Source organism: Pseudomonas sp. B424, from assembly GCF_055408345.1.
Genome location: NZ_JBUZTL010000005.1, coordinates 56,471 through 171,813 on the forward strand (window position 1 = coordinate 56,471; position 115,343 = coordinate 171,813).

At 58.8% G+C, this 115,343-nt stretch carries 100 protein-coding genes and 3 tRNA genes (2 of these 103 running past the window's edge); 50 read left to right on the plus strand and 53 right to left on the minus strand.

What is annotated here, in order from left to right; all coding sequences use genetic code 11:
• Both wrbA and ACZRMS_RS08445 read left to right on the plus strand, forming a co-directional pair.
• Positions 1 to 422: the 3' portion of an NAD(P)H:quinone oxidoreductase gene (wrbA, locus tag ACZRMS_RS08440; RefSeq protein ID WP_463994945.1), read on the plus strand. Its footprint begins 184 nt before the window's first position; 422 of the gene's 606 nt are visible here — the last part of the coding sequence; its start codon lies beyond the left edge, outside the window; its stop codon occupies positions 420 to 422.
• The gene (locus tag ACZRMS_RS08445; protein ID WP_463994946.1) at positions 415 to 828 is read left to right on the plus strand and encodes a DUF2069 domain-containing protein; all 414 of its coding nucleotides are present in this window, start codon (positions 415 to 417) and stop codon (positions 826 to 828) included. Before wrbA ends, ACZRMS_RS08445 begins: the two co-directional genes overlap by 8 nt.
• A gap of 105 nt (positions 829 to 933) precedes the next feature.
• Here the strand turns inward: ACZRMS_RS08445 and ACZRMS_RS08450 are convergent, their stop codons facing one another.
• Together ACZRMS_RS08450 and ttcA are read right to left on the minus strand one after the other, a co-directional pair.
• Positions 934 to 1,605: a DNA-3-methyladenine glycosylase I gene (locus ACZRMS_RS08450; protein ID WP_463994947.1), complete on the minus strand. Its 672-nt coding sequence runs from the start codon at positions 1,603 to 1,605 to the stop codon at positions 934 to 936.
• Positions 1,606 to 1,624: 19 nt separating this feature from the next.
• Entirely contained in the window at positions 1,625 to 2,449 is an 825-nt protein-coding gene (gene ttcA / locus ACZRMS_RS08455) for a tRNA 2-thiocytidine(32) synthetase TtcA (protein WP_463994948.1), read from the minus strand.
• A gap of 267 nt (positions 2,450 to 2,716) precedes the next feature.
• Here ttcA and ACZRMS_RS08460 point away from each other — a divergent pair, with 267 nt between their 5' ends.
• Together ACZRMS_RS08460 and ACZRMS_RS08465 are read left to right on the plus strand one after the other, a co-directional pair.
• A complete protein-coding gene (locus ACZRMS_RS08460; protein WP_463994949.1) occupies positions 2,717 to 3,319 on the plus strand; it encodes a Yip1 family protein in 603 nt (200 codons plus the stop codon).
• Between the two features lie 178 nt (positions 3,320 to 3,497).
• Positions 3,498 to 3,992 (plus strand): SprT family zinc-dependent metalloprotease, encoded by a 495-nt coding sequence (locus ACZRMS_RS08465; RefSeq protein ID WP_463994950.1) that lies wholly within the window; start codon positions 3,498 to 3,500, stop codon positions 3,990 to 3,992.
• Between the two features lie 242 nt (positions 3,993 to 4,234).
• Here the strand turns inward: ACZRMS_RS08465 and ACZRMS_RS08470 are convergent, their stop codons facing one another.
• The 4 genes from ACZRMS_RS08470 to ACZRMS_RS08485 all read right to left on the minus strand — a co-directional run bounded on the left by ACZRMS_RS08470 (position 4,235) and on the right by ACZRMS_RS08485 (position 7,893).
• Complete coding sequence (locus tag ACZRMS_RS08470) at positions 4,235 to 5,569, minus strand: dicarboxylate/amino acid:cation symporter (RefSeq protein ID WP_463994951.1); 1,335 nt, start codon at positions 5,567 to 5,569, stop codon at positions 4,235 to 4,237.
• 128 nt (positions 5,570 to 5,697) lie between these two features.
• Positions 5,698 to 5,862, minus strand: coding sequence for a hypothetical protein (locus ACZRMS_RS08475; protein ID WP_463994952.1), 165 nt, complete (start codon positions 5,860 to 5,862; stop codon positions 5,698 to 5,700).
• A 10-nt stretch (positions 5,863 to 5,872) separates the two neighbouring features.
• Positions 5,873 to 7,219: an ATP-binding protein gene (locus ACZRMS_RS08480; protein ID WP_463994953.1), complete on the minus strand. Its 1,347-nt coding sequence runs from the start codon at positions 7,217 to 7,219 to the stop codon at positions 5,873 to 5,875.
• Positions 7,216 to 7,893, minus strand: coding sequence for a response regulator (locus tag ACZRMS_RS08485; protein WP_048358904.1), 678 nt, complete (start codon positions 7,891 to 7,893; stop codon positions 7,216 to 7,218). Before ACZRMS_RS08485 ends, ACZRMS_RS08480 begins: the two co-directional genes overlap by 4 nt.
• 134 nt (positions 7,894 to 8,027) lie before the next feature.
• Between ACZRMS_RS08485 and ACZRMS_RS08490 the strand changes: the two genes are divergently transcribed.
• On the plus strand, positions 8,028 to 8,753 hold the full coding sequence (locus ACZRMS_RS08490; protein ID WP_463994954.1) for a 4'-phosphopantetheinyl transferase family protein: 726 nt from the start codon (positions 8,028 to 8,030) through the stop codon (positions 8,751 to 8,753).
• A 10-nt stretch (positions 8,754 to 8,763) separates the two neighbouring features.
• Here ACZRMS_RS08490 and ACZRMS_RS08495 read toward each other — a convergent pair whose 3' ends face one another.
• A complete protein-coding gene (locus ACZRMS_RS08495; protein WP_463994955.1) occupies positions 8,764 to 15,381 on the minus strand; it encodes an NEL-type E3 ubiquitin ligase domain-containing protein in 6,618 nt (2,205 codons plus the stop codon).
• Positions 15,382 to 15,527: 146 nt separating this feature from the next.
• On the opposite strand from ACZRMS_RS08495, the gene ACZRMS_RS08500 reads away from it, so the two are divergent.
• The 5 genes from ACZRMS_RS08500 to ACZRMS_RS08520 all read left to right on the plus strand — a co-directional run bounded on the left by ACZRMS_RS08500 (position 15,528) and on the right by ACZRMS_RS08520 (position 21,581).
• Positions 15,528 to 17,282, plus strand: a complete 1,755-nt coding sequence (locus ACZRMS_RS08500; protein WP_463994956.1) for a sensor histidine kinase — start codon at positions 15,528 to 15,530, stop codon at positions 17,280 to 17,282.
• 3 nt (positions 17,283 to 17,285) lie between these two features.
• Positions 17,286 to 18,620, plus strand: a complete 1,335-nt coding sequence (locus ACZRMS_RS08505; protein WP_463994957.1) for a sigma-54-dependent transcriptional regulator — start codon at positions 17,286 to 17,288, stop codon at positions 18,618 to 18,620.
• Positions 18,621 to 18,854: 234 nt separating this feature from the next.
• A complete protein-coding gene (locus tag ACZRMS_RS08510; RefSeq protein ID WP_261741243.1) occupies positions 18,855 to 20,177 on the plus strand; it encodes an MFS transporter in 1,323 nt (440 codons plus the stop codon).
• 339 nt (positions 20,178 to 20,516) lie between these two features.
• On the plus strand, positions 20,517 to 20,813 hold the full coding sequence (locus tag ACZRMS_RS08515) for a hypothetical protein (RefSeq protein WP_463994958.1): 297 nt from the start codon (positions 20,517 to 20,519) through the stop codon (positions 20,811 to 20,813).
• A 147-nt stretch (positions 20,814 to 20,960) separates the two neighbouring features.
• Positions 20,961 to 21,581 carry a flavin reductase family protein gene (locus ACZRMS_RS08520; protein WP_463994959.1) on the plus strand — a complete coding sequence of 207 codons (621 nt, stop codon included), beginning with the start codon at positions 20,961 to 20,963 and terminating at the stop codon, positions 21,579 to 21,581.
• 4 nt (positions 21,582 to 21,585) lie between these two features.
• Here the strand turns inward: ACZRMS_RS08520 and ACZRMS_RS08525 are convergent, their stop codons facing one another.
• Positions 21,586 to 21,819, minus strand: coding sequence for a hypothetical protein (locus ACZRMS_RS08525; protein WP_463994960.1), 234 nt, complete (start codon positions 21,817 to 21,819; stop codon positions 21,586 to 21,588).
• 34 nt (positions 21,820 to 21,853) lie between these two features.
• Positions 21,854 to 22,168 carry a putative quinol monooxygenase gene (locus ACZRMS_RS08530; protein WP_463994961.1) on the minus strand — a complete coding sequence of 105 codons (315 nt, stop codon included), beginning with the start codon at positions 22,166 to 22,168 and terminating at the stop codon, positions 21,854 to 21,856.
• A gap of 319 nt (positions 22,169 to 22,487) precedes the next feature.
• Here ACZRMS_RS08530 and ACZRMS_RS08535 point away from each other — a divergent pair, with 319 nt between their 5' ends.
• Positions 22,488 to 23,417: an AraC family transcriptional regulator gene (locus ACZRMS_RS08535; protein WP_463994962.1), complete on the plus strand. Its 930-nt coding sequence runs from the start codon at positions 22,488 to 22,490 to the stop codon at positions 23,415 to 23,417.
• Here ACZRMS_RS08535 and ACZRMS_RS08540 read toward each other — a convergent pair.
• Entirely contained in the window at positions 23,412 to 25,043 is a 1,632-nt protein-coding gene (locus ACZRMS_RS08540) for a 5-guanidino-2-oxopentanoate decarboxylase (RefSeq protein ID WP_463994963.1), read from the minus strand. The genes ACZRMS_RS08535 and ACZRMS_RS08540 overlap by 6 nt on opposite strands.
• A gap of 112 nt (positions 25,044 to 25,155) precedes the next feature.
• Between ACZRMS_RS08540 and ACZRMS_RS08545 the strand changes: the two genes are divergently transcribed.
• Entirely contained in the window at positions 25,156 to 26,031 is an 876-nt protein-coding gene (locus ACZRMS_RS08545) for a LysR substrate-binding domain-containing protein (RefSeq protein WP_463994964.1), read from the plus strand.
• A gap of 78 nt (positions 26,032 to 26,109) precedes the next feature.
• Here the strand turns inward: ACZRMS_RS08545 and ACZRMS_RS08550 are convergent, their stop codons facing one another.
• Both ACZRMS_RS08550 and ACZRMS_RS08555 read right to left on the minus strand, forming a co-directional pair.
• On the minus strand, positions 26,110 to 26,724 hold the full coding sequence (locus ACZRMS_RS08550) for an NAD(P)-dependent oxidoreductase (protein WP_463994965.1): 615 nt from the start codon (positions 26,722 to 26,724) through the stop codon (positions 26,110 to 26,112).
• A gap of 39 nt (positions 26,725 to 26,763) precedes the next feature.
• Positions 26,764 to 27,648: an MBL fold metallo-hydrolase gene (locus tag ACZRMS_RS08555; RefSeq protein WP_463994966.1), complete on the minus strand. Its 885-nt coding sequence runs from the start codon at positions 27,646 to 27,648 to the stop codon at positions 26,764 to 26,766.
• Positions 27,649 to 27,761: 113 nt separating this feature from the next.
• On the opposite strand from ACZRMS_RS08555, the gene ACZRMS_RS08560 reads away from it, so the two are divergent.
• The gene (locus tag ACZRMS_RS08560; protein WP_463994967.1) at positions 27,762 to 28,688 is read left to right on the plus strand and encodes a LysR family transcriptional regulator; all 927 of its coding nucleotides are present in this window, start codon (positions 27,762 to 27,764) and stop codon (positions 28,686 to 28,688) included.
• 317 nt (positions 28,689 to 29,005) lie between these two features.
• Here the strand turns inward: ACZRMS_RS08560 and ACZRMS_RS08565 are convergent, their stop codons facing one another.
• Positions 29,006 to 29,887, minus strand: coding sequence for a helix-turn-helix domain-containing protein (locus ACZRMS_RS08565; protein WP_463994968.1), 882 nt, complete (start codon positions 29,885 to 29,887; stop codon positions 29,006 to 29,008).
• A 173-nt stretch (positions 29,888 to 30,060) separates the two neighbouring features.
• On the opposite strand from ACZRMS_RS08565, the gene pobA reads away from it, so the two are divergent.
• Together pobA and ACZRMS_RS08575 are read left to right on the plus strand one after the other, a co-directional pair.
• Positions 30,061 to 31,245: a 4-hydroxybenzoate 3-monooxygenase gene (pobA, locus tag ACZRMS_RS08570; protein ID WP_463994969.1), complete on the plus strand. Its 1,185-nt coding sequence runs from the start codon at positions 30,061 to 30,063 to the stop codon at positions 31,243 to 31,245.
• A 67-nt stretch (positions 31,246 to 31,312) separates the two neighbouring features.
• Positions 31,313 to 32,830 carry an MDR family MFS transporter gene (locus tag ACZRMS_RS08575; protein ID WP_463994970.1) on the plus strand — a complete coding sequence of 506 codons (1,518 nt, stop codon included), beginning with the start codon at positions 31,313 to 31,315 and terminating at the stop codon, positions 32,828 to 32,830.
• Between the two features lie 125 nt (positions 32,831 to 32,955).
• On the opposite strand, the gene ACZRMS_RS08580 is transcribed toward ACZRMS_RS08575, so the two are convergent.
• The 3 genes from ACZRMS_RS08580 to ACZRMS_RS08590 are packed head-to-tail and all read right to left on the minus strand — an operon-like array spanning position 32,956 to position 35,763.
• Positions 32,956 to 33,777 (minus strand): ATPase, encoded by an 822-nt coding sequence (locus ACZRMS_RS08580; RefSeq protein ID WP_463994971.1) that lies wholly within the window; start codon positions 33,775 to 33,777, stop codon positions 32,956 to 32,958.
• Positions 33,778 to 33,818: 41 nt separating this feature from the next.
• Positions 33,819 to 34,817, minus strand: a complete 999-nt coding sequence (locus tag ACZRMS_RS08585; protein ID WP_463994972.1) for an NAD-dependent epimerase/dehydratase family protein — start codon at positions 34,815 to 34,817, stop codon at positions 33,819 to 33,821.
• 52 nt (positions 34,818 to 34,869) lie between these two features.
• Entirely contained in the window at positions 34,870 to 35,763 is an 894-nt protein-coding gene (locus tag ACZRMS_RS08590; protein WP_463994973.1) for a LysR family transcriptional regulator ArgP, read from the minus strand.
• A gap of 110 nt (positions 35,764 to 35,873) precedes the next feature.
• Between ACZRMS_RS08590 and ACZRMS_RS08595 the strand changes: the two genes are divergently transcribed.
• From ACZRMS_RS08595 to ACZRMS_RS08625, 7 genes are all read left to right on the plus strand, one after another.
• Positions 35,874 to 36,476 carry a LysE/ArgO family amino acid transporter gene (locus ACZRMS_RS08595; protein ID WP_463994974.1) on the plus strand — a complete coding sequence of 201 codons (603 nt, stop codon included), beginning with the start codon at positions 35,874 to 35,876 and terminating at the stop codon, positions 36,474 to 36,476.
• Positions 36,477 to 36,692: 216 nt separating this feature from the next.
• The gene (locus ACZRMS_RS08600; RefSeq protein WP_048358926.1) at positions 36,693 to 37,289 is read left to right on the plus strand and encodes a superoxide dismutase; all 597 of its coding nucleotides are present in this window, start codon (positions 36,693 to 36,695) and stop codon (positions 37,287 to 37,289) included.
• A 251-nt stretch (positions 37,290 to 37,540) separates the two neighbouring features.
• Positions 37,541 to 39,592, plus strand: a complete 2,052-nt coding sequence (locus ACZRMS_RS08605; RefSeq protein WP_463994975.1) for a putative bifunctional diguanylate cyclase/phosphodiesterase — start codon at positions 37,541 to 37,543, stop codon at positions 39,590 to 39,592.
• 161 nt (positions 39,593 to 39,753) lie between these two features.
• Positions 39,754 to 41,100, plus strand: coding sequence for an imelysin family protein (locus ACZRMS_RS08610; RefSeq protein ID WP_463994976.1), 1,347 nt, complete (start codon positions 39,754 to 39,756; stop codon positions 41,098 to 41,100).
• Between the two features lie 228 nt (positions 41,101 to 41,328).
• A complete protein-coding gene (locus ACZRMS_RS08615) occupies positions 41,329 to 42,756 on the plus strand; it encodes a di-heme oxidoreductase family protein (protein ID WP_463994977.1) in 1,428 nt (475 codons plus the stop codon).
• A 27-nt stretch (positions 42,757 to 42,783) separates the two neighbouring features.
• Positions 42,784 to 43,848: an imelysin family protein gene (locus tag ACZRMS_RS08620; RefSeq protein WP_463994978.1), complete on the plus strand. Its 1,065-nt coding sequence runs from the start codon at positions 42,784 to 42,786 to the stop codon at positions 43,846 to 43,848.
• Between the two features lie 14 nt (positions 43,849 to 43,862).
• Positions 43,863 to 44,981 carry a DUF1513 domain-containing protein gene (locus tag ACZRMS_RS08625; RefSeq protein WP_463994979.1) on the plus strand — a complete coding sequence of 373 codons (1,119 nt, stop codon included), beginning with the start codon at positions 43,863 to 43,865 and terminating at the stop codon, positions 44,979 to 44,981.
• Between the two features lie 82 nt (positions 44,982 to 45,063).
• Here ACZRMS_RS08625 and ACZRMS_RS08630 read toward each other — a convergent pair whose 3' ends face one another.
• From ACZRMS_RS08630 to colR, 5 genes are all read right to left on the minus strand, one after another.
• A complete protein-coding gene (locus tag ACZRMS_RS08630) occupies positions 45,064 to 45,285 on the minus strand; it encodes a hypothetical protein (protein ID WP_463994980.1) in 222 nt (73 codons plus the stop codon).
• A complete protein-coding gene (locus ACZRMS_RS08635; RefSeq protein ID WP_463994981.1) occupies positions 45,285 to 46,001 on the minus strand; it encodes a lipopolysaccharide kinase InaA family protein in 717 nt (238 codons plus the stop codon). Before ACZRMS_RS08635 ends, ACZRMS_RS08630 begins: the two co-directional genes overlap by 1 nt.
• Positions 46,002 to 46,004: 3 nt before the next feature.
• Entirely contained in the window at positions 46,005 to 46,685 is a 681-nt protein-coding gene (locus tag ACZRMS_RS08640) for a class I SAM-dependent methyltransferase (RefSeq protein ID WP_463994982.1), read from the minus strand.
• A 196-nt stretch (positions 46,686 to 46,881) separates the two neighbouring features.
• Entirely contained in the window at positions 46,882 to 48,162 is a 1,281-nt protein-coding gene (locus tag ACZRMS_RS08645) for a sensor histidine kinase (protein ID WP_463994983.1), read from the minus strand.
• Positions 48,152 to 48,835: a two-component system response regulator ColR gene (gene colR / locus ACZRMS_RS08650; RefSeq protein ID WP_048358936.1), complete on the minus strand. Its 684-nt coding sequence runs from the start codon at positions 48,833 to 48,835 to the stop codon at positions 48,152 to 48,154. The genes ACZRMS_RS08645 and colR overlap by 11 nt, the downstream gene beginning before the upstream one ends.
• 204 nt (positions 48,836 to 49,039) lie before the next feature.
• On the opposite strand from colR, the gene ACZRMS_RS08655 reads away from it, so the two are divergent.
• Positions 49,040 to 50,989 (plus strand): LTA synthase family protein, encoded by a 1,950-nt coding sequence (locus ACZRMS_RS08655; protein ID WP_463994984.1) that lies wholly within the window; start codon positions 49,040 to 49,042, stop codon positions 50,987 to 50,989.
• 167 nt (positions 50,990 to 51,156) lie between these two features.
• Here ACZRMS_RS08655 and ltrA read toward each other — a convergent pair whose 3' ends face one another.
• The 5 genes from ltrA to ACZRMS_RS08680 form a co-directional block, all read right to left on the minus strand.
• Complete coding sequence (ltrA, locus tag ACZRMS_RS08660; RefSeq protein WP_074227440.1) at positions 51,157 to 52,848, minus strand: group II intron reverse transcriptase/maturase; 1,692 nt, start codon at positions 52,846 to 52,848, stop codon at positions 51,157 to 51,159.
• Positions 52,849 to 53,882: 1,034 nt separating this feature from the next.
• Positions 53,883 to 55,526: a chaperonin GroEL gene (gene groL / locus ACZRMS_RS08665; RefSeq protein ID WP_019827814.1), complete on the minus strand. Its 1,644-nt coding sequence runs from the start codon at positions 55,524 to 55,526 to the stop codon at positions 53,883 to 53,885.
• A 49-nt stretch (positions 55,527 to 55,575) separates the two neighbouring features.
• Complete coding sequence (locus ACZRMS_RS08670) at positions 55,576 to 55,869, minus strand: co-chaperone GroES (RefSeq protein WP_019827816.1); 294 nt, start codon at positions 55,867 to 55,869, stop codon at positions 55,576 to 55,578.
• Between the two features lie 242 nt (positions 55,870 to 56,111).
• Complete coding sequence (locus ACZRMS_RS08675) at positions 56,112 to 56,585, minus strand: FxsA family protein (RefSeq protein ID WP_463994985.1); 474 nt, start codon at positions 56,583 to 56,585, stop codon at positions 56,112 to 56,114.
• Positions 56,586 to 56,656: 71 nt separating this feature from the next.
• Entirely contained in the window at positions 56,657 to 57,382 is a 726-nt protein-coding gene (locus ACZRMS_RS08680; RefSeq protein ID WP_463994986.1) for a HugZ family pyridoxamine 5'-phosphate oxidase, read from the minus strand.
• 53 nt (positions 57,383 to 57,435) lie between these two features.
• Between ACZRMS_RS08680 and ACZRMS_RS08685 the strand changes: the two genes are divergently transcribed.
• Positions 57,436 to 58,194, plus strand: coding sequence for an SDR family oxidoreductase (locus tag ACZRMS_RS08685; protein ID WP_048358940.1), 759 nt, complete (start codon positions 57,436 to 57,438; stop codon positions 58,192 to 58,194).
• A 69-nt stretch (positions 58,195 to 58,263) separates the two neighbouring features.
• Here ACZRMS_RS08685 and ACZRMS_RS08690 read toward each other — a convergent pair whose 3' ends face one another.
• Complete coding sequence (locus ACZRMS_RS08690) at positions 58,264 to 59,277, minus strand: DUF481 domain-containing protein (RefSeq protein WP_463994987.1); 1,014 nt, start codon at positions 59,275 to 59,277, stop codon at positions 58,264 to 58,266.
• A 143-nt stretch (positions 59,278 to 59,420) separates the two neighbouring features.
• Between ACZRMS_RS08690 and ACZRMS_RS08695 the strand changes: the two genes are divergently transcribed.
• From ACZRMS_RS08695 to ACZRMS_RS08710, 4 genes are all read left to right on the plus strand, one after another.
• Positions 59,421 to 59,774: an MGMT family protein gene (locus tag ACZRMS_RS08695; RefSeq protein WP_463994988.1), complete on the plus strand. Its 354-nt coding sequence runs from the start codon at positions 59,421 to 59,423 to the stop codon at positions 59,772 to 59,774.
• A gap of 42 nt (positions 59,775 to 59,816) precedes the next feature.
• The gene (locus tag ACZRMS_RS08700) at positions 59,817 to 61,361 is read left to right on the plus strand and encodes an AmpG family muropeptide MFS transporter (RefSeq protein WP_463994989.1); all 1,545 of its coding nucleotides are present in this window, start codon (positions 59,817 to 59,819) and stop codon (positions 61,359 to 61,361) included.
• Positions 61,362 to 61,463: 102 nt separating this feature from the next.
• A complete protein-coding gene (locus ACZRMS_RS08705; protein WP_463994990.1) occupies positions 61,464 to 63,179 on the plus strand; it encodes a proline--tRNA ligase in 1,716 nt (571 codons plus the stop codon).
• Positions 63,180 to 63,196: 17 nt separating this feature from the next.
• The gene (locus ACZRMS_RS08710) at positions 63,197 to 64,150 is read left to right on the plus strand and encodes a hypothetical protein (RefSeq protein ID WP_463994991.1); all 954 of its coding nucleotides are present in this window, start codon (positions 63,197 to 63,199) and stop codon (positions 64,148 to 64,150) included.
• A gap of 120 nt (positions 64,151 to 64,270) precedes the next feature.
• Here ACZRMS_RS08710 and dinB read toward each other — a convergent pair whose 3' ends face one another.
• On the minus strand, positions 64,271 to 65,332 hold the full coding sequence (gene dinB, locus ACZRMS_RS08715; RefSeq protein ID WP_463994992.1) for a DNA polymerase IV: 1,062 nt from the start codon (positions 65,330 to 65,332) through the stop codon (positions 64,271 to 64,273).
• A 289-nt stretch (positions 65,333 to 65,621) separates the two neighbouring features.
• Between dinB and ACZRMS_RS08720 the strand changes: the two genes are divergently transcribed.
• From ACZRMS_RS08720 to ACZRMS_RS08740, 5 genes are all read left to right on the plus strand, one after another.
• A tRNA-Met gene (locus ACZRMS_RS08720) sits at positions 65,622 to 65,698 on the plus strand.
• A 246-nt stretch (positions 65,699 to 65,944) separates the two neighbouring features.
• Positions 65,945 to 66,021 (plus strand) — tRNA-Met (locus ACZRMS_RS08725).
• Between the two features lie 162 nt (positions 66,022 to 66,183).
• Positions 66,184 to 66,260: transfer RNA gene (locus ACZRMS_RS08730), tRNA-Met, on the plus strand.
• 261 nt (positions 66,261 to 66,521) lie between these two features.
• Positions 66,522 to 69,164, plus strand: coding sequence for a bifunctional lysylphosphatidylglycerol flippase/synthetase MprF (mprF, locus tag ACZRMS_RS08735; RefSeq protein WP_463994993.1), 2,643 nt, complete (start codon positions 66,522 to 66,524; stop codon positions 69,162 to 69,164).
• Positions 69,164 to 70,444, plus strand: coding sequence for a virulence factor family protein (locus ACZRMS_RS08740; RefSeq protein WP_463994994.1), 1,281 nt, complete (start codon positions 69,164 to 69,166; stop codon positions 70,442 to 70,444). The genes mprF and ACZRMS_RS08740 overlap by 1 nt, the downstream gene beginning before the upstream one ends.
• Before the next feature lie 166 nt (positions 70,445 to 70,610).
• On the opposite strand, the gene ACZRMS_RS08745 is transcribed toward ACZRMS_RS08740, so the two are convergent.
• Positions 70,611 to 72,512, minus strand: a complete 1,902-nt coding sequence (locus ACZRMS_RS08745; protein WP_463994995.1) for a potassium transporter Kup — start codon at positions 72,510 to 72,512, stop codon at positions 70,611 to 70,613.
• Between the two features lie 341 nt (positions 72,513 to 72,853).
• Between ACZRMS_RS08745 and rimO the strand changes: the two genes are divergently transcribed.
• The 5 genes from rimO to tsaA all read left to right on the plus strand — a co-directional run bounded on the left by rimO (position 72,854) and on the right by tsaA (position 76,909).
• Positions 72,854 to 74,191, plus strand: a complete 1,338-nt coding sequence (rimO, locus tag ACZRMS_RS08750) for a 30S ribosomal protein S12 methylthiotransferase RimO (protein ID WP_463994996.1) — start codon at positions 72,854 to 72,856, stop codon at positions 74,189 to 74,191.
• A 106-nt stretch (positions 74,192 to 74,297) separates the two neighbouring features.
• Positions 74,298 to 74,762 carry a GNAT family N-acetyltransferase gene (locus tag ACZRMS_RS08755; protein WP_463994997.1) on the plus strand — a complete coding sequence of 155 codons (465 nt, stop codon included), beginning with the start codon at positions 74,298 to 74,300 and terminating at the stop codon, positions 74,760 to 74,762.
• A gap of 71 nt (positions 74,763 to 74,833) precedes the next feature.
• On the plus strand, positions 74,834 to 75,544 hold the full coding sequence (locus ACZRMS_RS08760; protein WP_463994998.1) for an rRNA pseudouridine synthase: 711 nt from the start codon (positions 74,834 to 74,836) through the stop codon (positions 75,542 to 75,544).
• A 76-nt stretch (positions 75,545 to 75,620) separates the two neighbouring features.
• Positions 75,621 to 76,082, plus strand: coding sequence for a YehS family protein (locus ACZRMS_RS08765; protein WP_003443012.1), 462 nt, complete (start codon positions 75,621 to 75,623; stop codon positions 76,080 to 76,082).
• A 131-nt stretch (positions 76,083 to 76,213) separates the two neighbouring features.
• Positions 76,214 to 76,909 (plus strand): tRNA (N6-threonylcarbamoyladenosine(37)-N6)-methyltransferase TrmO, encoded by a 696-nt coding sequence (gene tsaA / locus ACZRMS_RS08770; protein ID WP_463994999.1) that lies wholly within the window; start codon positions 76,214 to 76,216, stop codon positions 76,907 to 76,909.
• A 119-nt stretch (positions 76,910 to 77,028) separates the two neighbouring features.
• Here the strand turns inward: tsaA and fpr are convergent, their stop codons facing one another.
• On the minus strand, positions 77,029 to 77,808 hold the full coding sequence (gene fpr, locus ACZRMS_RS08775; RefSeq protein WP_019827846.1) for a ferredoxin-NADP reductase: 780 nt from the start codon (positions 77,806 to 77,808) through the stop codon (positions 77,029 to 77,031).
• Positions 77,809 to 77,925: 117 nt separating this feature from the next.
• Here fpr and ACZRMS_RS08780 point away from each other — a divergent pair, with 117 nt between their 5' ends.
• Positions 77,926 to 78,852 carry a LysR family transcriptional regulator gene (locus tag ACZRMS_RS08780; protein ID WP_463944708.1) on the plus strand — a complete coding sequence of 309 codons (927 nt, stop codon included), beginning with the start codon at positions 77,926 to 77,928 and terminating at the stop codon, positions 78,850 to 78,852.
• Here ACZRMS_RS08780 and ACZRMS_RS08785 read toward each other — a convergent pair.
• From ACZRMS_RS08785 to ACZRMS_RS08795, 3 genes are all read right to left on the minus strand, one after another.
• The gene (locus ACZRMS_RS08785) at positions 78,849 to 79,211 is read right to left on the minus strand and encodes a diacylglycerol kinase (RefSeq protein ID WP_048358956.1); all 363 of its coding nucleotides are present in this window, start codon (positions 79,209 to 79,211) and stop codon (positions 78,849 to 78,851) included. The two genes, ACZRMS_RS08780 and ACZRMS_RS08785, sit on opposite strands and share 4 nt — an antisense overlap.
• 75 nt (positions 79,212 to 79,286) lie before the next feature.
• Positions 79,287 to 79,937 (minus strand): response regulator transcription factor ErdR, encoded by a 651-nt coding sequence (gene erdR, locus ACZRMS_RS08790; protein ID WP_048358957.1) that lies wholly within the window; start codon positions 79,935 to 79,937, stop codon positions 79,287 to 79,289.
• Between the two features lie 302 nt (positions 79,938 to 80,239).
• Positions 80,240 to 80,995 carry a tRNA-uridine aminocarboxypropyltransferase gene (locus tag ACZRMS_RS08795; protein WP_463995000.1) on the minus strand — a complete coding sequence of 252 codons (756 nt, stop codon included), beginning with the start codon at positions 80,993 to 80,995 and terminating at the stop codon, positions 80,240 to 80,242.
• 220 nt (positions 80,996 to 81,215) lie between these two features.
• Here ACZRMS_RS08795 and ACZRMS_RS08800 point away from each other — a divergent pair, with 220 nt between their 5' ends.
• Both ACZRMS_RS08800 and ACZRMS_RS08805 read left to right on the plus strand, forming a co-directional pair.
• Positions 81,216 to 81,626, plus strand: a complete 411-nt coding sequence (locus ACZRMS_RS08800; protein WP_463995001.1) for a PA3611 family quorum-sensing-regulated virulence factor — start codon at positions 81,216 to 81,218, stop codon at positions 81,624 to 81,626.
• A 212-nt stretch (positions 81,627 to 81,838) separates the two neighbouring features.
• Positions 81,839 to 82,954: an LOG family protein gene (locus ACZRMS_RS08805; RefSeq protein WP_463995002.1), complete on the plus strand. Its 1,116-nt coding sequence runs from the start codon at positions 81,839 to 81,841 to the stop codon at positions 82,952 to 82,954.
• A 169-nt stretch (positions 82,955 to 83,123) separates the two neighbouring features.
• On the opposite strand, the gene recX is transcribed toward ACZRMS_RS08805, so the two are convergent.
• The 5 genes from recX to ACZRMS_RS08830 form a co-directional block, all read right to left on the minus strand.
• A complete protein-coding gene (gene recX, locus ACZRMS_RS08810; protein WP_463995003.1) occupies positions 83,124 to 83,591 on the minus strand; it encodes a recombination regulator RecX in 468 nt (155 codons plus the stop codon).
• A gap of 8 nt (positions 83,592 to 83,599) precedes the next feature.
• Complete coding sequence (gene recA / locus ACZRMS_RS08815; RefSeq protein WP_463995004.1) at positions 83,600 to 84,706, minus strand: recombinase RecA; 1,107 nt, start codon at positions 84,704 to 84,706, stop codon at positions 83,600 to 83,602.
• A gap of 83 nt (positions 84,707 to 84,789) precedes the next feature.
• Positions 84,790 to 85,290 carry a CinA family protein gene (locus tag ACZRMS_RS08820; protein ID WP_463995005.1) on the minus strand — a complete coding sequence of 167 codons (501 nt, stop codon included), beginning with the start codon at positions 85,288 to 85,290 and terminating at the stop codon, positions 84,790 to 84,792.
• 55 nt (positions 85,291 to 85,345) lie between these two features.
• The gene (locus tag ACZRMS_RS08825) at positions 85,346 to 85,690 is read right to left on the minus strand and encodes a phage holin family protein (RefSeq protein WP_463995006.1); all 345 of its coding nucleotides are present in this window, start codon (positions 85,688 to 85,690) and stop codon (positions 85,346 to 85,348) included.
• 255 nt (positions 85,691 to 85,945) lie between these two features.
• Positions 85,946 to 86,689, minus strand: a complete 744-nt coding sequence (locus ACZRMS_RS08830) for an XRE family transcriptional regulator (protein ID WP_463995078.1) — start codon at positions 86,687 to 86,689, stop codon at positions 85,946 to 85,948.
• A 157-nt stretch (positions 86,690 to 86,846) separates the two neighbouring features.
• Here ACZRMS_RS08830 and mutS point away from each other — a divergent pair, with 157 nt between their 5' ends.
• Together mutS and fdxA are read left to right on the plus strand one after the other, a co-directional pair.
• Positions 86,847 to 89,426, plus strand: coding sequence for a DNA mismatch repair protein MutS (gene mutS / locus ACZRMS_RS08835; protein ID WP_463995007.1), 2,580 nt, complete (start codon positions 86,847 to 86,849; stop codon positions 89,424 to 89,426).
• Positions 89,427 to 89,555: 129 nt separating this feature from the next.
• Entirely contained in the window at positions 89,556 to 89,879 is a 324-nt protein-coding gene (gene fdxA, locus ACZRMS_RS08840; RefSeq protein ID WP_003443045.1) for a ferredoxin FdxA, read from the plus strand.
• Between the two features lie 160 nt (positions 89,880 to 90,039).
• Here the strand turns inward: fdxA and ACZRMS_RS08845 are convergent, their stop codons facing one another.
• The 3 genes from ACZRMS_RS08845 to ACZRMS_RS08855 all read right to left on the minus strand — a co-directional run bounded on the left by ACZRMS_RS08845 (position 90,040) and on the right by ACZRMS_RS08855 (position 92,418).
• The gene (locus ACZRMS_RS08845; protein ID WP_048358965.1) at positions 90,040 to 90,669 is read right to left on the minus strand and encodes a CoA transferase subunit B; all 630 of its coding nucleotides are present in this window, start codon (positions 90,667 to 90,669) and stop codon (positions 90,040 to 90,042) included.
• Positions 90,670 to 90,671: 2 nt separating this feature from the next.
• Positions 90,672 to 91,370 (minus strand): CoA transferase subunit A, encoded by a 699-nt coding sequence (locus ACZRMS_RS08850; protein WP_048358966.1) that lies wholly within the window; start codon positions 91,368 to 91,370, stop codon positions 90,672 to 90,674.
• A gap of 391 nt (positions 91,371 to 91,761) precedes the next feature.
• Positions 91,762 to 92,418 (minus strand): TetR family transcriptional regulator, encoded by a 657-nt coding sequence (locus ACZRMS_RS08855; protein WP_048359521.1) that lies wholly within the window; start codon positions 92,416 to 92,418, stop codon positions 91,762 to 91,764.
• Positions 92,419 to 92,683: 265 nt separating this feature from the next.
• On the opposite strand from ACZRMS_RS08855, the gene ACZRMS_RS08860 reads away from it, so the two are divergent.
• From ACZRMS_RS08860 to ACZRMS_RS08870, 3 genes are read left to right on the plus strand one after another with little or no spacing between them, the layout of a single operon-like run.
• Complete coding sequence (locus tag ACZRMS_RS08860; protein ID WP_463995008.1) at positions 92,684 to 93,826, plus strand: efflux RND transporter periplasmic adaptor subunit; 1,143 nt, start codon at positions 92,684 to 92,686, stop codon at positions 93,824 to 93,826.
• Between the two features lie 3 nt (positions 93,827 to 93,829).
• Positions 93,830 to 96,991 (plus strand): efflux RND transporter permease subunit, encoded by a 3,162-nt coding sequence (locus ACZRMS_RS08865; protein ID WP_463995009.1) that lies wholly within the window; start codon positions 93,830 to 93,832, stop codon positions 96,989 to 96,991.
• Positions 96,988 to 98,439: an AdeC/AdeK/OprM family multidrug efflux complex outer membrane factor gene (locus tag ACZRMS_RS08870; RefSeq protein ID WP_463995010.1), complete on the plus strand. Its 1,452-nt coding sequence runs from the start codon at positions 96,988 to 96,990 to the stop codon at positions 98,437 to 98,439. Before ACZRMS_RS08865 ends, ACZRMS_RS08870 begins: the two co-directional genes overlap by 4 nt.
• A gap of 150 nt (positions 98,440 to 98,589) precedes the next feature.
• Here ACZRMS_RS08870 and pcaC read toward each other — a convergent pair whose 3' ends face one another.
• The 9 genes from pcaC to pcaR form a co-directional block, all read right to left on the minus strand.
• Positions 98,590 to 98,982, minus strand: a complete 393-nt coding sequence (pcaC, locus tag ACZRMS_RS08875) for a 4-carboxymuconolactone decarboxylase (protein WP_463995011.1) — start codon at positions 98,980 to 98,982, stop codon at positions 98,590 to 98,592.
• Between the two features lie 9 nt (positions 98,983 to 98,991).
• Entirely contained in the window at positions 98,992 to 99,783 is a 792-nt protein-coding gene (pcaD, locus tag ACZRMS_RS08880) for a 3-oxoadipate enol-lactonase (RefSeq protein ID WP_463995012.1), read from the minus strand.
• An 11-nt stretch (positions 99,784 to 99,794) separates the two neighbouring features.
• Positions 99,795 to 101,147 (minus strand): 3-carboxy-cis,cis-muconate cycloisomerase, encoded by a 1,353-nt coding sequence (locus ACZRMS_RS08885; protein ID WP_463995013.1) that lies wholly within the window; start codon positions 101,145 to 101,147, stop codon positions 99,795 to 99,797.
• Between the two features lie 46 nt (positions 101,148 to 101,193).
• The gene (locus tag ACZRMS_RS08890) at positions 101,194 to 102,486 is read right to left on the minus strand and encodes an MFS family transporter (protein WP_463995014.1); all 1,293 of its coding nucleotides are present in this window, start codon (positions 102,484 to 102,486) and stop codon (positions 101,194 to 101,196) included.
• Between the two features lie 205 nt (positions 102,487 to 102,691).
• Complete coding sequence (pcaF, locus tag ACZRMS_RS08895; RefSeq protein WP_463995079.1) at positions 102,692 to 103,897, minus strand: 3-oxoadipyl-CoA thiolase; 1,206 nt, start codon at positions 103,895 to 103,897, stop codon at positions 102,692 to 102,694.
• A complete protein-coding gene (locus tag ACZRMS_RS08900; RefSeq protein WP_463995080.1) occupies positions 103,894 to 104,676 on the minus strand; it encodes a CoA-transferase subunit beta in 783 nt (260 codons plus the stop codon). The genes pcaF and ACZRMS_RS08900 overlap by 4 nt, the downstream gene beginning before the upstream one ends.
• Entirely contained in the window at positions 104,673 to 105,530 is an 858-nt protein-coding gene (locus ACZRMS_RS08905) for a CoA transferase subunit A (protein ID WP_463995015.1), read from the minus strand. The genes ACZRMS_RS08900 and ACZRMS_RS08905 overlap by 4 nt, the downstream gene beginning before the upstream one ends.
• A gap of 157 nt (positions 105,531 to 105,687) precedes the next feature.
• Complete coding sequence (gene pcaK / locus ACZRMS_RS08910) at positions 105,688 to 107,034, minus strand: 4-hydroxybenzoate transporter PcaK (protein ID WP_463995016.1); 1,347 nt, start codon at positions 107,032 to 107,034, stop codon at positions 105,688 to 105,690.
• 306 nt (positions 107,035 to 107,340) lie between these two features.
• Positions 107,341 to 108,183 carry a pca regulon transcriptional regulator PcaR gene (gene pcaR, locus ACZRMS_RS08915; protein ID WP_048358978.1) on the minus strand — a complete coding sequence of 281 codons (843 nt, stop codon included), beginning with the start codon at positions 108,181 to 108,183 and terminating at the stop codon, positions 107,341 to 107,343.
• A 721-nt stretch (positions 108,184 to 108,904) separates the two neighbouring features.
• On the opposite strand from pcaR, the gene ACZRMS_RS08920 reads away from it, so the two are divergent.
• Both ACZRMS_RS08920 and ACZRMS_RS08925 read left to right on the plus strand, forming a co-directional pair.
• Complete coding sequence (locus ACZRMS_RS08920; RefSeq protein WP_463995017.1) at positions 108,905 to 109,105, plus strand: hypothetical protein; 201 nt, start codon at positions 108,905 to 108,907, stop codon at positions 109,103 to 109,105.
• 350 nt (positions 109,106 to 109,455) lie between these two features.
• Positions 109,456 to 110,928, plus strand: coding sequence for an inorganic phosphate transporter (locus ACZRMS_RS08925; protein ID WP_463995018.1), 1,473 nt, complete (start codon positions 109,456 to 109,458; stop codon positions 110,926 to 110,928).
• A gap of 272 nt (positions 110,929 to 111,200) precedes the next feature.
• On the opposite strand, the gene ccoM is transcribed toward ACZRMS_RS08925, so the two are convergent.
• From ccoM to ACZRMS_RS08940, 3 genes are all read right to left on the minus strand, one after another.
• Positions 111,201 to 111,311, minus strand: a complete 111-nt coding sequence (gene ccoM / locus ACZRMS_RS08930) for a cytochrome c oxidase subunit CcoM (RefSeq protein WP_016779744.1) — start codon at positions 111,309 to 111,311, stop codon at positions 111,201 to 111,203.
• Positions 111,312 to 111,454: 143 nt separating this feature from the next.
• Positions 111,455 to 111,670, minus strand: a complete 216-nt coding sequence (locus tag ACZRMS_RS08935) for a hypothetical protein (RefSeq protein ID WP_463995084.1) — start codon at positions 111,668 to 111,670, stop codon at positions 111,455 to 111,457.
• A gap of 25 nt (positions 111,671 to 111,695) precedes the next feature.
• Positions 111,696 to 112,025, minus strand: a complete 330-nt coding sequence (locus ACZRMS_RS08940) for an aspartate-semialdehyde dehydrogenase (RefSeq protein ID WP_463995019.1) — start codon at positions 112,023 to 112,025, stop codon at positions 111,696 to 111,698.
• A 170-nt stretch (positions 112,026 to 112,195) separates the two neighbouring features.
• Here ACZRMS_RS08940 and rapA point away from each other — a divergent pair, with 170 nt between their 5' ends.
• The gene (gene rapA, locus ACZRMS_RS08945; RefSeq protein WP_463995020.1) at positions 112,196 to 115,042 is read left to right on the plus strand and encodes an RNA polymerase-associated protein RapA; all 2,847 of its coding nucleotides are present in this window, start codon (positions 112,196 to 112,198) and stop codon (positions 115,040 to 115,042) included.
• 226 nt (positions 115,043 to 115,268) lie between these two features.
• A protein-coding gene (locus ACZRMS_RS08950) for a putative bifunctional diguanylate cyclase/phosphodiesterase (RefSeq protein WP_463995021.1) crosses the window boundary here: on the plus strand, positions 115,269 to 115,343 show its start. The gene runs 1,896 nt beyond the window's last position; the window shows 75 of its 1,971 coding nt (coding positions 1-75); it begins with the start codon at positions 115,269 to 115,271; the stop codon falls past the right edge of the window.

Here is a 115,343-nt window from a genome sequence, read left to right on the forward strand (position 1 = left end):
CCAGCCTCGACGACCTGAAAAATTGCGCAGGCCTGGCCCTGGGCAGTCCGACCCGTTTCGGCAATATGGCGGCGCCGCTTAAATACTTTCTGGATGGCACCAGCAACCTGTGGCTGACCGGCGCTCTGGTCGGCAAACCGGCCGGGGTGTTCACCTCCACCGCCAGCCTGCACGGTGGCCAGGAAAGCACCTTGCTGTCGATGCTGCTGCCGTTGATGCACCACGGCATGCTGGTCACCGGCCTGCCGTACAGTGAATCGGCCTTGCTGCACACCACGGCAGGCGGCACGCCTTACGGCCCGAGCCATCACGCAGGTGCCGACGGCAAACGCGGGCTGGACGAACACGAAGTCAGCTTGTGCCGGGCCTTGGGTCAGCGCCTGGCCACCATCGCCCTGAAACTGGAGAACACCCGTGGCTAAAAAGCCCAAAGTGCTGCCGTCCATCGAGTGGCTGGAGCCACGGGTGCGGCTGATGCGCTCCTTGAGCCTGGTGTGCTTCTTCGGCCTGATCGGTTTGTTGACCGCGTATTACCTGGTGTTTGCCGACCTGCACGGCGCACGCCCGTGGGTGATTTTGCTGATCGAACTGGTGCCGTTGATGTTTCTGGTACCGGGCATGCTCATGGGCAGCGCACGGGGGCACTCGTTCACCTGCTATGTGGTCAACCTGTACCTGATCAAAGGGGCGCTGGCCGCGTTCGACCCGAACCGCCAGGTGTTCGGCCTGCTGGAAATTGCCGCCAGCGTGGCGGTGTTTGTCAGCGCAATGCTGTATGTGCGCTGGCGTTACCAGCTGGATCGTCGATTGGCGGGTGAAGGCGCGTAAGTATTTGTAGGAGAGGGCTTGCTCGCGATGGGATTGCTGCGGCTTGTCTGACAGACCCCGTTGTCCACATCGCGAGCAAGCCCGCTCCCACAGGTTTGGGCCGGATCAGTGATTCACCGTAAACGCCAGCATCTGTGACAGCTGGCACATCGGCCGGCCGCTCTCGGCGTGCCACTGGTTGAAGGCGTTCTGCACGATCGCCAGGTCTCGCAGGCTGGTAGGTGCCTTGTCCACCAGCTTCTGCGCGTTCAAAGCGGCTACCACGTCATAGCTCGGCACGAAGGTGTCCTTGCCCACCATGCGCAAAAACCGGGGCGCAGACAAACCGCCCAACTGATGCCCATGCTTGGCCAGGTACTTCCACAAACCCACGATATCGGTCACCGGCCACTGCGCGATAAACGCGCCAAAGCTACCGTGTTCGTGGGCGATATCGAGCACCATCTGCGCATTGCGCGGCACGCTTTTGAGCTTGCCCAGATGGCGAATGATCCGCGCATCCTGCATCAGCCGCTCCAGATGTTCGGCCCCCATGAGCACGACTTTTTCCGGGTCAAAGCCAAAGAACACTTCTTCAAACACCGGCCACTTGGCATCCACCACGCTGTGCTTGAGCCCGGCACGAAAGACGCGCAGGGCCAGGGTAGAGAGGTAGCGGTCATCACTGATCTCACGCAATTGTTCCGGGGTTCTCGGAACGGGCAGTTCGGCTTCCAGCGCGGCTGACGAACCAAAACGGTTCAAACAGTACTCGTGCAGCCATTTGTAGTCGCGCATGCCCTTTCCTCTTGGCAATTTACAGGTTCAGCAAGTTGACGAACCGCGACGCGGCACTTTCGTCGATCTTCAGGCTGGCAAAGTCATACAGGTTACGGTCCGCCAGTTGCGACGGGATAACGTTCTGCAAACTGCGAAAGATACTCTCGGTGCGGCCCGGCGTCTTGCGCTCCCAGTCCTGAAGCATGTCCTTGACGACCTGGCGCTGCAGGTTCTCCTGCGAGCCACACAGGTTGCATGGAATGATCGGAAACTGCTGCAGGTCGGAGTAGGCCTGAATGTCCTTCTCGTTGCAGTACGCCAGCGGCCGTATCACCACGTTGCGCCCGTCATCGGAGCGCAGCTTGGGCGGCATCGCCTTGAGGGTGCCGTTGAAGAACATATTGAGAAAGAAGGTTTCAACGATGTCGTCGCGATGATGCCCCAGGGCCATCTTGGTCGCGCCGATCTTGTCGGCAAAGGTGTACAGGGTGCCTCGGCGCAAGCGTGAACACAGCGAGCAGGTGGTCTTGCCTTCAGGGATCAGCTCCTTGACCAGCGAGTAGGTGTCTTTTTCAACAATGTGGTATTCCACGCCCAGCGACTTGAGGTAGGCCGGCAGCACGTCCTCGGGGAAGCCCGGCTGCTTCTGGTCCATGTTCACGGCCACGATTGCGAACTGGATGGGCGCGACCTTTTGCAGGTGCAGCAGCACATCGAGCAAGGTGTAGCTGTCCTTGCCGCCCGACAGGCAAACCATCACCTTGTCGCCGTGCTCAATCATGTTGAAGTCGGCCACAGCCTCACCGGTCAAGCGACGCAGGCGTTTCTGGAGTTTGATTTGAGAGACCGGGTGAGTGCCCATAACGCTTGAAATCCGCGAGTTAAGACGAAAAGTCGGAGATTTTACCGAAAAAACCTCAACCGACGAACCCCTTTGCCCCCTAAAGACGCCAATGCGATAAGCACGTATCTGACAGCACAATATGCTCTAAAGGGCCGACTTTATTGGTCGACAGTTTTCCTATACTCGTTTTAAGGCCGCACCCCCACTTGTTTGTTCATAGGTTCTGGATGCGCGACCGGCACGCGTCCCCCTGGGTGCGATGCGTCTTATACAGGAGCAGCAGCCATGATCCATCACGTTGTGGGCCTTTTCACCCACCCCGATCAAGAGTGGCGTGAAATCCGTAGCGATGCCGAAGAAAGCATCGGCCATATGTACCTCACTCACACATTGATCCTGGCCGCGATACCGGCCATTTCCGCGTTTATCGGCACAACACAGGTGGGCTGGGTCATCGGCAGTCGCGCGCCGGTAATGCTGACCCTGGACAGCGCACTGTGGATGACCCTCATGTCCTACGTCGCCATGCTGGCGGGTGTCGGCGTGATGGGCGCGTTCGTTCACTGGATGGCGCGCACGTACGATGCACAACCGAGCCTGCCACGTTGCGTGGCCTTTGCCACCTACACCGCAACACCGCTGTTTATCGGCGGGCTGGCAGCGCTGTATCCGCATATGTGGCTGGGCATGATGGTCGGCACTGCCGCCATTTGCTACACGGTGTACTTGCTGTACGTGGGCCTGCCGACGTTCATGAGTATCGACCCGGACGAAGGCTTTCTGTTTTCAAGCTCGGTACTGGCGGTAGGTCTGGTAGTCCTGGTCGCGATCATGGCGTTTACCGTGATTGTCTGGGGGCTGGGCGTAGGGCCGGTGTATACCAACTGATCCAAGCCTGAACCCTGTGGGAGCGAGCCTGCTCGCGAAGGTCGATAACACTTGAGCCTTCGCGAGCAGGCTCGCTCCCACGGGCTCATGTATGCGTCCCGGTAGACCATTGGGCGCCAACAGGTTCGTAACACCCACGGCTTGCGGCATAATCGCCGGCTCTGGAGAACCGAACCGCATGCCCGAGTTGCTCAATACCCGCGTCGAAGACTGTTTCCAACAGGCCGAAGTGTTTTTCAAACGTCCCTTCAAACGCCCCGTGGTCAACTTCAAGCTGCGCGGGCAAAAAGCCGGCGTGGCCCATCTGCATGAAAATCTGCTGCGGTTTAATCCGCAGCTGTACCGCGAAAACAGCGAAGATTTCCTCAAGCAAACCGTCGCTCACGAAGTCGCGCATCTGATCGCCCACCAACTGTTTGGCGACAGCATCTCGGCCCATGGCGAAGAGTGGCAGCTGATCATGCGCGGGGTATACGAACTGGCGCCCAATCGCTGCCACACCTACGCAATCAAGCGCCGTAGCGCCACGCGCTACATCTACCGCTGCCCATGCCCGGACAGCGACTTCCCGTTCTCGGCCCAGCGTCACGCCCTGGTCAGGCAGGGTCGCGGCTACCTGTGCCGACGCTGCCGCCAGACGCTGGTGTTCAGCGGCCAGACCCGGGTCGAATAAGCAGGCATAAAAAAACCCATCCTAAGATGCAATGTTGTTCACTTAAGCGATCTCTAACTCTGTGGGCGCGGCGGTGCGACGGTTCGACTTGCTCGCGATGGTCGTAAACGATGACGCGTATTTACTGAGTAAATGCGTCGCTCTGAAGACCATCGCGAGCAAGCTCGCTCCCACAATTGAGTAGCGTTGCTCTATAAATGAACAGCATTGCATCCTAAGATGGGTTTTTTATGCGCTCGGTTTTACTTGAGCAACACCGGGGCCGGGCCTTCAGCCACACCCAGGTCATCTTCAGGGCGGGTGTCTTCCAGTGGACGACCACCGGAATCCAGCTCTGCTTGCAGTTGGTTAACGTCCAGCTCTTTCACCCACTTGGCCACAACCAGGGTAGCGACTGCGTTACCGATCAGGTTGGTCAGCGCGCGGGCTTCGGACATGAAGCGGTCGATGCCCAGGATCAGCGCCAGACCAGCTACCGGCAAGTGGCCTACAGCCGACAGGGTTGCTGCCAACACGATGAAACCACTACCGGTCACACCCGCAGCGCCTTTGGACGACAGCAACAGCACCAGCAGCAGAGTGATCTGGTGCGTGATGTCCATGTGGGTGTCAGTCGCCTGAGCGATAAACACGGCCGCCATGGTCAGGTAGATCGAAGTACCGTCCAGGTTGAACGAATAGCCCGTCGGGATCACCAGACCAACCACCGATTTCTTCGCGCCCAGACGCTCCATCTTCACCAGCATGCGCGGCAGGGCCGATTCTGAAGAGGATGTCCCCAGAACGATCAGCAGCTCTTCACGGATGTAGCGAATCAACTTGAGTACGCTAAAGCCATGAGCGCGAGCGATGCCGCCCAACACGATCAGCACGAACAGCACGCAGGTGATGTAGAAGCAGATCATCAACTGCCCCAACTGCACCAGCGAACCCACGCCGTAGGCGCCGATGGTGAAGGCCATTGCACCCAGCGCACCGAGTGGCGCCAGCTTCATGATCATGTTGATGATGTTGAACATCACGTGGGCGAAGCGGTCGATGAAGTCCAGCACCGGCTTGCCGTAAGCACCCAGGCGATGCAGGGCAAAACCGAAGATGACCGAGAACATCAGGACTTGCAGGATGTCGCCATTGGCAAAGGCGCCCACAATGGTCGAGGGGATCACGTTGAGGATGAAGCCAACGATGCTCTGGTCTGCGCCTGCGGTAACGTAGGCCGCCACTTTGGAGGCGTCCAGCGTGGCAACATCAATGTGCATGCCAGCGCCAGGCTGAACCACGTTGACGACGACCAACCCGATCAACAGGGCAATGGTCGATACCACTTCAAAGTAGAGCAACGCATAGCCGCCGGTCTTGCCGACCGACTTCATGCTCTGCATGCCGGCAATACCGCTCACCACCGTACAGAAAATAATGGGCGCGATGACCATCTTGATCAGTTTGATAAAACCATCACCCAGCGGTTTGAGTGCAACACCGGTTTGCGGGTAGTAATGGCCCAGCAAAATACCGATAGCGATCGCTACGATTACTTGCACATACAGGGATTTGTACAGTGGCTGACGAGTCGTCATTGCAAAGTTCCTCAAGTGCACCACCCCGTCATCATTCCATCTGAGACCGGTGATGCCCAAAGCGCGAACCCTCCTGTACTTGGAGGGATTTGTTGTGTCGAGCTGCTCTAACGGCAGACCTCTCGCACTTATTGCAAGCCGTGGGCCACATTGGGGAAAAGCGCCCCTATGGCCTGTACAGCCTGGTCTTGCAGGAAATTACGGACAATTTTTTCAGGACAGGATTTGGCGGAATCCCGCCCATTCAGCTCGTTGAGGCCGGCGAGATGGCGGATATCCGCCTCGTCGATCAACGCAACGTCGTCACAGGGCCGGGAAAAAAATCCGGAACGCTGCACCGCCCAGTGCCGAGTCATCCAGGGTCAGCCGGGCGTCATAGCTTTCAATGATGTCCTTGACCACTGCCAAACCGATGCCCTGCCCCGGGTGCTGGCGGTCCAGGCGCTCGCCGCGCTGAAGGATCCTCGCGCGTTGATCCTCAGGTACGCCCGGGCCGTCATCTTCCACGCACACTTCAATCCCGTGGGCATTGCGATGCAGGCTGATGCGCACTTGCCCCAGACACAACCGATAGGCGTTTTCCAGCAGGTTGCCCAGCAACTCCAGCAAGGCATTTTGCTCGATGGGCACGTGGCTCAGCTCCGGGATGTCGTAGCTGACCTTGACCTGCTTGTCGCGGTACACCTTGCCCAGCGTGTTGCACAGGCTTTGCACCACGGGCAGCAACTCGACCTGATGGCGTACCAGACCACTCTTGCGCAGGCTGGCACGTTGCAGTTGATAGCTGATTTGCTGGTTCATGCGCTCGATCTGGCTTTGCAGCACCCAGGCCTGCTCGCGCTCTGTCGGGCGCTGGGCCATGCTTTCACTCACGCCCTGCAGCACCGCCAATGGCGTTTTCAGGCTGTGGGCCAGGTCGTCGAGCGAGTCACGATAACGGGTACGCTGCTCGCGCTCGCTGTGCAGCAAGCGGTTCAACGAGCCGGTCAGGCGCAGTAACTCCCGAGGGTGCTGTTCGCTGAGGCTGTCGCGCTTGCCAGTTTCGATTTCATCCAGTTCCTGACTCAAACGTCGCAAGGCACGTAACCCCCACGTCAGACCAATCCATAGCAACGAAAGCAGCACAATCAAGGCCGCACCGAATCCCAGGTAAAGATTTTCTCGCAACCCGTCGAGTGTCAGGTTGTATTCACGCATCGGTTGCAAGGCCACAAAGCTGAAGGCCGCACTCTTGCCCCCCAACAGTTTGACCTCGACGTCATAGACAAAGAACTCTGTACCGTTGTCTTCGCGAATGCTCGCAAACTCATTGCCGCGCCCGTCATAGCGCGGCTGGTAGTTGATGGTTTCTTCCTGGGTGGCCCGCGAGCGCCACACCAGGTGCCCCTCGCGGTCATAGATATAGCCGAGCAGACGACTGTCCGGCAGGTTGAACTCTTCGTCCGGCAGCAGGGCCGGCATTTTAAGGCGGTTTTTCTCCATCTTTGCCGCTGAAATCAGCGTGGTGACATCCGACGCCAAACGCTGCTCAATGGCGTCCTTGAGCGCCAGACTGAACGCCCCCTGCATCGCTGGCAGCAGCGCCAGCATAAACAACACGGCCAACAAGGTTGCCGCCAGCATCAATCGAACGCGAAGCGAACGAATCATCGGCAGCGCTCAGTAAACAGGTACCCCAGACCGCGTACCGTATCGATTGGCTTAAAGCCGTTTGCCCCCTCAAGCTTGCGTCGCAGGCGCCCGACCAGCACCTCGATCACATTCGGATCACGTTCCTCGTCATCCGGGTACAGCTGTTCCATCAGTCGGTCCTTGGCCACCACTTGCTGGTGATGGCGCATCAGGTATTCAAGAATCCGGTACTCATAAGCGGTCAACGCCAGCGGCTCATCATCGAGCACTGCTTGCTTGCGGTTGATGTCCAGCACCAGCGCACCCGCCACGATGGTCGACTGGGTAAAACCGCTGGAGCGGCGCAGCAACGCATTAAGACGTGCCTCCAGTTCCTCGAACTGAAAAGGCTTGACCACATAATCATCGGCACCGGCGGCCAGGCCTTCAACTTTGTCTTGCCAGTTACCGCGAGCGGTGAGAATCAGAATCGGAAAAGTCTTGCCGCGCTTGCGCAACTCGCGAATCAGCTCAAGCCCGCCCAAACCCGGCAAGCCAAGATCGATCATCGCCAGGTCATGGTTGAACTGCTCGGTCTGATACAGCGCCTCTTCGGCATTGGCCACCGCCTCAACCACATGACCGTTTTCTGTCAGACGGGTTTGCAAGTGATGGCGCAGCAACGCCTCATCTTCAACCACCAGCAATTTCATCGCGCTCTCCCAAGCAAATCCGCGTCTCGAAGGACATGTGCCCTCTACAGCCTAGCCACACACAGTAAGTGGTGCGCCCTGAACATACTCTGAACAATTGCACAGCCAGACCAAGACCCTGCAAAATGCCCGGCATGAACCGACTTCCCGCCTTGCCTGCCTGCTGTACCCCATTGCGTGCCGACTGGCCCTTGCCCTTCGCGCTGCCCGGTAGCGTGTGGCTCAGTACCGATTTCAGCCCCGCGCAACTTGCAGTCGATGATTTTGCGCGCAGTGCCATCACCATGCCTGCGAGTATTCAACGCTCGGTGGCGAAACGCCAAGCCGAATTTTTGGCCGGGCGCCTCTGCGCCCGCGCCGCTCTGCTACAACTGGACGGCACCTGTGCCGCACCCGCCATCGGTGAGGACCGCGCTCCTGTCTGGCCAGACCATATCAGCGGTGCCATCACTCACAGCAATGGCCGCGCTGGCGCGCTGGTGGCCCTTAAAAGCGAATGGCAGGGGCTGGGTATCGATCTGGAAAACCTGCTCAGCACTGAGCGCGCCCAGCGCCTGGCCAAGGAAATCCTCACCCCTGATGAACGTTTGCGTATGGCCGCCGTGCCTGCCGAGCAGATCGCGCTGCTGGTCACACTGACGTTCTCGGTCAAGGAAAGCCTGTTCAAGGCGCTGTTCCCGCTGGTGCAAAAACGCTTCTACTTCGAACACGCCGAAGTGCTGAGCTGGGCAGAAGACGGTCACGTGCGCCTGCGTCTTCTCACCGACCTGTCTGCCCGATGGCACCACGGCTGCGAACTGGACGCGCAGTTCTGCCTGTTCGAAGGGCAACTGCTGAGCCTGGTGGCGATCAGAGGGTAACGCCTGCTGCTCAAGCCTCAGTTGGGCTTCGTTCAATGCCCTGGAGCGCCCTGTCGGTCAGTTCTTCAACCAGCCGATTGACCTTCTGATCCCTGGTATCGGTCAGTTCTGCTCCCCTTTGCAACTGCTCATCATCAGACAGGCCACTCTCTTCGGCGAGCTTCGTATAGTCGCTCTGGTATTGCTCCTCGATAGCCTTGAAGCGCTCGGCATGCTTTTTTTGCAGAAAATTACGCCACAACGTCTCATGCATGATCGAGTGTTTGAGGGCGGGGCTGGCATCCATGGCCAGGATGCGATTTTTAGCCCCGGTAATCTGCTCCGCCGAAACACCCGCTATGGGCGCAGAAAACATCGACCGCGTCTGAATCGGCAAGTTCAGGTCTTCGGCCAGTTCGATCCGGTAGAACAGCTGTATTTCGGCAACATCGGGATACCCTCCGAGTTTCAAGCGCTCAGCCACCACTGCGTCTGCAATCCGGTCGACTTGCCTGAGGCGAAACAACCCCCTGGCAAGATTCAAATGCTGTGCCTCGCGCAGCCCCTCACCCGCCAGGTTTTCAGCCCGGTGAATAAGCACCTGGACCTCCAGGTTATCGAGCAGCACCATGACACCGTCCCGGCATGTGGCGTCATAGTGCATGCCCAGAAACAACAGGTCGCGCAATGCCGTGTCCGCCAACAGGCTGTCGATCAGGCTCCATACACGACTGTGCAGCGCCAGTCGGGTCTGACCCGCCATATCCGTTTGAGCCTGTGCCAGCCCTGTCAACAACTTGAAAAAATCGGCGGCCTTGTCCTCAAACCCCCGGAGCAAGTTCCATTGCCGGATCTTTTGCTCCCTTTGCGCAACGTTCAAGTCCTGGGATAACCAGGGTGTAATGTCGCCTGCCTGAGCGCGGGCATCGGCGAGTACATGGGCATGGGCAACGGCCGGGATGTAGCCCATGTGGATCCCGGTACTACCCCAGTATTCGATCAGCCGGTCACGGCTTTCGACGGAGACCGGGTTGCCGTGAATCCAGGTCACGTTGTTGACCACGTTAGCTTCAGGTGCCTCGAACAGTGCTTGCGGGATATTGGAAATCTGGTTATGGCGCAGATTGACTTCGTCAAGGTGTGCCAGCCCCTGCAGTCCGGCAGGCCATTGTGTAATCCCGGTATACGCCAAATCCAAAAGGCGCAGCGACACCATCTGGCTTACATCCGGCGTAAGGCCCAACTGGTTGTTGTCGAGGCGAAGCTCTTGCAGCGCCGTGCAACCGGCAAGCTGTTGCACGCTCTCAGGGGTCAGCACGATGCGGTTATACGCCAGGTTGAATGTCGTCAACCGGGGCATGCTGCCGATCGCTGGCGGCAGAACTCGCAAATAATTCTCTGACATCGAAAGCACGCGCAACTGGCTGAAGTTGCTCAAGAAAGCATCCGAGCCTCGGTACAGATTCATATTGTCCATGTGCAACGATCTGATATGACTGAAATCACCCGTCAGTTGCGGTAGATCGCCTGCCAAAATACCTGTCAAATCAAGTGTATAGCCGCCAGTGCCGCCTGCTTGCACCGAGCTGATTTCTGTCTCTCTGCGCCAGGCGCACACTATCCGCTCACATACCCGTCGCCGCTCCCCGGGGAGTGCCATCGCAACATGAGTCCCGGCCGTAGGGTAGAGCTGGATGCGCTCCCAACTCGCCAATTGGGTCTGCAGCGTCTCGAACTCCACGCGCAACCGCTCAACCTCTGCGCGCCTGCTTGCTTCTGTACCGCCCAGTGTTTCCAGAAAGTGCAAAACCGCTTCGTAATTCAGCGCCGGGTACAGAGTTCTGACTTGGCGAGCCAGGTCCAGGGGCTGGTCCGACGCACCCTGGCTCAGCCAGATGGGGTACGCGACAAACGAAATATCCACCTTCATCGGTGGTTTGGCTCCGGACTCTGGCGGTTCCAGCCCCAACAGGGTTTTGACCTGGGCTCTATGGGTGACCGCCAGGTCGCTGATCTTTCTGGCCAGGGCCTGAGTGTCGCCCGCATCCTTGATCGAGATGCTCGCACGCTCCGTTTCGCTCAGGGCATGCAAGATGGACGAGAGCAAATTGTTATCGATCACAGAGGCTTCATTGAGTGCCTGGCCCTCTGGTGTAAAAGCCCGATAGCGATCGTCATGCCTGACCAGGATCCGCGCAGCGCCGACGGCGGACCCAATGCTGTCGAGCACAGGACCGTTCACATTGCTGGAGCGCACTTCGATCCTTATATCGGCGGGCCAGCCCGGCAGCGACTGCAGCATATGCAGGGTGAGCCTTTCGCTGTCAGGGGTAGCCGCAGCGCTTAAATACAAACCCTCGTAAGCACGGGCCAGGCGCACCTCCCTGGCGCTCCAGACGATCTGCTCGGCCAGACGCGGCGCGATCATGCCCTTGTCCAGAAAGCGGGATTTCTCGTTGCCGGTGGTGTGCCCGAGCAGGTTTTCTATGACACTTTTGGGCAGTTGCGGGTATTTGTCTTGCACCAGCAGCACCTGCGCATCGCTGCTTTTCTCCTGGTTCTCGTAAACCGAGCGCAACAATTGGGCCGCGCGCTTGAGCCCATGAGCCGCAATTTTTTTAGCCAACGCGAGCACGCGCGCCTCGAGGATCGGAGGGTACTCGCCCAGCAAACCACGGGTATCGGCCTCATTCATCCGCGAGAGCAAGGCGCGCAGCAGGTTGCCGTTATGGGTTTCGTCGCGAGCGATTCTGATGCGCGGCACGCTACTGCTCAGATCACTCCCGTATTGCTGCAAGGTATTGCCTTGTGCATCCAGCACCTGCAGCACTTTGTCACGGGGCCATCCGGGCAAGCTTTGCATCAACAGCAACTGCAGGTCGCTGCGGGCGTCGGCAAGCGAGTGGTACGCCTGCATTTTTTGCACGAAACCCTGAATTTCCCGGTCGATCGCAAAGCGTTTCCAGGTGTCGATCAGCATGGGCGGCGGGGTCAGGTTATTCATGTGTACCTGGCGCAACACCCCTTCATCGGTGTTGCTCACGGCCATAATTGCGTGGCATGCCTCATCGTTGAATGACTGAGGTTCTGCGCGCAATCTTCGCAGCAGCTGAAGCCTGGACCATTGCAGCGGGTTCTCGATTTTTTGCCGCCATGCCCCATCGCCGTTGTGCTCCAGGATCGGCGTGTTGACCCCGACTTTTTCGGGGTGCGTGAATCGCCACTTGTGCAGCGCGGCATCGAATTCAACCTGATAAACCACACCGTACAACGACAGGTATTTTTTACCCTCTATCTCGTAAAGCCCCAACTCGCCAGGTGGCCGATCATGGGCCAATACCACCGCACGCTGGTATTGCGTCGTGGTTTTGTCCCAAAGGTTCACTTCCCCGCCGGGCTGACGATTGGCCAGCATCGCATCGCCCAGCGCCTTGCGCAGGCCCACTATGCTGATGCCCTGCATGCCCAACCGGGCACGCTCATGCAGCTTGAGCGTCCAGGTCAGCGCCAGATAGAAGCTGTCCGGGGTTGAGCTGAAAGTGGTACTGCCTTGCCGATGGGGGTCCAGGACTTCATAGACGCCATTGCCGTGATGGTGCAGTACGACGGTGGTGTCGTCGGGCCCGGAGAAAACATGGGCGCGGGCCCGGGAAGGGTCGAGGGCGTCGGTAATCACCAGCCGACGATTGAGCTTGTCGTGCAAGGCCCCCCGCGCAAACTCACGGGCCCATGCATCGATGTCACGGGTGTAGGCCCGTGCGTGATAAATACCGTCCAGGGCCTGGTCGACACGCAGCTTGGTCTTGAGTCGATCCGCTGCGGCGGCAAACGGCAGCGGCTGGGAGTTGTGCTCCAGGGCGCGGGTCACCTGGTACGCACTGAAGGGATGGTTAACCAGCAGCGTCTCGATACTCTCGATGGACAACGAAGGGTTGAGTTCATGCAGCTTGCCAAGCAGTGGTGATGTGCTGTCCGAGATCGGCGGGCAAACCAGCGGCAAGTACTTGCCGCCGGCATCGGCGCTGGCAATCGGGTCGCTGCGCTTGTGCCCTTCAAGCCCCGTGAGTGCCTTGAATAACAGCGGTTTGTCTTCCCGGGCCAACGCAGTTATTTGACGGCCAATGGCGGCGATGCGCCCGGCCTTGTCCACACCGGGATTGCTCTCGCGCCCCAGCCTTGACGCTTCGGGCAATTGGTCGAGGATCAAGGCCAGCATATCCTGCAACTGTGTACTGCCCTGGGTGGTATCGCCCTTGGCCACGTATGAGCCGTGATCCAGGCGCTTGATCTCTATACGGGCAAGCGGCGTACCGGGGCGGTAATCCTTGCCATATGTCTCAATCACCGCGTCTTGCAGGTCGAGTACATCCAGCACTGCGTCCACCGGCCAGTGCTCCAGTTGCGTCAGCACGCTCAACACCGCACCGCCGGCGTTGAGCGGCATGTCACCGTGCAGTGGCAATTCGTTAACGATGCGCTCGATGAGCCGATCGGCCATCAGCCGCCGTACCCCGTCAGCCAGCGGCCCCGGTATGGGCTTGCCGTGCCAGGTGTCTTGCAACTGTTCACGGGAGGTCGCGGTAATGCTCAGCATCTGCTCGATATCCCCAAGCCCCGAGCCCGGGTTCTCGACCGCCAGCATGCGTTGCAGCAGTTGGGCATCGCTCAGGCCCTGGACATCGTCGAGCGCCAGCCCCCACACCTTGGCCACGGGATCGAACACCACGCCAGGCCGGTACACCCGGGCATCAACGGCGGCAAGTTGGTAGCGCTTGCTTACAGGGTCGAGCGTGACTTCGACAGCCAGGCCCTTGTCGCCCTCCTGAACCTTGGCATACGCCTTGCCGTCGTATTGGTAAATGCCCTCATGGCCGGGCGTCAGGGTGCTCAGCAGGAGGGGATCGATTTGCGGGTAGAGACTCAAGTCCCGATTCCACAACTCGGTCTTGCCGTCCGCATGGGTGACCTTGCGCGGTTGCCCCAGGTTATTCCAGAGCGTGTCCATGCGTTGGCGATGAGCCTTGCTGGCCACGCCGGTCAAACGCCCGCTGATCAACATGTCTATGGAATCGGCCAAGGCACTGGCAAAGGTGCTGGCCTCCCCTTTGCCAGCCTCTTTCACTCCTTGCACGATGCTATAGGCCAAAGAACCCAATATGGCGCCCTGCATGATTCTATTGAGCCCCAATACCCCCCCCGGCATGGGAGTGGTGAGCAGGCTCAACACCTCGCTGCCTATATCGGTCAATGCCTCCTTGAACGCCTGCCAATCCTGATCGGACTTGCGCATGGCCAGCAGGCCCAGGTTGGAGCGGTAGCGCTCCATTTGGCGCTCGGCCATTGCCTGCGCCAGAGGCCTGGAACCGCCAGCGGACATTTCAACAGACAGGTGCAGACTGTCCAGATCGGGCTCCGGGAAGGTGCTGCGAAAACTGTCATACAAAACCCCCGCCAACCACGACATGCCAGCGGGCCTGGGCTCTTCGCTCAGTAGTTTGTTGAAGAAACCCAAGTCTTTAAAAGCCAACTGCCTGATGAACCAGCCAAGCTGCCCCTTGCCATGGTCATGCTTGAGCTGCTGCACGAACTGTTGGAACACCGCGCCTACGTTTGTGTGCCATAAAACGGCACCGTTCAACCGATTCGGGAAGTAGCTGAAGACCCCGATGATGCCGGGTACCTTGATGATGAAAAGGGGTAGCGCCACGCTGCCTTTTCCAATGAAGTCATAACCATCGTCCGAACCGAACAGCAATCTGCCGTCGGCACCGGTTTCCGTCGGCGGGTGGATAAGCCTGTGCTTCTTGGCAAGCCCCATGGAAACCGGCCAGATGTGAGGCGGGGAGTCGCCTTTCAACATGCCGAGCAAGTGCTCATGCTCCAGGCGCTGAACCTTGGTGGCGACGTTGTTTCGAAAAGCCTCCAGCAACTCGAATTCAAAGGTCGCTTCAGCTGCCTCCACCACCCGGCGCATCAGGGTGCCCGCCGCCCCGGCCGCCGCCTCAAGCAAATGCTGCAACTGAGTGCCTAAATCCAGTTTGCGCACAATCGCGATAAAGGGCCCGGCCGCCTGCCCCTTCAAGCCCTCGGCATAGTCGACATAACTGGCCTGCTCATAACTGTAAGGCTTGAGCAGCACCGAATCGGTTCGATAGCTGAAGTTCTCGCAAGCGGCTTCCCACAGCGTGAGGGAGTGAATGCGCTCAATAAATCTTGACTCATCCACCGCGCGCGCCACGCGCGGGGGGCTGAAAGTGAACTTGGGCTCACTGCCAGGGCTGCCCCCGCTGATGCGCGTCAGGTATTCATTGAAGTCTTCTTCGGTATTTTCACGATAACGGGTGTAGATGCGCGCTCGCTCGGGGTCGACATCAAGCCCTGTCAGTGATTTCAGCTCACGCTTGAGGGATGACAACTGAGTGGTTTTGAAGGTGCTCCTGATACGAGCGATTTCACCTTCGACCGCCTCGAGAGCTGCCCGGGCTTTGCGATGGAGTTGGGGGTAACGGTTTTTCTGCTCATCATCGAGCAGGGAAAAGTTGGATCGCACAATCGACGAGATGAAAGAAAGCGCTTCATTTTGTGCCCACCGGGTTTGCGTCAACAGCACCGGCGCCCGACCGGGCACTGGGGGGGAGAGGGTTGCCATAATCATGATTCCGTTGAGTTTTAACCCCAACATAGACATGAGCGATGCACAGGCTGCGGTAGATAAATGTCTGAGCCCAATGTGTATTTTTGGCCCGCTGTAGCAGCGTGCTATGGTTTGCGTCCTTCAATGAACAGCGTGCAACCATGGTCATGACGTCTCGCTCTCTGCGGTTGGCTTTCTATTGCGGGTTGATTGTGGTCACAGCGGTTTTAGCGGGCGGCTGGGCGATGCGCCAGGCCGAGCGCCATGCGCTGGAACAAAGCGCCAGGCGAGGGCCCGAGCAACTCAACCTGTATGCCAATTCGTTGCATACCCTGATCGAACGCTATCGCGCCTTGCCTGCCGTGCTCGCGCTGGACGCCGAACTGGTGGCCGCCCTGAGCGCCCCCATCACCCCTGAAGTGCAAGCCGCCCTCAATCGAAAACTCGAACGCATCAACGGCGCGGCACAGTCTTCGACCCTGGAGTTGCTCGACAGCACCGGGCTGGCCGTGGCCGCGAGCAACTGGAACACCTCCAACAGTTATGTGGGGCATAACTATGGTTTCCGGCCCTATTTCAGCCAGACCCGCAGCAAGGGCACGGGCAGCTTTTATGCGGTGGGCGTGACTAGCGGGATTCCGGGGTATTTCTTGTCCAGTGCCGTGCTCGATGCCGACGGCCGGTTCCTCGGGGCCATGGTGGTCAAACTCGAATTCCCCCAGCTTGAGCGCGAATGGAGCCTGGGCAAGGACACGCTGCTGGTCAGCGACGCACGGGGCATTGTGTTTATTGCCAATCAGCCCGGCTGGCGCTACCGCCACCTGCGTGAATTGAGCGACAGTGACCGCAGTGCGATTTCCGACACCCGCCAATACCACAAGCAACCGTTGACGCTGATGAATACCCGCACCTTGCGCAGCTTTGACGACAACAGCTACCTGGCCCGGGTCGACGGTCCGCAAGGCACCGCCGACTATGTATGGAGTTCGCTGCCACTGAGCACCGAAGGCTGGACCCTGCACCTGCTGCAGCGCCCCGGGGCCGCTCACGATGACCGGCGCAATGCCGCACTGGCAGGTATCGGCCTCTGGCTGGCGCTGGTGTTTCTGGGCCTGTTTTTGCTCCAGCGCTGGCGCCTGGCACGTTTGCGCCAGCGCAATCGTGAAGAGCTGGAGCAACTGGTCGAAGCCCGCACCCGGGATTTGCGCACTGCGCAAGACGGCCTGGTGCAATCGGCCAAACTCGCCGCACTGGGGCAAATGTCGGCAGCACTGGCCCACGAAATCAACCAGCCGTTAACCGCCCAGCGCATGCAGCTGGCGACTTTGCGCCTGCTGCTTGATCACGGCCGTGTCGACGATGCCTATAAGGCACTGGCACCGCTGGAGCAGATGCTGACGCGTATGGCCGCCCTCACCGGCCACCTCAAGACCTACGCCCGGCAAAGCCCCAGCGGCTTGCGCGAGCGGCTGGATCTGGCGAGCGTGGTGGATCATTCCCTGGAGCTGATGGAACCACGGCTCAAGGAAGAAGCCATCGACCTGAGCATCCAGCTGATCCGCCCGGCCTGGGTGCGCGGCGATGCAATCCGCCTGGAGCAGGTGCTGATCAACCTGCTGCGCAACGCTCTGGATGCCCTGCGCGACGCGCCGCACAAGCGCCTGCAAATCCGCATCGAAGCCAACCAGCAACTGTGGCACTTGAGTGTCAGCGACAGTGGCGGCGGGATTAGCGGGGAGAACTTGAGTAAAGTGTTTGACCCCTTCTTCACCACCAAACCCGTGGGCGATGGATTGGGCCTGGGCCTGGCGGTGTCTTACGCCATTGTTCACGAACTCGGCGGTCGCCTGACCGCGTGCAATCATGCCGATGGCGCACGGTTCACACTGACGCTGCCCATCGCACAGGAATCTTGAAACATGCTCAATTCGGTGATCGTGGTCGATGACGAGGCCAGTATTCGTAATGCCGTGGAGCAATGGCTGAGCCTGAGCGGGTTTGAGGTGCAGCTGTTCAGTTGCGCCGAGGACTGCCTGAGCCAGTTGCCCGCGCATTTTGCCGGGGTGATTGTCAGTGATGTGCGCATGCCGGGCATGGGCGGCATGGCCTTGCTGAGCCAACTGCAGCAGAGGGATCCGGACTTGCCGGTGATTTTGCTGACCGGCCATGGCGATGTCCCGATGGCGGTCGAGGCCATGCGCGAGGGCGCTTACGACTTTCTCGAAAAGCCCTTCAGCCCCGAAGCGCTGCTCAGCAGCCTGCGCCGGGCGCTGGAGAAACGCCAGCTGGTGCTGGAGAACCGTCGCCTGCACGAACAGGCCGACCTGCGCCAGCAGATCGACGGCCGCCTGCTGGGCGTGTCGCGCAGCTTGCAGACCTTGCGCCGCCAGGTGCTGGAACTGGCGCCACTGCCGGTCAACGTGTTGATCCGCGGCGAGACCGGCAGCGGCAAAGAGTTGGTCGCCCGCTGCCTGCATGACTTTGGCCCTCGCGCCGACAAACCCTTTGTCGCACTGAACTGCGCAGCCATCCCCGAGCAACTGTTTGAGGCCGAGCTGTTCGGCCACGAAAGCGGTGCGTTTACCGGCGCCCAGGGCAAGCGTATCGGCAAGCTGGAATACGCCGACGGCGGCACCTTGTTTCTGGATGAAATCGAAAGCATGCCGCTGGCCCAGCAAGCCAAATTGCTACGGGTGCTCCAGGAACAAAAACTCGAACGCCTGGGCTCCAATCAGAGCATCACGGTGGATTTGCGGGTAATTGCCGCGACCAAGCCCGACTTGCTCGAAGAAGCCCGTGCCGGACGTTTTCGCGAAGACCTGGCGTATCGCCTGACCGTGGCCGAGCTGCGCCTGGCCCCTTTGCGCGAGCGCCGCGAAGATATTCCATTGCTGTACGAATACTTTGCCCGCAGCGCCGCTGAGCGCATGGTCCGTAGTGCGCAACCGTTGAGCGGGGGGCAGTTGTCGCGGTTGCTGAGCCACGACTGGCCGGGCAACGTGCGTGAACTGGCCAACACTGCCGAGCGGGATGTTCTGGGGTTGAGCGAATCGCCGGTTGAAGACAGCGACGCTGGCCAGTCGCTGGTGGCGCAACAGGAAGCCTTTGAAGCGCAATGCCTGCGCGCAGCACTGAGCCGGCATAAAGGCGACATCAAGGCGGTGCTCAACGAACTGCAACTGCCGCGCCGTACCCTGAACGAGAAAATGCAGCGCCATGGACTGGTGCGCGAGGCATTTTTGAGTACGGATTAATCCGCAAAACCCTCACCCTGACCCTCTCCCAAAGGAAGAGGGTCAGGGTGAGGGCGGCTTGATTGTCGGCGGATTTCCGCTCATCGCCACCTCGCAAACCAGCGGATTCCCGCTCACTCACGTCCCTCCCCCCTTGAAAACCGGGCTCTGCAGCCTTGGCACAACTCCTGCTATAGCCCAGCAAGCTCGCGTTTTGACGCGCTATAAAAAAACAATGAAAGAAGGATCCATTCAATGGATAACTCCAGCACCCTGCCTGCCGGGTCCGTGTCTGCGGCCCCTAAAGAAAAGACCACTTCCAGCCGTATCAAATCGATTTTCAGTGGTTCCGTCGGCAACATGGTCGAGTGGTACGACTGGTACGTATACGCCGCGTTCTCCCTGTACTTCGCCAAGGCCTTTTTCCCGAAGGGCGACACCACCGCACAACTGCTCAACACCGCTGCGATCTTCGCCGTAGGCTTCCTGATGCGCCCGATCGGCGGCTGGCTGATGGGCCTGTACGCTGACCGCAAGGGCCGCAAAGCCGCACTGATGGCCTCGGTGTTGTTGATGTGCTTCGGTTCGCTGGTGATTGCGCTGTCGCCCGGTTACGAAACCATCGGTGTCTGGGCACCCGTCCTGCTGGTCTTCGCCCGTCTGCTGCAAGGTTTGTCAGTCGGTGGCGAATACGGCACCTCGGCAACCTACCTGAGCGAGATGGCGACCAAAGAGCGTCGCGGCTTCTTCTCCAGCTTCCAGTACGTCACCCTGATCTCGGGCCAGCTCATCGCGCTGGGCGTGCTGATCGTGCTGCAACAGACCCTGACCGAAGAACAGCTGTACAGCTGGGGCTGGCGCGTACCGTTCGTGATCGGCGCTCTGTGTGCCGTGGTTGCGCTGTATCTGCGTCGCGGCATGGAAGAAACCGAGTCGTTCAAGAAGACCCGGGTCAAGCCTAAAGAAAGCGCCATGCGCACCTTGATGCGTCACCCCAAAGAGCTGATGACCGTAGTCGGCCTGACCATGGGCGGCACGCTGGCGTTCTACACCTACACCACGTACATGCAGAAATACCTGGTGAACACGGTGGGCATGAGCATCTCGGACTCCACCACCATTTCGGCGGCGACCCTGTTTCTGTTCATGTGCATCCAGCCGCTGGTAGGCGCGCTGTCGGACAAGATCGGCCGTCGTCCAATCCTGATCGCATTCGGCGTACTGGGCACCCTGTTCACCGTGCCGATCCTCACCACCCTGCACACCATCACCACCTGGTGGGGCGCGTTCTTCCTGATCATGGCCGCGCTGATCATTGTCAGCGGCTATACCTCGATCAACGCCGTGGTAAAGGCTGAGCTGTTCCCGACTGAAATTCGCGCTCTGGGCGTGGGCTTGCCTTACGCGCTGACCGTGTCGATCTTCGGCGGTACGGCCGAATACATCGCGCTGTGGTTCAAGAGTGCGGGCATGGAAACCGGTTACTACTGGTACGTGACCGCCTGTATCGCCTGCTCGCTGGCGGTGTACGCCACCATGAAAGACACCCGCAAACACTCGCGGATCGAGACTGACTGAACGGCCTGAACCTGAAGGAGCCAGTTCACGGCTCCTTCAGACACTTCATCTGCAGCACCTTCCCCCCTCTCCTCTCCTCGCATCAAATTAATCTGACTTAATTGTCAGTTAATTCTCTTAGCTCACTATCTACCTCAACAAAACCCCGGTTCACGGCGGATTAGCTCACTCCCTAAGCCGGGCGTACGACTGTCTGCAGAACAGGATTTTCCATGGGTAAACACATCTAATAAACTGATTATTTAACGCTAGTTTTTGCGCTTTTTAATCAATTTTATCGGAGTAGTCTTAACCCCATAGACACACCACACCCCCAAACACGCAACAAGGAGCATCACCATGAAAACCAAACTTATCCTCGCCGCCGCCCTCTCCGTCCTGGCCTTCAACGCCTTTGCCGACGATGGCTTCGATCGCACTCACTCTGCGAGCTTTGCTGAAGACGGCTACAGCCGCACCGGTTCTGCTGCCGTTGCCGCTGACGGTTTCGACCGCACGGGTTCCGCCACGTTTGCAGAAGACGGCTACGACAAAACCGGCTCAGCCACTTTTGCCGAAGACGGTTTCAGCCGCACTAAATCGGACACCTTTGCCGCTGATGGTTTTGATCGCACTAACGGCGCCCGTTTCAGCTAACACCTGAAGCAGGCATCCAGCCCGGCCTCGGCCGGGCTTAGTCGTTTTTGGGAGGCAGCAAAGATGCTACGCCGGGCGCGTTTGTCATACGCCCAAATGCCTTGCACTATATGGCCCCTCTATCTCAGCCGTTTGCGGACACCTGCCATGCATGACGATATCCATTTCTATGAACCTTCCCAGGGCCACGGCCTGCCCCATGATCCGTTCAACGCCATCGTGGGCCCGCGTCCGATTGGCTGGATTTCGTCTCAGGATGCCGGGGGCCGGCTCAACCTTGCGCCGTACAGCTTTTTCAATGCGTTTAACTACATCCCGCCGATCATCGGGTTTTGTAGTGTGGGCCGCAAAGACAGCCTCAATAACATCGAGCAAACCGGCGAGTTCGTGTGGAACCTGGCCACCCGCCCCCTGGCAGAGGCAATGAACCAGAGCTGCGCCATGGTCGGGCCGGACGTGAATGAGTTCGAGCTGGCCGGCTTGACGACCGCACCTTCACGCGTGATCAGCGTGCCACGCGTGGCCGAAACCCCGGTCTCGTTTGAGTGCAAGGTCACGCAGATTATTCAGCTGCAACGAGCCGATAAAGAATTGGTGCCCAGTTGGCTGATTCTGGGAGAGGTGGTGGCGGTGCATATCGCCAGACATCTGCTTAAAGACGGGATTTACGACACTGCGGCCGCCGAACCGATTTTGCGCGGCGGCGGCCCGGCGGATTACTTCCAGTTAGGCCCCGAGGCGCTGTTCAAGATGCACCGCCCGCGCTAAAGCCTTACCAGACCAGCTCGGCGTCTTCGGTGACGCCCTGCAGGGCTTCAAGCTGCTGCGCTGCGGCATCATCAGCGGCGGTCGCGGTTTTGAAGGTTTGCTCGATCAGCACTTTGTGAAAGCGCGGCGCTCCACCTTCGTACAAGGCTTTGACCGCAATCGCTGCGTGGTAAACACCGGGTTCAACCGGAACCACGGCTGATACGGCTTCAAACTGTGCGAACTCTTTACGTGCCATGTTTCAACTCCCGGCCAATGGAAAAGCCGGCATTCTACCTGTTCAGCCCGCCTGCATCGCTGAAGGTCTGAAAATCAAGGCTATCCACCACTTGCTGGTGAACCAGCAGGCTATAGACGTCCATCACCGAAGAGTTGAAATACGCTTGCATTGAGGGTTCGTCCTGCCAATAGCCCGCTACATGCCACAGCAGCGGGTCGCTGTGGGAATGCTGCAGGGCAAAATGCAGGCAGCCGGGCGTCAGCAGCGTCGGTTCGATCAGTTGGCTCAGACACGCCTCAACCTGGGCCGAGCATCCGGCACGGGCGCGAACCAGGGTCATGTGACTGACAGCATGGGGCTGGGGCATGGTGGCCTCCACAAAGGAAAGTGGTGTTGGGGGTAAGGTTCAAATCTTACGGAGCAGACGACCATGCCGTTAGTCGATTCCTGCCCAAGGATTGCACGATTCTGCAAAGTCTCACCTTCTCACACGGCCATTGCACAGCTCGGTTCCCTCCCCGGCCATCCGGATTTCGAGCAATCATCGGTGCCTGCAACGGGTTCGACAGATACTTGAGCGCTGTCTATGACAGGATCAGGCAAGCCTGCAGCAGAAATTGGCTACCCCTTGGCCTTGCACAAACATAAGCTGTGCCCATTCCACGACGTTACTGAGGATGTGCCGCATGTCATTGCTGGAGCCATCGCCCCCCGTACTCGACCCCGCGCTGGAAAAGCAGCGGGTCGAACTGGCTGACCTGATCTACCGCCACGCCCGCACCGACGGCACCTTCACCACCGGCGTCGATGCGCTGTTTGTGTCGCGCTACAGCCAGCCCAGCGACTTCGCCCCCAGCCTGCCCAAGCCTGCGCTGTGCATCATGGCCCAGGGGCGTAAAGAGGTGCGCCTGGCGGACGAGTACTTCGCCTACGACCCGCTCAATTACCTGGTGGTTTCGGTGTCGATGCCGATCAGTGGCCGAGTGCTGGAAATCTCACCCGAGCGCCCGGTGCTGGCCTTGCGCCTGGATATTGATCCGGTGGAAATCACCACCCTGATCAGCGATGCCGGCCCCATGGGCGTGCCCTCGCGCCCTGCCGGACGCGGGCTGTACGTGGAGCCCATCGACCAGCCGATGCTCGATGCCTTGCTGCGCCTTACCCGCTTGCTCGACACCCCGAAAGACATCGCCATGCTTGCCCCCCTGATTCGTCGCGAGATTTTGTACCGCCTGTTGCGCAGCCCTCAGGGTTATCGGCTGTATGAAATCGCCAGCGAGAACAGTCAAACCCACCGTGTCAGCCGGGCCATTTCATGGCTCAACGGTAACTTCGAACAACCGCTGCGTATCGACAGCCTGGCGCGGGAGGCCAATCTCAGCGTGTCGACCTTGCACCACCGGTTCAAGGCGATGACGGCCATGAGCCCGCTGCAATACCAAAAGCAGCTACGGCTCAACGAAGCGCGCCGGCTGATGCTCAGCGAGGGCCTGGATGCGTCGGCGGCAGGCTATCGCGTGGGCTATGAAAGCCCGTCGCAATTCAGCCGCGAATACAGTCGTCAATTTGGCGCACCACCGGTGCGGGATCTGGCGCGCCTGCGCATGAGCCTATAGCCCGATCGATTGCTGCCACTGCAACTCATCGATTTCAATCACGGTTGGCCCCTGGCGGTCAGCCGCACCGGCCAGTGCGGCGCGCAATTGCGCCTCGCCTTCAACCGCCAGCGCGGTACAGCCCAGGGCCCTGGCCACGCCGATAAAGTCAGGGGTGTAGATGTCGACCCCCACCGGCTCGATGGCGCGATTGAGCATGTATTTTTTGATTTCGCCGTACCCCTGGTTGTTCCACAGCAACACGATGATCGGCGTGCGCGCCTCAACCGCGCTGGCCAGTTCGGCCAGGGTAAATTGCAAGCCACCATCACCGATCAGGCACAGCACCGGGCCACCGGGCTGGCTGTCGGCACGACGCCCCAACCAGGCCCCGACCGCCGCCGGCAAGGCATAGCCCAAGGTGCCGTAGCCGGTCGATGAGTTAAACCAGCGACGCGGCTGCTCGGGGTTGAAGGTCAGGTTGCCGGTGTACACCGGCTGGGTCGAATCGCCCACACAGACGGCATCCGGCAGCACATCGAACAGGGTCTGCAAAAAACGGGTTTGTGCCCGGGTCGGCTCATCCCATTCGCTGGCCAGTTGCGCGCGCAGGCGGCTGACCCGCGCCGCGCCCCAGTCGGCGTCCCGGGGCGCCAGGGCCGGAAGGTTCGCCAGCAAGGCTTCTGCGGCCAGTCGAGCGTCGGCCACCAGCGCCAGTGTTGGCGGATAGTTGCGTACGGTCTGGTCAGGGTCGATGTCGATCCGCAGCAAGGCCCCGGGAATCTCGAAACCGCCCGCAAAGGTGACGTCGTAATCGGTTTCGGCCAGCTCGGTGCCAATCGCCAGTACCACGTCAGCCTCGGCCACCAGCGCCCGCGTCGCGACCAGCGTCTGGGTGGAACCCATGAGCAGTGGATGGCTCGCGGGCAGCATGCCCTTGGCATTGATGGTCAGGGCCACCGGTGCGCCCAGTTGTTCAGCCAGTTGCAACAGCGCAGGCGCCGCATCAATCGCGCCACCGCCGGCCAGAATCAACGGGCGCCTGGCCAGGGCCAGTTGCCGGGTCATCTGTTCGATGGCCGCAGGCGCGGCGCCGGGGCGGGTGATGCTGACCGGTTGGCTGGCGAGCAACCCATCGGCGTTTTCCACCAGCACGTCCAACGGGATTTCGATATGCACCGGCCGTGGCCGCCCTGCCTGAAACAGCGCAAACGCCCGCGCCAGCACGCCTGGCAATTCGGCGGCCGACATCAGCGTATGGGAAAACGCCGCGACGCCTGCCACCAGCGCCCCCTGATTCGGCAATTCATGCAACTTGCCACGCCCGCCGCCCAGCTGGCTGCGGGACTGGACGCTGGAGATCACCAGCATCGGGATCGAGTCTCCATAGGCCTGGCCCATGGCCGTGGTGATATTGGTCATGCCCGGCCCGGTAATGATGAAACACACCCCCGGCTTGCCGCTGGTACGGGCATAGCCATCGGCCATAAAGCCTGCGCCCTGCTCATGACGAGGGGTGATGTGGTTGATCTTCGATCCTGCCAGCCCGCGATACAGTTCAACGGTGTGCACCCCCGGGATACCAAACACCTGCTCGACCCCGTAAGCCTCCAGCAACTTGACCAATACTTCGCCGCACGTCGCCATGTGTTCTGCTCCTGTTCTTGTTCTCGGATGAACCATTGAAGCGGCCGGATGTGGTGCGCACAACGCAAACGTGCTCATACTAGCCATGTCCTGTATTCATGGCTGACGTCCGATGAAACGCCTACCGCCACTCCCCGCGTTGCATACTTTTTTGATCACGGCCCACTGTTGCAACTTCACCCGTGCCGGTGAGCAGTTGCACATCACCCAGGGTGCGGTGAGCCGACAAATTGCCGGGCTTGAGGAGCATCTGGGGTATGCCCTGTTCCATCGCCTGGCACGTGGCCTGAGCCTGACCGAACAAGGCGCGGCGCTGTACCCGCGTATCGAGCAGGTGTTCGACCTGATCGGCGAGGCTGTCGAGCACGCCGGCATCCGGCGTACCCCGCTGCAAATCAAAGCCCCTACCTGCATGTTGCGCTGGTTGCTGCCCAAGTTGCTGCACTGGCAAAAGCTGCGCCCGGACGTGCCGGTGGAGCTGACCAGCAGCGTGGAGCATGGCGTGGATTTTCGCCGTGAGGCGTTCGATGCGGCTGTGATCTACAGCCCGCAGCCGGGGCCAAAGCGTGAAGGCCTGCACCTGTTCGACGAACAACTGACCCCCGTCTGCGCCCCGTACTTGCTGGATGGCAGCAACGCCATCAACCACCTGAGCGACCTTGCGCAACACACCCTGCTGCACCCCAGCCGGGATCAACGGGACTGGACCAACTGGCTCAATGCGGCAGGGGGAGATCTATCGAGCATCCGCCAGAATCAGTACTTCGACACCCTGGACCTGGCCATGACCGTGGCGGCCCAGGGCAACGGCGTGGCGATTGGCGACTGGTCCCTGATTGGCGATGACCTGAAGGCCGGCCGGCTGGCCATGCCCTTTGATTTCAAAGTGCGCACCGGCGCGGCGTATTACCTGGTGTGCTCGCCGCGCAACGAACCGTCTGCGCCGTTGCGTGAGTTGATGGGGTGGCTGGTGAAGCAGACTGAGTAATCGCGGGCACGCATAAACCCCGTAGCAGCAGCCTCGCTCCGCGAGTCGGCTGCTACGTGGAGATGGATCAAACGAGGATCAATACCCCACCGTAAACCGCTGACGGGAATGCTTGGGCTGTTCGACTTCATCGAGCATGGCGATGGCGAAGTCGGCGAAGCTGATCCAGCTTTTGCCCTCTGTGTTGATCAGCAGGCGGTCGGTGCCCAGGCGGAACTTGCCCGTGCGCTCGCCTTCCACAAACTCGGCCGACGGTGACAGAAAGCTCCAGTCCAGGTCTTTTTCGCCGCGCAAGGTGTCGAGATAGACCCCGCCCGCCGTGGCCTCCGGCCTGTATTCGTCAGGGAAACCCGGGCTGTCGATGACTTTGGTGTCGCCCGGCAACAGCAGCGAACCCGCTCCGCCCACGAACAACAGCCGCTTGACCCCGGCTTTTTTCACCGGCTCGATGATGGCCGAAGCAGGCAGCGTCGAGAAGTGCGCCGCGCTGAGCACCACGTCATGCCCCGCTACGGCGTCTTGCAGGGCCTGGGCATCGTTGATGTCCACATCCCTGGTCACGACCCCGGCGCGCTCGCCCAGTCTGGAGGCATGGCGGGCAATGGCAGTGACGCTGTGACCACGGCGCAGTGCTTCTTCCAGCAGTTGGCTGCCGGCACGACCGGTAGCCCCGATAATTGCAATTTTGCTCATGACACTCTCCTGTTGAATGGATTGCCCAGCTTTTTTACATCACCACTTCATCTCGCCCTTGGCCACCTTGGCGCTGAGCTCCAGCGAAGACTCTTCGCCCAGCTGCGGGTAACGCTTTTTCATCGCGGCGATCAGCTCGCCCGAGTCCTTGGCCTTGATGGTTTCTTCGTCAAACGCCTTGATGTAATCGCGGGTGAAATGCACGGCTTTCAACGAATGGTCGCTCTGGCCCAGGTAATGACCCGGCACCACGATTTTCGGTTGCAGGCTGTCGATGCGCTTGAGGGTGGCCAGCCATTGCTTGTGGGACTGTGGTGTCTGGGTGTCTGCCATCCATACGTGCAGGTTGTCAGCCACCACCACGCCACCGACCACGGCTTTAAGCGACGGGATCCATACAAAGCTGCGCTCCGGCTGGCGGCCGGCAAGGCCTACGACATCCAGTTCGCGGCCTTCAAGCTCCAGGGTGTTGCCCTTCAGGACCTGCGGCACGATCAGGCTGGCCGGCACATCCGCGCCCATTTGCGGCCCCCAGAACGCCAGCTTGGCGTCCTTGGTCTGGTTGATGTGCTCAACGGTCGGCCCCGAGGCCAGGACCTTGGCGTCCGGGAATGCACGGGTCAGGGTTTCAAGGCCGAAGTAGTAATCCGGGTCGCCATGGCTGATGTAGATGGTGGTCAGGTGTTTGCCGCTGGCGCGAATCTTGTCGACCAACTGCTGGGCCTGGGCCTTGCCGAACTGGGCGTCCACCAAGATGGCGTCCTTGGCGCCACTGACCAGTACCGAAGACACCGGGAAAATCGCCGCCGCGCCGGGGTTGTAAACGTCCAGGGTCAAAGGCGCCGGGGCGGCAGCGGCATGCGCTGCAAAACCCAGCACAACCGCGCTGAGGACGAAACGGCGAAGGGTCGAAAATCCAGTCATGGGGGGGTTCCTGAGTCAGTGGCCAGAGGCGGCAATGAACAGAGCTTAGTTGCACGATCCCCAACTAAAAATGCGATGCTTGAACATAGTTTGTTTCAGATATCGGGCAGATCATGGATCGTCTTATCGCAATGCGGGTATTCGTCACCGTCGTCGACCTCGGCAGCCAGTCCGCGGCAGCCGACCACCTGGACCTGTCGCGCCCTGTGGTGTCGCGGTATCTGGCGGAGCTTGAGGAGTGGGTGGGCGCCCGCCTGATGCACCGCACCACACGCAAACTGAGCCTGACCGCGGCGGGTAACGAAACCCTGCCCCGCTGCAGGCAACTGCTGGAACTGGCTGACGACATGCAGGCCGCCGTGGATGTGCCCAGTGATGCGCCACGCGGGCTGCTGCGCATCAGCGTCAGTACCTCGTTCGGCCAGGCGCAATTGGCTGCAGCGGTCACCGACTACGTCAGGCTCTACCCCCAGGTCAGCATCGATCTGCAAATGCTCGACCGTACGGTGAACCTGGTGGACGAACGCATCGACCTGGCCATTCGTACCAGCAACGATCTGGACCCGAGCCTGATCGCCCGCAAGCTGACCGTCTGTCGCTCAGTGCTTTGCGCCTCACCGGCGTACCTGAGTGAACATCCGGCGCCACGCCAGGTCGACGATCTGAGCCAGCACAACTGCCTGACCCACTCCTATTACGGCAAGAGCCTGTGGCATTTCACCCGCCATGGTGAAGAGCTGTCGGTCCCGGTACAGGGCAATATCAGCGCCAACGAAGCCAGTACGCTACTGAGCGCCACCCTGTCTGGTGCCGGGATTTCACTGCTGCCCAGCTATCAGGCCGGGGTGTATGTGCACCGTGGCGAACTGGTGCGCCTGCTGCCCGAAGCAGAGCCTCGCGTGATGAACATTTACGCGGTGTACGCCTCACGCAAGCACATGCCCGCAACGTTGCGCAGCATGCTCGACTTTCTCGCCGCACGTTTTACCGATGAGCCCCTGTGGGACAAAGGCTTGCGGGCTAGTCCATTTGAGGGATGAAGCCGGACAGGACCGCTCGTACAACTGGCATGGCAACAACCTGGGTCTGAACTAGCCTCAACGCTATGACGTCAAGGGAGTAAATGCCGTGACTACCAAAACAAAAACAAGATGTATGACCGTATTTATCGTTTTTGCTGCCGCTGTCCTGTTTACGGGGGCTTGCTACAGAGCCGAGCAAACCCGGCAAGCAGCAGGATTTACCGCCAGTTGTAATGGCGGGCATTGCAATGCCATGTTCAGCGCTCTGAGGTAAGGAAGCCCCAGGGTCTGTTGACGACGCGGCTCACAACCAAACGTCAACAGCCCCAAGAGCATCAGGACGGGCTGACACTGTCAGTCCGCCCTTTTCGAAACGCACTGGGCGACGTCCCGCTCAGGCGCCGAAAAAACCGCGCAAAATATGCCGGGTCGGCAAAGCCCAGACTGTCCGCCACTTCGCTGACGGTCATGGGCGTGTAGATCAAATGTCGCTTGGCTTCCAGTATCAGCCGTTGATGGATGATCTGCAGCGCCGACTGCCCCGCCAGTTCACGGCAGATGCTGTTCAGGTGCGCCACTGAAATCCCCACCTCATGCGCCAACTGCTCAACACCGGGTTGCGCACGAAACTGCTCCTCGACGCGCTGATTGAACAGGCTCAGGTACTCGCGCCCGCGCTGCGGCAGCTGCTGCGCCTCACGCTGCTGAATGACCTGGCGCGCGACCCACACCAGCAGCACGCTGATCAGCGATTGCAACAACATGTCCCGGGCGGGCTGCGCGCTGACGTATTCGCGTTGCAGCTCACTGAACAGGTTGTTCAGGTAATCGCGATCCTTGCCCGCCGGGTAACTGGCGACCCGTTGCAGCAAGCTGATTGTCCCGCCCAACCGGGCTTGCAGCTGGGCGACCAGAGGCGCCGCCAATGTCAGCACAAACCCTTCAACGTTCGGTGAAAACTGAAACCCGTGCACGGACAACGGCGGGATCACCTGTATCGCCGAATGCTCAAGGACATGGCTCTGGCCTTCGACCTCAACCTGCGCCCGGCCCTGGTGGACGTAGAGCAACTGGCACAAGTCAGCATGCCGGTGGGGGCGAATCTCCCAATCGTGGACACGGCTGCGCAGCGAGATGGTTTCGCAGTGCAACAGATCGGGGCTGAGCCAGTCTTGCTGCTCGCCGTAAAGCTTGAACACCGGGATTGAAGGATTCATGGCGACGGAACCTGAAATTTCAGCAAGGGCCGATAATCGCACTGATTAGCGAAAAGTACCGGTAATGACGCCGTTATCACCTTCTATTGCCTCTCTCGCAAGCGAAAAATACAGGCACAAACTTATAAGAATCATCTCGTCCCACAGGGTCGAGGCTGCGCGAGAGAACACTCATGAGAACTCAAGTCGCTATTATCGGCGCCGGCCCTTCCGGTTTGCTGCTGGGCCAACTGCTGCATAACGCCGGTATCGATAACGTCATCATCGAACGCCAGACCGGCGATTACGTACTCGGCCGGATTCGCGCCGGGGTGCTGGAGCAAGGCATGGTCGACCTGTTGCGCCAGGCCGGGGTCAGCCAGCGCATGGACGCCGAAGGGCTGGTCCACGATGGCTTTGAACTGGCACTGGATGACCGCCAGGTGCATATCGACCTCAAGGGCCTGACCGGTGGCAAAACCGTGATGGTCTATGGCCAGACCGAAGTCACCCGCGACCTGATGGCCGCACGCGAGGCCGTCGGGGCGCAAACCCTGTACAGCGCCAGCAACGTTCAGCCCCACGGGATGAAAACCGGTGCGCCTTACGTGACGTTCGACAAGGACGGCGAAAGCTGGCGCCTGGACTGCGACTACATTGCCGGCTGTGACGGTTTTCATGGCGTGGCGCGCCAATCGATTCCGAGCGATGTGCTTAAAGTATTCGAACGTGTATACCCCTTCGGCTGGCTCGGTGTGCTGGCCGACACCCCGCCGGTCAACGACGAACTGGTGTATGCCCGACACGAACGCGGCTTCGCCCTGTGCAGTCAGCGCTCGGCTACCCGCAGCCGCTACTACCTGCAGGTTCCGGCGCAAGAAAAGGTCGAGGACTGGTCCGACCAAAGGTTTTGGGACGAACTGAAAGCCCGCCTGCCCAGAGCGCTGGCCGAACGTCTGGTGACGGGGCCCTCCATCGAGAAAAGCATCGCCCCGTTGCGCAGTTTTGTGGTCGAGCCGATGCAGTACGGGCGCATGTTCCTGGTGGGCGATGCCGCGCACATTGTGCCGCCCACCGGGGCCAAGGGCCTGAACCTGGCCGCCAGCGATGTCAGCACGCTGTTCAATATTCTGCTCAAGGTCTATGCCGAAGGCCGCACCGAGCTGCTGGAGCGCTATTCCGAGATCTGCCTGCGGCGCATCTGGAAGGCCGAGCGGTTCTCATGGTGGATGACCTCGATGCTGCACCGTTTCCCCGACAGCGACGGCTTTAGCCAGCGCATTGCCGACAGCGAACTGGCGTATTTCGTCGGCTCCGAGGCTGGCCGTACCACCATTGCAGAAAATTATGTCGGTCTCCCTTACGAGGCTATCGAATAGGAGCCTATCGAGTACACTGAGCGGCATTCCTCCACAGGCTTGCCGCCCTGCGCCCACAGGTGTCCTCGTGACCAATCTGAACCAGCCTCCCCAGGCCAAACCCGCCATTCGCAGCATCCTGATCGCCCTGATGCTGGCGATTTTTCTGGGGGCGCTGGATCAAACCATCGTCGCCGTCTCCATGCCCGCCATCTCCGCCCAGTTCAAGGATGTGAACCTGCTGGCGTGGGTGATTTCCGGCTATATGGTGGCCATGACCGTGGCCGTGCCGATCTATGGCAAGCTCGGCGACTTGTATGGTCGCAGGCGCCTCATGCTGTTTGGCATGGGCCTGTTTACCCTGGCCTCGCTGTTTTGCGGGCTGGCGCAAAACATGGAGCAGCTGGTACTGGCGCGGATCATCCAGGGCATTGGCGCGGGCGGGATGATTTCGGTGAGTCAGGCGATCATCGGCGACATCGTGCCGCCCCGCGAGCGCGGTCGCTATCAAGGTTACTTCAGCAGTATGTATGCGCTGGCCAGCGTCGCCGGGCCGGTGCTGGGCGGCTTCATGACCCAGTACCTGTCATGGCGCTGGGTGTTCTTGATCAATCTGCCGCTGGGGCTGGCAGCGTGGTGGATCTCACATCGCACCCTGGTCGGTTTGCCCGTCCCGCAACGCAAACCGGTCATTGATTACCTGGGCACGATGCTGATGATCGTTGGCCTGACTTCATTGCTGCTGAGCATCACGTTTATCGGCCAGGGCCATGGCTGGCGCGATGATCAGGTTGCCGGGCTACTGGCTGTGGCATTGATCGCGCTGGCGCTGTTTGTGTGGCATGAGCGGCGCACCATAGAGCCGTTGCTGCCCATGCACCTGTTTGCCAATCGCAATGCGGTGCTGTGCTGGTGCACGGTATTTTTCACCAGCTTTCAGGCCATTTCGCTGATTGTGCTGATGCCGCTGCGGTATCAGAGCATCACCGGTGCCGGTGCCGACAGCGCGGCCCTGCACCTGCTGCCCCTGGCGATCGGCTTGCCGATGGGGGCGTATTTCGCCGGGCGCATGACCTCGGTGACCGGGCGTTATAAACCGATGATTTTGAGCGGTGCAGTGCTGATGCCCTTCTCCATCCTCGGCATGGCTTTCAGCCCGCCGAGCGCCGAGTTGTTGAGTGGCGTGTTCATGCTGTTCAGCGGGATCGCCTCCGGGATGCAATTCCCGACCTCTCTGGTGGGGGCGCAGAACTCGGTGCGCCAGCACGACATTGGCGTGGCGACCAGCACCACCAACCTGTTTCGCGCATTGGGCGGGGCGATGGGGGTGGCCTTGATGTCGGCGCTGCTGCTGGCGTTGCTGCACGATTCGCTGCTGGCGCCGGCAGGCGGGCAGCCGCTGCTGGGGGAAGGCAGTTCGGGCAATGTGCTGCTGGATGGGTTAAACGCAGTGCAAGGCCCTGCACTGGATAACCTGCGGGCCGAACTGCTGCTGACCTTCCGCCATTTGCTGATTATCAGTGCCGGGGTGTCACTGCTGGGGCTGGGGGCGGCGATTGCGATGCCCAACCAGGTGCTGCGCGGGCGGGAAGACAAGGCGCAGTAGCGGGACTTGTTCAATTTGTGGGAGCGGGCTTGCTCGCGATTGCATCACCGCAGTCTTGCTGTCGGACCGCGGCGCCTGCATCGCGAGCAAGCCCGCGGCCACAGCTAGTGGCTCAGTATTGAGATTTACGGCCGGGCGCTGATCTGCTTTTGCAGGTTCTGGACCTGGCTTTGCAGGGTATTGATGTTGCGTGTCATTTGGGCACGGAACACGTCGAACTCGGCAGCATTGGCGCCCTGGGCAGGTGCCGGGCGGTTTTCCAGCTCGCTTTTGAGCACGATCATGTCTTGCTCCAGACGCTCCACAGCCGAACTCGGGTTGCCCTGCTTTTTCAAGGTCGTCACGTCCGCCGCCTGTTGCGCGACACTGGCCTTGAGCGTGGCCAATTCGGTGCCCAGGCTTTTCATCTCGGCTTCAAGCCGGGTCTGGGTTTCTTTCTGGGCCGTCACCTGCAGCAACATCGCGGCATTGATTTGCTCAAAGCGCTGATCCAGATCCCCCTGCTGCCCCACTACCAGCCCTTGCTGGCGCTTGCTTTGCTCAAGCAGTTGTTCTTCGAGCTGCTTGATCTGCAACTTCAAGGCTTCGCTACCGTTGTTGATCGTCGACTCGCTGGCCACCACTTTGCCGGAGATGGCCTGCAACCGCCCCGCCGCCTCTTCGCTGATGCGGGCAAAGCTCTCCTGGGTCGCAACCAGCTGCTGCTCCATCAGTGAGATCTGCTGGAAGCTCCACCACGCCAGCCCGGCAACGGCCAGCAACAAAGCGCAGATCAGCGTCCACAAAGGGCCGGTGCTCGGGCCCTTGACCTTGATCACCGGGGTGTTGCGCGAGTACACCGTGGTGCGCTCACGAGCACCGGCTGTGGACTCCAGCTCATCGTGGTCATGCGCATCGGCGCGCAGGGTCGGGACATCGTCAAAGTCGTCGCGGGCATCGTTACGCATGGCAAAACCTTTTTTGAAGCTTTAGAGGCAGCGGCAAGTGGTTAACGGTAGGGCGATTCCTGAGCTTTCCACCAGCCGCAAAATTCATCCAGCGCAGCCCACAGACTGACTTTGGGGTCGTAGTCGAGGTAATGCCGCGCGCGGCTGATGTCGAGGGTAAAGTCTTTGTCCATGATCTGCACGCCCAAACGCGAGAGTGCCGGTTCCGGCTGCCCCGGCCACAGCTTGCAGGCTGCCTCGTTGAGCGCACCCCGGCAGTAGGCCAGCCCGTAGCCGCGGTAACGGGTGACTTGCGGCACGTTCATTTGGCGCATCACGTAATTGATCACATCCCACAATGGTATCGGGGTGCCATTGCTGATGTTGTAGGCCTTGCCCAACGCCGAGCCGGTCGTCAGCAGGCTGCTCATCAACGCCTCGTTGAGGTTTTGCACGCTGGTGAAGTCGACCTTGTTCAGGCCGTTGCCCACAATGGCCAAACGCCCTTTGCGCTGCAATTTCAACAAGCGCGGGAAGAGGCTCATATCCCCCGCTCCGGTGACAAAACGCGGCCGCAGGGCTACCACTTCAAGGCCGAACTCCTGGGCGCCGAAGACTTTTTGCTCTGCCAGGTTTTTGGTCGCGGCATAGGGATGCCTGAAACGCCGGGGCAACTGCTCTTCAGTCAGGTCGGTGTGCCCACGGCCATCGAAGTACAGCGCCGCCGAAGACAAATGCACCAGCCGCCGCACCCGCTGCTTCAAGCAGGCTTCAACCACGTTTTCAGTGACCAGCACGTTGTCACGATGGAAATCCTGATAACGCCCCCAGGCGCCCATGTGGCCGGCACAGTGCACCACCGCATCGACATCGACGCACAAGTCGCGCACCAGCAGGCCATCGGTCAAATCACCCGGGATAAATTCAGCCCCGCGCCGTACCAGGTGTTCAACACCTTCAGCCCGTCGCCCGCTGACCCGTACGTCAAAGCCGTGCTCCAGGGCAAAACGCGCAAAGCGTCCGCCAATAAAGCCGCTCGCGCCGGTGACCAGAATCTTCATCAATCGCTCCAAATGCTGTAATTCTTGTTGCTTGCTCTTTAAACGCCGGTTGTCAGGCCAAAGGCACTAACCAGCGGGCTGCCGAACGGGATAAATGTTCGGTCAGCTGACCCAGCAGTTGTCCGCCATTGCGCCAATGATGCCAGTACAGTGGCACGTCGATGGGTTTATCTGGCAAAAGTTCCACCAATAATCCGCTTGCCAGTTGCTCGCGCACTTGCAGCTCGGGCACCAGCCCCCACCCCAGGCCGGCCTCAGTCAGGCGGATAAACCCTTCGGAAGACGGGCACAAATGGTGCTCGAACCCGCCATCCACGCCCAGTGAAGCCAGGTAGCGATGCTGCAGGAAGTCATCCGGCCCGAACACCAGCGCCGGGGTCCTGGGCAGCAGCGCAGCGCTCACCCCATCAGGAAAATGCCGGGCGATAAAGGCCGGGCTCGCCAGTGCCCGATAACGCATGGCGCCCAACAACACGCTGCGGGCCCCGGCCACCGGTCGTTCGCTGGCACACAGGCAGGCGGCCACTTCACCGGCGCGCATGCGTTTGAGGCCGACGGTCTGATCCTCGACCACCAGGTCCAGCAACAGGTGCTGTTCGGCGCAGAAGTCCCCCACCGCCGGTGCCCACCACGTGGCCAGGCTGTCGGCATTCAAGGCGATCCGCAGGCGCTCGGGCAACCCTTCTTCGTCCAGCGCCGGCACAGCACTTTGCAGGTCGCGCTCAAGCAGGCGCACTTGCTGCACATGGTTGAGCAAGCGACGGCCAATCTCGGTCGGGGTCGGTGGCGATGCCCGTACCAACACCGGCTGGCCGATGCGGGCTTCGAGCAGTTTGATGCGCTGGGAGATGGCCGATTGTGACAAGCCAAGCACCTGCGCTGCCCGTTCAAAACCGGCTTGTTCAACCACGGCGGCCAGGGCCGAAAGCAATTTATAGTCGAACATCAGTTTTCCTAATGAGCGATCAGCAATATTGGTTTTTCTTATACAGCCAAGCGCCCGACAATAGCCAGCAGTAACCCTCTCTCCCGCCTGCAGTTCGACGAGTAATCCTTATGTGGCAAAGCTACCTCAATGGCCTGTTGGTCGCATTCGGCCTGATTATGGCCATCGGCACTCAAAATGCCTTCGTGCTGGCGCAAAGCCTGCGCCGCGAACACCATTTGCCCGTGGCGGCATTTTGTGTGGTGTGCGACGCCTTGCTGGTAGCGGCCGGGGTATTTGGCCTGGCGACAATCCTGGCGCAAAGCCCGTTGCTGCTCAGCGTTGCACGCTGGGGGGGCGCCGTATTTCTGCTGTGGTACGGCACCCAGGCGCTGCGCCGGGCGTTTTCCAAATCCAGCCTTGAGCAATCGGCCGGCCAGACTGCCCGCTCACTCAAGGCGGTGATGCTCAGCGCACTGGCCGTCACCCTGCTCAACCCCCACGTTTACCTCGACACCGTCTTGCTGATCGGTTCGCTCGGCGCACAACAAAGCGTACCCGGTGCCTATGTAGTAGGTGCGGCCAGTGCTTCGCTGTTGTGGTTTTTTACCCTGGCGCTGGGCGCCGCATGGCTGGCGCCGTGGCTGGCCCGCCCGAACACCTGGCGCGTACTGGACTTGCTGGTGGCGGTGATGATGTACGCCGTGGCGGTGCAGTTGATTGTTTCGGGCTGAAGCCCAGCCCTTAAAAAACACCCGCCAGCACTGATCTTTTTTTCCCGTCGATCAGGCGCAAACGTCTATCCCACACAGTTGCCGCGTGGTTAAGCCGTCACCCCGGTGCTATGATCCAGCCCCTGCGCCGCAAAGAGTAAAAACTCTTCGGCGCGTGTTTGGCCGCCCGTGATCGGCCTTGCGCTCATCGCAACTGACCTGATTAGGAGAATCATCATGGCTTTCGAATTGCCGCCGCTGCCGTACGCACACGATGCCCTGCAGCCGCACATCTCCAAAGAAACCCTGGAGTTTCACCACGACAAGCATCACAACACCTACGTCGTGAACCTGAACAACCTGGTGCCAGGCACCGAGTTCGAAGGCAAAACCCTGGAAGAGATCGTTAAAACCTCTTCGGGCGGCATCTTCAACAACGCCGCTCAGGTCTGGAACCACACCTTTTACTGGAACTGCCTGGCGCCAAACGCCGGCGGCGAACCCACTGGCGCGCTGGCTGATGCCATCAACGCTTCGTTCGGCTCGTTCGACAAGTTCAAAGAAGAATTCAGCAAGACTTCCATTGGCACCTTCGGCTCCGGCTGGGGCTGGCTGGTGAAGAAAGCTGACGGTTCCCTGGCCCTGGCCAGCACCATCGGCGCCGGCAACCCGCTGACCAGCGGCGACACCCCGCTGCTGACCTGCGACGTTTGGGAGCACGCTTACTACATCGACTACCGCAACGTGCGTCCGAAGTATGTTGAAGCGTTCTGGAACCTCGTAAACTGGAAGTTCGTTGCTGAGCAGTTCGAAGGCAAAACCTTCACCGCTTAAGCCCGGCTACAGATAAAAAACCCGGCATTGCCGGGTTTTTTTTGTCCGATAAAAAATGCCAAATCCCCTCCCCGGCAAGTTTGCGCCAGCTAATATCAACCCATTGGATTTTTTAATCTGTGTCTCAAGTTCAAGGGGGATTTACCGACACAGTAGCGATAGTCAACCCTGCGTGATTGTGCCGTGCACACCCGCAAAAACTCCCAATACAAGGCCACAGGCTTTACCGGAAAGACACAAGGAAGAGCACTTTGAAGCTGCAATTCAAGAACAGCTTGTCACTGAAGTTGCTCCGGATCGTGCTGCTGTCAGCATTGGTCGTAGGGTGCGCACTGAGCTGCGCGCAAATTGTGTTCGATGCCTATAAAGTCCGACAGGCCGTAACGGTTGACGCTGAACGTATCCTCGACATGTTTCGCGACCCTTCGACCCAGGCGTTGTACAGCCTGGATCACGACATGGCCATGCAGGTCGTCGAAGGCCTGTTCCAGGATGATGCCGTGCGCCAGGCCTCCATCGGCCACCCCAATGAAACGCCTCTCGGCGAAAAAACACGGCCGCTGCAACAGTCAGCGAGCCGCTGGGTGACCGACCTGATTCTGGGCCAGCAGCACACCTACAGCATTCCGCTGGTGGGCCAGGGGCCGTATGGCGAGTACTACGGCGACCTGAGCATCACCCTCGACACCGCCACCTACGGCGAAGGCCTGTTGGCCAACTCGGCGATCCTGTTTATCTCCGGCCTGTTGCGCGCCCTGCTGATGGGGCTGGCGCTGTTTCTGGTGTATCACTACCTGCTGACCAAGCCGCTGTCGAAAATCATCGGCCACCTGACCAGCATCAACCCGGATCGCCCCAGTGAGCACGTGATCCCCCTGCTCAAGGGCCACGAACACAACGAGCTGGGGGTTTGGGTCAACACCTCCAACCAGTTGCTGGCCTCGATTGAGCGCAATACCCGTTTGCGTCACGAAGCCGAAAGCTCCTTGCTGCGCATGGCGCAGTACGACTTCCTGACCGGCCTGCCCAACCGCCAGCAACTGCAGGGGCAACTGGACAAGATCCTGACCGATGCCGGTCGCTTGCAACGCCGGGTCGCCGTGCTGTGCGTGGGCCTGGACGATTTCAAAGGGGTTAACGAGCAGTTTGGCTATCAAACCGGCGACCAGCTGCTACAGGCCCTGACCGATCGCTTGCGTGCACACAGCGCAAGCCTGGGCGGCCTGGCGCGCCTGGGAGGTGACCAGTTCGCCCTGGTCCAGGCACATATCGAGCAACCCTACGAAGCCGCCGAACTGGCCCAAAGCATCCTGGATGATCTCGAAACACCGTTCAGCCTTGACCAGCAAAACATCCGCCTGCGTGCCACCATCGGCATCACCCTGTTCCCCGAAGATGGCGACACCACCGAACAGTTGCTGCAAAAAGCCGAACAAACCATGACCCTGGCCAAAAGCTACTCGCGCAGCCGCTACCAGTTTTATATCGCCAGCGTGGACCGTGAAATGCGGCGTATGCGCGAGCTGGAAAAAGACCTGCGCGAAGCCCTGTTGTGCAACCAGTTGTCCCTCGTCTACCAGCCGCAGATCCGCTACAGCGATCATCACGTGGTCGGCGTTGAAGCCCTCTTGCGCTGGCATCACCCCAAGCACGGCCTGGTCCCGCCCGACATGTTTATCCCTCTGGCCGAAAAAAACGGCAGCATCATTGCCATCGGCGAATGGGCACTGGATCAGGCCTGCCGACAGCTGCGCGAATGGCTCGACCTGGGCTTCAGTGAACTGCGCATGGCCGTCAACCTGTCCACGGTGCAGTTGCACCACGTCGAACTACCGCGGGTGGTCAACAACCTGATGCAACGCCACCGCCTGCCTGCACGCAGCCTGGAGCTGGAAGTCACCGAAACCAGCCTGATGAAAGACATCAGCACCGCGGCCCAGCACCTGCTGAGCCTGCGCCGATCCGGGGCACTGATTGCGATTGATGATTTCGGCACCGGCTACTCGTCGCTGAGCTACCTCAAAAGCCTGCCGCTGGACAAAATCAAGATCGATAAAAGCTTTGTGCAGGACCTGATTGACGATGGCGACGATGCCACCATCGTGCGTGCCATCATCCAGCTCGGCAAAAGCCTGGGCATGCAAGTCATCGCCGAAGGCGTCGAAACCCCCGAACAAGAAGCCTATGTGATCGGCGAAGGCTGCCATGAAGGTCAGGGCTATCTGTACAGCAAACCTCTTGGCGCGCGGGAGATGGTCGCTTATCTAAAGCAGGCACGGCGTGGCAAGACAGTGATTATGTAAAGCCATGTTTCTGGATTCGCGAAAGATCCGGTGTAGAGCCAACGTAAATAAGAAATATTTCCAACAGTAACCCTTTACACAAAATGCATATCTTTCGCATTATGTGGCAGTTTTGCGTGCACCCGCACGCTTGTCCCATCTCTCGAAGCAGGATTTTCGCCATGATTCGTATGCCTCTGGCTACCGCCAGTCTGCTGGCCATTGCTATCTCACTCGCCGGTTGTGGCGACAAGGACAAGGAAAAAACCGCTGCCACGCCTGCGCCTGCAGCAGCCTCCAGCACCGCGACGCCAGCCGCTGACATCAGCGCTGCAAAAATCGATGAAGCTGCCGCCAAGGCCGTTGTCGCGCATTACGCCGACATCGTTCACGCCGTGTACAGCGATGCTGAATCCACCGCGAAAAACCTGCAAACCGCTATCGATGCGTTCCTGGCCAAGCCGAACGACGATACCCTCAAGGCCGCCCGTGCAGCCTGGATCGAAGCCCGCGTACCTTACCTGCAGAGCGAAGTGTTCCGTTTCGGCAACACCATCATTGACGACTGGGAAGGCCAAGTGAACGCCTGGCCCCTGGACGAAGGCCTGATCGACTACGTTGACGCCAGCTACGCCGGCGCACTGGGCAACCCGGGCGCCAGCGCCAACATCATTGCCAACACCCAGATCCAGGTCGGCGAAGACAAGATTGACGTCACCGAAATCACCCCGGAAACCCTGGCCAGCCTGAACGAGCTGGGCGGTTCCGAAGCCAACGTGGCTACCGGCTACCACGCTATCGAATTCCTGCTGTGGGGCCAGGACCTCAACGGTACAGGCCCGGGTGCAGGCAACCGTCCGGCATCGGATTACCTTGAAGGCGAAGGCGCTACCGGCGGCCACAACGACCGTCGTCGTGCCTACCTCAAGGCCGTGACCCAACTGCTGGTCAACGACCTGAACGAAATGGTCGGCAACTGGGCACCAAACGTTGCAGACAACTACCGCGCCACGCTTGAAGCCGAGCCGGTAAAAAATGGTCTGCGCAAAATGCTGTTCGGCATGGGCAGCCTGTCGCTGGGCGAACTGGCTGGCGAGCGCATGAAAGTGTCGCTGGAAGCCAACTCGCCTGAAGACGAGCATGACTGCTTCAGCGACAACACCCACAACTCGCACTTCTACGACGCCAAGGGCATCCGTAACGTATACCTGGGTGAGTACCTGCGCACTGACGGTACCAAACTGACCGGCCCAAGCCTGTCGTCGCTGATAGTGGTGGTTGACCCGGCTGCAGACGCTACGCTGAAATCCGATCTGGCCGACACCGAAGCCAAGATCCAGGTCATGGTTGACCTTGCCAACAAGGGCGAGCACTACGACCAGTTGATCGCTGCGGGCAACGAAAAGGGCAACCAGGTGGTACGTGATGCCATCGGCGCCCTGGTCAAACAGACCGGTGCCATCGAGCAAGCCGCCGGCAAGCTGGGCATCACCGACCTGAACCCGGACAATGCCGATCACGAATTTTGATCCGCAGCGTTTGAGTGAATGAAAAAAGGCGACCTTCGGGTCGCCTTTTTTTGGCCTGAGCATCGTACCCGATCGACGCCTTCATTCCTCATCAGCCGCGACAGGATCAGTGACGCCCTCAGTGTGTTTACCTGCCGCAAATCAAACCAAACGCTAATTCCTCTTATTTCAATTCGCCTTCCCTGCTAAACTTTGCGCCCTCGTTTTGCACACTGACCTGGACGCTTGATGCCTTCGTTGCCTCTTCGCCTGTCTCTGCTGCTGATGGCCCTGGGCCTTGGCGGTTGTGATGATGCGCCGCGCTTTACCAAACCCGAGCCCGGCGAAGCCCGCTCCGGCGGGGCTACTACGGTGCGCAAAACCGATCACAACGCGTTTTCCATGCCCTCGGCCAACCTTGCGCCCACCCGGCGCCTGGACTTCAGCGTCGGCAACAGTTTCTTCCGCAACCCCTGGGTGATCGCGCCCGCCACCACCACCGCCCGTGATGGCCTGGGCCCGCTGTTCAATACCAATGCCTGCCAGAACTGCCACATCAAGGACGGTCGCGGCCACCCGCCCGCCCCCGGCGCCAAAAACGCGGTCTCGATGCTGGTTCGCCTGTCGATCCCCAACGATCCTGCGCTGGCCAGGCTGATCGAACAGGTCGGGGTGGTCCCGGAGCCGACTTACGGCGGCCAGTTGCAAGACATGTCGGTGCCCGGCGTGGCCCCGGAAGGCAAGGTGCGGGTCGATTACGAACCCGTCTCGGTGCGCTTCAAGGACGGCACAGAGGTCGAGTTGCGCAAACCCGCGTTGCAGATCACCCAATTGGGTTACGGCCCGATGCACCCCGACACACGCTTTTCGGCACGCATTGCTCCGCCGATGATTGGCCTTGGCTTGCTTGAAGCGATCCCCGAGGCGGCGATTCTGGCCAATGCCGACCCTGAGGACAAAAACCGTGACGGCATTGCCGGGCGTCCCAATCAGGTGTGGGATGACGCACAGCAAAAAACTGTCCTGGGCCGATTTGGCTGGAAAGCCGGGCAACCGAACCTGAATCAACAGAATGTTCACGCCTTTTCTGGTGATATGGGACTCACTACGTCCCTGAGACCGTTCGATGATTGCACTCCGGCCCAGACTGACTGCCTGCAAGCGCCCAGCGGCAATGGCCCTGATGGCGAGCCCGAGGTCAGCGACAACATTCTGCGCCTGGTGGAGTTCTACACCCGCAACCTGGCCGTGCCCGCCCGCCGGGATGTCGGCTCGCCCCAGGTCCTGGCCGGTAAAAACCTGTTCTTCCAGGCCGGGTGCGCGTCGTGCCATACGCCGACGTTCACCACGTCAGCAAACGCCGCCGAGCCCGAGCTGGCCAATCAGGTCATTCATCCGTACAGCGACTTGTTACTGCACGACATGGGCCCGGGGCTGGCCGACAACCGTACCGAATTCGCCGCCTCTGGTCGCGACTGGCGCACGCCGCCGCTGTGGGGCATAGGTTTGACCCAGGCGGTCAGTGGCCATACCCAGTTTTTGCACGATGGCCGTGCACGCAACCTGCTGGAAGCCGTGCTCTGGCATGGCGGCGAGGCAGAACCGGCCAAGCAACAGGTTTTACGCTTTAATGCCGAGCAGCGCGCTGCGTTGCTGGCGTTCCTGAACTCTCTTTAAACGCCTTACAAGATCGGGGACCCCGACATGTTTCGACCCAAGCTTTTGTTCACCAGCCTTGCCGCTATCGCCCTGGCTGCCTGCTCGCCACAAGACCCGCAGGCCGTCACTTCGGCAGCGATCGCCAAGCAAGTGATTTTGCCGACCTACAGCCGCTGGGTTGAAGCCGACCGCCAACTGGCAGTCAGTGCTCTGGCCTACTGCGAAGGCAAGGAAACTCTCGACACGGCTCGTAAAGACTACTTGCATGCGCAAAAAGCCTGGGCCGAGCTGCAACCTCTGCTGATCGGGCCTTTGGCCGAAGGCAATCGCGCGTGGCAGGTACAGTTCTGGCCGGATAAAAAGAACCTGGTCGGCCGTCAGGTCGAACAACTGGTAATCGCCCAGCCGCAGATCGATGCCGCCGCACTGGCCAAGTCCAGCGTTGTGGTACAGGGCCTGTCCGCCTACGAATACATTCTGTTCGACAGCAATATCAACCTCGCTGACGATACGCAAAAGGCCCGCTACTGCCCGCTGCTGACCGCCATCGGTGAACGTCAGAAGCAACTGGCCGAAGAGATCCTGGCCAGCTGGAACAGCACTGACGGCATGCTCGCGCAAATGAGCAAGTTCCCGAACCAGCGTTATGCCGACTCCCACGAAGCCATTGCTGATGTGTTGCGCGTACAAGTGACCGCACTCGACACCCTGAAGAAAAAACTCGGCACGCCAATGGGCCGCCAGAGCAAGGGCATCCCGCAGCCGTTCCAGGCTGACGCATGGCGTAGCGAGTCGTCGCTCAAAAGCCTGGCCGCCAGCCTGGCTGCCGCCCAGACCGTATGGACAGGTGTCGACAACAAAGGTTTGCGCGGTCTGTTGCCTGCCGAACAAAAGCCATTGGCCGACAAGATCGATGCGGCCTACGCCACTTCGCTCAAACTGTTTAACGATAATCAGCGCTCGCTCAACGAACTGCTGGCCGACGACGCCGGCCGTGCCCAGCTCGACGCCATCTACGACAGCCTGAACGTGGTTCACCGCCTGCACGAAGGTGAACTGGCCAAGGCACTGGGTATCCAATTGGGCTTTAACGCCAACGACGGCGATTGATAAAGGAAGGTTCGATGATGCGCAGGCAAGCTCTCAAGCTCGGCGGTTTACTACTGAGCGCCATGACGTTGGGCGGCTGGTCACTGCTGTGTAGACAAAAAGCCATGCAAAAAGGCCAGAGCCCGCTCCTGCTCAGTGCCCGGGACGATGGGGACGGCAATCACTTTGCTGTCGGTTATCGCCTGGACGGCACTCAAGTCTTCAGCACCCGGGTCGGCCAGCGCTGCCATGACATCATCAACCACCCCACGCTGCCCATTGCGCTGTTTGTAGCGCGGCGCCCCGGCACCGAAAGCTACCTGATCGGCCTGACAGACGGGCAGTTGCTGCAAACCCTGACCTCCCTGCCCAACCGGCATTTTTATGGCCACGCCGTGATCCATAAAGACGGCGAGTGGCTATACACCACCGAGAACGACACCACCGACCCGGGCCGCGGATTGCTGGGGGTTTATCGCTTCGAGGGCGAGCGTCTGGTCCACAGTGGCGAAATCCCCACCCACGGTGTAGGCCCGCATCAAGTGTCGTGGATGCCTGACGGCGAGACGCTGGTGGTGGCCAACGGCGGGATTCGCACCGAGGCCGAAAGCCGGGTCGAGATGAATCTCAATGCGATGGAGCCCAGCCTGGTGCTGATGCAACGCGATGGCACCTTGCTCAGCAAGGAAACCCTGAGCCAGCAAATGAACAGCGTGCGGCATCTGGGCATCGCCAGCGACGGCACGATCGTCGCCTGCCAGCAGTTTATGGGGGATGCCCATGAGCTTTCCGAGTTGCTGGCCATCAAGCGTCCTGGCCAGCCGTTTGAACCTTTCCCGGTGGCCGAGCAACAACTGCGCGCCATGGGTCATTACACGGCCAGTGTCGCGGTCCACAGCGAGTTGCGGCTAGTGGCACTGACAGCTCCGCGGGGCAATCGATTCTTTGTGTGGGATCTGGACAGCGGCGACCTGCGCCTGGATGCGCCATTGCCGGATTGTGCGGGGGTGGGTGCGGTAAAAGACGGGTTTGTAGTTACGTCCGGCCAGGGCCGTTGCCGTTTCTACGATTGTCGCCAGAGCGATCTGACGGCCAAGCCATTGGATTTGCCGTCCGGGCTGTGGGACAACCATTTGCATGTCATGCAAGGGTAAATCCCGCATGAGCTGGCGAAGGCTGTGATCCTGAACCTTGAAAGCCGCAGCCTTTGTCAGCCCCTACGGGCTGTAACCACCTTTACTTGCGCAAACCCTGGGTCATGCCAAACATAAACAACAGCAGGTCGTGATCGGGTTTTGCCGCCACTGCCACTTTCACTGTTCGCGGCAGCGGGCAATGAGCCCCTGCTTGCGCGGTACTTAACACCTGGGTTACAGGCTGCTCCCAAGCGGCTAATGCCACGCCAGCAATGGCCAGAGCGCCCAGCAGAAACAAACTTCGTGCTATTTCTCGCCTCATCACCGTAAACCTTTGATAGCGCTGCCAAACACTGTTTTATAAAAGTAGTTCAGTTTGTCCCAGTCGGTGGCATTCCACGACGAATGGCGGCGTAGCTGTTTTAGGTCGTGAGAGGCGGCTTTGTGCGCTGTCAGACGTTGCCGGCTTTTTTCGAGATCCAGCAAAGCCACGTCTATCTGTGCACTCTCGCCCTGCCCCTTGACCCGTACAAACACATGTTTTGCATACAGGCAGCCATGCTGCCAGCGGCCCAGGTGCATGCGCGCCAGGGTTTGACCAATGGCTTCAAGCACCCGGTCATGCACCGCTTCACCCAGACGCTCGCGCTCTCCGGCGGCGTACCAGTTGTCGATTTCGACAAAGCCGTCCAGGGCGACGGTCACCAGCAGTGCACGCCATTGCCTGCCTGCCTCTTGTTGGGCGCCGCAATACACCAGCTCAGGCACGCCAACCGCTAATCGCTTCATGGCAAGCAAAGCATCGCGTTCACGCAATACCGTCGGGCGACCCAACGGGTAACGCCAGCTGCGGTAGGTATGCCCCACTTGGCGTTTGACATAGAGCAAGCGCTCGTTGACATCATGAATCCGTTGTACACCGCTCTCGCCACCACGACGCCGGTTGGGCTCTTCAACCCATTCGCCTTTTTGGTTCCAGTAAAAACCAAACAGGTATTCAGTCGAAAATGGGGATTGCGGTACAAAATCAACGGTCATGGGTTACCTCTTTCGTAGTACGTAAACCCGCCACATCGCGTAGAGCGGAATAAAGTCCAAATGATCCTGAACGACGAAACCAGCCTTTTTAAACTCCGCCTCCACCGTAGCACTTGGTAACACAAAGCGGTTTTGGTAACCGTCTTGCTCTTGCTCTGCAGCCCGCTCACGCTCGAGACGCTTGCGTTTCCAGGCTTTGAAATTGCCATCTACCCATAGCGAAATAATCAAACTGTCCCGGCTGACGCGATGTAACTCGCGCAGTAGAGCCATCCGGTGGCTGGCGTCACCAATATGGTGCAGCAAGCGCATGCAAAAAATACTGTCAACTGAATTATCTGGCATATTTATTTCAAATGCAGATGTTTGCAAAAGCCGTACCCGTTTCACCACATCGGCTGGCTGCGCCAACTGCGCCACCTCCAGCATGGACGCCGAATTGTCTGCACCGATGATTTCGCGGGTTGGCATTTTCGCCAACAACGGCCAGAACCGCCCTGCGCCACAGGGCAGATCCAGGACAACCTGAGGTTCACCGGCCAAGTGCAGAGCGCGGCGCGCCAGTTGCTCATCGCGCTTATGGGAGAGACGCCGGGCCAGTCCGTCCTGGTGTTTTGCCAAGTATTGGGTAGCGTGTTGTTGGTCGTACTTTTCTGAAAACTTGAGCTTGATGATGGGGTTCATGTCGGTGCTCCTGAAACATATAGGCGCTACCTTAATCAGCGGAACGTATACGTCAGGTCATCAACAGATGAAAATTCCGTCGACTCTTCCTACACAAACATTACAAGATTTTACATTGCAGGCAAAGATGGCACGGGCCGCCAACGGAGAAAAGCGCAGGTAAAGCAGCCTGCAGAACGCAGGCCACTGGAGAGGGTCAGGCGTCGGCCGGACCAAGCTCGACGTGAAACCGGCAGCCGTTGGGCTCCATTGTGGTGAGAGTCACACGCCAGCCCTGGCTGTCGCAGATCCGCTGAACCAGCGACAGACCCAGCCCGAGGCCTTCACCGCGTTTTTCGCTGCCGCGAACAAAGGGCTGGAACATGGCCTGACGCTTTTCTTCCGGGATACCGACGCCACTGTCTTCCACCACAAAGCCGCTGGGTTCAAGGGTCAGCCGGATAAAGCCGGTGTCGGTGTAATGCAACGCATTGCGCAGCAAGTTACCCATGACCGCGTGCAGGAAGGTAGCGTTATAGCGGGCATCGAGTGGGTTGCCCGGCTCATAAATCAGCTCCAGCCCCTTGGCTTCAATGGGCTCGCGCCACAGGCTGACAAGGCCTTCGGCCACGGTAGAAAGGGTCACCGTAGGCGACATGCTGGCATCTTCATGTTGCGCTCTGGCCAGCATCAGGAAGGTCTGCACCAGTTCACGCATTTCTTCACAAGCACGCGATATGCGCTCCACCTGTGAGCGACTGCGCTGGTCCAGTGACGGGTTTTCCAGCAACAGCTCACAGGAGCTGGCCAGAACCATCAAGGGTGTACGCAGCTCGTGACTCACGTCACTGGTGAACAACCGTTCGCGGGTCAGGGTGTCACGCAAGCGGCCCAGGGTGGCGTCGAACGCCACTGCCAACTCGCCCACTTCATCGGCCGCGTAGTCCGGCGCCAGCGGCGGTGCCAGCCCCAGCAACTGATCCCGATGGCGAACCTGGCGGGCGAGTCGCACCACCGGAGCCATTACCCGTCGAGCCAGGGTCCAGCCTAAAAAGACCGCCAGCGCCAGGGCCAGTACGAAACCGACCACGACCACGGCAAACAGCACACGCTCGCGCTCTTCAAAATCGCTCTGATCTTGCAGCAGGACATATCGCCGGCCATCGACCACTTCAGCCATCGCGTGATACGACAACTGGTCACGAAACACTTCATGAAAGCCCGGGTCAAGGTGGCGCAGGTCCTTGGGCAAGGCAAAGTCGCCCCGCCCGCCGCTGAAGTAAAACAGCTGGCTTGGCTTGGGCCGATGGTTCCAGTCGGCCACGTTGTCCATTAACAGCAGGCGCTGCAAATCGCCGCCCAGCCCGGCCGAGATGAGCTTTTCTTCGACCAGATGCACGGTGGCAATAATGCCCACGGCGAATGTCCCCGCCACCAACGCACTCATCAACGCAAACGCGATGATGATCCGCTGGGAAAGGCTTTGCTTAAACTCCATCGCGAATCTCGGCGAGGCGGTAGCCCACACCGTGTACGGTTTGCAACAAAGGCTTGTCGAACGGCTTGTCGATCACCTGACGCAATTGGTGTACGTGGCTGCGCAGGCTGTCGCTGTCCGGGCAGTCGTCGCCCCACAGGGCTTCTTCCAGCACTTCGCGGCGCAGCACATGGGGGCTTTTTTGCATCAGCACCGCCAGCAGCTTGAGGCCCACCGGGTTGAGCTTGAGCAGGCGACCTTCACGGGTCACCTCGAGGGTGTCGAGGTCATAGCGCAACTCACCGACCTGCAACTCACGCCGGCCTCCGCCCTGGGCGCGACGTAATACGGCCTCGATTCGCGCGGCCAGTTCCGACAGGGCAAAGGGTTTGAGCAGGTAGTCATCCGCGCCGGACTTGAAGCCTTGCAGGCGGTCATCCAGCTGATCGCGGGCGGTCAGCATGATCACCGGCGTATCGCGGCGGGCGTCTTCACGCAGGCGTTTGCACAGGGTATAGCCGTCGATGCCGGGCAACATGATGTCCAGCACGATCAGGTCGTAATGCTCGGTAGCCGCCAGGTGCAAACCTGACAAACCGTCCTGCGCGCAGTCAACGGTATAGCCTTTTAGCCCCAGGTAGTCCGCCAGGTTGGCGAGGATATCGCGGTTGTCTTCAACCAATAGAATTCGCATGGGCACATTGTCTCCGTTCGCAGTTACGGCCGTCTTGGCCCGCGCAGCTTAAGGCCAAGTACCGCGCAGGGCCAGCACCGCAGGGCGCTCAAACGATTTAGTTGGCACTCTCACAGAAATGACATTTTTTTTACTATCGGTTCACAAACTCAATACAGTAGCGCCCGCACACTCACGCCCCCCTGCGTTTAAGGAAAAACAACAATGCGTCTGCTGCATACCGCGCCAATGCGCTACCTCCTTCTGTTGACTGGCTGTTGGCTGGCGACCTTCCTTATCACCCGAGGCGTTTTGCTGGTCACCCATCTAGGAGAGGCCGGAAACAACTGGCTGCCGGTGTTTGGTATTGGCTTGCTGTATGACCTTGGCTTTTTGACCTATGCCGCCTTGCCGCTGGGCCTGTATCTACTGCTGTGCCCGCCTGCCCTGTGGCGTCGACGTGGCCATCAGTGGTTCCTGCAAGGCCTGCTGACCGTCAGCCTGTTCGCCATGTTGTTCACCGCCGTGGCCGAGTGGCTGTTCTGGGATGAATTCGGGGTGCGCTTCAACTTTATCGCCGTGGACTACCTGGTCTATTCCGATGAAGTGCTGAACAACGTGCTGGAATCCTACCCCATCGGCCTGCTGCTCAGCGGCATCGCCCTGACGGCCCTGGTGTTGAGCCTTGCCTTGCGCAAGCCGTTCAAGGCCGCGATCAATGCTCCACTGCCGACTTTTCGTACACGTATCGCCACCTTCGCTGGCCTGTTGCTGGTAGCAGGTCTGAGCCTGCAACTGCTTGACCAGGATGGCCCGCGTGGCCAGGGCGGCAACGCCTATCAGCATGAACTGGCAAGCAACGGCCCGTATCAGTTCTTCGCCGCGTTCCGTAACAACGAGCTGGACTACCAGCAGTTTTACGCGAGCCTGCCCGCCGACGTGGTGGCCAAACAATTGCGCAACGAGCTGGCAGAACCCAACGCGACCTTTGTTGGCCAGGACCCGCTGGATATTCGCCGCAACATCGACAACCCCGGCACTGCGCGCCAGCCCAACATTGTGCTGGTCACCATCGAAAGCCTGAGCGGCAAGTACCTGGGCAGCAACGGTGATGGCCGCAACCTGACGCCAAACCTTGATCAGCTGCGCAAAGAGAGCCTGTACTTCAATAACTTCTATGCCACCGGCACTCGTACCGACCGTGGTCTGGAAGCCATTACCCTGGCCATTCCACCCACGCCGGGCCGCTCGATCGTCAAGCGCATCGGCCGTGAAAGCGGCTTCGCCAGCCTGGGCCAGCAACTTAACGCCGTGGGTTATGACAGCGTGTTCGTGTATGGCGGCCGCGGTTACTTCGACAACATGAACGCGTTCTTCAGCGGCAACGGCTACCGTGTCGTCGACCAGAGCAGCGTGAATGAAGCCGATATCCACTTCAAAAACGCCTGGGGCATGGCTGACGAAGACCTGTACCGCGAAACGCTGAAGCTGGCCGATGCCAACTATGCGCAACAAAAGCCGTTCCTGCTGCAGTTGATGACCACCTCCAATCACCGTCCGTACACCTACCCTGAAGGCCGCATCGACATCAAGTCGGGTAACGGTCGCGACGGCGCGGTGAAATACACCGACTACGCCATCGGTCAATTCCTCAAGGATGCGCGTAACAAGCCGTGGTTCGACAACACGATCTTTGTGTTCGTGGCAGACCACACCGCAGGCAGTGCCGGCAAAGAAGACTTGCCGATCACCAACTATCAGATCCCGCTGTTTATTTATGCGCCAAAATTGATCGAAGCCCGTGAGGAGTCGCAACTGGCCAGCCAGATCGACCTTGCGCCGACCTTGCTCGGCCTGTTGAACCTGGATTACCAGTCGACGTTCTTCGGTCGCAACCTGCTGCAGGACAACCCGCTTGCGCCGCGCGTAGTGGTGGGCAACTACCAGCACCTGGGCCTGTTTGACGGCAAAGACCTGGCGATTCTCAGCCCGCGTCAGGGCCTGCGCCGACACGACGAAGCGTTGACTGCCAGCATTGAGTCCCGCGCACCGGCGACCGATCCGTTGGTTGAACGGGCGATCACCTACTACCAGGCCGCCAGCCATGGCTATAAGCAACAACTGTTGGGCTGGAAGCCGTTGAAATTGGCGCCGGTACAGACAGCAGCGAAGTAAGGCCGCTCCACAGGTAAATCGAGGTCGAACAAGCACAAAAAAGCCCCGCCTGATTACTCAGGCGGGGCTTTTGCGTATCGGGGTAAGGCTGGCTGTCGGGTAAGAGACGGCCATTGCTGACCGTCCCTCCCCTAAGAACTGTACGTGCGAGTTTCCCCGCATACAGCTCAAGCCTTTGTAAGCCCCTTCTCAATTGAAAGAGCCGGTGCCGTACTGTGTAACTGTCGATGACAATTGGGATGCAGCAACACCAGATTGTCCAGCTCGTCTCCTCCGCCCTTGTGCCGCTCGACGACATGGTGAATGTTCCATCCTGTCTCGAACGTGATCAACTGCTTGCACATCGGGCATCGCTTGCTCTGGCCAAGCCATAGCGTCAGCGTCTTCCGTTTCCCCTCATCCGAACTTCGCCATGCATATTCCAGCCGTTGCTCGAAGTACATCTCGTCCTCTGGGGCGTATGGGTTAGCCTCCGCCTTGATCTTGGTATGCCGTTTGATCGGCGTATCGCTGGCGTACAACAAGTGGAGCAGTTTGCCGCTGGGGTGTAGCCCGGAGAATACCCAACTGCGTGTTCCCACGCGCTTGAAGTACTTTTCCTTGATCCAGCGTTTGCAGCGATTCAGATGTCGCCGCCTGCACCATCGCCATAACAATTTCCAGATCCTGTAATCCACATAATTGAAGGTCTGCTTGGCAACTACTGGCCGGTGATAGTTGGCCCAACCCCTAATGACGGGGTTGATCTTGTCTATCAGTAAGCTGGCCGGCAGTGTCTTGTTCCCATCAATCAGCGCCTTAACCTTGACCAGAAATGCCTTCACGTTCTTGTGGGCTGGCTTTATCAGCAGCTTGTCACCGTACTTGCGAACATTCTGACCGAGGAAATCGAACCCATCCGATACATGCGTGAACAGCGTTTTCTCCGCCGCAAGGCTCAACCCACGCTCGGCCATAAAGGCTTCGACGACAGGTTTAACCTCGTTCTCCAGCAACTCCTTCGAGATGCCAGTGATGACGAAATCGTCCGCATACCGCACGTAGTTGACCTTGGTCTTGTAGCTGGCTTTGGTATTGCGCTGCCCGAATCGAGATTCGAGCTCCTTTTCCAGTCCATCAAGGGCCAAGTTGGCCAATACGGGAGAGATAATGCCTCCTTGCGGAGTGCCCGCCCCGGTTGGGCTCAATCGGCCGGATTCCATATATCCCGCCTTCAGCCACCTCCTTAGAACCACCTTGTCCATCGGGACGTTGATGATCAGCCAGTCGTGACTGATGTTGTCGAAACACCCCTTGATGTCGCCCTCCATGACCCACTGCGCAGAGTGCTTACGACCGAGATTGACGAACAATTGCTCGATTGCATCTGCCGTGGAGCGATGAGGACGAAAGCCATAGGAGTTTCGGTCGGCTGTGGTCTCGGACACCGGTTCGAGGGCAAGCAGGTATAACGCCTGCATTGCTCGATCCAACATCGTCGGAATCCCCAGCGGTCTGCGCTGGCCATTTGCCTTGGGAATGTAAACCCGCCGCAGTGGTCGGGGCTTGTAGCCCCTGCGCTCTAACCGAAAAACTGCCTTCCATTTGCTTTCAGGCGTACTCCAGGTTTCCCCATCGACGCCGGGAGTCCTGCGACCCCGGTTTTCAGTGACCCGTTTGACTGCCAATGTCTTGGCTGCAAACGAGCGAACCAGCATCCGCTGCAAGGTTTTCACCTGCCGCCATTGCCGATTCTTGGCTGCCTTCGCGATCCGTACCTGTAGCCCTCGCACCTGTCGATGACCTGTTTCCCAGTCTATCGAATGCCAACTGGTGGCCAGATGGGAGGACGCAGGTACTTCTATTTCAGACGCACTCATCTTGCTTTTCCTCCAGAGAAGATTTCCCTAGAGGGCAGCAGACGCACGTCGCCCTTGTGGGGGAGTGAGTGCACTGCCCCGCAAGGGATTTCTATAAATTAGACGCAGCCGGTCAGACCGACACACGCCTGTTCTTGATGGCTTTACAAGCCTTCTCGCGATCAAAGACCAGTCGGAAGTCAGCACCGTTTCCAGTCAGGGCAGAGCCCTTATCCAACCCCATTACAGGGAGGCATTCGCTTTTTCCGACATCCTCTACCCGCATTTTCAACAGTCTTCCTCACGGTCGACCTGCCTTGCCATACAGGCCAATGGCGAAAATACGGGCTTACCGAGTTCCATAACCGTCACAAGGATGGGTTAGGCCCTGCCTATTCACCGATGACTCAATGTCAGCGTGCCCCCAGATGTAAAAGGAGCAACCAGTCATGCACCATTTTGGTCAAAGCCTATCAGCAACTTTGGCTCCATGCGGTTGACGGTGTTTATCAGCAGTTCACTTACGTTGGCCATACCAACCAGCCTAGCGTCTCACCCGCGTGTTGCTCGCAGGATCTGCATGGCACCTCACGGTAACCAAACACCACAGAATCATGGGACTACATTGTCAGGAAGCTTCGCACCCCGCCGTTACCAGCGACGCACTATCCCTAGGCTACTTTTGGCTGAACAAAAGGTCTCGCGCCCCTCTACCTTGCGGTTTCCGGGTGAGACAATGACAGCTATGGCTTGCGCCCTATAGATAGGAGCAGGCCAGCTCTTTGGACACGATTTCCCATACCTCCCTCGCAGTATTTCAAAATCTGCAAGCTCAGTACGCATATCGTTCTGATGATTTCCTGAGAGAAAATCACGATATATAGGCGACATTGCGCCGAATTCTAAGCACCTTGTGGGTGCCGGAAATCCGGGTTTTGACGCCCGGACTTCGGGTTTTTTAAGCTGTTTCTGCGGGAAAGTGATCACCGGTTCAACCGGTGATCACCTAAGATGTAGCCCGCTAGGTGCTTCTACCTATAGCGACTCTCGTCGCACTACATCATGCCGCCCATACCACCCATGCCGCCCATGTCTGGCATACCGCCGCCAGCTGCCTTGTCGTCCTGGATCTCAGCGATCATCGCCTCAGTGGTGATCATCAGGCTGGCAATCGACGAAGCCGCTTGCAGAGCCGAACGAGTCACTTTAGCCGGGTCAAGGATACCCATTTCGATCATGTCGCCGTATTCGCCAGTGGCTGCGTTGTAACCGTAGTTACCCGAACCCTGCTTCACTTTGTCGACAACTACGCTTGGCTCGTCACCGGAGTTGGCAACGATCTGGCGCAGAGGTGCTTCAACAGCACGACGCAGCAATGCGATACCAACGTTCTGATCAGCGTTGTCGCCTTTCAGGTCAGCAATGGCCTGCAGAGCGCGAACCAGTGCCACGCCACCGCCAGGTACCACGCCTTCTTCAACGGCTGCACGAGTTGCGTGCAGGGCGTCTTCAACGCGGGCTTTCTTCTCTTTCATTTCTACTTCGGAACCAGCGCCAACCTTGATTACTGCAACGCCGCCAGACAGCTTGGCCAGACGCTCTTGCAGTTTTTCACGGTCGTAGTCCGAAGTGGTGTCAGCTACCTGGGCACGGATCTGAGTCACGCGAGCCTGGATATCAGCTTCAACACCGGCACCGTCGATAACAGTGGTGTTTTCTTTGGTCACGGTGACGCGTTTGGCATTACCCAGGTGTTCCAGGGTAGCGCTTTCCAGGCTCAGACCGATCTCTTCGGAGATAACGGTACCGCCAGTCAGAACAGCGATGTCCTGCAGCATTGCCTTGCGACGATCGCCAAAACCAGGTGCTTTGACAGCAACTACTTTCACGATACCGCGCATGTTGTTCACAACCAGAGTCGCCAGGGCTTCGCCTTCAACGTCTTCGGATACGATCAGCAGTGGGCGACCGGCCTTGGCAACAGCTTCCAGAACTGGCAGCAGTTCACGGATGTTGGAGATCTTTTTGTCGACCAGAAGGATCAGCGGACCGTCGAGCTCGGCAGTCATGGTTTCTGGTTTGTTGACGAAGTACGGGGACAGGTAGCCGCGATCGAACTGCATGCCTTCAACAACCGACAGTTCGTTTTCCAGGCCCGAGCCTTCTTCAACGGTGATCACGCCTTCTTTACCGACTTTTTCCATGGCTTCGGCAATGATGTCGCCGATGGAGCTGTCGGAGTTGGCAGAGATGGTACCTACCTGAGCGATGGCCTTGCTGTCAGCGCATGGCTTGGCCAGCGATTTCAGCTCTTTGACAATGGCGATGGTCGCCTTGTCGATGCCGCGTTTCAGGTCCATCGGGTTCATGCCGGCAGCGACGGCTTTCAGGCCTTCGTTGACGATCGACTGAGCCAGAACGGTTGCAGTGGTAGTACCGTCACCAGCGTCATCGTTGGCACGGGAGGCAACGTCTTTAACCAGCTGCGCGCCCATGTTTTCGAAACGGTCTTTCAGTTCGATTTCTTTGGCGACGGAAACGCCGTCCTTGGTGATGGTCGGAGCGCCGAAGCTCTTCTCGATGATCACGTTACGGCCTTTAGGGCCCAGGGTCGCTTTTACTGCGTCAGCCAGGACGTTTACACCGGCCAGCATTTTTTTACGGGCGGAGTCGCCGAATTTAACTTCTTTAGCAGCCATGTTCGTTCTTCCTTAAATACTTTGTAGTAACGGGAAAAGGAGCGGGAAATCAGCCTTCGATAACAGCGAGAATCTCGTTCTCAGCCATAACCAGCAGGTCTTCGCCGTCGACTTTCACAGTGTTGCTGCCGGAGTAAGGGCCGAACACAACCTTGTCACCCACTTTCACAGCCAGCGCACGCACTTCACCGTTGTCCAGAACGCGGCCAGTGCCTACAGCGAGAATCTCACCGCTGTTGGCTTTTTCGGCAGCGGAACCCGGCAGAACGATACCGCCAGCGGTTTTCTTTTCTTCTTCGCTGCGACGGATTACGACGCGGTCATGCAGAGGACGAAGCTTCATTGTCGATCTCTCCTAATTGTGGTGTTCATCGGCCGGTGTCAATACCGGCTGGGTTTGCAAGTCCGGAAATGCCGGGTGCGATTCGCTGAGGGGATAGTGCTGTTGCCAGTAAAACCCTGCGGTGTCCGTTACATAAGGGCGCATCCACTTATTACAAGGGCGCACCCATGAAATTTTTAACCTTGTGTGCTGCCGAAAACAAACACGGCACCCAAGGTGCCGTGTTGATAACGCCAAACGCCTTATTTGTCGCGGTGCTCGAACTCGCCTTCGATAACATTGGGCTCACGCCCCAGGGGCTGGTGGTTTGCAGGACGATTGGCGGCTGCAAAATCATCGGCAAATGCACGCTGGCGAATGGCCTGTTCTTCTGCACGCTTGCGCAGACGATTGACCAGGAACCGGCGAACCGGCGGGAACAGCAACAGCAGGCCGGCTGCATCGCTGATAAAACCTGGCAGTACCAGCAAGCCGCCACCCAGCGCCAGCATCAGGCCTTCAAGCATTTGCTGGGCTGGCAGCTCGCCGCGATTAAGGCTTTCACGCGCCCGCAGCGCCGTGGCCAGGCCTGCGACGCGAACCACCAGAACACCCAGCATGGAGCCGGCAATGATCAGCAGCAACGCAGGGAAAAACCCGATAGCGGTGCTGACCTTGAAAAAGACATACAGCTCTAGCACTGGAAACAACAGAAAGAGCAATAGAAAAGCACGCATCAAATGATTCCTCTCCGGAAGAATATCTTCCAACCCATCTTAGATGACGGCGTGCCTCTCCAAATTCAAGGCTATGCCGTCTGTTTTTTCGGCCACTCACTTGCCCGAGCCAGTAAAACCAGAGCTTCGCGCACCTGTGTCGAAGTGTTGCAAGGCTCTGGAAAGCCCAGCCAGTAGAGGCCTTCACCTATACGCAAATGCATGCCTTCGCTGTCGATGCCCACCAGCTTAGCTGGCTGTGTTTGCGGTAACCCGGTCAATTTGACGTAGTGCTCGATGGCATTGGCATGGTCGTCATTCATATGTTCGACCATGCGCAGCTCGACTTGCCCGGCAAAGGGGTTGACCAGCGTGACCTGATCCAGCCAGTGGATGGCTCCAAACCCCCCTATATAACGGTGGCGAACCGGGTTAAGCACCCAAAAATCAAAATCATGGGCGGTGTCATAGCCCCTGGCCTCAGGGAAGTAGCGGTAGTAACGCTCGGCTGCGGCTTCGATCGCGCTGGCCTCGGTCAACTGCTCGGCTTCGGCCAGGTACGTCAGGCGCCCAACAGCCTGGACATCCTCTGCTCCACGCTCTGCGACCATCAAGGAGCACTTGGGGTCCTTGCGCAGATTATGGGTGTGCTGGGCAATACGGCTGATCAAAATCAGTGGCCGCCCTTGGTCGTCCAGGCAATAAGGCACCACGGAGCCGAAAGGAAAGCCCGGCATGGCCTTGGACTGAGTGGACAAGGCGCCACGGTATTCCTTGAGCAGTAGTTCTCGGGCATGCTTGGCAGCTTCAACGCTCAACTTATGACTCCTTAATAAAAAATCCGTCGATAACGGTCGAGATCAGGGCACTCATGCAACTAAAAGACAAAGTAATCATTATCACTGGCGGCTGCCAAGGGCTGGGGCGCGCCATGGCTGAGTATCTGGCGGCCAAGGGCGCCAAACTGGCATTGGTGGATCTCAATCCGGAAAAACTCGAATTGGCGGTCGCGGCCTGTCAGGCACAGGGTGTAGAAGCCCGCGCCTACCTGTGCAACGTCGCTGACGAAGAACAGGTTACGCAAACCGTTGCCCAAATTGCAGAAGATTTTGGCGCGATCAATGGCCTGGTCAACAATGCTGGCATTTTGCGCGACGGCTTGTTGATCAAGGTCAAGGACGGGGTGATGACCAAGATGAGCCTGGCGCAATGGCAGGCAGTGATCGACGTCAACCTGACCGGCGTTTTCCTGTGTACCCGTGAGGTGGCGGCGAAAATGATCGAGTTGAACAGCCAGGGCGCGATTATCAACATCTCGTCGATCTCGCGCGCCGGCAACGTCGGGCAGACCAACTACTCGGCAGCCAAGGCCGGGGTAGCTGCGGCAACCGTGACCTGGGCCAAGGAGCTGTCGCGCTATGGCATTCGCGTTGCCGGGATTGCACCGGGCTTTATCGAAACCGAAATGACCCTGGGCATGAAACCCGAAGCCCTCGAAAAAATGACGTCCGGCATACCGCTCAAACGCATGGGCAAAGTCGAAGAAATCGCCCACTCGGCGGCGTACATTTTCGAGAACGACTACTACACCGGGCGCATTCTGGAGCTCGATGGCGGGCTGCGGATTTAAACCAAGACCCTGTAGCCGCTGCCGCAGGCTGCAATGGGCAGTGCAGCGGCTACAGATTGGTGTGAACGTTTACCAGGTCACACCAAACCCTACTGTGTAGCGGGTTTTGTTGAGAGCATTGTCTGAGCCGCTTGAGCTGCCAATCAGGTCTTTTTCTGCCTTGAGGTTGAGCGATGCCCACTCCGTCACCTTGTAACGCAGCCCGATCTCAGAATCGAGGTTGTAGTCCGCCCCCCCCTCCAGTGACTTGCCCAACTCACCATTGGTGAAGATGGACACGGTTTTGCCCATCAGGTAACGGTTGTAATCCCACTTCACTGCCAGCGAGTAGAAATTGTCTTTCTTGCCGTCAGAGTATTCATAGTCGGTACGGTTCAGCAGTGAACCCAGCGAGAACGCACCCAGTTCGTCATCCCAAAACTGGTAGCCCGGGCCCGTACCCACCGTGCGCTGGCGGGAAATGTCTTCCACCCTGTCGCGGTTGTAGGTCAGGCGGCCCTGCCAGTACCACTTTTCATCGATGAAGTGATCAAGCGCGTACTCGGCGGTCCAGTTGTCGGCGGTTACCACATCGTTCTGAAACTCGCGGTTGTATTCGCCTTCTGCGTGATGACGCCATGCCCCGTGACGGGCGGTGGTCTTGAAGTCGATGTCGTAGTCATCGGTGTCCTTGTCCGCCCGTTTGTAGTCCAGCGCCACATCGACGTTGCCTTTCCAGACCAGGTCTTCAATCACGGGTTTGGGCTTGATGATCTGCTGAATACTGGCCAGCGCGACTGTCTTCGGCGTCTCGCCATTGGCCAGGGTTACGCTGCCGTCTTCGGCCGCGAGCAAGGACTTGGCCTTTTCGCCGGTATAGGCATCTTGCTTGACCAGCAGCTCCTGATCACTCTCCAGTGTTTTGACCTGCTTCCAGTCAATGGGAACGTTACCCGCGTATTCGGTCTGGATCAGCAACTTGCCGCCATCGAATACTTTGATCTTGCCGCTCAGACGGTCGCCGTTTTTCAACCACACGGTATCGGCAAGCAAAGGCGAAGAGGCACTAAAGACAGCAAGGCATAACAGGGTTCTGGACAACATAAGCGGACGAGGAACTCAGGAGTACGAAAGATTGCCGGCATTATCCTGTTGGACACGCCCTTGAGGAAGAAAGACCGACTCATTGTGTTGGAGTTCCCTCTATAGTTCAGTTCAAACTTCAGCCCTTTGATCAGAAGTACACCGTGAGCACACCGACCGCCCCTCCTCAAACCCCGGCCGAGATTCGTCGAACGGCGCTGTATTCAACCTTGATGATGGTGCCCGCCGGTTATGTGGTGTCTTACGGCCAGCTTGCCGAACTGGCCGGGCTGGGTCGGGCGGCACGCTGGGTTGGGCGAACGCTCGGCCAGCTCCCCGAAGGCACACGCCTGCCCTGGCACCGGGTACTCGCCGCTGGCGGGCGCATCAGCTTGCCGGCAGGCAGCCCGTCCGGTGACGAACAGCGTGCGCGTTTGCGCGCCGAAGGCATCAGCATCATGAATAATCGCGTGGATATACAACGCCATGGCTGGCGCCCGATAGAGCACTGCGGTTAGAGTGCGCCCTTTGTTTCCGCAACCAGAGGCAGACTCCAGTCCATGCCCCGTAAAACCTGGCGCGAAGCGCTAGCTGCCTATTCCAGCCCCTCCACCCTTGTGCTGTTGCTGCTCGGTTTTGCTGCCGGCCTGCCGTACATGCTGGTGTTCTCAACGCTTTCCGTCTGGTTGCGCGAAGCCGGTGTGGCTCGTGAAACCATCGGCTATGCAAGCCTGATCGGGTTGGCCTACGCCTTTAAATGGGTGTGGTCCCCGCTACTGGACCAATGGCGTTTGCCGCTGCTCGGAAAACTGGGCAGGCGTCGCTCATGGCTGGTGCTGTCACAGTCGCTGGTGATCCTGGGCCTGATCGGCATGGGCTTTTGTGACCCGCAAAAACACCTTTCCTGGCTGATAGCCATCGCGGTTGTCGTGTCCTTCGCCTCGGCGACCCAGGACATTGCCGTAGACGCCTATCGCCTGGAAATCGCAGAAGACAACCGCCAGGCCGCGCTCGCCGCCAGTTACATGTCCGGGTATCGCGTGGCGGCCCTGCTGGCCACCGCTGGCGCCCTGTTCTTTGCCGAGGGTTTCGGCTCTACGGGCTTCAACTACAAGCACTCGGCCTGGACCGGCACCTACGTGCTGTTCGGCTTGCTGATGGTGCCCGCGCTGCTCACCACCCTGTTCATGCGCGAACCGCCAGTGCCTTTGCGCACCCAGTTGTCGGCCGGGCGCTACAGCTTCGGTCATCAATTGGCGTCTGTTTTCGTACTGATTGTGCTGCTGGTTTCAGTCCCTGCCATGTTCACTCAGCTCTACAACACCGATTTTGCAGGTGTGCTGTTTGAAGGCATCAGCCCGATGAACCTGGTAATGGAAGATCGGGCCTTTCTGCGGGCGATCCTGTACACCCTGCTGACGGTGCTCTGCCTGTCGTCTATCGGACGACGCGGGCTGGCTCCGGTGCTCACACCGGTAAACGACTTTATCGTGCGCTATCGCTGGCAAGCCCTGCTGTTGCTCGGCCTGATCGCCACCTATCGCATGTCGGACACAGTCATGGGCGTGATGGCCAACGTGTTCTATATCGACCAGGGCTTCACCAAGGATCAGATCGCCGGTGTCAGCAAGATTTTCGGTCTGATCATGACCCTCGTCGGCGCCGGCATGGGCGGCCTGTTGATTGTGCGCTTCGGTATTTTGCCGATCCTGCTGATTGGCGGTGCAGCATCGGCAGGCACCAATCTGCTGTTCATGTTGCTGGCCGACATGGGCCCGAACATGGAGATGCTGGTCGTCACGATTTCACTCGACAACTTCAGTTCCGGCCTCGCCACCTCGGCGTTCGTGGCCTACCTGTCCAGCCTGACCAACCTCAAGTTTTCCGCCACCCAATACGCCCTGCTCAGCTCCATCATGTTGCTGCTGCCACGTTTGATGGGCGGCTACTCGGGGGTCCTGGTCGAGAAGTATGGTTATCACCAGTTCTTCATCATCACTGCACTGATGGGCATTCCGACGCTGCTGCTGATCAGCCTGCACTGGTACCAGGAAACCCGCCGGGCGCGCCAGAAACCTGCTGTCGTCCTCGAAAAACACCCGTAAATACACGGGGGAGCCCCTCTCCCCCGCCCACCCTGTACGCAAGCACGTCACGCCCGTACAATGCCCAGTCATTTCTAGTCATCAGCACGGCAACGACTAACCATGCGCACCAGTCAATATTTGCTCGCCACACAGAAAGAAACGCCTTCAGATGCGGTCGTTATCAGCCACCAGCTGATGCTGCGCGCAGGCATGATTCGCAAACTTGCTTCCGGCCTGTACACCTGGCTGCCCATGGGCCTGCGGATCATGCGCAAGGCCGAAGCCATCGTTCGCGAAGAAATGAACGCTGCTGGCGCTCTGGAAGTGCTGATGCCGAGCATCCAGCCGGCTGAGCTGTGGCAGGAGTCCGGGCGCTGGGAAGAATACGGCGCCGAACTGTTGCGCCTGAAAGATCGTCATGGTCGCGAGTTCTGCGTAGGCCCGACCCACGAAGAAGTCATCACCGATCTGTGCCGCAACGAGCTGAACAGCTACAAGCAGTTGCCGATCAACCTGTACCAGATCCAGACCAAATTCCGTGACGAAACACGCCCGCGCTTCGGTTTGATGCGCGGCCGCGAGTTCATCATGAAGGACGCCTACTCGTTCCACGTAGACAACGCTTCGCTGCAGGTCACCTATGACCGCATGCACCAGGCCTACTGCAATGTATTCACCCGCCTGGGCCTGAACTTCCGTCCGGTTGAAGCAGACAACGGCTCCATCGGCGGTGCCGGCTCCCACGAGTTCCACGTACTGGCCGAGTCCGGCGAAGACGACATCGTGTTCAGCAATGGTTCCGACTACGCGGCCAACATCGAAAAAGCCGAAGCCGTTCCTGTCGAAACCTCGCGTCCTGCTGCCACCCTGGAGCTGCGCCTGGTCGACACGCCAGATGCCAAAACCATCGCGCAGCTGGTCGAAAACTATGACCTGCCCATCGAAAAAACCGTCAAGACCCTGATCGTTCATGCCGCTGAAGAAGGCAAGCTGATCGCACTGGTCATCCGCGGCGATCACGAACTGAACGAAATCAAGGCCGGCAACCATCCGTTGGTGGCAAGCCCGCTGACCATGGCTTCGGACGCAGAACTGCGTGACGCCATCGGCGCAGGCGCAGGCTCCCTGGGCCCGCTGAACCTGCCGCTGCCGTGCATCATTGACCGTTCAGTCGAGCTGATGAGCGACTTCGGCGTGGGTGCCAACATCGACGACAAGCACTACTTCGGCGTGAACTGGGAACGCGACCTGCCAGTACCGACCGTTGCCGACCTGCGCAACGTGGTTGCCGGCGACCCGAGCCCGGATGGCAAAGGCACGCTGGAAATCAAGCGCGGCATCGAAGTCGGCCACATCTTCCAGCTGGGCACCAAGTACAGCGAAGCGATGAAGTGCCAGGTGCTGGGCGAAAACGGCAAGCCGGTCACCCTGGCAATGGGCTGCTACGGCATTGGTGTTTCCCGCGTTGTAGCGGCGGCCATCGAGCAGAGCAACGACGAGCGCGGCATTATCTGGAGCGATGCCCTGGCACCTTTCCAGGTAGCACTGGTTCCCCTGCGCTACGAAACCGAAGCGGTTCGCGAAGCCACTGACAACCTCTACGCGCAACTGACGGCAGCGGGTTTTGAAGTACTGCTGGACGATCGCGACAAGAAAACCAGCCCCGGCATCAAGTTCGCCGACATGGAACTGATCGGCATCCCTCACCGGATCGTGGTCAGCGACCGTGGCCTCGCAGAAGGCAACCTGGAGTACAAGAGCCGCACCGAAGCAGAGCCGCAAGCCCTGCCCGTTGCTGACGTACTTGCTTTCCTTCAGGCGCGTATCCGTCGCTGAAACCAGATAGAGACGCCATGTTCACTCGAAACACCTTAACCCTCGGGGGCGCCGCCATGTGCGGCGCCCTGCTGCTGAGCGGCTGCGCCAATCATATGTCGCAACGCAGCGAGCACGAGGAGCGCATCGAGCGAAAGCTGCTCGCCCACAGCCTCCAGATCGATGTTGGCTCGCCAGCAGTGCTTGAGTTGCCGCAACGCCGTGTGCGCATCAATGAACAAAAGACCTTTGAGGTCACCGAGTTCGATGTCACACGGCATTACGACCGCTATACCCCTTACCAGCCCTGGCGCGAAATCTATGAGATCCCGCTGGGTACGGTGGCAATCGTGGCCGGGGTGGGCGCCAATGTGCTTAACGTCTTCATGTTCGGGCAGCTGCCTGACAGCGTGACCAAGGACTGGATCAACTACGGCTTCGCGGGTGTAAACCCGGCGATGAACGTGCAGTCCCACGGCCGCGCCGAGCAGAACCTGGCAGGCATTGATGATATCCAGCGCGACAAGCGCCTGGAGTATTCAAGCCTGCCATGGGCCGAGCGCCCGGTTGTGGTCAAGGCCGGCAAGCAGAGCCATGAGCTGACAACCGACCGCAACGGCGTCCTGCGACTGAACCTGCTGGACAGCCCTTTTGCCGAGCAAGATCTCAACCACATCGGCAAACTGAGCATTACTGTTGAAGACGCCCAGGACGAAACCCATTCGGACTCGACCCTGTCGATCAGCAGCAGCCTGCGCGGCAAGTTGCTTGAAGCGCATAACCTGATCTACGACGACCTGGAGGGTGACGATGTCAACCAATGGGTACATCGGGTCAAGCGCTTGTCAGAACTGGGGCTGGAAGAAGAAGCCAGTGAACTGGAACAAAGCCTGATTGAACTCACACGCAACGACCCCGAGCTACAACGTGAATTCCTGCAGTCTCTGACTAAAAATGCCGGGCGACTGGTGGCGGACCCCGGGGTTAGCTGACGTAACCCTGACTTGTAGGGGCGGTGGTACGACGATTCGACTTGCTCGCGATGATATCGCTGCGGCTTGCCTGTCAGACTGCAGCGCCTGCAAGCCCGCTCCCACAAAGGGCAGGTCCGCTTACCCCTTGAACAACTCCAACTGTTCAAAACCACTGTTCAAATCCTGCAAACGCACGCCAAGCCCAAGCAATCGAACGGGCCTGGCGCCGCGTGCAAACGCCTGACTCAATAAGCTCTGATAGCTCTCAAGGTCACGACCCGCACCGGATTGCTCCAGCGTGGTTTGGGTAAAGTCGTGAAACTTCACTTTGACGAACGGCTTGCCGGGCCGGTAGCTGCTGTCGATGCGCGCAATGCGCCCGTTAAGGGTATCGAGCAACGCCGGGAGTTTTTCCAGGCAACTGGCCAGATCGGGCAAATCCGTGTCGTAGGTGTTTTCTACACTCACCGACTGACGCCGACTGTCGCTCTGTACCAAACGCTCATCAATCCCGCGCGCCAACCCCCAAAGCCGCTCACCGAAGCTGCCAAACTCACGTACTAATGCCAGCTTGTTCCAGTCACGCAACTGAAGACAGGTTTCGATACCCAGACGCCCAAGCTTGTCTGCCGTGACCTTCCCCACCCCGTGCAACTTGTTGACCGGCAACGCCGACACAAAGTCTTCGACCTGATCCGGGGTAATGACGAACAGCCCATTGGGTTTTTTCCAGTCGCTGGCGATCTTGGCCAGGAACTTGTTAGGTGCTACACCCGCCGATACGGTGATGTGCAACTGATTGGAGACCCGGCGCCGGATCTCCTGGGCAATGCGCGTGGCGCTGCCGGAAAAATGCGGGCTATCCGATACATCCAAAAAGGCCTCGTCCAACGACAGAGGCTCAATCAGTTCGGTGTAATCACGCAAAATGCCGTGAATCTCTCTGGACGCCTCTTTATAGGCATCCATCCTGCCGTTGACGATGATCAGGTCCGGACACAGCTTGAGCGCATGCCGGGAAGACATCGCCGAACGCACACCATAGGCTCGCGCTTCGTAGTTACAGGTAGCGATAACACCACGATGATCCGCCGACCCTCCTACAGCCATCGGCTTGTTGGTCAGGCTCGGGTCATCGCGCATCTCAATAGCGGCATAGAAACAATCACAATCGACGTGGATGATTTTGCGCTGCGTCATGTAAGGCGACGTTCTTAAAGGAAGTAGGCAATGCGGATCGCCAGTATGTCACTGCGAACTGTATATAGCACCAGTAGTCGTGATTCTGCCCGACAGACGCTGAGATTTTCGATGTTGAATTTGTTTTCTCAATCGAATCAACCACCCTAATAGAGCCACACCCCTTGTGCCATATGGCCTGCAGCCCTTTCAATAACCAATTTTTTGATCTAACCAATTGAACCAGAACACTTTTTTCTAAATTAACGTTTGACAGCCCAGCGTATCGCTGTAGAATCCACCCCACAGACGCGGGATGGAGCAGTCTGGTAGCTCGTCGGGCTCATAACCCGAAGGTCGTCGGTTCAAATCCGGCTCCCGCAACCAAACATCGAAAAAGGCTACTCGAAAGAGTGGCCTTTTTTGTGCGCGTCTATTTTGTGCCCTGCCAAGCCAGGTACCTCGCACCTGCGAGAGCTGACTTGCCAGCAATACAGGCACCACCATCCTCCAGCCAGTTCCCGCAACCAATTAGCATCTGCATCCATAATTCAGCTGTTTCGATCTAATTTGCTGCATTTACGCATTAAAGGTTGACTCCCTACCGCATCACTGTAGAGTGCGCTCCACAGACGCGGGATGGAGCAGTCTGGTAGCTCGTCGGGCTCATAACCCGAAGGTCGTCGGTTCAAATCCGGCTCCCGCAACCAAACATTAAAAGGCTGCTCGAAAGAGTGGCCTTTTTTGTGCCCGGGTGTTTTTGCCCTCCCCTCATCATTGGGAAGCGCGGAATTAAAAACCGGGTATTTCAATCGCTTACGACATTTAAGGGTTGACACCTCAGCGGTTCGCTGTAGAATCCACCCCACAGACGCGGGATGGAGCAGTCTGGTAGCTCGTCGGGCTCATAACCCGAAGGTCGTCGGTTCAAATCCGGCTCCCGCAACCAAACATCGAAAAAGGCTACTCGAAAGAGTGGCCTTTTTTGTGCGCGCTCGAAAAGTCTGCCCCAAGCGTTTATTGACATTAAACGTCATATTTCTGAAAGTCCCTTCGTCTATGCTGTGCGACAGCAATATTTATCTTTTTCCCAGAGGCCAAACCTGAACCTCAGGCAAACAAGTGAAATATTTAGAAATATTTTGACCAAAAGGATTGGTAACTTGAGCCTATGCCTCCATCCTATCGCGCACGATCCACGAGGTGATTGATGCCCGATAACTCGCCAGAACTTAAAGAAGCCGTTACAGCAGCCCACCCGATTGCCGCGACCCGTTTGCGCTGGCTGGATTTGTTGAGCAAGTATCGCCAACCCATTGGCCTGGCACTCACGCTGCTGCTGTTTGCGATAGCGCTGATTGCGTGTCGCCACCTGCTTAGCGAACTTGATCTGTACGCCCTGCACGACTCAATCCTGGAAGTCCCCAAGCCCGCCCTCCTCGGCGCCGTGGCTGCGACTGCCGCAGGCTTTTTGATCCTGCTCGGCTATGAGTGGTCTGCCAGCCGGTATGCCGGGGTCAAGCTGCCACCCAAAACCCTGGCCCTGGGCGGCTTCACCGCCTTTGCCATCGGTAATGCCATTGGCCTGTCACTGCTCTCCGGCGGCTCTGTGCGTTATCGCCTGTATGCCCGTCATGGCGCAGGCGCATCAGAAGTTGCCCACATGACGCTGTTCGCCAGCCTGTCACTGGGCTGTGCGTTACCCCCCCTCGCAGCACTGGCGACGCTGAGCAACCTGCCCGCAGCCTCCGCAGCCCTGCACATCCCGGCTTATCTATTAGGCGCGATTGCATTCGCGGTTCTGGCGCTGTTTGGCTTGTTGGCGCTGGGCATCTATCGTCGACGCCTGGCCGAACAACCGATCCCGGACAACCTGCTGGTCAAGGCCGGGCGTCGCACGCTGCGCCTGCCAAGCCCGCGCCTGACCTTCCTGCAACTGGTGATCACTGCACTGGACGTCGCCGCCGCGGCCACCGTGCTGTATTTGCTGCTGCCTGAAGCACCGCCTTTTGGCGCCTTCATGCTGGTTTATCTGCTGGCACTGGCTGCCGGCGTACTCAGCCACGTGCCCGGCGGCGTCGGGGTCTTTGAAGCCATCTTGCTGGCCGCCTTTGCCGACAAGCTCGGCGCGGCACCACTGGCCGCCGCACTGCTGCTGTATCGCATGATCTACGTGATCCTGCCGCTGCTGATTGCCTGCCTGTTGCTGTTGATGAACGAAGCTCAACGCCTGATTCATACCCGGCAAAGCCTGCGGGTTGCCTCGGGCCTGGCCGCTCCTGTGCTGGCGGTACTGGTATTCATGTCCGGCGTGGTTCTGCTGTTTTCCGGGGCCACTCCAGAGATCGACACCCGCCTTGAGCACATTGGCTTTCTTATCCCCCATCGCCTGATTGACGCGTCGCACTTTGGCGCCAGCCTGATCGGCGTACTGTGCTTGCTGCTGGCTCAAGGCCTGCGCCGCCGCCTGTCTGCCGCCTGGATGCTGACCACGATCCTGCTGCTGGTGGGCGCCGTACTGTCCCTGCTCAAAGGCTTTGACTGGGAAGAGGCCACCATCCTGGTCCTGACTGCCAGCCTGCTCGGGCTGTTCCGCCGCTCGTTCTATCGCCCGAGCCGCCTGACCGAGCTGCCGTTTTCACCGCTGTACCTGGTGGCCAGCGTCTGTGTGCTGGGCGCCTCGATCTGGTTGCTGCTGTTCGCCTACCAGGACGTTCCTTACAGCCATCAACTGTGGTGGCAGTTCACCCTCGACTCGGACGCCCCCCGCGGCCTGCGCTCATTAATGGGTGCGGCAGTGCTGCTGGTAATCGTGTCGCTGACCTGGCTGCTGCGCACCGCGCGCCCGGTGATCCACTTGCCCGACGCCGAGGAACTGCAAAGAGCCGAGAAAATCCTTCTGGCCTCCGACCAGCCCGACGGCGGCCTGGCACTGACCGGCGACAAGGCGCTGCTGTTTCACCCGGATGACAACGCCTACCTGATGTACGCCCGCCGCGGGCGCAGCCTGGTGGCGCTGTACGACCCGATCGGCCCGCCCCAGCAACGTGCAGAGCTGATCTGGCAGTTTCGCGACCTGTGCGACACCTTCCATGCTCGCCCGGTGTTCTATCAGGTCCGCGCCGAGAACCTGCCGTTCTATATGGACATCGGCCTGACCGCGATCAAGCTTGGCGAAGAAGCCCGGGTCGACTTGCACCGCTTTGATCTCGAAGCCAAAGGCAAAGAGATGAAAGACCTGCGTTACACCTGGAACCGCGGCACCCGTGACGGCCTGTCCCTGGAGATTCATGAGCCGGGCGAAGCACCGATGGATGAGATGAAGGTGATTTCGGATGCCTGGCTCACCGGTAAAAACGTGCGCGAAAAGGGCTTCTCCCTGGGACGGTTCAGCGAGGAGTACATCAAGCACTTTCGCGTGGCGATCATTCGCTTTGAAGGCAAACCGGTGGCTTTCGCCAACCTGCTTGAGACTCACAGCCACGAGCTGTCGAGCCTCGACCTGATGCGCGCCCATCCGGACGCCCCAAAACTGACCATGGAATTCATGATGGTCGGCCTGATTCAACATTATAAAAAGCATGGATACGCGCGCTTCAGCCTGGGGATGGTACCGCTGTCCGGCCTGCAACCGCGGCGCGGGGCGCCTTTGACCCAGCGTTTGGGATCGATGTTGTTCCAGCGCGGCGAGCACCTGTACAACTTCCAGGGTTTGCGTCGCTTTAAAGACAAATTCCAGCCTGACTGGGAACCTCGTTATATGGCCGTGCCCGCCGGACTGGATCCGCTGGTCGCACTGGCTGATACCGCCGCCCTGATTGCAGGCGGCTTGACTGGATTGGTGAAACGTTAATGAAACATCGTTCCTGGCGGTTTTTGTTGCTTGCCTTGATAGTTCTGGCCGCGCTTGCCGCAGGCGGCTACTGGTTCTGGAATCGCCCCGCCCCAGAACCGACGATAGAGCACCTGAGCCAAACCGATGGCTCAACCCTGACCAAAGTCACTCCCGGTCAGAAAACCCGGGCCCGGGTAGTGATCGCCACCCCGGCCGAAGAAGCGCTCAACGACAAACAACTGCTGGCCCTGAGCCGCGGCGGCAAAGCACAACTGGTGCAGGTGATCCTGCCCAAGGACGATTGCACCCTGCAACAGCAGGCGCTGCAAAACGCGCTACAACAACTCAATGGCCCTGCAACCCTGGTCAGCGGTATCGGCCCGGGGGCAACCCTGGCATGGCGCTGGCTGGCCGAGCAAAACAACGACAAGGCACAAGCCGTGTCAGTGGGCTTCAAGCTTGAAGAACCCGGCTGCGCCCTGCCCGTCCCGAAATCAGCTGCCCACGGTAACTGGCTGGTAGCCTGGAACGACAACCCGGACGACCCAAGCGCCGCGTTCGTACGTGATCAGCCCAATGCCCAGACCAGCATCAGCGACTACGACATTCATTACCCGCAGGTACTGAGCAATGAGCTGCGCAAACTGCTGGTAGGCGATGAAAACGGCGGACTGAACATGCCGGTGGTCGAAGTGCCTGCTGGCCAGCAGAACAGCACCGTGACCCTGTTCCTCTCCGGTGACGGCGGCTGGCGCGACCTGGATCGCGACGTGGCCGGTGAAATGGCCAAGATCGGCTACCCGGTCGTGGGCATCGACATGCTGCGCTACTACTGGCAGCACAAAACACCCGAGCAGAGCGCCACCGACCTGACCGAGCTGATGCAGCACTACCGTCAAAAGTGGGGCACCCAGCGCTTTGTACTGGTCGGCTACTCGTTTGGGGCTGACGTACTGCCAGCCACCTTCAACCGCCTGCCTGAAGCCGAGCAAAAGCGCGTCGACGCAATCATGCTGCTGGCCTTTGCCCGCAGTGGCAGTTTTGAGATCCATGTTGATGGCTGGCTCGGCAAGACCGGTGCAGAAGCGGATACGGGCGAGGAAATGTCCAAGCTGCCCGCCAGCAAAGTGGTGTGCATCTACGGCGCAGAAGAAGTCGATGAAAGCGGCTGCACCGCCAGGACAGCCGTCGGCGAAAGCGTGAAACTGCCCGGAGGTCACCACTTTGACGAGAACTACCCGGCCCTGGCCCAGCGCCTGGTAGACCTGATCAAGAAGCATCAGGCTACAGCCGAGTAAACAACCCGTGGGAGCGGGCTTGCTCGCGATGCAGGCGCTGCGTTTTGCCTGGTAAACCGCAGCGCCCCAATCGCAGCAAGCCCATTCCCGCAAAAGCGCCTCTCACCTGTACAAAAAAGCCCCGACTCTTGCGAGCCGGGGCTTTTTATTTGCTGCCTGAACGAAGTTACATCTCGACCTGCGTCCCCAGTTCAATCACCCGATTGACCGGCAGCTTGAAGAACCGCAGGTTGCCGTTGGCGTTCTTGAGCATGAAGGCGAACAACCCTTCACGCCAACGCGCCATACCCACCAGCTTGGACGCGATCACCGTCTCCCGGCTAAGGAAGTAGGTGGTGCGCATCGGGCTGAAATCCAGCTCATCGAGATGGCACAGCTTGAGCGCCTCGGGCACATCCGGCTCGTCCATAAAACCGAAGTGCAAGATCACCCGGAAAAAGCCCTCGCCATAGGCGTCCACTTCGAAACGCCGTGATGCAGGCACCCGGGGCGAATCTTCGTTGACCACCGTCAGCAACACCACCTGCTCGTGCAGCACCTGGTTATGCAGCAGGTTATGCAACAGCGCGTGGGGCACGGCGTCCGGGCGTGCGGTCAGAAATACCGCCGTGCCCTGGACACGATGCGGCGGCTGCACCCGAATACTGCTGATAAACAGCGGCAGCGGCAGCGCATTTTCATCAAGACGGTCCACCAGCAGTTGCTTGCCGCGCCGCCAGGTGGTCATCAGGATAAACAGCACAATCCCCGCCAGCACCGGGAATGCCCCGCCCTGGAAGATTTTCGGTACGTTGGCGACAAAGAACAGCCCGTCCACCAGCAAAAATCCGATCAACACCGGCACGGCCAAAACAGGTGGCCACTTCCACAACAGCAACATCACCGCCGACACCAGAATACTGGTGATCAGCATGGTCCCCGTCACTGCCACGCCGTAGGCCGACGCCAGGGCACCTGAGGACTCAAAGCCCAACACCAGCAAAATAACCCCGACCATCAGCGACCAGTTCACCGCACCGATGTAGATCTGGCCTTGTTCGGCACTGGAGGTGTGCTGGATATGCATGCGCGGGATGTAACCGAGCTGAATCGCCTGACGGGTCAGGGAAAAAGCCCCCGAAATCACGGCCTGGGAGGCGATGACGGTCGCCAGAGTAGCCAGTACCACCAAAGGAATCAGCGCCCAGCTTGGCGCCAGCAGGTAGAACGGGTTACGCGCTGCCTCCGGGTTCTCCAGCAACAAGGCACCCTGGCCGAAGTAGTTCAGCACCAGCGCCGGCAGCACCAGAATGAACCAGGCACGGGCAATCGGCTTGCGCCCAAAGTGCCCCATATCGGCATACAGCGCTTCGGCACCGGTCAGCGCCAGCACCACAGCCCCCAAAATGGCCACACCCATGCCTGGGTGCGACACGAAGAAACGCACACCCCAGACCGGGTTCATCGCATTGAGCACCTCGGGGTGCTGCACAATGCCATGGACCCCGAGCACACCCAGCACCACAAACCACACCACCATGACCGGCCCGAAGAGCTTGCCGATACTGGCCGTGCCGTGGCGCTGAATCAAAAACAGCAGCACCAGCACAATCAGGGCCAGTGGCACTACCCAGCGCTCCAGCCCATCAAAAGCCAGCTCAAGCCCCTCGACCGCCGACAAGACCGAGATCGCCGGGGTAATCATGCTGTCGCCGTAAAACAGCGCAGCACCGATCAACCCCAGAATCACCAGCACCGACCGCAGCCGGGGGTAAGGCGAAGCAGCACGACGCGCCAGCGCGGTCAGAGCCATGATTCCGCCTTCGCCTTCGTTGTCGGCCCGCAAAATGAACAACACGTACTTGATCGAAACTACCCAGATCAGCGACCACAGGATCAGCGCCAAAATACCGAAGACACCGTCATGGTTGACCTGCACGCCGTACCCGCCGGAAAACACCTCTTTGAGGGTGTAAAGCGGGCTGGTACCGATATCGCCATACACCACACCGACTGCTGCAACCAGCATCCCGATTGGCTTGGCCTTTGAGTGACCGTCTTCTGCTGCCTGACTGCTTGCCTGCCCCATCAACCACCCCTGCGACCCTGGACCGCGATTCTTAATGGCTACGCTAACTTTGATCAGCAGCATGCGCTGATTTTGCGACTCTCAGACACGAAATATGGCGGATAAAAAAGCCTATTTCCGCGACGGCGCGCAGCATAGCGCAGCACTCGTCGTAAATCCCCGTATAACGCTGGTCAACTGCGTTGACCATAGCTAAAATTGCGCACTTTTTTTGATCAGAGGCGCACAAGAGTCCGTTACCGCTTTATTGAGAATCTCAACAAAGCGCCAACAGACCCAAAGCGCCCGTTCGTCGTGCAGCCTTTACGGGCATGTAACGTCACTACATACCGAGGTTCGCCATGTCCACCGTTACCACGCCAGCTGCCCCAAAGGTCGGCTTCGTTTCCCTGGGTTGCCCAAAAGCTCTGGTCGACTCCGAGCGCATCCTTACGCAGTTGCGTATGGAAGGCTACGACGTCGTCTCCACTTACCAGGACGCTGACGTCGTGGTGGTCAACACCTGCGGCTTTATCGACAGCGCCAAGGCCGAATCGCTGGAAGTGATTGGTGAAGCCATCAAGGAAAACGGCAAGGTCATCGTGACCGGCTGCATGGGCGTGGAAGAAAGCGCCATCCGCAAGGTGCACCCAAGCGTGCTTGCCGTCACCGGCCCGCAGCAGTACGAGCAAGTGGTCAACGCCGTTCACGACGCCGTGCCGCCCAACCTGAACCACAACCCGCTGATCGACCTGGTACCACCTCAAGGCGTCAAGCTGACTCCACGCCACTACGCGTACCTGAAGATCTCCGAAGGCTGTAACCACAGCTGCAGCTTCTGCATCATCCCTTCGATGCGCGGCAAGCTGGTCAGCCGTCCGGTCGGCGACGTCCTCGACGAAGCCCAGCGCCTGGTCAAAGCCGGCGTTAAAGAGCTGCTGGTAATTTCCCAGGACACCAGCGCCTACGGCGTTGACGTGAAATACCGCACCGGCTTCTGGAACGGCGCGCCGGTCAAGACCCGCATGACCGAGCTGTGCGAAGCCTTGAGCTCGCTGGGCGTCTGGGTGCGCCTGCACTACGTCTACCCGTACCCGCACGTTGACGAGCTGATCCCGTTGATGGCGGCCGGCAAGATCCTGCCGTACCTGGACATCCCGTTCCAGCACGCCAGCCCTAAAGTGCTCAAGGCCATGAAGCGCCCGGCCTTTGAAGACAAAACCCTGGCCCGCATCAAGAACTGGCGCGTCATCTGCCCGGACCTGATCATCCGTTCGACCTTTATCGTCGGCTTCCCGGGCGAAACCGAAGAAGACTTCCAGTACCTGCTCGACTGGCTGACCGAAGCCCAGCTCGATCGCGTGGGCTGTTTCCAGTACTCGCCGGTAGAAGGCGCACCTGCCAACCTGCTGGACGCGGCCATCGTGCCGGACGACGTCAAGCAGGATCGCTGGGACCGCTTCATGGCCCATCAACAGGCCATCAGCGCTGCACGCCTGCAGATGCGAATCGGCAAGGAAATCGAAGTCCTGATCGACGAAGTTGACGAGCAAGGCGCTGTTGGCCGCTGCTTCTTCGACGCTCCGGAAATCGACGGCAACGTATTTATCGCCACCGAGAAAGACATCAAGCCGGGCGACAAGATCATGTGCCGCGTGACCGACGCCGACGAGTATGACTTGTGGGCTGAAGTCATCTAAAAAGCGACTGCCTCTCAAAAAAGCCCTGCCGCCTACGCGTCAGGGCTTTTTTTTGCAGCTATTGTTAATCCATCGATTTCATCATCAGTGTCAGGAGACACGCACGATGCAACAAAAATGGGTCGTCCATACGCCACGCCTTACGGACTTCGAAGAATTAACCGACGTATGGGAAGCCTCAGTGCGCGCTACCCATGACTTTTTACCTGACAGCTATATCCGTCAATTACGCGACCTGGTCAGAGACCGTTATCTGGATGCCGTGATGCTGATCTGCTGCAAGGACCCGGCCTCCAAACGCATTACAGGCTTTGCCGGAGTGGCGGCGGGCAAGGTCGAAATGCTCTTTATCCACCCTGACTACCGGGGCCGGGGCGTTGGCAAGGTACTGCTCAACTTCGCCATCCATGAACTAAATGCGCAGCAACTCGACGTCAATGAACAAAACCCGCAGGCCATTGGCTTTTATTTCAAACAAGGCTTTGAAGTGGTCGGGCGCTGTGAAAAAGACGGCATGGGGCAGCCTTATCCGCTGCTGCACCTGCGGTATAAACGCCCTGCACGCGCATAAGGCAAATGTTGCCGGGCTTAACCGGCGCCAGGCGGGTACAATAGCCGCCCAATTCCATTACGGCCCCTGTCATGTCTGAACCGATACGTCTCTCCAAACGCCTCATCGAACTCGTCGGCTGCTCCCGCCGTGAGGCCGAACTGTTCATTGAAGGTGGCTGGGTCACGGTAGATGGCGAAGTCATCGACGAGCCGCAATTCAAGATCGACAACCAAAAAGTCGAACTGGACCCGGAGGCCAAGGCCACTGCGCCCGAGCCTGTGACCATTTTGCTCAACGCCCCTGCCGGCATTGATACCGACAGCGCCCTGGCATTGATCGGCCCGCAGACCCTGAGCGAGGAGCATCGCTACGGCAAGCGCCCTCTCAAGGGCCACTTCCTGCGCCTGAGCGTTGGTAACGAGCTGCAGGCAAACGCCAGCGGTCTTCTGGTGTTTACCCAGGACTGGAAAATCGTGCGCAAGCTGACCGCCGACGCCACCAAAATCGAGCAGGAGTACGTGGTTGAAGTCTCTGGCGAGATGGCACCCCACGGTTTGAACCGGCTCAATCACGGCATGACCTACAAGGGTCGCGAACTCCCGGCTGTTAAAGCCAGCTGGCAGAGTGAAAACCGCCTACGCTTTGCGATGAAAAATCCACAGCCGGGCGTTATAGCTCTGTTCTGCCAGGCCGTCGGCCTGACCGTCATTTCCATTCGCCGGATTCGTATTGGCGGCGTGTCGATGGGCAAGCTGCCTGTCGGCCAATGGCGCTACATGACGACCAAAGAAAAGTTCTAAGCACGGCCCTACCCCGAACATTTCGACACCGCAGCAATGCCTGCGGTGCTCACTGCTGAATATCAGGATTGCCCACATGATTCATAACGACGTACTGCGTAGCGTGCGCTACATGCTCGACATCAGCGACAACAAGGTTGTTGAAATCATCAAGCTGGGTGGCCTGGACGTCACCAAAGAAGACGTTTTGACCTACCTGAAAAAAGACGAAGAAGAAGGTTTTGTCCGTTGCCCTGACGAAGTGATGGCTCACTTCCTGGATGGCCTGGTGATTTTCAAGCGCGGAAAGGATGACAGCCGTCCAGCCGTCAAAATTGAAGTGCCGGTGACCAACAACGTCATCCTGAAAAAACTGCGCGTGGCATTCGAGCTTAAAGAAGACGACATGCACGCCATTCTCAAGGCATCCGAATTCCCGGTTTCCAAGCCTGAACTGAGCGCCCTGTTCCGCAAGTTCGGCCACACCAACTACCGCACCTGTGGCGACCAGTTGCTACGCAACTTCCTCAAAGGCCTGACCCTGCGTATTCGCGGCTGAGAAAAACCTTCTGTGGGAGCGGGCTTGCTCGCGATACAAGCGCCGCGGTTATTCAGATTGACCGAGTCGTCTGAACCGCGAGCAAGCCCGCCCCCACAAGAACCTGATCGCCCCCACCATACGACACTCCAATGACCTATACCGTCTCCCCCATCGGCTTTGTGCGCTCCTGTTTCAAGGAGAAGTTCGCCATTCCGCGTCAACCGCAGTTGGCCCCGGCCGCCCGTGGCGTGCTGGAACTGGTCGCGCCGTTCGATCAGGGGGATGCGGTGCAAGGGCTGGAGCAGGTCAGCCATGTCTGGTTGCTGTTTGTTTTCCATCAGGCACTGGAAGACAAACCGCGCCTCAAGGTGCGCCCGCCACGCTTGGGCGGCAACAAGTCCATGGGCGTGTTTGCCACCCGGGCCACCCATCGCCCCAATGGCATTGGTCAATCGGTGGTCAAGCTGGACAAGGTCGAGGCCAATCGCCTGTTTATCTCAGGAATCGACCTGCTCGATGGCACGCCGATTCTCGATATCAAACCCTATGTGCCTTACGCCGACATCATCAGCAGCGCCAGCAACAACATGGCCAGCGCTGCGCCAGTGTTGATTCCCGTGCACTGGGCTGATACGGCCCTGCAACAGGCTCACACACACGCCTTGCGCCTTCAGGAGCCGCTGGTGGCGCTGATTGAGCAATGTCTGGCTCAAGACCCACGCCCGGCCTACCAAACGCCTACAGCAGAACGCGAGTACGGCGCGCAGTTTTGGGATCTGGACGTACGCTGGCACTACCCTGAGCCCGGCTTGATCCGTGTGCTTGAAGTCATTACCAAGCAGTGACCTGAAACGCAATGTGGGAGCGAGCCTGCTCGCGATTGTGAAGTGCCAGTCACCGAATGGGTGACTGACAGGTCGTAATCGCGAGCAGGCTCGCTCCCACATTTTTTGATCTGCGTTTGTTACTTCTCTACGAAGGCGCGCTCGATCAGGTAGTCACCCGGCTCGCGCATACGCGGCGAAACTTTCAGGCCGAAGCTGTTGAGCACTTCGCTGGTTTCATCAAGCATGCTCGGGCTGCCGCACAACATGGCGCGGTCGTCCTGCGGGTTGATCGGTGGCAGACCGATGTCGCTGAACAGCTTGCCGCTACGCATCAGGTCGGTCAGGCGGCCTTCGTTCTCGAAAGGCTCACGGGTCACGGTCGGGTAGTAGATCAGTTTTTCACGCAGTGCTTCGCCAAAGAACTCGTTCTGTGGCAAGTGCTCGGTGATGAACTCGCGGTAGGCGACTTCATTGACGTAACGCACGCCGTGGCACAGGATCACTTTTTCGAAACGCTCGTAGGTTTCCGGGTCCTGGATGACGCTCATGAACGGCGCCAGGCCAGTGCCAGTGCTCAGCAGGTACAGATGCTTGCCCGGCTTCAAATCGTCAAGCACCAGGGTGCCTGTCGGTTTTTTGCTGATGATGATCTCGTCGCCTTCCTTCAAATGCTGCAACTGGGAAGTCAGCGGGCCATCTGGCACCTTGATGCTGAAGAATTCCAGATGCTCTTCCCAGTTAGGGCTGGCAATTGAATAGGCGCGCATAAGCGGACGGCCGTTTGGCTGCTGCAGGCCGATCATCACGAACTGACCGTTCTCAAAGCGCAGGCCCGGGTCGCGGGTGCACTTGAAGCTGAACAGGGTGTCATTCCAGTGATGAACACTGAGGACACGTTCGTGGTTCATGTTGCTCATGTACGGGGCTCCTAAATTCGCCTGCGCTGACTATGGGCGCGATTGCATAGCATTCTAATGGCGACGACAATATCTGTTAACTGAATTATTAAGATAAGGGTTATCGGTTATATCGATATGCGATTTACACTCAGACAACTTCAGGTGTTCGTTACCGTCGCCCAACAAGAGAGCGTGTCTCGCGCTGCCGGTTTGTTGGCCCTTTCACAATCAGCTGCCAGTACCTCGATCACCGAGCTGGAACGCCAAACCAGCTGCCAGCTGTTCGACCGTGCAGGCAAGCGTTTAAGCCTGAACGCCCTGGGCCGCCAACTCTTGCCCCAGGCTGTTGCCTTGCTGGATCAGGCCAAGGAAATCGAAGACCTGCTTAACGGCAAGTCAGGCTTTGGCTCATTGACCGTGGGCGCAACACTGACCATCGGCAACTACCTGGCAACCCTGCTGATCGGCAGCTTTATGCAGGCGCACCCTGAAAGTCAGGTCAAGCTGGTGGTTCAAAACACAGCCCATATCGTGCAACAAGTTGCCCACTACGAAATTGACCTGGGTCTGATCGAAGGCGATTGTGCGCACCCGGATATCGAGGTGCAGAGCTGGGTCGAGGATGAACTGGTAGTGTTCTGCGCCCCGCAGCACCCGCTGGCCGCTCGTGGCCACGCGACGCTGGAAGAGCTGACCCGTGAGGCGTGGATCCTGCGCGAACAAGGCTCGGGCACCCGCCTGACGTTTGATCAGGCCATGCGCCATCACCAAACAGCGCTCAATATCCGGCTGGAGCTGGAACACACCGAGGCGATCAAGCGCGCCGTGGAGTCAGGCCTGGGCATTGGCTGCATCTCACGCCTGGCGTTGCGCGACGCCTTTCGACGCGGCAGCCTGGTGGCTGTGGAAACACCCGATCTGGATCTGGCCCGGCAGTTTTTCTTTATCTGGCACAAAAAGAAGTACCAGACCTCCGCCATGCGCGAGTTTCTGGAACTGTGCCGCGCTTTCACCGCCGGGGTTCAGCGCAGCGACGAGATCGTACTGCCGACAATCGCTTAAAGCAGAATCAATGCCCACACCACGGCGATCATGGTCAGCACTACAAACTGGGCGGCGCTCCCCATGTCCTTGGCGTTTTTGGACAGCGGGTGCAGGTCCAGGGAGATGCGATCAACCACCGCCTCGATTGCCGAGTTCAGCAACTCGACAATCAGGGCCAACAGGCATACCGCGATCAGCAGCGCGCGCTCTACCCGGCTGACATTCAGAAAGAAGCTCAGCGGGATAAGAATCACGTTAAGCAGCACCAACTGCCGAAATGCCGCTTCGCCGGTAAAGGCTGCGCGCAAACCGTCCAGCGAATAACCGCCAGCATTCAAAATCCGTTTAAAACCGGTTTTACCTTTAAAAGGCGACATAGGTAGGCAACTGCGCAAAAAATGAGAAAGGGACGCTAATTCACGCTTTGTCAAAAAAGCGTGAAGCGCGGCTATTTAATGGCTGGAAATTGATTCAAGTTGCTGCAAGAGTAGCGCGGCCTGGGTGCGAGTGCGAACCCCCAGCTTGCGGAAAATTGCCGTGACGTGTGCCTTGATGGTCGCTTCGGAAACGCTCAATTCATAGGCGATCTGCTTGTTCAGCAAGCCTTCGCAGACCATGGTCAACACCCGGAACTGCTGGGGTGTGAGACTGGCGAGGCCTTCACTGGCCGCTTTGGCCTCGGCCGACACCTGAACATCTTCAAACGCCTGGGGCGGCCACGACACATCACCATCCAGCACAGCACGCACGGCCTTTTGAATATCTTCCAGTGAGCTGGATTTAGGAATGAACCCGCTGGCGCCAAACTCGCGCGAGCGCACCATAATGGAGGCCTCTTCCTGGGCCGATACCATGACAACCGGAATTTGCGGGTACTGACCACGCAGCAATACCAGCCCGGAGAAGCCGTAAGCACCCGGCATGTTCAAATCAAGCAGTACCAGATCCCAATCAGCCTTTATTGCCAGCTGTGTTTCAAGCTCGGCAATACTGGCGACCTCAACCAAGCGAACATCAGAACCCAGCCCAAGGCTCACAGCCTGGTGCAGGGCACTGCGAAACAGCGGATGGTCGTCGGCAATCAGGATTTCGTATGTGGCCATTTTTTAAATGATCCTGTTTTTCAGGCGAGCCCTGATCAATTCCAGCACTCGCTAAGGCAACTCGAGCAACAGTTCAAAGACTGCGCGTCAAAGGGCGCGATTTACGCTAAACGTCGGCAAATATAAGCGTTTTGGCAGCAGCTGCAGCCGAATCGGCGCCAAGCATGCCCAGCGAAACAGGGGTGGTCAAGTTGAAAACCTGACGCCCGGGTCCAACCAGAAGCTATCACAGCGCCATCATCCAAAGTTAACAGTGGCGCTCACTTACATCCGCTCGAAAATTGTATCGCTACTTCTTTAGTCTATTGAGCCCGATTCCGGGGAAGGTCTTTTACAAAAACGCCCAGTTCCTGGTGCGCCACACTGAGTTCATTCATCGGCAATTGATTCTTGGCGTCCAGGTAATGTTGGCTGAACACATCGAAATACGCATCCAGCGCACTTGAGGCCTGGGTATCGCCCGCAAGCTCAAGGCACAGGCTTGCCACTTCGGCGGTACACAAATGTTCACTGCGCGTGGAGCGGCGCAAGCGGTAACGCGAGAGCCTCTCCGGCAGCAGGCTCAAAATCGGCAAGGTATCGAAGTACGGGCTTTTGCGAAAAATCTTGCGTGCTTCCGTCCAGGTTGCGTCGAGCAGAATAAAGAGCGGCCGCTTGCTGTTGTCCAGGTCCACGGTGTGCGTTACCCGTTCAGGGGCGACGTACTCACCGGGAAAGACCAGATACGGCTGCCACTGCGGATCGGACAGCAAGGCGAGCAAGCCATCATCGGTTTCGGTTCGTGACCAGATAAAGGCAAAGTTGTCGCTCACCACATCAGCGATCAGCCACCCCGTATTACTGGGCTTGAACACTTCCTTTTTAGTCATGACCAGGCACACACCCGAACGCGCGCTGACCTGAGGCCGCCAGTTGCACAGGCAGTGGCTTTCGATCACGCGACAGGTATGGCAACGCGGAGCACGTGAGCCACGCGCCAAGTAGGGCTTGGTGCTCTCCTCTTCACGCTCGTCTCGTAAACGGGCTACAGCATTCGGGGAAAAGGTCGTCAGGGTCATGGATTTTTACTTAATGGCGCCGAGCGTCCATTCGCCAGGGTTGGCGCAAGAACGGATTCACAAAAGATAGGCGTGAAGTTTAACAGAGGCTAAGTACCGGGGCGCGAATCCATGACCTTTGGCATTTCCTGACAGGTCATGCTGACCTATACTCCCGCGCCACTGAACGCACAGGTATGTGGCCGGTCTAAGCCTGCGTCACTGAAATCAGGAGAGTTTCATGCTGCGCCATATCATTCCCACCGTCGCACTTATGCTCGCGCTACCTTTGGGCGCACAAGCCGCCTCTCTGAAAGACTTCGAGCTGAACAAAACGCTGCTCAAGGTTGCCGAGAAAAGCAACGAGGGGAAACCGCGAGCAATCAATGCCGACCTGCTGGACAAGGGCTTTACTGTCGACGGCACTGTTCTGATCAACAATCTGGAGGCCAGCCCGACTTTGGCGGCCCAGATACGCTCCAACCCTGAAGAGACTGTCCCGCAACTGGGTCGCAGTGTGTGCAGCAACGCCGGTTTCCGCACCCTGATGGCTCAGGGCGCTACGCTTCGCTACAGCTTCAAGGAATACAAGACCAACAGCCAGCTCCTGACCCAGGATTTCCGCGCCGAAAACTGCCAGCGCAAGAAGTAACCCCCCTGACACGCCGTACCCGGTACGGCGTGCGCCCCTCCCCTGCTTCCCTTCGTTCAGGCTTCTGGCCAAACTTCATGTATCTCAGGCAATTAGCTATTGCCAGCCAAGACATCCCGGGACCATCATCGAAGCATCATGGTGACACTCTGTGTCTCTGCGCCGCCTCACGCTACGGCGCCTTCAAGGATGTTGTGCAGAAGGAGAAGTACATGCCAGACCAATCCAATGACACCCTGACGCTGCATTTCCAGGAACAGGGACTGGATCTTGCTCATGAAGTCGACGAACAACTGCAACGCGTTGCGCCCGACAGCCCTAACCGGGCGCTTTACCGAGAGATGTTACTAACCGTGTTGCGCATGGCCCACGACGACTTCGATCGCTGGAACACCAAAATCACCCTGCAAGCCATCCGCGAACTCGAAAAAACCTTTCGCACCCTGGAGCAGTTCAAGGGTCGACGCAAAGTCACGGTCTTCGGCTCCGCAAGAACGCCGATCGAACACCCCCTGTATGCACTGGCCCGAGAAATGGGTGCCGTGCTGGCCAAATCAGACATGATGGTCATCACCGGCGGCGGCGCCGGCATCATGGCCGCAGCCCATGAGGGTGCAGGTCTGGCCCATAGCCTGGGGTTCAACATCACCTTGCCGTTTGAACAACGGGCCAACCCCACCATCAACGGCACCGCCAATGTGCTGGCATTCCACTTTTTCTTTACGCGCAAACTGTTTTTCACCAAGGAAGCGGACGCTCTGGTGATGTGCCCGGGAGGCTTCGGCACGCTGGACGAAGTGCTGGAGGTGCTGACGCTGATGCAGACTGGCAAAACCCCGTTGGTACCTGTGGTTTTGCTAGATGTACCCGGTGGGAAATTTTGGCAGGGCGCGCTGGATTTCATTCACGACCAACTGGAAGCCAACCAGTACATCCTGCCCAACGATTTGAAGTTGATGCGCCTGGTTCATAGCGCCGAAGAAGCCCTTGCTGAAATCAACCAGTTCTATAGCAACTTCCATTCAAGCCGCTGGCTGAATAAAACCTTTGTGATCCGCATGAAGCGGCCGGTCAGCGTGCAGGCGCTTAAGGAGATACAGCACAAATTTGCCGATATTTGCCTGAGTGACGGGTTCCATCAACAGGAGTACTGCCACTTTGAGCATGACGACCCCAAACTCAACCATCTGACCTGCCTGGGCTTTGCATTCAGCGGTCGCAATCAAGGGCGGCTGCGTGAACTGGTCGACTTTATAAACCAGCCACAGAACTGGGCAGCAGCCGACAATGTGGCGGCACCAGCAAAGCGTGTACCGGTGGCAGACTGAAGGCTCAGCAATGTAACCGCTGACGAATAGAACGAGACTGCGATCGGTTGCGCAGCGACCGCAAATCCTGAGCTTTGGGTTTGTTGCGCCTGGTTTTACGACGGCTTCGCCGACGGACGCAGCCTCGTTTCTGCGACAGCGGCTACAAGTACAAAATCAGATTCGGTTTTCAGTCGTCAAACTCTCGGCCGCTCAGCAAGCGGCCGATCATTTCAAGCGGGTACCCCCGGTAGCTCAGAAAGCGCCCTTGGCGAGCACGTTCCTTGGCATCTGCAGGTAATTGACCGGCAAACTTGCGGCGCCAGGTGTCTGCCAACTGCTCTTGCCAGTTGAAGCCACACTCGCGCAACGCCTCTTCAATATCCCCACGCGCCAAGCCGCGCTGACCAAGCTCTTCACGAATACGCAAAGGGCCATAACCAGAACGGGCACGGTAGTTGATAAAGCTTTCGAGGTAGCGCGACTCCGACAACAATCCCTCTTCCGTTAAACGGTCAAGGGCTGCGTCGATCATGTCAGGGCAAGCTCCGCGCTGACGCAACTTGCGCGTCAGCTCGACTCGACCGTGCTCACGTCGCGCGAGCAGGTCCATTGCAGTTCGTCGCACCGCGACGGGGGTATCCAGGACGGCAATCATGGTAGCTATCAGTTATTGCCGTCAGTTGCGCTTTCCATTTCTTCGGCTTCAGCCAGTGCAGCAGCTTCTTTCGCGGCCTTGCTCAGTTTTGGCATGACTTTGATTTCTGCCAGTTCAGCGTCAGTCTTTGGCCCCAGCAGCTTCTCGCGCAGCTGCTTCTCTAGCGCGTCCTTGACCTCTGGGTTGTCGTCCAGGAACTTGGCGGAGTTGGCCTTGCCCTGACCGATCTTGCTACCGTTGTAGCTGTACCAGGCACCGGCTTTTTCAACGAAGCCATGCAATACGCCCAGATCGATCATCTCGCCATTCAGGTAGATACCCTTGCCGTACAGGATCTGGAATTCAGCCTGACGGAACGGTGGTGCCACCTTGTTCTTGACCACTTTGACGCGGGTTTCGCTGCCCACCACCACATCGCCTTCTTTCACGGCGCCGGTGCGGCGGATATCCAGACGCACCGAAGCGTAGAACTTCAGCGCGTTACCACCGGTGGTGGTTTCCGGGCTGCCGAACATCACACCGATTTTCATCCGGATCTGGTTGATGAAGATAACCAGGCAGTTGGCATTTTTGATGTTGCCGGTGATTTTACGCAGGGCTTGCGACATCAGACGGGCTTGCAGGCCAACGTGGGTATCACCCATGTCGCCTTCGATTTCAGCTTTTGGCGTAAGTGCAGCCACGGAGTCGATGATGATCACGTCAACTGCATTGGAACGCACCAGCATGTCGGTGATTTCCAGTGCCTGCTCGCCGGTGTCAGGCTGGGAAACCAGCAGGTCATCTACGTTTACACCCAGCTTGGCCGCGTATTCAGGGTCAAGGGCGTGTTCGGCATCGACGAAGGCACAGGTAGCACCAACTTTTTGTGCCTGGGCAATCACGGACAGGGTGAGTGTGGTTTTACCCGAAGACTCTGGACCGTAGATTTCAACAATACGGCCTTTTGGCAGACCGCCAATGCCCAGCGCGATGTCCAGACCCAGCGAACCGGTCGAAATCGCCGGCACTGCCTGACGCTCCTGGTCGCCCATCAGCATCACGGCACCCTTGCCGAATTGACGTTCGATCTGACCCAAGGCCGCAGCCAAGGCTTTCTTCTTGTTGTCGTCCATTAAAGTCCTCTCGTAATCAATAAGGCCTAGCGGCCGATAACTGTATAAGTAGCCAGTATTATTCCACAGGGTTAAACGATCGCCTACCCCTGATTTTTTATTTCTCGTACCGTTCGGCGTATTAAGCCTTCCAGGGCAGCAATCACCGTTTGCTGGCGCACCTCATCGCGGTCACCCGGGAAGTGTCTGCACTCGCTCGATACTTCATCGCCGGCACCCCATGCCAGCCAGACAGTGCCGACCGGCTTTTGCGGCGAACCGCCGCCCGGGCCGGCCACGCCACTCACTGCCACGGCAAATCGCGCCCCGCTTTGGGCTTGCGCACCGCGCACCATCGCCTCGACCACCTCGCGGCTAACCGCTCCAGCCTGCGTGAACAGCCGCTCGGGAACGCCCAGCTGCCTGGTTTTTTGCCGGTTGGAATAGGTCACAAAGCCTGCTTCAAACCAGGCAGAGCTGCCCGCAATACGCGTAATGGCTTCTGCAATACCGCCACCGGTGCAGGACTCTGCCGTTGTCACCTGGGCATTAAGAGCATGCAAATGCTGCCCAAGTTCAGCCGCGAGTTGAGATATAGGGTTCACGGTCCTCTCCTGATGGGACGGGTAAGCGCCATAACCTACACCAAAAAAGCCCGGCCTACGGATCGATCCGCGAGTCGGCGCTTGCGCCATCAACCCCGAGCTTTCTGGCAACCCAGCGCTGATAAAGACTGATGGCCGCATCCGCGCCGGCCAGCGCCGTCAGGCAACCCAGGGCGCCGGCCGCCAGCATGGACATCCCGGCCGAGTACAGCAGCATGAATGTTGAAACACCGCACACCATGCACGCCCCCGAACGCAACGCCAGCCGACGCACCAGCAACCACCCGCTCGCACCGTCCTTGTCCGCCCGCCACATTTCACCAAAAATGCCGCCTACCAAGGCCAGAAGGATGACCAGTAAAACCGGCATTTCCAGCAAAATTTGCGGTTCATTAATCATGTCATCACTCCTGAGTTCTTATTTGATAAGCGCCAATTTCTGGCCCGGCTGTAGCGCCACGTCCCTGCTCAAGCGCCATCGTTGACCGCCATGCAACAAAGACTATGCATGTATGGATATACAGTCAATGCACTGATGCATATATTTATTTGAGCCACCCTTTCAAGCCAGCAAAATGGCCAAAAACAGTGCGAATGATCTTTTTAATGGCGAAAAAAAACCCACTGCTACGTGGGGTTTTCTCAAAAATGGCAGTTAGCGGGCGTACATGCCCCACCAAAAAACATGACCGAGGATCACGAGCTGCTCATCCTCCAGATCGTTGTAGGCGTAATCCTCATCCGGAAATTCATCCCGATTGAAGCTGCGCAAACGGATACCGGCCGCCAGCCTGTACAGCTGCTTGACCCGCAACTGGCCGTTGTGATTGAGCGCATACAAGTCGCCATCGATGACCTCGTCCAGGGTGCGCTTGCCGGCATTGACCCCCACCGTTGCCCCGTCCCGCAACACCGGCAGCATGCTGTCCCCACGCACCGTCACGCACTTGGCGTGATCAAACTCGACACCGTTGTGGCGCAGGCTGCGCTTGCCGAAACGCAGCTTGGCGCGATCGCTTTCCTCAATGGCAAAGCGCCCGGAACCCGCAGCCAGCTCGACCTGGCGCAAGAACGGGATGGACACCTCATCGTCCGCCACCGGCGTATCGTCATCCCACAGGAAAATGTCGCGCAGCTCAGGGTGACGGTGCTCGGTTTCAGGCGCTGCGGGCGCACGAACGTCATCCCGGCCGCGCAAGCGATCGGTACTGATGTTGAAGTACTCGGCGATCCTGGAGATATGTCTGTCGGAAGGATCGACAATTTTGCCGCTCAGGATGCGCGAGAGGGTGGGCTGCGGCACCCCGGTGCTCCGGTGCAGCGCCATGGCGCTGATCTTGTGGCGCACAAGCAGCTCTTTGAGGACGGTTGAAACAGTTCGTTTGGACATGGCGGGAATAGTGCTGGCCGTGTTTATCGATGGCAAATGCTATTTCTTCTATTTATAGCAACGCGTCAGCACAAGGGGCTGACATGTTAACCTTGCGTCCATTGCGAAAACCTCAGGCCGCGCGCCTGCCTTCTCCCCACTTATAAACGAATCCGCCCAAGTCCTGATGAGCAAAAATACCTCCGACCTGTCCTCACACACGCCGATGATGCAACAGTACTGGCGCCTGAAGAACCAGCACCCTGATCAGCTGATGTTCTATCGCATGGGCGATTTCTACGAGATCTTCTACGAAGACGCGAAGAAAGCCGCCAAGTTGCTGGATATCACGCTCACGGCACGTGGGCAGTCTGCAGGGCAGGCGATCCCGATGTGCGGGATTCCTTACCATGCGGCTGAAGGGTATCTGGCCAAGCTGGTAAAGCTTGGCGAGTCGGTGGTGATTTGCGAACAGGTCGGCGATCCGGCAACCAGCAAAGGCCCGGTTGACCGCCAGGTAGTGCGCATCATCACCCCGGGTACGGTCAGTGACGAGGCGTTGATGGATGAGCGCCGCGACAACCTGATTGCCGCCGTGCTGGGGGACGAACGCCTGTTTGGCCTGGCCGTTCTGGACATTACCAGCGGCAACTTCTCGGTACTTGAAATCAAGGGCTGGGAAAACCTGCTGGCCGAACTGGAGCGCATCAACCCGGTCGAGCTGATGATCCCGGATGACTGGCCACAAGGCCTGCCCGCCGAAAAACGCCGTGGCGTTCGTCGTCGTGCGCCGTGGGACTTTGAGCGCGACTCGGCCCTGAAAAGCCTGTGCCAGCAGTTCTCGACCCAAGACCTTAAAGGCTTCGGCTGCGAAAACCTGACCCTGGCCATTGGCGCCGCCGGCTGCCTGCTCAGCTACGCCAAGGAAACCCAGCGTACCGCCCTGCCCCATTTACGCAGCCTGCGCCATGAGCGCCTGGACGACACCGTGGTGCTTGACGGCGCCAGCCGACGTAACCTGGAGCTGGACACCAACCTGGCCGGCGGTCGCGACAACACCTTGCAATCAGTGGTCGACCGTTGCCAGACATCAATGGGCAGCCGCTTGCTGACCCGCTGGTTGAACCGTCCGCTGCGCGACTTGAGCGTCCTGCTGGCCCGCCAGTCGTCGATCACCTGTTTGCTGGACGGCTATCGCTTCGAAAAACTGCAGCCACAGCTCAAGGAAATCGGCGATCTGGAGCGGATTCTGGCCCGTATCGGCCTGCGTAATGCCCGCCCCCGCGACCTGGCACGCCTGCGAGATGCCTTGAACGCGCTACCCGAACTGCAAGACGCGATGATCGGGCTCGAAGCACCGCACCTGCAGCAACTGGCCACACTCACCAGCACCTACCCCGAGCTGGCGGCCCTGCTGGAAAAAGCCATCAACGACAACCCGCCCGCAGTGATCCGTGATGGTGGCGTGCTGAAGACCGGCTATGACGCAGAACTCGATGAGTTGCAGTCGCTGAGCGAAAACGCCGGTCAGTTCCTGATCGATCTGGAAGCCCGCGAAAAAGCCCGCACCGGCCTGGCCAACCTCAAGGTCGGTTACAACCGGGTGCACGGTTACTTTATCGAGCTGCCGAGCAAGCAGGCTGAGCAGGCACCGGCTGATTACATCCGCCGCCAAACGCTCAAAGGCGCCGAGCGCTTTATCACCCCGGAGCTCAAGGCCTTCGAGGATAAAGCCCTGTCGGCCAAAAGCCGGGCCCTGGCCCGCGAGAAGATGCTTTACGAAGCCCTGCTCGAAGAAATGATCGGCCACCTGGCGCCGTTGCAAGACACCGCCGCCGCACTGGCCGAGCTGGATGTGCTGAGCAATCTGGCCGAGCGTGCCCTGAATCTGGACCTGAACTGCCCGCGTTTTGTTGACGAACCGTGCATGCGCATCAGCCAGGGTCGCCACCCGGTGGTCGAGCAAGTACTGACCACCCCGTTTGTGGCGAACGACCTGGCGCTGGATGACAACACCCGCATGCTGGTGATCACAGGTCCTAACATGGGCGGTAAATCGACCTACATGCGCCAAACCGCATTGATCGTATTGCTGGCGCATATTGGCAGTTTTGTGCCGGCGGCCAGCTGTGAGCTGTCGCTGGTTGACCGCATCTTCACCCGGATCGGCTCCAGCGATGATCTGGCGGGCGGGCGCTCGACCTTCATGGTCGAAATGAGCGAAACCGCCAATATTCTGCACAACGCCACCGATCGCAGCCTGGTACTGATGGATGAAGTGGGTCGCGGCACCAGCACCTTCGACGGTTTGTCGCTGGCCTGGGCTGCGGCAGAACGTCTCGCTCAATTGCGCGCCTATACTTTGTTTGCAACGCACTACTTCGAATTGACGGTATTGCCCGAAAACGAGCCGCTGGTTGCCAACGTGCACTTGAGCGCCACTGAACACAACGAGCGCATCGTGTTCCTGCACCATGTATTGCCTGGCCCGGCGAGCCAGAGCTATGGCTTGGCCGTGGCCCAGCTGGCGGGGGTTCCAGCCAATGTGATCACCCGGGCCCGCGAGCATTTGAGCCGCCTGGAAACCACCAGCCTGCCCCACGAAGTACCGCGACCGGCACCGGGCAAGAAGGCTGCACCACAGCAAAGCGACATGTTTGCCAGCCTGCCTCACCCGGTGCTGGATGACCTGTCCAAGCTTGATCTGGACAATATGACGCCACGTAAAGCGCTTGATTTGCTCTACACATTAAAGACACGCCTGTAAAAGCTGCTAGAATCGCGCGCGGTTCGGGATGCTACTGGCCTTTTAGCCTGGCCTGTAGATATCACTCCCGAACCCGGCGAACCCGACCTGGAAGGGCTTCGCTGCCGCCGCCTGAGGAGAGAATTAGAAATGACCTTCGTCGTCACCGACAACTGCATCAAGTGCAAGTACACCGACTGCGTAGAAGTCTGTCCGGTGGACTGCTTTTACGAAGGCCCGAACTTCCTGGTGATTCACCCGGATGAGTGCATTGACTGCGCGCTTTGTGAGCCGGAATGCCCTGCACAGGCGATCTTCTCTGAAGATGAAGTGCCTGCGGACATGCAAGAGTTTATTCAGTTGAATGTTGAGCTGGCTGAAATCTGGCCAAACATCACTGAGAAGAAAGACGCTCTGCCGGACGCGGAAGAGTTTGATGGCGTGAAAGGCAAGATCAAAGATCTGGAACGCTGATTCACGCTGCAGCAAAAAGCCCCGTCTCCTGAGAGCCGGGGCTTTTTGCGTTTCAGGACACTGCACTTGTGGGAGCGGGCTTGCTCGCAATGGCATCAACTCAGCTGATCAGGCAGACCGCGCCGCCTGCATCGCGCGCAAGCCCGATCCCACAGAGGTTTCAGCCGCTGATTTCACAGCCGGTGGCCGCTTTCAGCTCTTCAAGGCTGACGCCCGCTGCCAGCTCAACCAGCTTGAGCCCCTGCTCGGTCACGTCCAGCACCGCCAGATCGGTGATGATCCGATCAACCACACCCACACCGGTCAGTGGCAAGTCACACTGCTTGAGCAGCTTATGGGTACCGCCTTTGGCGGTGTGCTCCATCAGCACCACCACGCGCTTGACCCCGGCCACCAGGTCCATAGCGCCACCCATGCCCTTGACCATCTTGCCCGGGATCATCCAGTTGGCCAGGTCGCCCTTCTCGGAAACCTGCATGGCACCAAGGATCGACAGGTTGATATGACCGCCACGGATCATCGCGAACGAGTCGGCGCTGTTGAAAAAACTGCTGCCAGGCAAAGTGGTAATGGTCTGCTTACCGGCGTTGATCAGATCCGCATCGACTTCATTTTCCGTCGGAAACGGGCCAATACCGAGCAGGCCGTTTTCACTTTGCAGCCACACATCCATGCCTTCTGGAATGTAATTGGCTACCAGAGTCGGCAAGCCAATGCCGAGGTTGACGTAAAAACCGTCCTGCAGTTCTTGGGCGGCGCGGTGCGCCATTTCTTCTCGAGTCCAGGCCATGGTCAGGCGCTCCGCACGGTGCGTTGTTCGATGCGTTTTTCCGGGGTGGCGTTGAGTACCAGCCGCTGTACGTAAATCCCGGGCAAATGAACCTGATCAGGCTCGATTTCGCCGATCTCGACGATTTCTTCCACTTCCACCACACAGATCCTGGCCGCCATGGCCGCCAGCGGGTTGAAGTTGCGTGCGGTTTTGTTGAACAGCAGGTTGCCGGACTTATCGGCTTTCCAGGCCTTGACCAGCGCCACATCGGCGCGCAGTGAGCGCTCCATGACGTACCACTCGCCATCGAACTCGCGGGTCTCCTTACCTTCAGCCACCAACGTGCCGTAACCGGTCTTGGTGTAAAACGCGGGAATGCCCGCCCCGCCCGCCCGCAGTTTTTCCGCGAGGGTGCCCTGGGGGGTGAACTCCAGCTCAAGCTCGCCGGCCAGGTACTGGCGCTCGAACTCTTTGTTCTCGCCCACGTAGGAAGAAATCATTTTGCGGATCTGACGCGTCGTCAGCAGTTGCCCCAAGCCGAAACCGTCAACCCCGGCGTTGTTACTGATCACCGTCAGCTCGCGCTTGCCGGTATCACGCAAGGCCGCAATCAGCGCCTCCGGAATCCCGCACAACCCAAAACCGCCCACCGCCAGGGTCATGCCGTCTTCGATCAGCCCCTGCAAGGCAGATTCAGCACTCGAGTAAATCTTGTTCACTTGTTAGTCCTCGAATTCTCCGCGACACACAACACCATCGCGGTCTGTTTGCTTTAGTCGAAAGAGGACAAATGTCTTGGCAGTCGCCCGCTCCCCGATTTTGGCCGCTCTGGTCATGCCAGAGCCTTGCTCAAGTGTAGGGGAAGCAAACGCAGGAGAGATTGATTGAGAAAAATAACGAAGAAAGATGCTCCATGTCAGCAGCTCAATACCTCCCTTGGCTTAGGCTGATTAACCAAAGGTTGTAGGAGGCTTCACGAAACGATAACAATTTAGCTACAAAATACTTAGCTCGCTAACTTTAAACCCGCTTACCAGACGTATATAAAGGCCGTCGGGCATCGAATGGCCAAGAAGGCAAAATCTTCACTCGCCTTATCCCTTGAGCCTACTAGACTCCCTTTCGAATATCGCCGCGGATTAGCAGCGCAGGGCTGAATCGCAACATGTCCAGCCCCGTATCGACCCAGGACTCAGCCTCCTTGAAAAGCTCGAAAGTATTGGGAACCAGCAGCCATTGCCCGAGTATTCCGTCGATATAGGCGTGCAAGGATATAGCGGCCCGGCGAACGTCAAGCGTCTCGGGGAGCTGTTGACGATGTATGGCATTGCTCAGGGCAAGCTCGATCCTGTTGTTGCAATCGACCATCGCAACCTGGCGCTGAGCCCGTAAATCACACATTTCGTCAGTGAATTCGCACTTATGAAACAAAATTTCATTGATACGCCGGGTTTTTGGATCAATGGCAACCTGGCGGAACAAGTGAATCAACAGTTGGCGCATGCAGCCGAGCGGATCAACCTCGTTCTCACTTTCACTGGCTTTGGCCATTTCATCCAACGGCTCATGCAGGCTGTCGAGCATGGCTTGAACCAGCTCGGCCTTGTTGCTGAAGTGCCAGTAAATTGCACCACGGGTGACACCCGCCAACGCGGCAATATCAGCCAGAGTCGTGCGCGCAACACCCCGCTCATAAAAGGCCTGTTCAGCTGCTTCGAGGATTTTGCTCCGTGTCTCAAGAGCTTCTTCTTTGGTACGACGCGCCATGGCAATAAAAACCTCAATCAGGAGGATTCGGGCAACTTCGGTCACACGCCCGGATCAACATCGGGTGGCGTTTGTTATGCCTTATCCCGGCCTACTACATGCTTAAAAAAGGGCTCTGCAGTTCGTGGCGAGACATGCCCTCGCTATTTACAAACATACACGAATGTAAGTATATTCCTTAGCAAGCTTTTTATCCACCCGGAACAGCTTTCTTTACCCTTCCACTATTCTTGTGCGCTTTCGCGTGCCTGACCCGAGGATCTTCATGCAATTCAAGCCAGCTGTTACCGCTCTGGTTGCTGCCATCGCCCTAGCTTCGCTGCTCAGCGGATGCAAAAAGGAAGAGGCAGCACCTGCCCCGCAAATCCCTCAGGTCGGCGTCGTGACGCTGAAAACCCAGCCTTTCACCTTAACGACCGACCTTCCAGGTCGCACCGCGTCTTACCGCTCTGCGGAAGTTCGCCCACAGGTAAACGGCATTATTCTCAAGCGTCTGTTCAAAGAAGGCAGCGATGTCAAAATTGGCCAGCAGCTGTACCAGATCGACCCGGCTATCTATGAAAGTGCCGTACTGAGTGCACGCGCCACACTGCAATCGGCCAAATCCCTGGCTGATCGCTACAAGCAACTGGTCGCAGAGCAAGCCGTAAGCCGTCAGGAATACGACAACGCCGAGTCCGCACGCCTTGAAGCCGAAGCCGCACTGAACACCGCTCAGGTCAACCTGCGTTACACCAAGGTTCTGGCACCGCTGACCGGCCGCATTGGTCGTTCGCTGTTCACTGAAGGCGCACTGGTAACCAGTGGCCAGGCGAACGCATTGGCCGTGATCACCCAACTGGACCCGATCTACGTTGACGTGACCCAGTCCTCGGTAGAAATGCTCGAGCTGCGCCGCGATCTGGCTGATGGCCGCTTGAAGAAAGCCGGTGAAAACGCCGCCAAGGTCAAGCTGACCCTGCCCGATGGCAGTGAGTACGCACAGGAAGGCCGCCTGGAATTCTCCGAAGTGTCGGTTGATGAAACCACCGGTTCCGTAACCTTGCGCGCTGTGTTCCCGAACCCGGACGAGATCCTGTTGCCTGGCATGTTTGTTCACGCACAACTGGAAGCGGGTATCGACAGCAATGCGATCCTGGCCCCTCAAATTGGCGTGACTCACAACCTCAAGGGCCAACCAACAGCCTTGATCGTGGGCCCGGACAACAAGGTTGAGCTGCGAGTGCTTCAGGCTTCGCGCACCGTGGGCAGCAACTGGCTGGTAGAGAAAGGCCTGAATGCCGGCGATCGTCTGATTACAGACGGCCTGCAGTTCATCAAACCTGGTGTTGAAGTGAAAATCATGGAGCCCGCAACCCCGGCATCTGCCCCGGCAACAGACAAAGCTGCAGGCAGTAAAGGGGAGTAAACCATGTCGAAATTTTTTATCGACCGTCCAATCTTTGCCTGGGTAATAGCCCTGGTAATCATGCTGGTCGGGGCTCTATCGATCCTCAAACTTCCGATCAACCAGTACCCGAGCATCGCGCCACCGGCCATCTCGATTTCTGTGACCTACCCGGGCGCTTCGGCGCAAACCGTGCAGGACACCGTGGTCCAGGTGATCGAGCAGCAGCTCAACGGCATTGACCACTTGCGTTATGTGTCCTCGGAAAGTAACTCCGACGGCAGCATGAGCATCACCGCCACGTTCGAGCAAGGCACAGACCCTGACACCGCTCAGGTTCAGGTGCAGAACAAGCTCAACCTGGCGACCCCCCTGCTGCCGCAAGAAGTTCAGCAGCAAGGTATCCGCGTAACCAAGGCAGTGAAAAACTTCCTGATGGTTATCGGCGTGGTGTCTGATAACGGCAGCATGAACAAGGACGACCTGTCGAACTACATCGTCTCCAACATGCAGGACCCGATCTCCCGTACTGAAGGTGTGGGCGACTTCCAGGTGTTCGGTGCCCAGTACGCCATGCGTATCTGGCTCGACCCGGTCAAGCTGAACAAGTACAACCTGACCCCGGTAGATGTTAAATCCGCCATTTCTGCACAGAACGTACAGGTGTCCTCCGGGCAACTGGGCGGCCTGCCTGCCGTCCAGGGTCAGGAGCTGAACGCGACCATCATTGGTAAAACCCGTCTGCAAACCGCAGAAGAGTTCAAAAAGATCCTGCTCAAGGTCAACACCGACGGCTCCCAGGTCCGCCTGAGCGATGTCGCCGATGTGGCTCTGGGTGGTGAAAACTACAGCGTCAGCGCGCAATTCAACGGCAAGCCGGCTTCAGGTATTGCAATCAAGCTGGCCCCGGGCTCCAACGCCCTGGACACGGCAAAAGCATTGCGTGAAACCATCAACGGCCTGGAACCCTTCTTCCCTGAAGGCATGAAAGTCGTTTACCCATACGACACCACGCCAGTGGTTTCGGCATCGATCGAAGGTGTAGTTCATACGCTGGTTGAAGCCGTTGTACTGGTATTCCTGGTGATGTTCCTGTTCCTGCAGAACTTCCGTGCCACCATCATCACCACGATGACAGTGCCGGTGGTATTGCTCGGTACCTTCGGGATCCTGGCGGCCGCAGGCTTCAGCATTAACACCCTGACCATGTTCGGTATGGTTCTGGCCATCGGCTTGCTGGTGGACGATGCCATCGTTGTGGTTGAGAACGTTGAGCGGGTGATGTCCGAGGAAGGACTGCCACCTAAAGAAGCCACCAAGAAATCCATGGAGCAGATTCAGGGCGCCCTGGTGGGTATTGCCCTGGTGCTGTCGGCGGTTCTGCTGCCAATGGCCTTCTTCAGCGGTTCCACCGGTGTGATTTACAAACAGTTCTCGATCACTATCGTTTCGGCGATGGCCCTGTCGGTAGTGGTTGCCCTGATCTTCACGCCGGCCCTGTGCGCCACCATGCTCAAGCCCATCCAGAAGGGTGATCACGGCGAGAACAAGCGCGGGTTCTTCGGCTGGTTCAACCGTACCTTCGACAGTGGCGTCAAACGCTACGAAAAAGGTGTCGGCAGCATCCTGCGTAACAAGGTGCCGTACTTCCTGGCTTACGTGCTGATTGTGGTCGGCATGGTGTTCCTGTTTACCCGTATCCCTACCTCCTTCCTTCCGGAAGAAGACCAGGGCGTACTGTTTGCACAGGTTCAAACTCCCGCGGGCACCACTGCAGAGCGCACTCAGCAGGTGGTCGACAGGATGCGCGAATACCTGCTGACCGAAGAATCAGGCGCTGTGTCTTCGGTGTTTACCGTGAACGGCTTCAACTTTGCCGGTCGCGGCCAGAGCTCTGGCCTGGCGTTCATCATGCTCAAGCCATGGGGCGAACGAGATGCGGACAACAGCGTGTTTGCGCTGGCCGCACGGGCGCAGAAAGTGTTCTCCAGCTACCGCGATGCAATGGTCTTCGCCTTTGCCCCGCCTGCCGTAATGGAGCTGGGTAACGCCACCGGTTTTGACGTTTACCTGCAAGACCGCTCCGGTATCGGTCACGAGAAGCTGATGGCCGCCCGTAACCAGTTCCTGGGGATGGCCGCTCAAAGCAAGATCCTGGCGGGCGTACGTCCGAACGGTCTGAACGATGAACCGCAGTACAAACTGCTGATTGACGATGAAGCTGCTCGCGCCCTGGGCGTCAGCATTTCGGACATCAACAACACCCTGTCCATCGGACTGGGTGCCAGCTATGTCAACGACTTCATCGACCACGGTCGGGTCAAAAAGGTTTTCCTGCAAGGCGAAGCTGACTCGCGGATGAACCCCGAAGACCTGAAGAAGTGGTATGTGCGCAACGACGAAGGAACCATGGTGCCGTTCTCGGCCTTCGCCAAGGGCGAATGGATCTATGGCCCACCCAAACTGTCGCGTTACAACGGCGTAGAAGCCATGGAAATCCTCGGCGCTCCGGCACCGGGCTACACCAGCGGTCAAGCCATGGCTGAAGTCGAAGCCCTGGCCAAGAAACTGCCTGCGGGTGTGGGTATTTCCTGGACAGGTCTGTCTTACGAGGAGCGCCTGTCAGGTTCGCAAGCACCTGCCCTGTACGCAATTTCCTTGCTGATGGTTTTCCTCTGCCTTGCAGCTCTGTACGAAAGCTGGTCGATCCCGATTGCGGTGATGCTGGTTGTTCCGCTGGGGATTATCGGTGCGCTTATGGCCACCAGCCTGCGGGGGTTGTCCAACGACGTGTACTTCCAGGTGGGCTTGTTGACGACCATCGGTCTGGCATCGAAAAACGCCATTCTGATCGTCGAGTTCGCCAAAGAACTGCATGAACAGGGACGAAGTCTGGCCGATGCAGCGATCGAGGCGTGCCGCATGCGTCTGCGTCCGATCATCATGACCTCGCTGGCGTTTGTACTGGGTGTTGTTCCGCTGGCCATCTCCACGGGTGCAGGCTCGGGTAGCCAGCATGCTATTGGTACGGGTGTAATCGGTGGCATGATCACCGCAACCGTATTGGCCGTGTTCTGGGTACCGCTGTTCTTTGTGGCCGTATCCTCCTTTGGTCGCGGCAAGGACAAGGACTCAGAGAAAAAAGTGGACCTGACTAAAACTCCAAATCAAGAGGCTGGCCAATGAGCAAGTCGCTTCTCGCAGTAGCTGTCGCCGCGTTTACGCTGGGCGGCTGCTCACTGATCCCCGACTACCAGCGCCCTGAAGCGCCGGTAGCGGCGCAGTACCCGCAAGGCCCGGCCTACTCCCCAACCGAGGCGGCCAACAAGGCCGCTGCAGAACAAGGCTGGCGTCAGTTTTTCCAGGATCCGGCCCTGCAGCAGCTTATTCAGACAGCTCTGATCAACAACCGCGACTTGCGTGTCGCGGCGCTGAACATCGACGCCTATGCCGCGCAGTACCGCATTCAACGGGCCGATCTGTTCCCGGCGGTTTCAGCCAATGGCAGCGGTAGCCGTCAGCGCACACCGGCGAGCATGTCGCAAACCGGCGAGTCAGGCATTACCAGTTCGTATTCGGCGACCCTCGGGGTCAGCGCGTATGAGCTGGACCTGTTCGGCCGCGTTCGCAGCCTGAGCGACCAGGCGCTGCAGAACTACTTTGCAACCGAAGAAGCCCGACGCAGCACCCAGATCAGTCTGGTGGCCAGTGTCGCCAATGCTTACATGACCTGGCAGGCTGACAAAGAGCTGCTCAAGCTGACCGAAGACACCCTCAAGACGTTCGATGAGAGCTACAAGCTCACCTTGCGCAGCAATGAAGTGGGTGTGGCCTCGGCTCTGGACGTGAGCCAGTCGCGTACCTCGGTGGAAAATGCCAAGGTCCAGCTGGCCAGGTACACCCGCCAGGTGGCTCAAGACCAGAACAGCCTCGCGCTGTTGCTCGGCACCACCATCCCGGACAACCTGCCGGCGGCCAAACCGCTGGCGGCCGACCTGTTGAACGAAGTACCGGCGGGCTTGCCGTCGGACTTGCTGCAACGTCGTCCGGACATCCTGGAAGCCGAGCACAAATTGTTGGCCGCTAACGCCAACATCGGCGCCGCGCGGGCTGCGTTCTTCCCGAGCATCAGCCTCACGGCCAATGCCGGGACCTTGAGCCCTGACCTGTCAGGCTTGTTCAAGGGCGGTTCGGGCACCTGGCTGTTCTCGCCGCAAATCAACCTGCCGATCTTTAACGCAGGGGCTTTGCGCGCCAGCCTGGACTACTCGAAAATCCAGAAAGACATCACCGTTTCTCAGTACGAGAAAACGATCCAGACCGCATTCCAGGAAGTCTCCGACGGCCTGGCAGCACGTCAGACCTACAACCAGCAGTTGCAGGCACAAACCGATTTCGTCAACGCCAACCAGGATTACTACCGGTTAGCCGAGCGTCGTTACCGGATTGGCATCGACAGCAACCTGACCTTCCTCGATGCCCAGCGCTCGTTGTTCAGCGCGCAGCAATCGTTGATCACCGACCGGCTTTCGCAGTTGACCAGCGAAGTCACGCTGTACAAGGCGCTGGGTGGCGGCTGGTTTGAGCAGTCCGGGCAAAACCGCCCTGTTGCGGATCAGCCTCCAAAGGCCTGATGCACACCGGTTAAACAACAAACCCGCCTTTTGGCGGGTTTGTTGTTTAGGAGCCCGCGGGAGCGGGCTTGCTCGCGATGGCCTCACCCCGGCTTGCCTGACAGACCGTGTCGCCTGCATCGCAAGCAAGACCGCTCTCACATTTGTCGATTACACCCGCGACTCAACCCCCAATTCATCCCACACCGACTCCGCCAGATGGAAGGTCGCATTGGCCGCCGGAATGCCACAGTAGATGGCGCTCTGCATGATCACTTCCTTGATCTCGACACGGCTCACACCATTATTGGCCGCTGCTCGCAGATGCAGCTTCAGCTCTTCATTGCGGTTCATGCCGATCAGCATCGCAATGGTAATCAGGCTGCGGGTATGACGCGGCAACCCGGGGCGGGTCCAGATATCACCCCAGGCATGACGGGTGATCATTTCCTGAAATTCACTGTTGAACTCAGTCAGGGCATTGAGGCTGCGATCGACATGGGCATCGCCCAACACTGCGCGGCGCACATTCATGCCTTCGTCGTAACGTTGTTTCTCGTCCATAAAAGCTCCTTAGGCCGCTAACAGAAATTCCAGTACGCGCTGGCTGAAGGCATCACCGGCCTGCACGTTGGACAGGTGCGCGGCGTGGAACTCGGCGTATTGCGCACCACGCACATGCTCCTGGATGAAATGGCTGCCGGCCGGTGGCGTGACCGCATCCTCAGTGCCGGCTATCACCAGCATGGGCACGGCGATAGCGTCCAGTTGCTCGCGAAAATCCGCATCGCGCACTGCCGCGCAGTTGGCGGCGTAGCCTTGGGGCGAGGTGGCCGCCAGCATGTCGGTAATGCGTCTGGCCTGTTGCGGGTTGGCCTCGGCATAGTCCGGGGTAAACCAGCGGGCAATCGATGCATCGCGTAACCCGGCCATCGCCACCGCGCCATCGCGCAGCACCATTTCAATACGCGGGTTCCACACCGAAGGCTCGCCAATCCTGGCCGCGGTATTGCACACCACCAGCTTGTGCAGGCGAGAACCGGCATTGATCCCCAACCATTGGCCAATCAAACCGCCCATCGATAGCCCGCAAAAATGCGCCCGATCGATATGCAGCGCATCCAGCAGCGCCAGCACGTCACCGCCCAACTGTTCAATACTGTACGGGCCCTCGGTCACCAGCGACTGGCCATGGCCCCGGGTGTCGTAACGCAATACCTGGAAATGCTCGGCGAACGCAGGGATCTGCGTATCCCACATTCCCAGGTCAGTGCCCAGCGAGTTGGACAACACCAGCACAGGCGCACCCTGCGGGCCGTCCAGCCGGTAATTGAGTTCACCTTCAACAAGTTGTACACGTCCCACGAGCTTCTCCTTTAAAGGGCCAACGCAAAATGTTCAGCCCGCGCACGCTCGACCCACGTCGTCGCCTGGCCAAGGTAATGGGCCGGATCGAGCAGGCGATCCAGTTCAAGTGCACTCAACTGCGCGGTAATTTGCGGCTCATCGCCCAGCACCGCACGCAAGTGGCGCTGTTCGGCCACCGCACGCTTGCAACAGTGCTCCAGCAGATGATGAGCCGTTTCGCGCCCTACCCTCTGGGCCAGCACAATGCTCACTGCCTCCGCCAGCACCAGCCCGTGGGTCAGGTCGAGGTTGCGCGCCATGCGCTCGCTGTCCACTTCCAGCCCTTGGGCAATGTTCAGTGCCTGCACCAGCGCCCCGGACACCACGCAACAAATCTCGGGCAGGGTTTCCCACTCGGCGTGCCACAAACCCAGGCTGCGTTCGTGCTCCTGGGGCATGGCGCTGAACAGGATGCTCAGCAAACCCGGGACCCGGGTGGCGGCGCTGATCAACACCGCCGAGCCCACCGGGTTGCGCTTGTGGGGCATGGTCGACGATCCGCCCTTGCCCGGCGCCGAGGGCTCAAAAACTTCTGCGGCCTCGGTTTGCATCAGCAGGCTGATATCCCGTCCGATTTTGCCAAGACCACCCGCAATCAAACCCAACACCGAGCCAAACTCCACCAGGCGATCACGCTGGGTGTGCCACGGTTGGTCCGGCAAACTCAGCCCCAGTTCATCAGCCAGGGCGTGTGCCACCGGCAGCGCCTGATCACCCAACGCGGCCAGCGTGCCCGAGGCACCGCCAAACTGCAGGCACAGCAAACGCGGTTTCAATTCATTAAGGCGCTGGCGGTTACGGGTGACGGCACCCAGCCAACTTGCGATCTTCATGCCCAGCGTGACCGGTGTCGCCTGTTGCAGCCAGGTGCGCCCGGCCAATGGCGTAGTGGCATAGCGCTGGGCCTGCTGCGCGAGGACATCGCCAAGCCGTACCAGATCAGCCTCGATCAGCCCCAGAGCCGCACGCAGTTGCAGCACCAGCCCGGTGTCCATGATGTCCTGGCTGGTGGCGCCCAGATGCACGTAACGCTCGGCTTCGGGCGCGGTGCTGGCAATCTGTTTGCCCAGGGCTTTGACCAGCGGTATTGCCGAATTGCCGGCACTGGCTATCGCCTGGCCCAGGGCCTCGAAATCATAGAGTTCAGCGCGACACGCAGCAGTAATCGGCGCGAGCGCAGAGTGAGGAATCACCTCGACCCGAGCCTGCGCCCGGGCCAGAGCCGACTCGACGTCGAGCATCGCCTGCACCCGGCCATGGTCGCAAAACACCTCGCCCATGGCCTTGGCCGTAAAGTACGCATCGAACAGCTGATTACTCATAACCCGTCCTTAGAAGGCGCGCGCCACCCGGCGCGCGCGGGGTACATCACAAATCGTGGTGCAGGTACCTGGGCTGCTTGGGCAAGCGGAAACTGAACAGGAAGGCAATGGCCATCATGACCGTCACGTACCAGTAGAACGTGTTTTCCATGCCCATCGACTTAAGCCCCAATGCCACGTATTCCGCAGAACCGCCGAAAATCGCGTTGGCTACGGCATACGCCAGGCCCACGCCCAATGCCCTGACCTGAGGCGGGAACATCTCGGCTTTTACCAGCCCGCTGATCGAGGTGTAAAAGCTGACAATCGCCAGCGCCAGCGTAATCAGCACAAAAGCCAGGAACGGGCTGCTGATGGTTTTCAGGCTCAGCAGGATCGGCACGGTACACAGCGTACCCAGCGCGCCAAACCAGAGCATGTTGTTACGTCGACCGATCTTGTCCGCCAGCATGCCGAACAACGGCTGCATGCACATATAAAGGAACAGCGCGCCGGTCATGATGTAGCTGGCGGTTTTGGCATGCATGCCGGCCGTGTTCACCAGGTACTTCTGCATATAGGTGGTAAAAGTGTAAAAAATCAGCGAGCCGCCTGCGGTGTAGCCCAACACGGTAATAAACGCGGCTTTATGGTCGCGGAACAAGGCCCGCACACTGCCTGCGTCCTTGTCCTGCCGGGTTTCGGCGCTGGTGGTTTCTTTCAGGGTGCGACGCAGCATTAACGAAATCAGCGCGGCAATGGCCCCGATCACAAACGGCACGCGCCAGCCCCAGGCCCGCAGTTCATCTTCCGACAGGAACTGCTGAAGAATCACCACCACCAATACCGCCAGCAGTTGTCCGCCGATCAGGGTCACATACTGGAAGGAGGCAAAGAAACCGCGCTGGCCCTTGAGTGCCACTTCGCTCATGTAAGTAGCCGTGGTGCCGTACTCGCCCCCCACCGACAGCCCCTGAAACAGACGCGCCATCAACAGCAAGGCCGGGGCCCAGGCGCCAATCGAGGCGTAGGTCGGCAAACAGGCAATCACCAGTGAGCCGGCGCACATCATCAGCACCGAGATCATCATTGAATTCTTTCGCCCGTGTTTATCGGCGACCCGGCCAAACAGCCAGCCACCGATGGGGCGCATCAAAAATCCGGCCGCAAAAACGCCGGCGGTGTTGAGCAACTGCACCGTAGGGTCATCGGAAGGGAAAAAAGCAGGTGCGAAGTAGATAGCGCAGAAGGCGTAAACGTAAAAGTCGAACCATTCGACAAGGTTGCCGGAGGACGCACCGACAATCGCAAAAATCCTTTTTTTGCGTTCCTCTCCCGTGTAGTGAGTTTCTGTTGTCATGTTTATTTACTCATCAGGTTTTAGTTGCAGTCAGACACACCTTGCAACATGTAGCGCCGTGACCGCAATAAGCCGAACGACTGAGACCGTGGGAGCGAGCCTGCTCGCGAAGGTCTCAAGAGCAACGCGGTTATCCAGTAAACCGATGTTTGCTCAGGAGTCTTCGCGAGCAGGCTCGCTCCCACCGAAGCAGCATTGAGCGCTATCAGACCCGTTCGATGGCCAATGCCAGACCTTGCCCAACACCCACACACATGGTCGCCAGCGCTTTTTTACCACCGGTTCTTTCCAGCTGATGCAACGCGGTCATCACGATGCGGGCGCCGCTCATGCCCAGAGGATGGCCCAGGGCTATCGCCCCGCCATTGGGGTTAACCTGGGGCGCATCGTCTGCCAGGCCCAGCTCCCGCAGGACGGCCAGGCCCTGACTGGCGAAGGCTTCGTTGAGCTCGATCACATCGAAATCGCTGACTGCCAGACCCAGGCGCTCCACCAGCTTGCGCACCGCAGGCACCGGGCCGATGCCCATCACACGCGGCGCCACACCGGCACTGGCCATGCCCAGCACCCGGGCCCGGGCGGTCAGGCCATGACGTTTCACCGCAGCGGCCGACGCCAGAATCATCGCCGCCGCCCCGTCATTCACCCCCGAGGCATTGCCGGCGGTGACTGTTTTGTCCGGGCCGTTGACCGGTTTGAGTTTGCTCAGGGTCTCGAGGGTGGTTTGCGCACGCGGGTGCTCATCATGCTCAACGAGGGTTTCGCCTTTTTTGTGGGCGATACGTACCGGCACGATTTCTTCGGCGAAGTAGCCTGCGGCCTGGGCGGCGGCAGTACGTTGCTGGCTGCGCAGGGCGAAAGCATCCTGATCGGCACGGGAAATCCCGTAATCATCCGCCACGTTATCCGCCGTCTGCGGCATCGGGTCGATACCGTATTGGGCCTTCATCAACGGGTTAATAAAGCGCCAGCCGATGGTGGTGTCTTCCAGCTTCATGTTGCGCGAAAACGCCGCATCGGCCTTGCCCATCACAAACGGCGCTCGCGACATGGACTCCACGCCCCCGGCAATCGCCAGCTCCATCTCGCCGCTGGCAATCGCCCGGAATGCCGTACCGATGGCATCCATGCCCGAGGCACACAGCCGGTTAAGGGTCACGCCCGGAATGGTCTCGGGCAGCCCGGCCAACAAGGCCGCCATACGCGCAACGTTGCGATTGTCTTCACCGGCCTGGTTGGCGCAGCCGAAGAACACTTCATCGACTTCGTTCCAGTTCACGCCCGGGTTGCGCTCGATCAACGCCTTGATCGGCGCTGCGGCCAGGTCGTCAGCACGGACGGTTGCCAGGCCACCGCCAAAACGGCCAATGGGTGTACGAATCGCGTCACAGATAAAGACTTCGCGCATCAGGCTTCTCCCGGCGCCTGGCCATGGGCCAGAGCGGTCCGCGCTTCCAGATCACGCAAGGCATTGAGCTCGATGTCCGTTGGCGCGGCCGTCTCTTCGACGCTGTCGGCAAAACGGATGGCCCAGCCGGTAGCGGCGATCACTTGTTCACGGGTTACACCCGGGTGCAGGGCCGTGACCACGAATTCGTTGGTTTGCGCTTCAGGCTCCATGGTGCACAGGTCGGTGATGATCCCCACCGGGCCCGCGCCTGGCAGGCCCAGACGTTTGCGCGAGTCGCCGCCCTCGCCATGCCCCACCGAGGTAATGAAATCCAGTTTGTCGACAAATGAGCGTGCCGACTGCTTGAGGATGATCAGTACGCTTTTCGCCGAGCCGGCGATTTCCGGCGCGCCGCCGGCACCCGGCAGGCGAACTTTTGGCTGGTGATAGTCACCGACCACCGTGGTGTTGATATTGCCGAAGCGGTCGACCTGGGCCGCGCCCAAAAAACCGACATCGACCCGGCCACCCTGCAGCCAGTAGCGGAAGATTTCGCTGGTGGACACCACGGTGTCGGCGGTTTCAGCCAGCTCACCATCGCCAATCGACAGCGGCAGCACATTGGGCTTGGCGCCAATCGGGCCAGACTCGTAAATCAGCACGACATCAGGGGATGAGGTCAGGCGCGCCAGGTTGGCCGCTTTGGAAGGCAGGCCGATACCGACAAAACACACCGAGCCGTTTTTCAAACGGCGAGCGGCGGCTACGGTCATCATTTCATTGGTGGAGTAAGCCATTATTTTGCCTCCGAAGCGCGGGCCAGCTTGGCCTGGAACTCACTGAAATTTGCAGTGCCATGGATGTATTCGTTGATCCAGGCTGTGAACGTCTCACGGTCGCGGGCAATCGGGTCCCACGCCTGATAGAAAACGTTATCGCGCTCGGTGTAACCGTGAGCGTAGGACGGATGTGCACCGCCCGGCACATGGCACACAGCACTCAGGGCCCAGGTCGGCAGTACGCAGGCGTTCATGGGTGCTTGCAGGTCGTCGACGATTTCTTCAACCGTGACGATGCACCGCTTGGCTGCCAACGCGGCCTCTTTCTGCACCCCCAAAATGCCCCACAACAGCACGTTGCCCTTGCGGTCGGCCTTTTGAGCGTGGATCACCGTGACATCCGGGCGTACTGCCGGCACGGCGGCCAGCACTTCGCCGGTAAACGGGCACGTCACGGTCTTGATCAGCGGATTGACCTTGGGCAAGTCAGAGCCGGCATAGGCGCGCAGTACGGCAAACGGCAGGCCAGAGGCGCCGGCCACGTATGCATTGGCCAGGTCGGCGTGGCTGTGCTCTTCGATTTCCAGCGGCTGCGGCCACTGCCTTTCAACGGCGTCACGCAAGCGGTGCAGCGAACCCACCCCCGGGTTCCCGCCCCAGGAGAAAATCAACTTTCGTGCACAACCGGCCCCGATCAACTGGTCATAGACCAGGTCAGGCGTCATCCGCACCAGGGTCAGGTCTTTCTTGCCCTGACGGATGATTTCATGACCCGCGGCAGTCGGGATCAAGTGGGTGAAACCTTCAAGGGCAACGGTGTCACCATCGCTCACAAATTGTTTTACCGCGTCGTGTAACGAAATGATGTCTGCCATCTGGGGGTAGCTCCCGTTTTTTGTAGGCCACTGCGGTTGAAGAAGGTGCGCGCTGGCGACACCGGATGCTCAGCAGGTTAAGCCGCTGCTTTCTTCCAAACAATCCGATAATCGACTATGTGTTCGTTAATCGAACACATAGTTAGCAGGGTAACTATCAGGTTGCATCGGCATGGCTGACCATGCCCTTGATCAATACCGCAGCCGTTGCCAGGGCGGCCGGAATTACCAGCGCGGTCAGCACTTGCTCGAAGTTCCAACCCAGCCCCAGCAGGGTAGCGCCCATCCAGGCCCCCAGAATGGCGCCGAAACGACCAATGCCGAGCATCCACGACACACCTGTGGCCCGGCCCTGGGTCGGGTAAAAACGTGCGGCCAAAGACGGCATTGCCGATTGAGCACCGTTCACACACATACCGGCCACCAGCACCAATGTCGCCAGAACCGTAATGTTGCCCAGGCTCTGCCCTACTGCGTAGGCAAACACCCCGGCCAGCAGGTAAAAAATACCGATCACTTTATGCGGGTTGAACCGGTCCATCGCCCAGCCCACCCCTACCGCACTCAGCACACCGCCGAACTGGAACAGGGCACCAATAAACGCCGCCTGCTCCATGCTCGCGCCGCTGTCACGCATCAGCGTCGGCAGCCAGCTGGTGAGCAGGTAAACAATCACCAGCCCCATAAAGTAGGTAAGCCACAGCAACAAGGTGCCGGTGCTGTAGGTACCGGAGAAGATCACCGCAAACACATTGCGCGCCTTGACGGTCTTCTGCTCGGGAACGCTGAAGCTGGCGGCCTGGGCCACCACCGCCGGGTTTATCGGAGCCAGGGCTTTTCGAATCAGCTCAATGCTGCGATTGCGTACCACAAGAAAGCGCGCAGATTCGGGCAACCACGCCACCAGAACCAGCGTCAGAATCAACGGCAGCACTCCGCCAATCAGCAGCAGGCTGTGCCAGCCATACATCGGGATCAGCTTGGCCGAGATAAACCCGCCTCCCGCCATCCCCAGATTGAAGCCGCAGAACATGCTGGTCACCAGCAAGGATTTGTGGCGCTCAGGGGTGTATTCCGACAGCAAGGTGGTGGCATTGGGCATCCCGGCGCCCAGCCCCAGGCCAGTCAAAAAGCGCAGTACCAGCAGTTGATCAACATTGGTGCTGTAGGCCGATGCCAGGCTGAACCCGCCAAACACCAACACAGCAACGACCAGCACCACTTTGCGTCCGAAGCGGTCCGCCAATGGCCCCGAGCCCAGGGCGCCGAACACCATGCCGATCAGCGCGGCACTCATCACCGGGCCGAGGCTGGCGCGGTCAATCCCCCAGTCCTGGGACAGGGCCGGGGCGATAAACCCCATTGCCGCCGTGTCCAGGCCATCGAGGAACACAATCAGGAAACACAGGATCACCACGCGCCATTGGTAGCGCGACAGCGGTTGAGCGTTGATAAACGACTGCACATCAAGGCAGTTGCCTACAGGGGACTGAGGTGAGTTCATTATTTTTATTCCGGGTAAAAACCAGGGCGAACGGAAACCGGCCAATGGCTGGCGGCTCACACTAAAAAATGTCCAGAGGGAATCAGAGGATTTTCGGGCGACTGCGCAACAACAGTGTCAAAGACTGGCAGATGGAAGTGCTCATGGCATGTGGCCTCTTCGTTATTATTTTGTGCGGCCCCAGAATAAGTACTTGAGCAGACTGCAAGCAGGGTTGCGCTGTGGCGACATTAATCAGCGCACCGCCAACCTGCAATTCGATAAACGCTTAACTGTGCGTTTATCGAACGCTTAGTGCCCATGGCATCAACTAAACAGCTGGGTGCTCAACTCGCGACTGGCATTGAGCATGATCGGCAAAAACCGCTGTTCCAGCTCCGTGCGCGTCACCCGCCCCGCATGGGTGCTGACGTTCAGGGCTGCCAGCACCTGCCCCGAAGCGTCGTACACCGGAACGGCAATCGAGCGCAGCCCTTGCTCCAGCTCCTGATCGACAACACACCAACCTTGCTCGCGCACCTGCTGCAGACATTCAAGCAGCGCCTCGGGGGTGTGCAAGGTACGGCTGGTTTTGGCCTGGAACTCGCCATGGGCAAGGTACTCGTGCAGCGTCACGTCATCCAGCGCCGCCAGCAGGATGCGCCCCATCGACGTGCAGTACGCCGGCAAGCGGCCACCGACCGAAAGGTCCACCGAAATCAGGCGCTGGGTCGTCGCCGAGCGGGCGATATAGAGAATGTCGTCACCTTCGAGGGTCGCCATGTTGCACGCCTCGTGCAATTGCTCACTCATGCGATCCAGATACGGTTGGGCCGTGACCGCCAGCGGCGTTGACGACAGATAGGCATGGCCCAACGTCAGCACTTTGGGCAGCAGGGAATAGGTTCGGCCATCGGTCGTGGCATAACCCAGCTTGATCAGGGTGTACAGGCACCGGCGCACTGCGGCCCGCGGAATTTCGGTGCGATGGCTGATCTGGGCAATGGTCAGATGCCGCTTGCGCTCCTGAAACGCCTGCACCACAGCCAGGCCTCGGGCCAGGGACGACATAAAGTCAGGATCACCGGTAAACGCCTGAATGCGCTTGGCGGGCGACGCCACAATCGGCGGTGCGATACTGGCAACGGCATTGCGCAGTTGATCATTCATTCCCAACCCCCAGCTTCAGCTATTTATAGTTATGACATGCCGGGCGATTATCGAACCGTTGATCGATAATCGCAATCGTGCCTGTGCACAGGGCAACGAAACGGCGCACAACGCCCGTGAATGACTGTAGCTAGACACCGACGAGTGATGGCCAATGGCCTGACTCTTATTAAAATCATCCGTTGACCACAAACAAGTGGATCAATGATAGAAAACGTCTGCTTATATGAACCTTGGGGAAGTCCATTGCCGCAGTTAAATAACTTGAAGGTTCAATTAGCCAGTAACGGATTAATAGAGCGGTGACATGCCTCGGCTTGTAAACTTTCAATTATTTGTTACACGCCACTCACTGGGAAGTTGACGCACGCGAAGTTATTCGGCGATAGTAGCAGCACGCCTCAACCCTTGAGGATTGCAAGTGATTGAGAGCACAAGGTCAAGCCTGTGCGGCAGATTGGATCCAGCCAACTCGTTGTGTTCAATAGCCACTCGCGGCTTATCCGCAAAGTTCATCGTGTGTAGTTTCCCTTTGGGGTGAACACTTACAAACGGCGACGTTCATGGTTTATTCGTGACGTGGCTGCGTGCATCACATGAGGTGTTTAAGTACGACGCTGTTAATAGTCAGTTGTCTTATTGACCGGCATTCGTCAAATGAATCGAACTCCTCGTGCACGGTGCTTCACCAGGTTTAATCTCAACACAATTAGGTAAGACAGTGACGAAAGACGAACTGCGCGCAGAACTTGAGCGTCAGGAACAACGTTTCAAGGATGTTTACGGCGGCGAAGTGACTACCTATGCCGCCCGGCCCGAGCCCGAGCGCAAACCATGGCGCAAGCGTGCCAGCCTGCTCGACCAGGCATTCTCTGAAGAACTCCAGAAAATAGAAAAAGAGCTGAAAACCGGGGACTCCTGACCTCAGGCCTGAAAATCTGCAGGAACTGCCGCCTGCCCCCTTGCTTCCTGGCCATTTGCATGAATGGCACGGCTCTTTGGTGCGCCTGGGACACATCGATCATGCCGCACCCGCAGATTTGAGAAATTTCATGTACTTGAATCAGACCTGTGCAAGGGCTTGAGCTCCCCCTGCGAAAACCCTTACAGCCTTTGCTGTCAGCGGTTCGAAGGGTATTTCCTACGCCCGTTGGCCGAAGCTACTTACGAGCTTTTTCATTTATAGATGTTACCAACGGGCAGCAAGTGCATTGATTAGCGGGGTTTTCTGGCATAATCCGCCCCCCTTTATGACCGTGTCAGAAAACCTTCATGATCGATCTATTAAGCGGATTGGACGCCTGGGTTCTTATCAGCCTCTTCTTCGCCCTAGCCTTTGTTCTCGCGTTTGAGTTCATAAACGGCTTTCATGACACCGCGAACGCGGTAGCGACTGTCATCTACACCAAAGCCATGCCGCCTCACCTGGCGGTATTCTTTTCCGGTGTGTTCAACTTCCTCGGCGTTCTGCTAGGCGGGGTCGGCGTGGCATATGCCATCGTCCACCTGCTGCCGGTAGAGCTTCTGGTGAATGTAAACACCGGACATGGCCTGGCCATGGTGTTCTCCCTGCTTGCTGCAGCTATCACCTGGAACCTGGGCACCTGGTACTTCGGGATTCCCGCGTCGAGCTCCCACACCCTGATCGGTTCGATTCTGGGTGTCGGCCTGGCCAACGCCCTGATCAGCGGAATTCCGGTGAGCGACGGTGTTAACTGGCAGAAGGCTATCGATATCGGAGCCTCCCTGGTGTTCTCGCCAATGGCCGGTTTCCTGGTTGCAGGCCTGGTATTGATTGCCCTCAAGTGGTGGCGTCCAGCGTCCAAGATGCACAAAACGCCAGACCAACGCCGCAAGATGGACGACAAAAAGCACCCGCCGTTCTGGAACCGTCTGGTTCTGGTGATCTCGGCCATGGCCGTGAGCTTTGTTCACGGTTCCAACGATGGCCAGAAAGGCATCGGCCTGATCATGCTGGTACTGATCGGCATCGTGCCAAGCGCTTTCGTTCTGGATCTGAACAGCACCACGTATCAGATCGAACGTACTCGCGACGCCACCCTGCACCTGAGCCAGTTCTATCAGCGCAACAATGCTTCGCTGACCGAATTCCTGGCACTGGGCAAAAGCGTAAAAGGCGACTTGCCGGATCAGTTCAGCTGCAACCCGCAGCAAACCGAACCGACCATCGAGGCGCTGCTGAGCTCATTGAAAGGCGTAGCGGACTACCATTCGATCCCGGCTGAAAAGCGTATAGAGATCCGTCGCTACCTGCTTTGCCTGGACGACACCGCCAAGAAAGTCAGCAAATTGCCAGTGCTTGATTCCCGCGAAAAAGCGGACCTCGAAAAGCTGCGTAAAGACCTGACCGCCACCACCGAATACGCCCCGTTCTGGGTGATTCTGGCTGTAGCTCTGGCCTTGGGCCTGGGCACAATGGTGGGCTGGAAGCGTGTGGTTAAAACCATCGGTGAGAAGATCGGCAAGCAAGGCATGACCTATGCCCAAGGCATGGCGGCTCAGATCACCACGGCTTTTGCCATCGGTATGGCCAACATCTTCTCCCTGCCGGTATCCACGACGCACATTCTGTCCTCGGGTGTAGCGGGTACCATGGTTGCCAACAAAAGCGGCCTGCAAGGCGGCACGATCAAGACCATCCTGATGGCGTGGGTGCTGACCTTGCCCGCCACCATCGCACTGTCTGCAACGCTGTTCTGGCTGGCTTCCAAAGTACTCGCCTGATTCTGCGCTGCACAAAAAAGGTACGACCCTCACGGGCCGTACCTTTTTTTATGGGCAAAATCTGTGGGAGCGAGCCGGCTCGCGAAAGTCCCAAGGGCTGCGCGATTAACCCGTAAGCACACGTTATCGTTAACGGCCTCGCGAGCAGGCTCGCTCCCACATGTAGATACCTGTGTTCCTACAGAAGGACGTACAAAAAAGACCCGCAAAAAAATAGGCGACCGAAGTCGCCCAAAATGCCTTGCGTGCTCATACCCCGTAAAGACTCGGCGCTATTTGCGCTTCTGGGAGTCTTTCCAGATAAAAATGCCCAGACCGGCAAAGAACAAAACCATGAGGCCGACGGTAAGTACCCCGGCGATAACCACATTATCGAGAAACATGACGGCCTCCTGTGCGTGTCTGTGTGTTGCAGCCAGATTAACCACACGCGCAGGTGCAGGACTTGACCGGGATCAATAGTGATCCACGACCAGACCGGGCCTGGAGGAAATAGTTGACGCAGATCAGCGAAAACCAGGGAGGGTCAGCGCTTTTTCGGTTTTTTCTTCGGCTTTTTCGCAACCTTTGCTAATGGCATCGCCTGCTCGAACGCTTTGCGCACTTCGTTCAAACGTTTTTCCTTGAGGTCGTGTACACGCTTGGCGCGCTCGGCGCCCAGGTCGACCAGATTGGTATCTTGGCTCATAAGAAGTTTCAAACCGCTGTCAGTGTGTTTCAGTGCGCCAATAATGCGACGCACGCGCACCGCTGGCCAGAAAAAAGACCTATACCTTGATATCGACCCACAACCCCTGACGCTGCGTCCCGTCGATCACAGGTGAAACCGCCGCCGTAGCCTCCAGGTTCTGCGCCTCATCCGGCCTCCCCTCGCCTGTATCTTCCTGGGCTTCACGACGGCGTTTGTCATGTTGGCGTTGTTGCTCTTCGCGTAACAATAGCGCGGCCTGATCGGTGTCGTGGTTCTTCAGGTCGATTGCACATTCACCGGAGCTGGCCTGTGCGGCGGTCACGGGAGGAATGTCTGGCCGGGGCCGGACCGGGTCCTGCCCGGAGGTAATGGGGACAGCGCCCAGCGGCAAGATTGACGGCAACATGGTTATTGTTCTCCTGTCTTCAGGCTGTCGGCGGCTGACCAGGGACGCCACCCGTCTAAAACTGCCGTCGGTTTTCTTAATAAGCAGGGCAGCTTTTTATGAGAGTCCTTTGGACTGAGGCCTCTGTTCCGTTAATATACTCGGCTTTTTCAAAGCGGGAGTCAGGCAGCATGGCGCAGCAGTATCAACCGGGGCAACGCTGGATTAGTGACAGCGAAGCAGAGCTAGGTTTAGGCACCGTTCTGGCACAGGACGGTCGCTTGTTGACCGTGCTCTATCCGGCCACTGGCGAAACCCGCCAATATTCGCTGCGCAACGCACCGCTCACGCGTGTACGGTTCTCGCCGGGTGACACCATCATCCACTTCGAAGGCTGGAAGATGACCGTGCGCGAAGTCGAAGACGTCGACGGCCTGATGGTCTATCACGGGCTTAACGAGCACAACGAAGCCGTCACCCTGCCAGAAACCCAACTGTCGAACTTTATCCAGTTCCGTCTGGCCAGCGACCGTCTGTTCGCCGGGCAAATCGACCCGCTGTCCTGGTTCTCCCTGCGCTACCACACCCTCGAACACACCAGCCGTCAACTGCAATCGCCGCTGTGGGGCCTGGGTGGCGTGCGTGCACAACCGATTGCACACCAACTGCACATCGCCCGCGAAGTGGCAGACCGTATCGCGCCGCGTGTTTTGCTGGCTGACGAAGTGGGCCTGGGTAAAACCATCGAAGCCGGCCTGGTAATTCACCGCCAATTGCTCAGTGGCCGCGCCAGCCGCGTCCTGATCGTCGTCCCGGAAAACCTGCAGCACCAGTGGCTGGTTGAGATGCGTCGGCGCTTCAACCTCGAAGTGGCACTGTTCGACGAAGAGCGCTTTATCGAAAGCGACGCCAGCAACCCCTTCGAAGACAGCCAGTTGGCACTGGTTGCCCTGGAGTGGCTGGTTGACGACCCCAAGGCCCAGGCCGCGCTGTTTGACGCTGAATGGGACCTGCTGGTGGTCGACGAAGCGCACCACCTGGTGTGGCACGAAGACAACGTCAGCCCTGAATACGGCCTGGTGGAACAACTGGCCGGCGTGATCCCGGGTGTTCTGCTGCTCACCGCAACCCCGGAGCAATTGGGGCAGGACAGCCACTTTGCGCGCCTGCGCCTGCTGGACCCGAATCGCTTCCACGATCTGGCCGCCTTCCGCGCCGAAAGCGAGAACTACCGTCCGGTAGCTCAGGCCGTACAGGAGCTGCTGGACAAGGGCCGCCTGTCACCTGAAGCCCATAAAACCATTCACGGTTTTCTCGGAGCCGAAGGCGATACCCTGCTGGCCGCGGTCAATGAGGGCGATGCCGAGGCAAGCGCCCGCCTGGTACGCGAGCTGCTGGACCGCCACGGCACCGGCCGCGTGCTGTTCCGTAACACCCGCGCGGCCATCCAGGGTTTCCCGGAGCGCAAACTGCACGCCTACCCGCTGCAGTGCCCGGACGAATACCTCGAACTGCCGCTGGGTGAACACGCCGAGCTGTACCCTGAAGTCAGCTTCCAGGCCCAGCCGGACGCTACGGATGAAGAGCGCTGGTGGCGCTTCGACCCTCGGGTTGAATGGCTCACCGACACGCTGAAAATGCTCAAGCGCACCAAAGTACTGGTGATCTGCGCCCACGCTGAAACTGCCATGGACCTGGAAGACGCCCTGCGCGTACGTTCAGGCATTCCTGCGACGGTCTTCCACGAAGGCATGAACATTCTTGAGCGCGACCGTGCTGCAGCCTACTTCGCAGATGAAGAATTCGGCGCCCAAGTGCTGATCTGCTCCGAAATCGGCAGCGAAGGTCGCAACTTCCAGTTTGCTCACCACCTGGTGCTGTTCGACCTGCCGTCGCACCCGGACCTGCTGGAGCAGCGTATCGGCCGTCTGGACCGTATCGGCCAGAAGCACATCATCGAACTGCACGTGCCGTACCTTGAAACCAGCCCGCAACAGCGCCTGTTCCAGTGGTACCACGAAGCGCTGAATGCCTTCCTCAACACCTGCCCGACCGGCAACGCCCTCCAGCACAAGTTCGGCCCACGCCTGCTGCCGTTGCTTGAAGCTGCCGACGACCAGGAGTGGCAAGCGCTGATCGACGAAGCACGCCTTGAGCGCGAGCGTCTCGAGCAAGAACTGCACACCGGCCGTGACCGTTTGCTGGAGCTCAACTCCGGCGGCTCAGGTGAAGGCGAAGCACTGGTTGAAGCGATCCTTGAGCAAGACGATCAGTTCACCCTGCCGATCTATATGGAAACCCTGTTCAACGCCTTTGGCATCGACAGCGAAGACCATTCCGAAAACGCGCTGATCCTCAAGCCAAGCGAGAAAATGCTCGACGCCAGCTTCCCTCTGGGCGACGACGAAGGCGTGACCATCACCTACGATCGCAACCAGGCCCTGTCGCGCGAAGACATGCAGTTCATCACCTGGGAACACCCGATGGTGCAAGGCGGCATGGACCTCGTGTTGTCTGGCTCGATGGGCAACACCGCCGTCGCACTTATCAAGAACAAGGCCCTGAAGCCCGGCACTGTGCTGCTCGAGCTGATTTACGTCAGTGAAGTGGTTGCCCCGCGTTCGCTGCAACTGGGTCGCTACCTGCCCCCGGCGGCCCTGCGCTGCCTGCTCGATGCCAACGGTAACGACCTGTCGTCCCGCGTGGCCTTCGACACATTGAACGAACAACTGGAAAGCGTACCGCGCGCCAGCGCCAACAAGTTCGTTCAGGCCCAGCGCGAACAGTTGACGCCGAAGATCAACGCCGGTGAAGCCAAGATCGCGCCACGTCACGCAGAGCGCGTGGCCGAAGCCCAACGCCGTCTGGCAGCAGACACCGAAGAAGAGCTTGCACGCCTGACCGCCTTGCAGGCAGTCAACCCGAGCGTACGTGACAGCGAACTGGTTGCCTTGCGCAAACAGCGCGAACAAAGCCTGGCCATGCTTGAAAAAGCCGCCCTGCGCCTTGAAGCCATTCGTGTGCTGGTAGCGGGCTAAAAAGCCCTGACCTGTGGGAGCGGGAAAGCCCGCTCCCACATTTTTTTGCTAGCCCCGACCTGACGTAACTGACTATAAAACACCGCCCTAATAACAAAATGATCGCCATCATTTTGCCATCACCCCTGCCGCCCCCAATCCAGCTTCTATACTCGACCCCAAGCTAGCACCTGACGACTAGCGCGAACCGCCGAGGCGAGCAATGGAGAGACTGGGGTTACAACTGATGGGGGAGCCTGCAGAACAAGGCCAGTTGCTGTTACTCAACGGCCATAATCCCTACCTGGTATTACTCGCCTGC

Coding starts and splice junctions, on each gene's coding strand:
- ACZRMS_RS08450 (WP_463994947.1), bottom strand. CDS start 1,605: ATGCGCGACTACAAATGGCTGCACGAGTACTGTTTGAACCGTTTTGGT.
- ttcA (WP_463994948.1), bottom strand. CDS start 2,449: ATGGGCACTCACCCGGTCTCTCAAATCAAACTCCAGAAACGCCTGCGT.
- ACZRMS_RS08460 (WP_463994949.1), top strand. CDS start 2,717: ATGATCCATCACGTTGTGGGCCTTTTCACCCACCCCGATCAAGAGTGG.
- ACZRMS_RS08465 (WP_463994950.1), top strand. CDS start 3,498: ATGCCCGAGTTGCTCAATACCCGCGTCGAAGACTGTTTCCAACAGGCC.
- ACZRMS_RS08470 (WP_463994951.1), bottom strand. CDS start 5,569: ATGACGACTCGTCAGCCACTGTACAAATCCCTGTATGTGCAAGTAATC.
- ACZRMS_RS08480 (WP_463994953.1), bottom strand. CDS start 7,219: ATGATTCGTTCGCTTCGCGTTCGATTGATGCTGGCGGCAACCTTGTTG.
- ACZRMS_RS08485 (WP_048358904.1), bottom strand. CDS start 7,893: ATGAAATTGCTGGTGGTTGAAGATGAGGCGTTGCTGCGCCATCACTTG.
- ACZRMS_RS08490 (WP_463994954.1), top strand. CDS start 8,028: ATGAACCGACTTCCCGCCTTGCCTGCCTGCTGTACCCCATTGCGTGCC.
- ACZRMS_RS08495 (WP_463994955.1), bottom strand. CDS start 15,381: ATGGCAACCCTCTCCCCCCCAGTGCCCGGTCGGGCGCCGGTGCTGTTG.
- ACZRMS_RS08500 (WP_463994956.1), top strand. CDS start 15,528: ATGGTCATGACGTCTCGCTCTCTGCGGTTGGCTTTCTATTGCGGGTTG.
- ACZRMS_RS08505 (WP_463994957.1), top strand. CDS start 17,286: ATGCTCAATTCGGTGATCGTGGTCGATGACGAGGCCAGTATTCGTAAT.
- ACZRMS_RS08510 (WP_261741243.1), top strand. CDS start 18,855: ATGGATAACTCCAGCACCCTGCCTGCCGGGTCCGTGTCTGCGGCCCCT.
- ACZRMS_RS08515 (WP_463994958.1), top strand. CDS start 20,517: ATGAAAACCAAACTTATCCTCGCCGCCGCCCTCTCCGTCCTGGCCTTC.
- ACZRMS_RS08520 (WP_463994959.1), top strand. CDS start 20,961: ATGCATGACGATATCCATTTCTATGAACCTTCCCAGGGCCACGGCCTG.
- ACZRMS_RS08525 (WP_463994960.1), bottom strand. CDS start 21,819: ATGGCACGTAAAGAGTTCGCACAGTTTGAAGCCGTATCAGCCGTGGTT.
- ACZRMS_RS08530 (WP_463994961.1), bottom strand. CDS start 22,168: ATGCCCCAGCCCCATGCTGTCAGTCACATGACCCTGGTTCGCGCCCGT.
- ACZRMS_RS08535 (WP_463994962.1), top strand. CDS start 22,488: ATGTCATTGCTGGAGCCATCGCCCCCCGTACTCGACCCCGCGCTGGAA.
- ACZRMS_RS08540 (WP_463994963.1), bottom strand. CDS start 25,043: ATGGCGACGTGCGGCGAAGTATTGGTCAAGTTGCTGGAGGCTTACGGG.
- ACZRMS_RS08545 (WP_463994964.1), top strand. CDS start 25,156: ATGAAACGCCTACCGCCACTCCCCGCGTTGCATACTTTTTTGATCACG.
- ACZRMS_RS08550 (WP_463994965.1), bottom strand. CDS start 26,724: ATGAGCAAAATTGCAATTATCGGGGCTACCGGTCGTGCCGGCAGCCAA.
- ACZRMS_RS08555 (WP_463994966.1), bottom strand. CDS start 27,648: ATGACTGGATTTTCGACCCTTCGCCGTTTCGTCCTCAGCGCGGTTGTG.
- ACZRMS_RS08560 (WP_463994967.1), top strand. CDS start 27,762: ATGGATCGTCTTATCGCAATGCGGGTATTCGTCACCGTCGTCGACCTC.
- ACZRMS_RS08565 (WP_463994968.1), bottom strand. CDS start 29,887: ATGAATCCTTCAATCCCGGTGTTCAAGCTTTACGGCGAGCAGCAAGAC.
- pobA (WP_463994969.1), top strand. CDS start 30,061: ATGAGAACTCAAGTCGCTATTATCGGCGCCGGCCCTTCCGGTTTGCTG.
- ACZRMS_RS08580 (WP_463994971.1), bottom strand. CDS start 33,777: ATGCGTAACGATGCCCGCGACGACTTTGACGATGTCCCGACCCTGCGC.
- ACZRMS_RS08585 (WP_463994972.1), bottom strand. CDS start 34,817: ATGAAGATTCTGGTCACCGGCGCGAGCGGCTTTATTGGCGGACGCTTT.
- ACZRMS_RS08590 (WP_463994973.1), bottom strand. CDS start 35,763: ATGTTCGACTATAAATTGCTTTCGGCCCTGGCCGCCGTGGTTGAACAA.
- ACZRMS_RS08595 (WP_463994974.1), top strand. CDS start 35,874: ATGTGGCAAAGCTACCTCAATGGCCTGTTGGTCGCATTCGGCCTGATT.
- ACZRMS_RS08600 (WP_048358926.1), top strand. CDS start 36,693: ATGGCTTTCGAATTGCCGCCGCTGCCGTACGCACACGATGCCCTGCAG.
- ACZRMS_RS08610 (WP_463994976.1), top strand. CDS start 39,754: ATGATTCGTATGCCTCTGGCTACCGCCAGTCTGCTGGCCATTGCTATC.
- ACZRMS_RS08615 (WP_463994977.1), top strand. CDS start 41,329: ATGCCTTCGTTGCCTCTTCGCCTGTCTCTGCTGCTGATGGCCCTGGGC.
- ACZRMS_RS08620 (WP_463994978.1), top strand. CDS start 42,784: ATGTTTCGACCCAAGCTTTTGTTCACCAGCCTTGCCGCTATCGCCCTG.
- ACZRMS_RS08625 (WP_463994979.1), top strand. CDS start 43,863: ATGATGCGCAGGCAAGCTCTCAAGCTCGGCGGTTTACTACTGAGCGCC.
- ACZRMS_RS08630 (WP_463994980.1), bottom strand. CDS start 45,285: ATGAGGCGAGAAATAGCACGAAGTTTGTTTCTGCTGGGCGCTCTGGCC.
- ACZRMS_RS08635 (WP_463994981.1), bottom strand. CDS start 46,001: ATGACCGTTGATTTTGTACCGCAATCCCCATTTTCGACTGAATACCTG.
- ACZRMS_RS08640 (WP_463994982.1), bottom strand. CDS start 46,685: ATGAACCCCATCATCAAGCTCAAGTTTTCAGAAAAGTACGACCAACAA.
- ACZRMS_RS08645 (WP_463994983.1), bottom strand. CDS start 48,162: ATGGAGTTTAAGCAAAGCCTTTCCCAGCGGATCATCATCGCGTTTGCG.
- colR (WP_048358936.1), bottom strand. CDS start 48,835: ATGCGAATTCTATTGGTTGAAGACAACCGCGATATCCTCGCCAACCTG.
- ACZRMS_RS08655 (WP_463994984.1), top strand. CDS start 49,040: ATGCGTCTGCTGCATACCGCGCCAATGCGCTACCTCCTTCTGTTGACT.
- ltrA (WP_074227440.1), bottom strand. CDS start 52,848: ATGAGTGCGTCTGAAATAGAAGTACCTGCGTCCTCCCATCTGGCCACC.
- groL (WP_019827814.1), bottom strand. CDS start 55,526: ATGGCTGCTAAAGAAGTTAAATTCGGCGACTCCGCCCGTAAAAAAATG.
- ACZRMS_RS08670 (WP_019827816.1), bottom strand. CDS start 55,869: ATGAAGCTTCGTCCTCTGCATGACCGCGTCGTAATCCGTCGCAGCGAA.
- ACZRMS_RS08675 (WP_463994985.1), bottom strand. CDS start 56,585: ATGCGTGCTTTTCTATTGCTCTTTCTGTTGTTTCCAGTGCTAGAGCTG.
- ACZRMS_RS08685 (WP_048358940.1), top strand. CDS start 57,436: ATGCAACTAAAAGACAAAGTAATCATTATCACTGGCGGCTGCCAAGGG.
- ACZRMS_RS08690 (WP_463994987.1), bottom strand. CDS start 59,277: ATGTTGTCCAGAACCCTGTTATGCCTTGCTGTCTTTAGTGCCTCTTCG.
- ACZRMS_RS08700 (WP_463994989.1), top strand. CDS start 59,817: ATGCCCCGTAAAACCTGGCGCGAAGCGCTAGCTGCCTATTCCAGCCCC.
- ACZRMS_RS08705 (WP_463994990.1), top strand. CDS start 61,464: ATGCGCACCAGTCAATATTTGCTCGCCACACAGAAAGAAACGCCTTCA.
- ACZRMS_RS08710 (WP_463994991.1), top strand. CDS start 63,197: ATGTTCACTCGAAACACCTTAACCCTCGGGGGCGCCGCCATGTGCGGC.
- dinB (WP_463994992.1), bottom strand. CDS start 65,332: ATGACGCAGCGCAAAATCATCCACGTCGATTGTGATTGTTTCTATGCC.
- mprF (WP_463994993.1), top strand. CDS start 66,522: ATGCCCGATAACTCGCCAGAACTTAAAGAAGCCGTTACAGCAGCCCAC.
- ACZRMS_RS08740 (WP_463994994.1), top strand. CDS start 69,164: ATGAAACATCGTTCCTGGCGGTTTTTGTTGCTTGCCTTGATAGTTCTG.
- ACZRMS_RS08745 (WP_463994995.1), bottom strand. CDS start 72,512: ATGGGGCAGGCAAGCAGTCAGGCAGCAGAAGACGGTCACTCAAAGGCC.
- rimO (WP_463994996.1), top strand. CDS start 72,854: ATGTCCACCGTTACCACGCCAGCTGCCCCAAAGGTCGGCTTCGTTTCC.
- ACZRMS_RS08755 (WP_463994997.1), top strand. CDS start 74,298: ATGCAACAAAAATGGGTCGTCCATACGCCACGCCTTACGGACTTCGAA.
- ACZRMS_RS08760 (WP_463994998.1), top strand. CDS start 74,834: ATGTCTGAACCGATACGTCTCTCCAAACGCCTCATCGAACTCGTCGGC.
- ACZRMS_RS08765 (WP_003443012.1), top strand. CDS start 75,621: ATGATTCATAACGACGTACTGCGTAGCGTGCGCTACATGCTCGACATC.
- tsaA (WP_463994999.1), top strand. CDS start 76,214: ATGACCTATACCGTCTCCCCCATCGGCTTTGTGCGCTCCTGTTTCAAG.
- fpr (WP_019827846.1), bottom strand. CDS start 77,808: ATGAGCAACATGAACCACGAACGTGTCCTCAGTGTTCATCACTGGAAT.
- ACZRMS_RS08780 (WP_463944708.1), top strand. CDS start 77,926: ATGCGATTTACACTCAGACAACTTCAGGTGTTCGTTACCGTCGCCCAA.
- ACZRMS_RS08785 (WP_048358956.1), bottom strand. CDS start 79,211: ATGTCGCCTTTTAAAGGTAAAACCGGTTTTAAACGGATTTTGAATGCT.
- erdR (WP_048358957.1), bottom strand. CDS start 79,937: ATGGCCACATACGAAATCCTGATTGCCGACGACCATCCGCTGTTTCGC.
- ACZRMS_RS08795 (WP_463995000.1), bottom strand. CDS start 80,995: ATGACCCTGACGACCTTTTCCCCGAATGCTGTAGCCCGTTTACGAGAC.
- ACZRMS_RS08800 (WP_463995001.1), top strand. CDS start 81,216: ATGCTGCGCCATATCATTCCCACCGTCGCACTTATGCTCGCGCTACCT.
- ACZRMS_RS08805 (WP_463995002.1), top strand. CDS start 81,839: ATGCCAGACCAATCCAATGACACCCTGACGCTGCATTTCCAGGAACAG.
- recX (WP_463995003.1), bottom strand. CDS start 83,591: ATGATTGCCGTCCTGGATACCCCCGTCGCGGTGCGACGAACTGCAATG.
- recA (WP_463995004.1), bottom strand. CDS start 84,706: ATGGACGACAACAAGAAGAAAGCCTTGGCTGCGGCCTTGGGTCAGATC.
- ACZRMS_RS08825 (WP_463995006.1), bottom strand. CDS start 85,690: ATGATTAATGAACCGCAAATTTTGCTGGAAATGCCGGTTTTACTGGTC.
- mutS (WP_463995007.1), top strand. CDS start 86,847: ATGAGCAAAAATACCTCCGACCTGTCCTCACACACGCCGATGATGCAA.
- fdxA (WP_003443045.1), top strand. CDS start 89,556: ATGACCTTCGTCGTCACCGACAACTGCATCAAGTGCAAGTACACCGAC.
- ACZRMS_RS08845 (WP_048358965.1), bottom strand. CDS start 90,669: ATGGCCTGGACTCGAGAAGAAATGGCGCACCGCGCCGCCCAAGAACTG.
- ACZRMS_RS08855 (WP_048359521.1), bottom strand. CDS start 92,418: ATGGCGCGTCGTACCAAAGAAGAAGCTCTTGAGACACGGAGCAAAATC.
- ACZRMS_RS08860 (WP_463995008.1), top strand. CDS start 92,684: ATGCAATTCAAGCCAGCTGTTACCGCTCTGGTTGCTGCCATCGCCCTA.
- ACZRMS_RS08865 (WP_463995009.1), top strand. CDS start 93,830: ATGTCGAAATTTTTTATCGACCGTCCAATCTTTGCCTGGGTAATAGCC.
- ACZRMS_RS08870 (WP_463995010.1), top strand. CDS start 96,988: ATGAGCAAGTCGCTTCTCGCAGTAGCTGTCGCCGCGTTTACGCTGGGC.
- pcaC (WP_463995011.1), bottom strand. CDS start 98,982: ATGGACGAGAAACAACGTTACGACGAAGGCATGAATGTGCGCCGCGCA.
- ACZRMS_RS08885 (WP_463995013.1), bottom strand. CDS start 101,147: ATGAGTAATCAGCTGTTCGATGCGTACTTTACGGCCAAGGCCATGGGC.
- ACZRMS_RS08890 (WP_463995014.1), bottom strand. CDS start 102,486: ATGACAACAGAAACTCACTACACGGGAGAGGAACGCAAAAAAAGGATT.
- ACZRMS_RS08905 (WP_463995015.1), bottom strand. CDS start 105,530: ATGGCAGACATCATTTCGTTACACGACGCGGTAAAACAATTTGTGAGC.
- pcaK (WP_463995016.1), bottom strand. CDS start 107,034: ATGAACTCACCTCAGTCCCCTGTAGGCAACTGCCTTGATGTGCAGTCG.
- pcaR (WP_048358978.1), bottom strand. CDS start 108,183: ATGAATGATCAACTGCGCAATGCCGTTGCCAGTATCGCACCGCCGATT.
- ACZRMS_RS08925 (WP_463995018.1), top strand. CDS start 109,456: ATGATCGATCTATTAAGCGGATTGGACGCCTGGGTTCTTATCAGCCTC.
- ccoM (WP_016779744.1), bottom strand. CDS start 111,311: ATGTTTCTCGATAATGTGGTTATCGCCGGGGTACTTACCGTCGGCCTC.
- ACZRMS_RS08940 (WP_463995019.1), bottom strand. CDS start 112,025: ATGTTGCCGTCAATCTTGCCGCTGGGCGCTGTCCCCATTACCTCCGGG.
- rapA (WP_463995020.1), top strand. CDS start 112,196: ATGGCGCAGCAGTATCAACCGGGGCAACGCTGGATTAGTGACAGCGAA.